Below are 115,343 nucleotides of genomic sequence, written 5' to 3'. Positions count from 1 at the left end.
GGTAGACATTATCTCCATCGCACCAGGCGACTGAGACGCACGGCGTTGGGTAAAATTCACCAGGCGCTGTCGCAACTTTCCACCCCAACTCAATGCCGCTGCTGCGGCTTCTTCTTCACTGTTCTTAGGCGTAACGGAAAAGAGATCCTGCTGCATTAAATGCGCGTCATGCTGTAAATCAACGGCGATAACAATGTCTGCCCCCAGGGCGCGGGTCAGCGAAATCGGCACCGGATTGACCACAGCACCATCCACCAGCCAATACCCATTGTAGCCCACCGGCGGTAATAAACCTGGCATACTGCACGATGCGCGTACGGCCTGATGCAGATCGCCCTCGGTCAGCCAGAGTTCACGGCCGGTGCTGAGGTTAGTGGCCACCACACCAAAAGGTTTATTACAGTGTTCAATCGCATCATTGGGGATCAGTTGACGGACATGGCTGAACACCCGCTCGCCGCGTAACAGTCCGCCACGTTGCCAGGAGACATCCATCAGGCGAATGACATCCCAGTAGCGAAATGCACTGACCCATTTCTGCATCAGCGTCAGGCGGTTATTGACATAGGCAGACCCGACTAATGCCCCGACAGAGCAGCCTGCAACGACGTCGATCTCAATACCGGCACGCTCCAGCGCGTTGATCACGCCAATGTGTGCCCATCCTTTGGCGGCTCCAGACCCCAGAGCCAATCCAATTTTTACCTTTCTCATTTGTATCTGGTCCTGCCGTCAATACGTAGCGTCACAACGTGGGGTCAGCTAACATAGCGCGCCTGTGAAATCGACTCATCAATCCCTGGAGATAGTGTGTCAGAAACCTGCCCATGTTGTAGCGGAGAGCAGTATAGCGTATGTTGCGAGCCCTTTCTGCAGGGCAACCAGATTCCTGTTACAGCTGAACAACTTATGCGATCCCGCTATTGCGCTTATGTTCAGCAAAATGCGGAATATCTGGTTGCGACCTGGCATCCTGAGAAACGTCATCCGGAGTTGTCAGGGCTTTTATCTGAAAGTTTTCCCGATACCGTTTGGCTTAGCCTGAATGTAACCCGTTGTAATCATGGAAGCCATGAGAACGAAGCTTTCGTCACTTTTTTTGCGCGATATCGCGAGAAAACCAACATTCACTCTATTCATGAGTGTTCACGCTTTCTTCGCGAGGATCAACGCTGGTACTATGTTGACGGTACAAAACCGCCCGTGGGGCGTAACGATCCCTGCCCGTGCGGCAGTGGAAAAAAATTCAAAAAATGTTGTGGTTAAGCTGACAGCTGCCCCAGCGGTTTACTCCTAAAGCTTTGACAGGACTCGATTGAGATGCAAGCGCAAACCATGCAAAGAAAAGTTTTACGAACCATTTGTCCCGATGCAAAAGGTCTGATCGCCAAAATCACCAATATTTGTTACAAGCACGAACTCAATATCGTGCAGAACAATGAGTTTGTTGATCATCGCACCGGGCGTTTTTTCATGCGCACCGAACTGGAAGGAATTTTCAACGATAATACGCTGCTCGCCGATCTCGACAGCGCTTTGCCAAAGGGATCAGTGCGTGAACTGCACAGCGCCGGTCGTCGTCGCGTGGTGATTCTGGTCACCAAAGAAGCGCACTGTCTGGGCGACCTGTTGATGAAGAGCGCGTTTGGTGGCCTGGATATGGAAATCGCGGCAGTCGTCGGTAACCATGACACTTTACGTTCGCTGGTTGAGCGTTTCGACATTCCATTTGTGCTGGTGAGTCACGAGGGGCTGACACGGGAAGAGCATGATAATCGCATGGTGGAAGAGATTGACCGCTATCAGCCCGACTACGTGGTGCTGGCGAAATATATGCGCGTTCTGACACCGGCTTTTGTGCAGCGTTATCCGAACCAGATTATCAATATTCACCACTCATTCCTGCCCGCCTTTATCGGTGCCCGCCCTTATCATCAGGCTTATGAACGCGGCGTGAAGATCATCGGTGCCACCGCGCACTATGTGAATGACAATCTCGATGAAGGCCCCATCATCATGCAGGATGTGATCAACGTCGATCACAGCTACACCGCTGATGAGATGATGCGCGCCGGTCGCGACGTAGAAAAAAATGTCCTGAGCAACGCACTCTACAAGGTGCTGGGGCAACGCGTGTTCGTTTACGGCAACCGCACGATTATTCTTTAATCAACCCGTGAGCTGAATTGTCTGCAGATTCAGCGCTACGCGTAAAAAGTGGGCAAACAGTTATGGTTTTGCCAGTGGGCGCTTTACACCCCTATCGCATTTGGTATGATGCGCCCCGCTTTAAGAGAGAAAGATTCAGGCCATGGTGGGATTCCCGAGCGGCCAAAGGGAGCAGACTGTAAATCTGCCGTCACAGACTTCGAAGGTTCGAATCCTTCTCCCACCACCATCTGAATCTGAATCATCTTAAGCCACTTCAATATATCCCTGGTGGGATTCCCGAGCGGCCAAAGGGAGCAGACTGTAAATCTGCCGTCACAGACTTCGAAGGTTCGAATCCTTCTCCCACCACCATTTTGCATATCACATACATCCCAAAACATTACCTGAGCTTCCTGCTCTGCCAGAAAATCCTCTTTATCTAATTCGCACAATCATCCCCTGTTCTGTCATGACTTTATGCATAAAAATCGCTACCATCTCCGGCTATCACTTGCTGAACAATGGTCGATCTCATGAAATTTGTTTCATTTAACATCAATGGTTTGCGTGCCCGCCCGCATCAGCTTCAGGCGCTTGTCGAAGAGCATCAGCCCGATGTTATCGGTCTGCAGGAAACCAAGGTACATGACGACATGTTCCCGCTGGAAGAGGTGGCAAAACTGGGCTATCACGTCTTCTTTCATGGTCAGAAAGGCCATTATGGCGTGGCGTTGCTAACTAAAGCTGAGCCAGTGTCAGTGAGCCGGGGTTTTCCGGGTGATGATGAAGAATCCCAGCGCCGCCTTATCATCGCGGAAATCCCCAGCCCGATCGGCGACATTACCGTAATCAATGGCTATTTCCCGCAGGGCGAAAGTCGCGACCACCCCACCAAGTTTCCGGCGAAAGAGAAGTTCTATCGCGACCTGCAGCGTCTGCTGACTGAGGATCTGCCTGCCGATAAACCGGTTCTGATTATGGGCGACATGAATATCAGCAGTACCGATTCGGATATTGGTATTGGCGAGGATAGCCGCAAGCGCTGGCTGCGCACCGGAAAATGCTCTTTCCTGCCGGAAGAGCGCGAGTGGATGGATCGCCTGCTGAGCTGGGGACTGGTTGATACCTGGCGTGAGCAGAATCCGGACGTGGCGGACCGTTTCTCGTGGTTTGATTATCGTTCGAAAGGGTTTGATGATAATCGTGGTTTACGTATCGATCTGGTGCTGGCAAGCAAAAACCTGGCATCTCACTGCATCGAAACCGGCATTGATTATGCTATCAGGAGCATGGAAAAACCTTCTGACCATGCACCTGTCTGGTCAACCTTCCGCTTTTAAGTGACGGTCGCGTGGCAGAGCGCCACGCGACGCCTATTTCACTATCTTCCAGATAAGGTTGTTGGTGCCAATGGAGTGTTCATCACGGGTGCATTGCAGTAACACGCCCTCTGATTTCACCACCGCACCTTCTGTGTAGTTGCGGTTCTCGAAGATACAGCAGCGAAGACAGTCTGGCTGCCGTCTCTCAGACTGCGACCAGGCTTCTGGCGGAATATCCACCACCACATCGGTGTTGCCACCATTATTACCCTGCGGTGGCATCGACTGATAATGACTGTTGGCCTGCACTGCGCTGGTCGCCAGCGTCAGGGCGACGACCAGTAATACTGAATAACGCCTCATTCCGTCTCCTTCACTTTACGTCTGGTTTTGCGCACCGGACGTTTCTGGCCGGTGGACGGTAATCCCCGAAAGGCATGCACCGCAGGCTGCTGTCGCGCCTGCTGGATAATTCCGGTTAAGGTCTGCACCAGCGGCTGCATGAACTCATCATAGCGACAGGCCTTTTCGCTGATACGCGTCAATGTTGATTCCCACTGCGCGGTCATATCCGGGCGGGCTGCCAGTTCGGGTAAAGAGTGAATTAAGGCACGTCCAGCATCAGTCGAATTGATGTAACGTCCCTTCTTCACCAGGAAGCCACGACGAAACAGTAATTCGATAATGCCGGCGCGTGTGGCTTCCGTTCCTAAACCATCGGTCGCACGCAGCACTTTCTTTAATTCTTTATCCTGAACGAAACGGGCAATACCGGTCATGGCTGAAAGAATGGTGGCGTCAGTAAACGGCCGTGGCGGCTGGGTCTGCTTCGACAGCACCTCGCCCCGCTCGCACAGAAGCTCATCCCCTTTCGCCACCACCGGCAGCGGCATGCCGTCGTTCTCTTCATCCCGCTCTTTGCTGCCCAACAGCGCGCGCCAGCCCGCCTCTGCGAGGAAGCGTGCTTTAGCCACAAATTTTCCGCCCGCGATATCAAGATCGATGACACATTTGCGGAACACAGAATCCGGGCAGAACTGCATCAGATACTGGCGCGCCACCAGCTCATAAATATTCTGTTCGTTTTCACTAAGCTTAACGGCGCTGGCGCGGGCCGTGGGAATAATGGCGTGGTGGGCATCCACTTTTTTATCATCCCAGCAGCGGTTTCTGCGATCGACATCGAAATCGGCCGGTGGGGTCAGCAGTGACTGATGCGCCTGTATCGCCTTTAACACCGCATGACGACCGGCAAAATGCTCTTCAGGCAGATAGCGGCTGTCCGAACGGGGATAGGTAATCAGCTTGTGGGTTTCATAGAGCCGCTGGCAGGTATCCAGCACCGTCTGTGCACTGAGTCCGTAGCGTTTAGCGGCCTCAATCTGCAGACTCGAGAGGGAGAATGGCAGCGGAGCTACTTCATTTTCGCGCTTATCGCTGTAGGCACTGACAATCGCGGGCTGGCCGGTAATGCGCGCCACCACATGATCCGCCAGCGCGCGTTTAAGCAGACGGCCCTCTTCATCCTGCCAGGGCTCACAGGCTTCGCTGGGGATCCAGCTGGCGATAAACCGGGTGCCGTCAGGCGTTAATATATTCGCTTTCACTTCGAAGTAATCTTTCGGCACGAAGTTTTCGATCTCTTCATCGCGCCGTACCACCAGCCCCAGCACCGGCGTCTGCACCCGGCCAACCGACAGCACGCCGTCATATCCCGCGTTACGTCCCAGCAGCGTCCAGGCGCGAGTCATATTGATGCCATAGAGCCAGTCTGCACGAGCACGGGCCAGTGCAGAGACGCACAGCGGGATAAATTCGCGATTTTCACGCAGCCGGTTTATGGCCCGATCCACCGCCTGAGGGTTGAGATCGTTGATCAGACAGCGCTGCACTTTTTTGCGTTTCTCAGCGGGCAGATTCAGGTAATCAAGTACCTCATCCACCAGCAACTGCCCTTCCCGATTACTGTTACAAGTCTTTTTATGAAACCATCTATCAAACTGATTTTATTGACTTTTATTAATTTCATAATTCTAGTAGATTCACAAAATTTTTATACAAACACCTTTAAATAGCAAGCTAGTCTTCAAAACACGCATTTGTAACTGACTTGAAACAACTTAGATAAGAAAGTTAATTTTCACTAAAAATTATTCAAAATGATTTATGATATTATGACATAATATGATTGTTCTTTGAACTGCCAAATATCTTGTATATTCATCAAATCATAAGGTTACATACAATGGCACCTGGCGACCTAGACTTAAATGATGAAAAATACGTAAAATACATAATTCTTCTTACCTATCCCTATGACTCCACACAAATTAACTAGCTATTGATAAGGATAAAAAATAGTGAATGAAATTGCAGAAATCTCCAAAAAAATATTCAGGTTATTTTCGACAGATCAAGACTCTCATGCGGAGCAGCAAAACGATGGTAGGTACTATAAAAAGCATGGAAGAATAACTTCTGTTAAAATCGAACAAATGCTTAAGGACCACGGATCAATAGCGGTTTACCAGCGGAATATTGATAATAGTATTAAATGGATTTGTTATGACTTTGACATTATTAAGTCTCAACTATCCGAATCTAAAAGACAAAATGCACAAGTTGAACTCGATTTAGCAGTAACTAAGTTTTGCAACTTTTTAATAAAAAAAGAAATATCATACTTCATTGAACACTCAGGAAATAGAGGGATTCATATATGGATCACCTTTAACAAATCTATATCATTAAAAAATGGTCATGAAATATCATCATTATTACTTGAACATGCACAGCTAAATTACAATTCAGAAATCATTGCGATAGATTTATTCCCACATTCTAACAAAGTTACAAATAGTGTAGGCTCGTGCGTAAAACTACCTTTATCTAAACATAAAAAATCCGGGTGCTATTCATTTTTCTTAAAAGGAGTCGATTCTATAGAGAATGCCTGCCCTCCCCAATCACTATCTCAAGAATTTTTACTGGCACAAAAAATAATAGTCGACACACATATACCCGTATCAGTTGAGCAAATTGAAAAAACTTTCAATGTGTTTCTATCGCTACACCATACTTCATACTTCGAAGCCAGAATAAAAGAAATTAGGGTTGATGATTTTAGTTTGGATGAATTGTTTAAACATTGGGAAAAACACCCACCTTTAAAAAACTTAAAAAATAAAATAGAAGAGCGTAACTTAAATAATCAAGAGCGGAAGTTATTAGTAGGCATACTCGGCAATGTAGTTGGAAAGGATTTGAAAAAAATAGGTGAAAAAATCCTACTCAAAATATTTGAAATGCAGCAGAACTATAACAAAGAAATAACAATAAAAGCAATAGATATGCTTTCTTCGTTTTACTTTCCGACTAAAGAACAGATTGAAGACATACTTAAAGAAAGATTTGATAAAACAGTTACAGATGTGAGCCTTTTGGATGCGATTTTAATAAAAGTTATCAGCTTCGATCAAGGCCATTTCGATTTCTGCATAACAGACGTAGAAGTAACAAGAAATGCAGAGATGAAATACCTTATACAAAATGATGAGGCTCAATCTCGAAAAGTTTTCAATGAGCTTTGTATAATCAGGCCTGACGAGTATTTATCAAACATCAGAAGCTTTATTGAAAATTACTCCAGAGACAAGGTTAATTTCTACAAGCATTTTAGGAAAGAAAGCGATAAAGAAAGAGAGTTGATAAGCCTTGAGTGTCTCGAACGGATGACAACAAGTCTGGTTCTAAAGCAAATTCAGCATTTTTTCAATCTACCAAATAGCAATTCGAGTCATGGGTATAAGGTTCAAAATGGTTTTAAAAATGGTTTCATATTTGAACCATGGCTCTACCTTTGGATTCAATTCTTATATAACATTTCAACATTCATCAATAATCCGGACTACTCAGATTGTTATATAATAAAAGCAGACATTGCGTCTTTTTATAACAAAGTAGATCATGACAAACTTAAGAGAATGCTGTTAGATAGCTCTCCACTAAGCATTATCAAGGAAAAACTAGCATTATTAGATAGTCAATCCTTAGAGAAATATAAAAAATTGATAACAATTTGCCTTGATATTTCCAAGGCTACCGTTACTGATGACAAAGGATTACCACAAGGCCCAGCGTTTGCAAGATTCTTTGCAGAGTTATATTTATATGAAATCGATAGTAAATTTGAGGGATTATTAAGCAATGATTCAATATTACTTTATCAACGTTATGTTGATGATATTTTTATTGTATGCAAAAGTGAAAATGAAGCTAAAGAGATGCTATCATTTCTTGAGTCTGAGCTTAGTGTATTAGGTCTTGAAATAAAACATAGTAAAACCCTTATAAAAAAAGTCGCAGACTTTTCTCCCGATTATGATAAATATCGATCTCAGTCAAAGTATTCAGTAGATAGAATTTCCACCAATTTCTCAACCGCGACCAACGAAGAAAAAAGTCATGCTATAAACGAATTTATCAGTCTCATACAGTCGGATACTAAACAGGATGATTACTCATTCATTTTTTCTCACCTTAGAGGGGTTGCTGAGGTTGAACCATTAAAAAACGATGAGATAGATGATATTCTTACTAGCGGGATAGGTAGAGGGAGTTTATATCGCAATCTTTTCAATCATATTCTGGAAGATGAAAAAAACTGGCATTATATAACAGCAGCTAAAAATTACAATTCGCTTCAATCAGAAGTGCTCACTTCAACGGTAATAAATTTTATTGAAGAAGGGAAAAATAGTCATGATAAATTTTTAGATTTGATGAATGATGTTTATCACAAATTAACGCTAACCAAGATGGTAAATGAGCACTTATTACAGATGAATCTATTAATAGGGCTCGACGTTGATTATCAAAAAATGTCAGCTAATTCAATAGTCGATGTAGTGAGTGCATTTCCACTTCGATTAAACATAAAAACCACAGCCCCCCTACTGGAACAAATAAACACTGAATTAAATAGCATGAATGATAAAAATAAAATCATAAATGTGCTATATGCTTTATCACGTACGGCGCACATTGAGGCACATGAATTAAAAAAGATTTCATCTCTATTTTTCTCTTACGTTGCCTTAAATATGGTAAGTAAAGAATTCACTCAAAAACAGGAATTCATCAACGAAAGTCTTAGCTACACAATAAAATACCACTACCTCATTTCTTTGTTTTCATTATCTAAGGTCAATACATCTCGTGATTTGCTAGTCAGCATGTGGAAGTATTGTGCCTGTATGTATAACAATATCAAACACAATGTTAATGAAAAAATTGACTATGGATGGATACATAAAATTGCATCACTTGAATTAGATCAGAACAAGTTATACGTTTTATTATCGTCAATTGTAGATGGGGAAATATTCAGAGGAACATTAGACAAGAGATCAGTTTTTAAAACTTACCATACACTTTTGTTAATAAGACTTTCAGAAAAGATTTCAGAATGGAAAAGCGATGAAATAGATGCATTACTCGAGAAAATAAGTAAAACATCTAATTTCTACGAATGGATCATAAACAGAGAGCAAACTGACTTACTTCCGAATTCTAGAGAGTGGTTTGACAGTAATATAATATATAATAACACCATAATGCTTAAGCGTGGTAATAGCGTTCTGATTAGAAAGCCTTATGAGCTTTTCTATAATAAAAAAAATGTAGAAATCGCAGAAGATGGTTATGGTGAAATCATTGAAAGCTATAATACGAGTGAGCTCAATACAGTACTAGGTGTTATTTCTAAACTTAACTTTAAACAGTTCATAGAATTCTTGACAAATGAACTTGATCATAGAAATGAATACGGTCTTCCTAATATTTTCACTAACACACTTTTAGTTAGAGAAAACACTCTCAAACCTTTTACTAATGAAATTTACTCACCAAGATATTTCATATTCGAAGAAAACAACGAATTAGTCTCTATAAAAGAAAACTCCATTAAAGTTTTTATTGAGCTCATGTTTAAAAAATTTTCTGAGGCAACAGACACCTCATCAATTGAAATTTATGAAAAGTACATAGCTAAAATACCCGATGAAATTGATCTGGTTATTTTTCTAAAAAACCTCTCTAGACAACTCAAAGCATTTAATGAAATGGACGATGTATCTTCTATTATTTTAATTGACCTTTCAATTGCTTCTGCATTATATAGCAGCATTGCCGAAAAGAACTCTCCCCTTTCGAGCTTTGAAAAATTCACTGAGTTTTATCTTCCGAATGAAGAATTCTCGCATAGCACCTACGTTTATTCGGTAGATGACACTATGTCCATTGATGACTCAAATCCTAAGAGTATGATTAATACCATTCTAAATACAATTACAAAAACTAAGGATTCAGCTTTCCCGTTTCTGATGTTAGATATTGAAAATGGTCTCATTGATTATCAAAACTCTATTCAACACATCCTTTCTAAGGATGAAGGAGAGTTTTTAGTTAGCATCGAATCCTTTATCCGTTGTCAAGTAAAACTCATAACTTATACCCGAACTCTTGAACTAGGTAACAACGAAAGCTTTGATTATTCACATGTAAAATATATCAATTACACAGGTTATTGTATTGAAGAAATTTCTTTATCGCACTCTCACTATATCAATAAAGCTTCGCATATTTATCATAGTAAGATTGGAGATTTCATTTACTTAATTGCTTTACCTCCATCGTTTTCAAAAACCTTCAAGTATATCAATTATTTATCTAAAACATTAACACCTCAACGTCCTAGGACCTTCACACCATATGAGATAAACAAGGTCAACATCTCAAACATAGACAGATTTGAGCATGCTGTGCACGTTATTAAACATCATAAAGACATCCAACACCATGTTGCAAAAGATATATTAATTAAATGGCTATCGACTTTTCCTGAAAAGTATCGTGAAATTTTCGTACTGCTTATAGCATCGCACCAGTACATCACTTCAACTGAAATAGATTTATTCTGCGGCCGTATTCTAGAGCTAATAGAAAATAATGAAAATGCAATGTTGATAAAAAAAGTTGAGGATTATAATGGCACTATAAGATGTTTTCATAAAAGCGCCAAGTTGAGTCGAAAAGTATCTTCTTTAGATCCAGCCTTAATCGACATTGAACGTTCTCAAGAGCTATCCATCATAGTAGATGTAATTATTAGTGGCACACAAATATGTCACGCAATGAATTTCTATATTACGGGTTCAGGAAATAATAATTGTTACTTTGATGGTATAGATAAATATGGTATACCTCTGAATACCAAACTTGAAAAAGTTACTAAGCTAAAAATTCATTGTATCTTATATACACAACACTCTATCGTAAAAATAGAAGAATCCCTAAAAAAAATAATGCCATCTCTAAAAGAGGTAGAAGTATTAGGTGTTAGGAATATTGGTGACGATGCCTACTTTGGATCAACAACAGCTATTGGAAATAATGACAAAGAGAAGATTTATGAAATGCTATGTGATGAAGAAGAGTGCCTCTTAATATATAGCTACCTTAAACACCCTGCTATCAAAAATAAAGAATTCCGTACTCGTTATGTTCTAACTACTGAAAAAATTGCAAAAACTAATTTAGTTGCTAGATTCCAATCACTACCAAAAATGTGCTTCAGCTTTTTGTATTTTGGATTAAAAAGTAATAGTGACCTTCACCCCATGGATAGAATTTTAGAATCGAATGATATGAAATAAAATGGTAAGGGTGCTAATTTTCTTAGCACCCTATATCTAGTAAATAACGTAGCAGGTAATTATTTCATTAAAATTATAATTCCTCTTAAAAAAATAAACATTCACTTTTAGAAATCGTCCGATGACCTCCTTCCACTATCCGTGACACGCTAAATTAGATATCTGACTAAAGTAGAACAGTTAAGTCAGGTAATGCGTCTTAAATTAAGCCATCCCCGTTAGTTATTACTGGATAAACTTTTAAGTAAGAATAGTTAAACTTCACAAAAACAAATTTATGATTGAAAAATTACAGGTTTATCCATATTTTCACGGAAATATCGATATCGATATCGAAGTCGAGAGTTGTGTTTCCAATTCTTAGCCCATTTTATTGGCTTTGTTGAATAAATCGAACTTTTGGCTGTAATCAGGATCAGATCACCACATTCCTGATCCCGTAGCGATATCCCGTGGCAAAACAAAAGTTCAAAATCACTAACTGGAACGCCTACAACAAGGCGCTCGTCAATCGGGGCTCGCTGACATTCTGGTTGGATGAACAGGCCATACAGGCCTGGTACGATGAACCCCAAACGTCTTCACGTGGCCGTCCGCAACACTATTCTGAGCTCGCCATTTCCACCGTACTGATGCTCAAACGCATCTTTGGCCTCACACTTCGGGCCGCTCAGGGTTCGTTGATTCCATTTTTAACTTAATGAAGCTCTCGCTCCGTTGCCCGGATTATTCCTGCGTCAGCAGGCGAGCTAAGTCCGTCAGCATCCCTTTCAAAAATCCCACGCGCGGCGAGATTGCTCACCTGGTTATCGACTCCACCGGCTTAAAAGTCTTCGGTGAGGGCGAGTGGAAAGTGAAAAAGCATGGTCAGGAAAAACGCCGCGTCTGGCGCAAACTACACCTGGCCGTGGACGCCGATACCCACGAGGTTATCTGTGCTGACCTATCTCTTAACAACGTGACCGATGCGGAGGCATTCCCGGGGCTTATCCGCCAGACCCACCGGAAAATCCAGGTAGCTTCAGCCGACGGAGCTTATGACACAAAACGGTGTCACGACGAGCTGCGTCGTAAGAAAATCAAGGCGCTTATCCCACCACGGATCCGTGCAGGTTACTGGCCGATGGAGTATGCCGACAGAAATCAGGCGGTGGCGAGGCAGCGGCTTACGGGAAGCAATGCGTACTGGAAATGGAACAGGGCTTATAACCGACGTTCGGTGGCCGAAACGGCGATGTACCGTGTAAAACAGCTGTTTGGTGGGCATCTTACGCTGCGGGATTACAATGCGCAGGTTGGAGAAGCTATGGCCATGATCCGTGCCTTAAACAAAATGACGCGTGCAGGGATGCCAGAAAGTGTGCGAATTGCCTGAGGAGCTTACTGACAGGGGGAGTTTTTATCTAAATCCGATTTATTCAACAAAGCCCATTTTATTATACAAGTGGGTAAATCATCGCAAGAACCAGATAAATACGAACCTCGTGCTGACCTCAATTTCGGTGGATAATTGCGGTGCGCAATACAATGAAGATAATAGTAGTTTTTCTTTAGGTATGTATTGAAATATTTATGGTAATAGCAACGAAGATTTGTATACTAGCAAAAAGTTACTCTTTGATAAGTACGAATACATAATTTTTTATACTGCGGTATAAGTTTTTTCATCTCACTTCCTGGATAATTTAATTACCCAGAAGCGATCCTCATCATAGTGATCCATGCCCAATTTTTCATAAAAATCATATACTTTTACGCAATTTACTAATCAGACTCAGTTTTGCCTGTTCATCCAGATTATTAAACAGGCAAACGAGTTCTGCACTCAGCTCATCTTCACAAAAAAAGTAACTCAGCGGGACACCAAGCTCTCTAGCCAGCTTTTTCAGCATATCTATATCTGGGATATGCCGCCCCTTTTCGTAATGATTCATACGTCCGCTAGCCGAGCCTTCATCCATACCAGCTCTGATCCCCAAGTCCTTTTGGGACAAACCGGCTTTTTTTCTGGCCTGCCTGAGTCGTTCTGGGAAGGGGTTATTCTGCAAAGTATTTTCATCATCTGACGTCTCGGATGCTTAGATTGTCTAAGTTTCTCTCACTCCTGTATACTTAGCAATCCTAAGTTTTTGGCCTGTGAGTTTTTACCGATATGAACCAAGGGATCTCATTCAGCAGCAGTAAAAAATTTCGTCATATTTTGAACCAGCTCAGAAATCATAAAGTACTACGCAGTCAATTGATTAATATAGCAATTACTGAATTTCAACTCACGGAGAAACAGGCTGCAGGGCTGATTGACCGTGGTATCTATCAGCTAAGGCATCAAGGCCTTGTAAAGGCAGATGGGAAGGTAAAAAATATTAGTTACCAGTTTTCCTTTGGTGTGATAAATCATCCACCACTTCATGTCGTTAATGATGCAACGCTTTTGCTCTCTTCTGAAAAGAAAAAATTAGAAAAAGAATTGGCGCAGATCCGCTACGAGCTGGAGGCCTATCAAGAGTTTCTGGAAAAAATACCGAAAAAAAAGCTTAAAATAATGAGATTACAACAAGATACTGCTGAAAAACTAAATCAGCTAAATGGCAAGCTACAAGCAGTTAACCAGCTGTTATCTCTGTAAACAAAGGAGGATGCCAAATAGAGGACATCCTTCTTTGTCTAGGGTCTTGCTATGCGGCATAGCATATTTTTTTACTACACGAAGTAATATCAACCTCAGCATCAATTGCGATCAGTCTTCACTCTGCCTTTTTACTGACTTTTTTACTGCAGTTTTTTTATAGGAGGCCTTACCTAATCCTCTAAGCCCATCAAAACGGATATTGTCCACTTGATGAATAAACTCGTGCAAACCATCAACCATTGGTTGCATAAACTGACCATACTTGATTTTTTTCTCAGAAATCGCTTCTAGTTGGGACTCCCAATGTGCAGTCATATCTGGCTTGGTCATGGCTTCCGGCAGGGACAGAATCAATCGTCGGCCAATATCCGTAGCATGAATTTCTTTGCCTTTTTTGGTCAGATAGTCGCGCTTAAATAACAACTCAATGATGCCTGCTCTGGTCGCTTCTGTTCCCAATCCATCGGTTTCTCTAAGTACCTTTTTAATCGCTCTGTCAGTCACGTATCTGGCAATGCCCGTCATAGCTGATAGTAAAGAAGCATCGGTAAAGTGGCGTGGCGGTGAAGTCTGTTTTTCATCGAGCTTGCCATCGACACAGAGTACCCCCTCCCCTTTGATAACATTTGGCAATCTTACAGCTGAAAACTCGGGATCTTCAGATGATGATTTCCTCTCCGGCAATAGTGCCTTCCAGCCTTTATCCACAACCTCTTTCTGCCTGCTGATAAACAATCCGCCACCGACTTCGGTATCGATCTGCTTTTCTTGATATTGAAAAGGTGGATAGAACTGCATCAGATACTGTCTGGCAACCAGTTCATAGATGTTCTGCTCATCAAGCGACAGACGACTCGTATCAACCCCACGACTGGTCGGGATAATCGCATGGTGCGCACTGACCTTATCATCATTCCACGCCTTAGATTTAACTGACAGATCGGCAATTTCAACAGCTGTCGCCAGTCCTGGGACGGTTTTAGCGATCGCTTGAGTGACTCTATGTATATCGCCAAAGTGTCCGCTGGGTAGATAGCGACAATCTGAACGAGGATAGGTAATCAGCTTATGTTTCTCATATAGCTGCTGGCACACATCCAGCGTCTTCTGGGCATTGAGATTAAAACGTCTGGAAGCATCGATTTGCAGTGCGGACAAGTTATAGGGTAATGGCGGGGCTTGTTTTGCACGTTCTTCGGTTACAGCAACCACGGTTCCTTGCTGGCCTGTTACCTTCTTTAACACGGTTTCAGCCAGCTTTTTCAGTATCAGTCGCCCATCTTCATCCATATAGGGTTCACAGGCGGCACTCGGTTTCCATTTTGCTGTATAAATTTGGTCTTTATCGGTTTTAAGATCGATAAACACGTCATAAAAGGGTTTAGAGACAAAATTCTCGATTTCTAAATCACGATTAACGACCAAACCTAATACCGGCGTCTGTACCCGTCCTACAGACAGCACACCGTTATAACCCGATGACTGCCCTCTTAAGGTACATAAACGGGTCATATTGATACCATAGAGCCAGTCAGCGCGTGCACGCGCTAATGCTGAAGTAGCCAGAGGGATAAAGTCGATATTGCGGCGTAGATCATTTAACGCACGTTGAATAGCATCAGCGTTCATATCGTTAATTAAACAGCGCTTAGCTGCTTCACGTTTCTCTTTTGGGACACCGCAATAATTGATAATCTCATCAACCAGAATTTGCCCGACCCTATCGGGGTCGCCCATATTGACCAGCACATCTGCTTCGTTAATCAATTTTTTTATAACGTTGAATTGCTTCTGCGTGGCAGGCTTTACCGAGTGTTTCCACTCTATTGGCACTATAGGTAAATGCTCTCTGCGCCACTTTTTAAAGTCAGGGTTATAGGCATCAGGCTCAGCCTGTTCGAGTAAATGGCCAATACACCAAGTCACCACATCACCGTTTGCGGTTCTAATAAACCCGTCCCCTTTTTGATGTGGTTTAGGCAGAACATCAGCAACTGCCCTGCCCACACTTGGTTTTTCAGCTATGTACAAAATCACTGACTTCTCCTGCTGCTTATATCAACAACCTTGAGTGCTGATACTTCCCTTTCCAGATCCTCGATCTTATCTAATGCTTCGAACAAAGAGAATTCTAACTGAGCATTTTTAGCAATAATCTTATCGCAGAAGGCTTTGATATCGTCTCGTTGAGACCTGTAACGCTCTTTTAACTCGTGTTGTTTGTCCCTTTGTACGCGCATTTTATCCACCGAGGCTTTACCTGACTCGATAGTAGACACTGCGTTATCGAGCTTTCTTTCGTGAAGAGCTCTTTTAGCTTTCTGGACAAACTCATCGTAGTAGTAGATCCCCCCCGAACTCAGACCCGCTTCCTGATTGATACGGCTCAGACTTACTCGCCCATCGTGGGGAGTCCGCTCCGGGACGCCGTTCAACAAACGTTCAAGTGCCCGTTCAAGCCTGATTATGGTCTGTTTACCTCGGTCAGAGAGAGTCTCTTCATCAATCATCAATAGATATCCTTTTTATTAAAAGCAACATGCTCAAGATGATGCTCTGATAAAACCTGCTCAATTGCCCTGATTTCGTAAAATAATTTCGAGGTAACATTCGGCATATCCAGCCCAAGAGATTCAATATCATTATATTTTATAATTAACTTTTCTCTGATATTAACGAGTGTTTTTGCCTTGTCTTTTGTGACAATTTTATACTGGCAAGTCGTCATATCACAAATTCGGTCACAATCTGGGTTAGTGCAGTATCCTCCAGGGTGTTCAACTATCGAAAGCCGACCATCCTGAACTTGCTTACGAATTTCTTCTCGATTTAAGTAGATACGCGTGTCACCCTCAGCCCTAAGGTTTTTAATTCTTTTCCCTTCATGACCAGCTAATGTTTCAGCTTCATTATAAATATGGTAAAAAACATCTGTCATATAGTTCTGGTTTTCACCCGCAATTTCATACTGTAGATCTTTGTCAATCATCATATCAACATAAGAAGCGATATTGGCCTGATTGGCATACCAAGATGTCATGGCTATATTCATATGCTTAAATTGATACTTAATATCGAGCAGAGAAGCCAACTTATTACGCACCAGATAAACAGCAAATGTCCGACGAAATGCATGGGGATGAACCTTCAACATTTGTCCAATTTTAAGCTCACCTTTTCTTGAGGGGTTTAGTAAGTCGAACTCTTGAACATCATTTTTTGTAGCACGATATCCAATGGATTTAACGAAGGTGTTAAGAGAATGGGCTAATGATTGTTTTCCAACCTCAGGTCGATGTCCTCGCATATAGGGAAGCGTAACAAATAAGCTGTCTACCTTTTCAAGAAAAGCATTTCTTTCATCAGGATGTACTATTGAATCCGCTTTTGCTCTCCACTTTTCACGCGCAAAGCTAAATGCATCCCAAAGCAGTAAGATAGATTTTTTAACACTCGGTATCGTTACCCATGAGGTGTGTCGTGCTACCCCTCCTGCATTAGGTTTGGTATCAAGACCATGCAAAACAGGAACTGTCATACCTGCATATTTCTTCTCTTGATAGGAATAAATATCAAAAGACTTTATCTCACTATCCCGACAGCCAGTAAATGCCGCAATCACGGTATAACAGGCTCCACGGAGCCAGGATAACCATGAGCCGCTATAGTCAAATTGAATATCAATTTTTTTTGGTAGCTGTTTAATATTCTTAAGTGCATATCTTCTTGCGGAAATATTAGACTTATAGCGTTTTGATAATTCTAAATACTCAGACACATAATCATCATAGCATGAAGATATTTCATTTCTATAAGGATAATAAGCTTCAACAACGCTCAGTGCCTCACCATAATATTTAGACGCAATAGATTCTGGAATGCATACTGCTTGTGAGACTGATGCACCACTCACAGATAAATATAATGCTAGTTCTTCGTTATTCTTTATCTCTCTGGTTATTACTTCTGCATTATGCAAATGAGATAAAAAAATAAGATTATTCTTCCATGTTTTAAACTTTAAGCTTTTACTTTTGGCTTCAACTAATAACCGCCTAAAACCCTCATCATCATCAATAAAGTCATATGATACTCCATTACATCTAGTGATGCATTTTTCAAAAATAACAGCACCCTCAATGATATTTTTAATAGCACTTTTTTTGGACTTTAAGCTATCATTTGATATCACCTCGTGAACTAGGTATTTTACTGTCGACTTGAACGTACCAGATAATCTGGAGAAAGAAACGTTAAAGCCTAATGACCATAAATACCACTTATCAGAACCATAGTAGCTATATGGATTGCCTTCAGTGTCAAAAGAAACGATCAGATCATCATAAATATTATTACTATCAATAAATTTCAGAACTTCTTTCATCAGTAAATACCCAGCATTAATTCCAGGTCATTCGTATCCAGCCAAAGGGGATGCACTCCATCTAGGTACTTATCATAGGCCCTCTTATACACCGCAGCATGCTCCTTTTTCATTCTTTCTATGATGACCTGAATAGTATTATTTACCTTATTCAGTAAGTTTGATGGCCGGGAGTTAATAGCAGGCCTTGTCACTGTTTCCAGAATAACATCATTAAAAGAGAGTAAAAGCCAGATATCATCAACCTCAGCAATAATAGCGTGGTGCCTGCATCCATAACACTCAAGGAATTTATGACAAGCCACCACATCATGATTTTCAGCCAGACCATTTTTGACCAAAACCTCTTTTACTTTTATCGCTTTATCCTTAAATGCTCCACCGCATCTTAAGCCATTGGTCAACTTTTTAAATTTCTTGCTGGCTTCGCTCTCTTTAAGCGGGTCGTGGTACAGGAATGCACTCTCAGTGATGGCCTTATCTAACGGCTTTCCCAAGGCAGTCTGCTCTCTGATATATAGTGCGGAAGCCAGCGAGAATTCCGTGGTGACACGGTTACCATCTGCATAATGTTTTGCAACCGTTTCAACGGAATTATTGAGCCCCTGGGAAACAAAGAACACACTCTCTGTTGCTCTCATAATCAGTGAGGCTTTCGTCTTTCTAAAACGTTGGCTACTCAAGGCAGGTAGTCCAAGATCAACAATAGTTTTATTTAAGACACTCATGTTACTATCAGTCATATATGATTTATTATTAATTGATGGATTAGGAAATAAAAAACTATTTTCATCTTTATTTATTTTTTTGCTAACACTAATCCAACTTTCAAAAAAAGATCTCGCATCCTTAGTAAAGCCGACATCAATTTCATTCGTTCGCCCTGACTGCCTTCCTTTTTTTGTGTTTAATTTATACGTTTTTCTATTAAGATCTTTAAATAGACCTTCGCTGAAGTCAGACAATCTTAACTTTAATAACGATGACGCATTTGCACCTGTATAGAAACATGTCATAAAATAGGCTACCCTAACCAAGTCAGATAACCATACAGTATCACTATTTTTATATGAGACTGTTCTCTCTGTTGATGTCTTATTTTTATATTTATGATTACCTGCTAGATCTTTTAGTTCATAAAGAGGAAAAGCTTTAGGCTTAGTACCATTTTCGAGATGCGCAGCATAACATATATATATAGTTTGCAATGCAGAAAAAAGCTCTTTAACTTCGTCATCAGTATAAGGAGAAACACTCTGCGTATCTGCCGGAAAAGAAATAAACATGCTTTCACATTTTTTATATAGTTCATAGTCCATAGATTTCAATAAAGCTTTTATGGAATTTTGACGACCGGATAATGTTTTCCCTTTACTTCCTTGATTATGTGAGCTAACAAGATTTTTTATATACATTGATATTGTGTCAATGCAGAAAGCATTCTTGATTTTTTGTTCATCTGTCATTTTTAAGAAACGTACAGTTTCATTAAAAACATTTACTTTAGTCCGATCTGTTGCATCTAAACTGTGTATTGCATTACAAATACGTACTACAAGTGATTGTCGATTAGCATAAACAAAATTAGGTTTATCAATTGTAATATTTATATTGTTGTCAGTAATAGAAATAGTAGGGCAATTTTCGTAGAGTAAACGCTCAAAATTTGCAGAGCGATCTTGATCTTTTATAAATCTATCTCGTAAGCTAATATGAATTACTGTATCAGTATCAATGTTCGATGTCGTTACTGTTTTGCGTTTATTCTCTTTTAAAAACGCCATAATTATTTATCACTCTTGAGAATAATATTTAATGCTTTCTCATGCACTTCATTAGCCGTCATTGTTTCTTCCTCACAGAATTTTAGATAACCCAGTAAGGTCGCTCTACTTTTATGTCCCATCACTGATTGCAAGTAATCAAGCGTTTTTCCCTCCTTTAGCCCAGCATTTAATAATTCTTTCAGCCTTTCTACTGCATAGGTTGAACGTAAATTATGAAACTTATGACTAAAATTGGGTAACTCTTTTCTAACCGCATTTCTTATTTCACACCATCTGGCATCCAGTGTTTTAGCGGCATAGGGCTTACCGTTTTGATTTAGCAATAATGGTGGGTTATCTTTATGTTCAGGATAAAGTTCTTGATATCTATTTCTACGCTTAATATATTTAGATGAATTAATATAATCATACAGGGTCTGCATTAATTCAGCGGGGATCTCAGCAGTACGTATTGTCCCATTTTTGGTTTCAACACCTTGCCGGGGATCAAGCAGTAATCCCTCAGTATTAATAAGATATTTTTTCTTGAGCTGTTCAGCATCTGGCTTATAAATCTCTTTTGCTCTGAGCGTTATAATTTCAGACCTTCTCAGGCCAGAGTATCGACTCAGTTCAATGGCAAGTTTACATTCCTCAGACAGGGGAACCTCATTCCCCTTACCCGCACTATTTGAAATACCCATACCAGTAATTTTGTATACTGACTCTACGGCCTGCCATTCTTGACTGCTTAATGGAATAAGTTTTCGTGATAATCCAAAATGGCGGGTATCACTGGGCAGTTTCAATCTTAAATCCGTTGTATCCACATGAATAAAATTATTTTTCATATATTCATGGGATGAATTTCTATGTAACCGTACCACTTCATATTTAAAGGGAGGATAGGCAAAAAAGTGATCTCGAGCCAGATAGAATTTATAAAAATTAATCACTGATCCCATATAGCTGTTAGCGGTACTGCGCGCCAACTCACCCCGTTTGAACATCTCTCGCAAATGCTTGCGAAAGGCATAGGTGGGACGTAGCCTGATAGAGATTGGCATCTCATCCCAAGACATGCCAATCTCATTAAGAAAGGTAAAGTAATGCAGTAAAGCCTGAGCCTGGGTATTAACCTCTTTTTTACGCAAATTAGCTTTTAAATGAATCAGCCAATTATTGGCGACTTTGATACTGCCGCCATCTTCCATAAATAATAATGGGAGCTTGCCTAAATGCTGGCCTGTACCTTCAAAGCGTATCGATAATTCGCCGGTGCCAGTATCAATTTCCCTTCTGATTTCCTGATCAAGTACTAAGTCAGGAAGTTCCCAAAGCACGATCCCCATAAGATTACCTGCCGGATGATTTCACGAATTCACAGATTATCTACGTAACAATCCAATTCAATGAAAACATTGTAACAGTACCCGATCCGGGTCTCCTGCATGCACCACTTCGCTCGCCTGCGCCAGTAAACCCTCAACCACTTTCAACTGCTTCGCAACTGACGGCCGGGGTTTAAGCTGCCACTTTTCCGGAATGATCGGCAGATCGGCCAGCGACCAGCGCGCATAACGCCTGTCATAACTGTCGGGTTGCGCCTGCTCCAGAAGATGGCCTACGCACCAGGTGACGATCTGATCGTTGCCGCAGGCAATGAATCCATCACCACGTCGATGCGGTTTCGGCAGCACATCTGCGATAGCACGCCCAAGGCTCGGTTTTTCCGCAATAAACAAACGCATTGAATCAGGACATCCTTAACATCAGGTGAAAACAGTGATAACCGGTTGTTCGCTGTCGGTTTGAATCTCGCGGGCTATGTTAGCCTGGCTGGCCTTCTGGCGTAAGCGTGACGCGCTGTGTTAGCGATCGTTCGCACAGGAACCGTGCAAAAGGCAGGGCTGAAAAGCACCCTGCCGGAAACGGACAGGCAGATCAGAAGTAACGGACGAAAGGCGCTGTGTCAGGCGGGAGCACTGTGGTGCTGGATTTCAGTTGCGGGGTACCCAGATAGAGGAAGCCGACGATGGCATCCTGCTCGCGGCAGCCAAAGCCCTGGCGAACCTGCTCGTCTTCGGTCCACGCACCGCTGCGCCAGATGCCGTTGTAGCCTTGCGCCACGGCCGCCATCTGCATTGCCATCACGGCACAGCTGGCCGAGGCGATCTGTTCCCAGCGCGGCACTTTATGGTGCTCTTCACAGTGAGCCACCACAGTGATGATCATCGGCGCGCGAAACGGGGCCTGACTCGCTTTGTTGATTGCCTTTTCATCCAGCTGATTATCACGGGCTGCCTGCTCCAGCAGCTGACTCATTCGCTCGCGGCCTTCGTTTTCAACAATGATAAACCGCCACGGTTGCAGCGTGCCGTGATCCGGGGCGCGCATGCCCGCCCGCAGGATATTTTCCAGCGCGTCACCCGCAGGCGCAGGCTCTGTCAGACGTGAGGCCGAACGGCGATTGACCAGTAATTCCAGTGCGTCCATGTTTCTCTCCCAATCTCACTAATGTTGCAGTTATCCTGGCACAGGCAGATTTTTTGTAACAGTGCGCAGTGATTTCCTGCTGACTTTTAACACGCCGCTCTTTAGGATGAGCTCGTCGGGGAAGTCTGGTCCGCGCGGCGGCCACTTCCTGCTACATATTTATGGAGAGTCTGATGCGCACATTGTGGCGAATAATTGCAGGTCTGTTCCGCTGGAGCTGGCGGGTACTGAATTTTATCAGGGAATTTATTCTGAATATTTTCCTGATTTTATTGATTGTGGTGGGTGTAGGGATCTGGTTGCAGGTCAGCGGATCGGGCGGCAGTTCAGCGCCGATTCAGCAAGGCGCATTGAAAGTCGATCTCAGCGGCGTACTGGTGGATAAACCCTCAGTCAGCAACCGTCTGAGTAAAATCGGCCGCCAGTTGCTGGGAGCCAGTAGTGACCGTTTACAGGAAAACTCACTGTTTGATGTGGTTGACGCCATTCGCCAGGCAAAAGGGGATAGCAACATCAAAGGTATGGTGCTCGACTTACGTGAATTTGCCGGTGGCGATCAGCCTTCCCTGCAATACGTAGGCAAAGCGCTGCGTGAATTCCGTGACAGCGGCAAGCCGATTTATGCGCTGGGCGACAGCTACAGCCAGGCTCAGTATTACCTTGCCAGCTACGCTACCAAAATCTATCTGTCGCCGCAGGGCACTGTCGATCTCCATGGTTTCGCCACCAACGGGCTCTATTACAAAACCCTGCTGGAAAAGCTGAAAGTGACCTCGCACGTTTTCCGTGTGGGTACCTATAAATCAGCAGTTGAGCCGTTCCTGCGTGATGACATGTCCCCCGCGGCACGGGATGCTGACAGCCGCTGGGTCGGTCAGCTGTGGCAGAACTACCTGAACACCGTGGCAGCTAATCGACAGATTACGCCGGAACAACTCTTCCCTGGCGCGGCGGCCATCATTGCCGGATTAAACGCGGTGAAAGGCGATACCGCGCAATATGCGCTGGATAACAAGCTGGTCGATGCGCTGGGTTCCCGAGCGGCGGCTGATGAAGAGCTGGTGAAAACCTTTGGTCTGGATAAGCAGAGCAACGATTATCGCAGCGTCAGCATTTATGACTACAGCGTGAAACAGGCCTCCTCGCAGCAGGATGGCAATATCGCCGTGATCATGGCCAGCGGTGCCATCATGGATGGCGAAGAAACGCCGGGCAACGTTGGTGGCGACACCACCGCGGCTCAGATCCGCGATGCGCGTCTCGACCCGAAAATCAAAGCGATCATTCTGCGGGTGAACAGCCCGGGTGGCAGCGTGACGGCTTCGGAAGCGATTCGTGAAGAGCTTGCGGCGGCTCAGACAGCTGGCAAGCCGATTGTGGTATCTATGGGCGGTATGGCGGCATCCGGTGGTTACTGGATTTCTACGCCAGCCAGCTACATTGTGGCGAACCCGAGCACGCTGACCGGCTCGATTGGTATTTTTGGCGTGATCAATACGCTGGAGAACAGTCTGGACAGCATTGGCGTGCACACAGATGGTGTCGCGACCTCCCCGCTGGCGGATATCTCTACCACTAAAGCGTTGCCAACCGAAGTTCAGCAGATGATGCAGCTGACCATTGAAAATGGCTACCACAACTTTGTGGGTCTGGTAGCGAAGTCGCGTCACAAAACGCCTGAGCAGATTGATGCCATTGCACAGGGGCACGTCTGGACCGGCAGCGATGCCAAAGCCAACGGTCTGGTTGATGCGCTGGGTGACTTTGATGATGCCGTGAAGAAAGCAGGTGAACTGGCGAAAGTCAGTAAACCCATGCTGAGCTGGTATCAGGATGACCCGAGCTTCCTGGATATGATGCTGAGCCAGATGAACGCCTCTGTGCAGGCCGTACTGCCGGATACGCTGAAAGCCTGGCTGCCCGCACCGATGCTGGATGTAATGAGTGCCATGAAAGCCCAGCCGGGTCTGTTCGACAAACAGAACGATCCTCAAAACCGTTACGCCTTCTGCCTGAATTGTGGCGAAGTGCGATAAACCACTCAGCCCGGCCTCTGGTCGGGCTGCTTTTCCCCGCTATTCCCCTTATACTGCGCGTTTTATGGCAAGTCTGAGTTCTCTAATGCAAAAGAAAAACATCTACGTAGCCTACACTGGCGGGACGATCGGTATGCAGCGCTCGGCGCAGGGCTATATTCCGGTCTCCGGACATCTGCAAGAGCAGCTGGCCAACATGCCCGAGTTCCACCGCCCCGAGATGCCTGATTTCACCATTCATGAATATCAGCCGCTGATCGACTCTTCCGACATGACCCCGGAAGACTGGCAGTCTATTGCCGAAGATATCCGTAAAAACTACGATCGCTACGATGGTTTTGTGATTCTGCATGGCACTGACACCATGGCGTTTACCGCCTCCGCGCTCTCCTTCATGCTGGAAAATCTGGCCAAACCGGTGATCGTGACCGGGTCGCAGATTCCACTGGCAGAGCTGCGCTCAGATGGTCAGCAAAACCTGTTAAATTCACTCTATGTGGCGGCCAATTATCCGATCAGCGAAGTGGCACTGTTTTTCAATAACACCCTCTATCGCGGTAACCGTACCACCAAGGCCCATGCCGACGGTTTCAACGCCTTTGCTTCGCCAAACCTTTCCGCGCTGCTGGAAGCGGGTATTCATATTCGCCGTCTCAATACGCCTCCTGCCCCGTCTGGCCAGGGCGAACTGAAGGTCCACACCATTACGCCTCAGCCTATTGGCGTGGTAACCATCTATCCGGGAATCTCAGCAGACGTGGTGCGTAACTTCCTGCGCCAGCCAGTGAAAGCCCTGATCCTGCGTTCCTATGGTGTAGGTAACGCTCCACAGAACAAGGAATTCCTGGCTGAACTCCAGCAGGCCAGTCAGCGCGGCATCGTGGTGGTGAATCTTACCCAGTGTATTTCTGGCAAGGTGAATATGGGCGGATATGCCACCGGCAATGCGCTGGAAGAGGCTGGCGTGATCAGTGGATTTGACCTGACAGTGGAAGCCGCGTTGACCAAGCTACACTTTTTACTCAGCCAGGATCTCTCTGCCGATCAAATCCGCGCAAAGATGCAGCAGAACCTGCGTGGCGAACTGACCGAAGACTGAAACGGAGCAACATGTAATGAAGCGGGCACTCATCATTATTGATATCCAGAACGATTTTTGCCCCGGCGGCCCGATGGCAGTCCATGAGGGCGACCACACGGTTGAGGTGGCAAATCGTTACGCGCGACTGTTTCGTGAAAACGGGGAATGCGTACTGGCTCTGCAGGACTGGCACCCTGCCGATCACGGCAGCTTTGCCTCAGTTTCCGGCGAACCGGTCTACACGCTGGGCGAATTAAATGGTCTGGCGCAGATCTGGTGGCCCGATCACGGCATTCAGGGTTCGACGGGCGCGGACTTCCACCCCGGCCTGGATCGTTCCCTGTTTGATGCGACCTTCCATAAAGGCGAAGATCAGGATGTCGACAGCTATAGCGCCTTTTTTGACAATGGTCATCGCCGTAAAACCGAGCTTGACAGCTGGCTGCGTGAGCGCGGCATTACCCATCTGGTGATGCTGGGACTGGCGACGGACTACTGCGTGAAATATAGCGTTTTGGATGCGCTGGAGCTGGGGTATCACGTTGAGGTGGTGAAAGAGGGTTGCCGCGGCGTGAATCTGAATCCTGAGGACAGTGAGATCGCCTTTGCACAAATGACCGCTCAGGGCGCGATTCTGATTTAAATATTGAGCTGGCATTACGCCAGCTTATTTAATGCAATCAGTGCAGATGGATGCGGGTGACATCCGGATCGATGCCGAATTCGTCTTTCAGCTCTTTTTTCGACTTCATTACCATCTCGCCACCTTTGGCAATGGTCATATGCTGTGGCGCGTCATTGTGCCTCGCCTGCCACATCATCACCAGCTGCAGACAGTTGTCGCGCTGCTCCTGAGTCAGTGCCACGCCATCCGGCCATTTTCCAATTTCGACTGCCGTCGCCAGTCGCTGATAGACTTCAGGCGTCATCGACGCAAGCATTGCTTCAAGTTGTTCCTTCATCGCCGTTACCCTTTGGTCTGTTCGCCCTGCTCGTCGGTAAAATTCAGCGAGGCGGAGTTAACACAGTAGCGTTCGCCGGTGGGTTGCGGGCCATCGGGGAAAACATGCCCCAGATGCGCATCGCAACTGCCACAGCGGATCTCAACACGTTGCATGCCGTGTGAATCATCTTCGATGTAGCGAATCGCATCGTCACTGACCGGCTGATAAAAGCTGGGCCAGCCACAGCCAGAATCATATTTGGTTTCTGAGAGAAAAAGTGGCGCCTCACAAACCAGGCAGTGGTAGATCCCTTCCTGCTTGTTGTGCAGCAGTGCGCCGCTGTAAGGCGGTTCCGTTCCACGCTGCTGTGTCACATAACGCTGCATTTCTGTCAGCTCGGCGATTTTTGCGTCGGGTGCGGTGTCTTTAGCCATTTTTAGGATTCCGGGGAAGTGCCATTCTGTAAAATTCGACTATTATTCTAACAAATGATCAACATTACCGGGTCTTATTTTGTGCTCACCCTTTCATGCCGTCAATCGCAAAGCGTATTTGTGACTTTGATCACCTTTTATCCCGGGCATCCCTATATATTCGGCGATTGATTCGACGAAACGCGGTACCCTTGGCGGCGCGCAAGCGGTTGCGCATCGAATTATTCCTTGCAGGCGAATTGACCTGTCGCAACAATTGACACGATTCCGCTTGACGCCTGGTAAGGTTTTTGTAATTTTACAGGCAACCTTTTATTCACTAACCAATAGCTGGTGGAATATATGACTATCAAAGTAGGTATCAATGGTTTCGGCCGTATCGGTCGCATCGTTTTCCGTGCTGCTCAAAAGCGTTCTGACATCGAAATCGTTGCTATCAACGACCTGCTGGACGCGGATTACATGGCGTACATGCTGAAGTATGACTCTACTCACGGTCGTTTTGACGGCACCGTAGAAGTTCAGGATGGCGCACTGGTGGTTAACGGTAAAAAAATCCGCGTGACTGCTGAACGTGATCCGGCGAACCTGAAGTGGGATGAAGTGGGCGTTGACGTCGTTGCTGAAGCAACCGGTATCTTCCTGACGGACGAAACCGCACGTAAACACATCACCGCTGGTGCTAAGAAAGTCGTTCTGACCGGTCCATCTAAAGATGACACCCCAATGTTTGTTCGTGGTGCAAACTTCGACAAATATGATGGTCAGGATATCGTTTCTAACGCTTCCTGTACTACCAACTGCCTGGCACCGCTGGCTAAAGTCATCAACGACAAGTTCGGCATCGTTGAAGGTCTGATGACCACAGTTCACGCTACCACTGCAACCCAGAAAACCGTTGATGGCCCGTCTCACAAAGACTGGCGTGGCGGCCGCGGCGCATCGCAGAACATCATTCCTTCATCAACTGGCGCAGCGAAAGCCGTTGGTAAAGTTCTGCCAGAGCTGAACGGCAAACTGACCGGTATGGCATTCCGCGTCCCTACCCCTAACGTTTCCGTTGTTGACCTGACCGTGCGTCTGGAAAAAGCGGCTTCTTACAAAGAAATCTGTGCTGCAATCAAAGCGGCTGCAGAAGGTGAGATGAAAGACGTTCTGGGCTACGTTGAAGATGACGTGGTTTCTACCGACTTCAATGGCGAAATCCTGACTTCAGTGTTTGACGCTAAAGCCGGTATCGCGCTGAACGACAACTTTGTGAAACTGGTTTCCTGGTACGATAACGAAACTGGCTACTCAAACAAAGTTCTCGACCTGATTGCGCTGGTTTCTGCTAAATAAGGCAGCCAGACATCATTGAGAATAAGGGCGACTTCGGTCGCCCTTTTTTTATACGCACAGGAAGGAATTGAACATGCAAGATAAGCTGTTTTCTCTGCCGGTGGTGAATCAGATTTCCCCTTACCTCTCTCAGCGTCAGGTGGGTGAGCTCCCGGCCATTGTCATCAGTCATCCTAAGGTGCGGGCAGCAGTCACCCTGCAGGGCGCGCACCTGATTGCCTGGCAGCCGAGCGGAGAAAAGCCCGTGCTCTGGCTAAGCAATAAGAGTCTCTTCTCTCCGGGCAAAGCGATTCGCGGCGGTGTACCCATCTGCTGGCCATGGTTTGGCCCGGCGGGTGATCCGGCGCATGGTTTTGCCCGTGTTCAGCCGTGGAAGCTGACTGCGCATGATGAGAATGAAGAGGGCGTGATGCTGACGCTGGTGCTGGAGAGCAACGCACAGACGCTGAAACTCTGGCCGCATGAGTTTACTCTGATTGCCCGTTTCCGCCTGGGCCAGCATTGCGAGATCGAGCTGGAAGCCTATGGCGACTATGAAGCCACGGCAGCGCTGCATAGCTACTTCACCGTCAACAATATCAACGGTGTTGAGGTTTCCGGTCTGGGCAACAGCTATATCGACAAAGTGAATAATGGCGAGGTTGCCAGCAGCGACGGCAAGCAACGTTATCCTGGACGCATCGACCGTATCTTTACCGCTGCAGAAGACTGCTCAGTTATCAATGATACGACGGGTGAACGGCAAATTGAGGTTTATCACCATCATCATAGTGACGTTGTCACGTGGAATCCTGGGGTTGAACTTTCCTGTAGCATGTCAGATATGGCGAATGAAGGTTACAGGACAATGGTGTGTGTAGAGACGGCGCGTATCAGCAAACCGTTACGCAGCGCCGGCGAAAAACCAGCACGACTGGCCACGACGTTCCGCCTGAAGAAGAAAGCCGCAGCCAGCGACAAGGTCAACGGCTAAACGATATCCAGCGGTAACTTATGCTGTGGTGCTGGCCAGGCACGCTCGATGAGCTGCAAATCCTCATTGGTCAGTTCTACCTCCAGCGCCGCAGCATTTTCCTGAACGTGAACCACAGAACTGGCTTTGGGAATGGCAATCACACCTGGCTGACGAATCACCCAGGCCAGCAGCAGTTGCGCTACGCTGATGCCCTTTTGCAGTGCAATCTGAGTCAGCAACGAATCGGTAAAGAGTGAGTCACGTAACCGTCCCGCCTGTGCCAGTGGGCAATAGGCCATAACCGGCATCTCACGCTGCTGACAGGCCGGAAGCAGATCAAATTCAATGCCGCGTGATGCCAGATGATAGAGCACCTGATTGGTCGCGCACTGATTCCCTTCCGGTTCATCCCACAGTTCTGCCATATCGTCTGTGTCAAAATTCGAGACGCCCCAGTGACGGATCTTGCCCTGCTGCTGCAGGCGTTCCATGGCGCGCAGGGTCTCTTCCAGCGGGACATTGCCGCGCCAGTGCAACAGGTAGAGGTCAAGATAATCGGTCTGCAGGCGGCGCAGGCTGCGCTCACAGGCTTCGATGGCATCCACTTCGCCTGCATTCCATGGATAGACTTTTGACACCAGCAGAGCCTTGTCGCGACGCCCCAGCAGTGCCTGCCCAACTACCTCTTCGGCTCCGCCATCCGCATACATTTCGGCGGTATCGATTAACGTCAAGCCACACTCAAGGCCCGCCTGCAATGCGGCGATTTCGCCGGTACGCTGTGCGAGGTTTTCGCCCATATACCAGGTACCCTGACCAATCACGGGCAGGTTTTGATGTCCGGCAAAATTAATCGTGTTACGCATTGTGCTCTCCCGCCCCATTTCAGGGCCCCGAAAAAGAACAGAGGGCATCAGATGCCCTCTTTAGGTGCAAATGAAGCGTTATCAGAAGGTGTAACTCACCCCCGTCCAGATTAACGCCTGTCCGCTTTTATCGATCATCGGGCTATCTTTGATTTCGCTATCGAAGCTGATGTAACGCCCCGTCAGGCTTGCATTCCACTCTGGCGAAATCTGATAGCTGGCATTCAGTTCGACATAAGGTGACCAGCTGTCATCTGGCTTATAACGACTGATGCCGGTACGGGCGCTCTCATGCGCTGAAACACCATAGTAATAACGGTTTTGATTGGCGCTGTTCCAGACCGCACCAATGCCCGGTGTCAGGCTGAAGTCACCCATCTGGAAACGATAAAGGTAAGTCAGGTCCCACATCATTCCGTTGCTATTGTTCAGCACATCACCCAAAAGTGAAGTGCGGACAATACCCCAGTCAGCAGTATGACGATAAGTTGCACCACCCATCAGCGTCATGCGGCGTTTATCCAGCCCTTTCATGTCGCCCAGATCGTTGTCACCCGGTTTGTACTCCTGCGGTGAACCCAGCAGCGTCAATGACAGCTGATTCTGGGGATCTTTCCACAGGTAGTAACCACCCTGCAGGCTGTGGAACCAGAAGTCTTCACCCTCATAATTGATCACCGGGAACGGGATATAGCGGTCCTGACCACCGCGGTACGGTGACTCAGCGTAGATTACCGACGCGCCCAGAGAAAGCGGTGCGGCAATAGCCTGTGAGGTAAGTAAATAACAAGGCAGAAGTGCAACAAGCGTCTTAAATTTGAATTGGTTCACAATTTATTCATTCCATAAATATAACAATCAAACAGGAAGTCTAACGTTTTTTTACGGCTGGATTAACTTATATCGAATTACTTTAAGTCATGCAGCGATGAAAGTGGCATCAAAGGTTAAAAACGCGTTAAGTTAAACTATCACCAGCGCCACCCATCTCATTACAAACCCATTATGCTGTTGATCTCACCCTCATTTACCTAAACCCGTGGAGGACATTTCCTGGAAGCCATCTACAGTTAGAAGTAACAGCAGAGTTTTTGACAGAGCAGAGTAACCACAAAAGTTGTGTATCCCGATAAAAAAGATCAGGTTGGCATAAGGGTTGCTGTACTCAACAGAGAATATCTTCCGGGAGCTGCTACAAGTCTCTAATTACGCTCCTTACCTGTGCTAAAAACGAAAGGACGGGCATCGCTATGAATATATTCGATCACTATCGTCAGCGTTATGAAGCTGCCAAGGACGAAGAGTTCACACTGCAGGAATTTCTTGCCATCTGTAAGCAGGATCGCAGTGCATACGCCAACGCTGCAGAGCGACTGTTAATGGCTATCGGAGAGCCAGTAATGGTCGACACTGCTCAGGAGCCACGCCTTTCCAGAATATTTTCCAACCGTGTGATGGGACGCTATCCGGCGTTCGAGGAGTTTTACGGCATGGAGGAAGCGATTGAACAGATCGTCTCCTACCTGAAACATGCCGCCCAGGGACTGGAAGAGAAGAAACAGATCCTCTATTTGCTGGGCCCGGTAGGTGGCGGTAAATCATCACTGGCGGAACGGCTTAAGTCGCTGATGCAGCGGGTGCCTATTTATGTGCTCAGTGCCGACGGTGAACGCAGCCCGGTGAATGACCATCCTCTTTGCCTTTTTAATCCGCAGGAAGATGCGCACATTCTTGAAAAAGAGTATGGCGTACCGCGCCGTTACCTCGGCACGATCATGTCGCCGTGGGCCGCTAAACGTCTGCACGATTTTGGTGGCGATATTTCACGTTTTAAAGTCGTTAAAGTCTGGCCGTCGATTCTGGAACAGCTGGCGATCGCCAAAACTGAACCGGGTGATGAGAACAACCAGGATATCTCTGCGCTGGTGGGTAAAGTCGATATCCGTAAGCTTGAAAACCACGCGCAAAACGATCCCGATGCCTACGGCTACTCTGGCGCACTCTGCCGCGCGAACCAGGGCATTATGGAATTCGTTGAGATGTTTAAAGCGCCAATCAAGGTGCTGCACCCGTTACTGACAGCAACGCAGGAAGGGAACTATAACGGCACCGAAGGAATCTCGGCACTGCCGTTTAACGGCATAATTCTGGCGCACTCCAACGAATCAGAGTGGGTGACGTTCCGTAATAACAAGAATAATGAGGCGTTCCTTGACCGTGTTTACATCGTCAAGGTGCCCTACTGCCTGCGGGTCTCTGAAGAGATCAAAATCTACGACAAGTTACTTAATCACAGTGAGCTGGCCACCTCGCCCTGCGCACCTGGCACGCTGGAAACACTGGCACGCTTCTCTATCCTGTCTCGCCTGAAAGATCCTGAGAACTCCAGCATCTACTCTAAAATGCGGGTGTACGATGGTGAGAGCCTGAAAGATACCGACCCAAAAGCGAAGTCCTGGCAGGAGTATCACGACTATGCCGGTGTGGATGAGGGGATGAACGGTCTCTCGACCCGCTTTGCGTTTAAAATCCTGTCGCGGGTGTTTAACTTCGACCATGCCGAAGTGGCGGCTAACCCGGTGCACCTGTTCTACGTGCTGGAGCAGCAGATTGAGCGCGAGCAGTTCCCGCAGGATCAGGCAGAGAAATACCTTGAGCACCTCAAAGGCTATCTGATTCCGAAATATGCCGAGTTTATCGGCAAAGAGATTCAGACCGCCTATCTGGAATCCTATTCCGAGTATGGTCAAAACATCTTTGACCGCTATGTGACCTATGCAGATTTCTGGATTCAGGATCAGGAGTATCGCGATCCCGACACCGGACAGCTGTTCGATCGTGAATCGCTCAACGCGGAACTGGAGAAAATCGAGAAGCCTGCTGGCATCAGCAATCCAAAAGATTTCCGTAACGAAATCGTTAACTTCGTGCTGCGCGCCCGGGCACACAACAACGGTCGTAATCCTAACTGGACCAGTTACGAGAAATTACGCACTGTCATTGAGAAGAAAATGTTCTCGAATACGGAAGAGTTGCTGCCGGTCATCTCGTTTAACACCAAGACCTCTACCGATGAGCAGAAAAAGCATGATGATTTTGTCGATCGCATGATGGAAAAAGGCTATACCCGCAAACAGGTCCGCCTGCTATGTGAATGGTATCTGCGTGTGCGTAAATCGTCCTGATAAGTGTCTGTAAGCTTGCCGGTAAGTGATACCGGTGTGACAGGGTCGGGTTCGCCCGGCCTGCTTACAATGTAGTTTGGGGGAATACCATGGCCTATTTCATCGATCGCCGGCTTAACGGTAAAAACAAAAGCGCGGTCAACCGCCAGCGCTTTTTACGCCGTTATAAGTCGCAAATTAAGCAGTCGATCTCCGAGGCCATCAACAAACGCTCGGTGACCGACGTAAGCAGCGGTGAGTCAGTCTCTATCCCGATTGACGATATCAATGAGCCAATTTTCCATCAGGGACGCGGCGGGAATCGCCATCGGGTCCATCCGGGCAACGACCATTTTGTGCAGAATGACCGGGTTGAGCGGCCTCAGGGTGGCGGTGGCGGCGGCAGTGGTCAGGGCAATGCCAGTCAGGATGGTGAAGGACAGGATGAGTTTGTCTTTCAGATCTCGAAAGATGAGTATCTTGACCTGCTGTTTGAAGATCTCGCCCTGCCTAACCTGCGCCGCAACCAGCATCGTCAGCTCAATGAATACAAGACTCACCGTGCCGGTTTCACCTCCAATGGCGTACCGGCCAATATCAGCGTCGTGCGTTCACTGCAAAACTCGCTGGCGCGTCGTACGGCAATGACGGCGGGTAAACGTCGCATGCTGCACGAACTGGAAGAGACGCTGCAGGAGATTGAGAAAACTGAACCGGTTCAGTTGCTTGAGGAGGAGCGTCTGCGCAAAGAGATCGCCGAGCTGCGGGCGCGCATCGAGCGCGTTCCGTTTATCGATACCTTCGACCTGCGCTACAAAAACTTTGAGAAACGCCCGGAACCTTCCAGCCAGGCGGTGATGTTCTGTCTGATGGATGTCTCCGGTTCGATGGATCAGGCTACCAAGGATATGGCGAAACGCTTCTATATCCTGCTCTATCTGTTCCTGAGCCGCACCTACAAGAATGTCGATGTAGTTTATATCCGCCATCACACCCAGGCCAAAGAGGTGGATGAACAGGAGTTCTTCTACTCTCAGGAGACCGGCGGCACGATTGTTTCCAGTGCGCTGAAACTAATGGATGAGGTGGTGAAAGAGCGGTATGACCCGGCGCAGTGGAATATTTATGCGGCGCAGGCCTCGGATGGCGATAACTGGGCTGACGATTCTCCGCTCTGTCATGAGATTCTGGCGAAGCATATCCTGCCGGTAGTGCGTTATTACAGTTATATCGAGATTACCCGCCGTGCGCATCAGACGCTGTGGCGTGAGTATGAGCATCTGCAGGCGACATTCGATAACTTTGCCATTGAACATATCCGTGAGCCGGAAGATATCTATCCGGTGTTCCGATCGCTGTTTCATAAACAGGCAACGGAAGCCTGACACACCAGTCAGCGCGTCTGTTCTCATCGATTTTATTCGCGGTACCGTCTGAGCCGGCTAATCACCGGCTTTTTTTATCTCCCGAATAACATGCTAAAACGGCCTGTTTTCTTCCACTTATCTGCCAACCCCCTCATTCTTCACATTAATCTGATTCCTTACCCTGTTAAGCAATTCGTATAATGAACATTTTCACAATGACAACTCCTTGATAAAACATTATCTTTCAGAGATAGCATGGATATTTGTCAGCAGTCGCTGCATCGCACTGTCATATCTCAGGAGACCGGGTTTGAACCACACTATTGTCTACAGTCTTTTTATCATCGGTTCCGTGCTGGTCGCATCGAGTATTCTGCTCAGCTCTTTCTCGTCCCGGCTGGGCATCCCTATTCTGGTTATCTTCCTCGCACTGGGCATGCTGACCGGTGTTGATGGTATCGGCGGCATCGCTTTTGATAACTATCCGGCGGCCTATTTAATCTCTAACCTGGCGCTGGCGATCATCCTGCTGGATGGCGGCATGCGGACCAAAGCCAGCTCGTTTAAAGTCGCGCTGGGACCCGCGCTGTCGCTGGCGACCGTTGGCGTAATGATCACCGCTGGCTTAACCGGTGTGGTGGCTGCCTGGCTGTTTAACCTCGATATGATGCAGGGCTTCCTGATTGGCGCGATTATCGGCTCCACGGATGCCGCCGCAGTCTTTTCCCTGCTCGGTGACAAAGGCCTGAATGAGCGCGTCAGCTCCACGCTGGAGATTGAATCAGGCAGTAACGACCCGATGGCCGTGTTTCTGACCATCACCCTGATTGAGATGATCGAACAGGGCCGCAGCGGCCTTGACTGGATGTTCCTGGTGCATCTGGTGCAGCAGTTCGGTCTGGGTATCGTATTAGGCCTGGGCGGCGGCTGGGCGCTGCAGCAGCTGATTAATCGCATCAGTCTGGCTCCTGGCCTTTATCCGCTGCTGGCGTTGAGTGGCGGCATTCTGGTGTTCGCTCTGACCACGGTCTTAGAGGGCAGTGGCATCCTGGCGGTCTATCTGTGCGGCTTCCTGCTGGGCAACAGCCCGATTCGTAACCGTCATGGCATTCTGCAGACCTTTGATGGTATGGCGTGGCTCAGTCAGATCGGCATGTTCATTGTGCTGGGGCTGCTGGTCACGCCCTCTGATTTATGGCATATCGCGGTGCCGGCGATGCTCCTCTCACTGTGGCTGATTCTGGTGGCACGTCCCCTGTCGGTGTTTATTGGCCTGCTGCCGTTCCGCAACTTCACGACCCGCGAGCGTTTTTTTATCAGTTGGGTCGGCTTACGGGGTGCGGTACCGATTATCCTGGCGGTCTTCCCGATGATGGCTGGATTAGAGAACGCCTCGCTCTATTTTAATATCGCCTTCTTCGTGGTGCTGGTCTCCCTGATGTTGCAGGGCACCTCGCTGGGGTTTGCCGCGAAAAAAGCCAAAGTGGTGGTGCCACCAACCGCCTCGCCTATCAGCCGTATCGGTCTGGATATTCACCCGGAAAACCCCTGGGAACAGTTTGTCTATCAGCTCAGCGCCGACAAGTGGTGCGTCGGTGCCGCATTACGAGATCTGCAGATGCCCCGTGAAACCCGCATCGCTGCCCTGTTCCGTGACAATGTGCTGATGCACCCCAACGGCGGGACGCGGCTTAAAGAGAACGACGTAATTTGCGTGATTGGCCGCGAGCGCGATCTTCCTGCGCTGGGCAAAATGTTCAGCCAGTCACCGCCGGTCTCGCTCGACCAGCGCTTCTTTGGCGACTTTATTCTGGATGCAGAAGCTCGCCTGCGCGACGTTGCGCAGATTTACGGGCTGGAGCTGGATGAGAGCACCAATGATCAGCAGTCGCTGGGACAACTGGTGCTCGCGATGCTGGGCGGCTCGCCGGTGGTCGGCGATCAGGTGGAGTGGAATCAACTGACGTGGACTGTTGCGGAGAAAGAGGATAACCGTATCGTGAAGATTGGCGTCCGTCCGGCGGAAGAGAAGGAATAATCCTAATGATTCAGCCACGTTATTTTCTCTCAATACGCTAAGCTTACTTGTCTATGCCAGTAAAAACGGGAGAAATGAATGGGACACGTGGTTAAAATTGGTCGTTATGAGATTGTTGATGCCGATCTTGACGGTGAAAATACGGACACTGTCAGTATCCCCTGTCACACCAATCCCGGCTTAATCACCCAACTTGATGGCTGGGATCGCGATACCAGCGTGCCGGCCTGGATTGACGGGGAACCGGTAAATCTGCAGATCGGTCACTACGATAAACAGCAGGACCGCTGGATTTTAAAGAAACCTGCCTGAGCCTCTATCATTGCCGCCAGTCGTAAGACTCGGCGGTAATTCCTAAAAAGCGTCTTAAACAGTTTAGTTATAATTAGCCCCTCTCTTATTTTATCCAAAATAAACATCAACTTAGCTATTTAAAACTTTAATCACTTTTTATGTTTTCAGATTTTTTCCGTATTAACTCTGTCAAATAACTCCTGCATACTCTTTCTCAATGCTGCAACATTTCGTGAGTACCATCACGCTTTAATTGTTAACTTTTTTGCAGCTGCACTGGCTTTACTGACTGCAACAGACTGAAAATTATTTTTTAATTTTTCAGAGCCCACTCCTGAGCGCGAACCTGATTCTGGTCAGGCCATCTTTTACTTGAGAAAGAGAGCAGGTTTTATGGCAAGTACATTGATAATGAATAGCCCGAGCCGCTCATGGAGCGGCACGCGTAAAAATATCATCGTGAAATTCGCCCTGAGCTTTTCCGATCTGATTGCACTTAACCTTGCACTGTTTTTATCTGCCGCGACGATACAAGGTATTTGGGGCGAGCTGGATACCTTTATTCCACCGCATCAGATTGAATACCGTTTTGTGGCACAGTTTATTATGTCAGTAATGTGTACCGGCTGGTTCTGGGTACGTCTGCGTCATTACACATATCGCAAACCGTTCTGGTTTGAGCTGAAAGAGATCGTTAAAACATTATTTGTTTTCTCGCTGCTCGACCTCGCCCTGATCGCCTTCTCTAAATGGGACTTCTCACGCATGGTGTGGGTCTTCAGCTGGACATATGCCTTGCTGTTGCTGCCACTGATGCGTGCTCTGGTTAAACGCGCCATTAACAAGGCAGGCCAGTGGCAGAAAGAGACCATTATTATCGGTTCCGGCAAAAACGCCACCGAAGCCTATGCGGCACTGCAGAGTGAAGAGATTCTGGGCTACAACGTCCAGGCGTTTATTTCGGTCGATGATGTCCCGGCTCAGCAGAGCGTGAATGGTGTGCCCGTAATCACCTGGAAAGACATTAACTGGCAGACCATTGACCGTGACAACGTGCAGTTTATTGTCGCTATGGAATATGAACAGCAGCCAATGCGCGATCGCTGGCTGAAATTCCTGTCGAAGATGAACTGCCGTTCAGTTTCAGTGATCCCGACGCTGCGCGGTGTGCCGCTTTACGGCACGGACATGTCCTTCATCTTCAGTCATGAAGTGATGATCCTGCGCGTCAGTAATAACCTGGCAAAACACTCTTCCCGTTTCATGAAGCGTGCCTTTGATATCGTGGTGGCGTCAATGCTGCTGCTGTTCCTTGGTCCGATATTCGCCCTGCTCTGCTACATGGTGAAACGCGACGGCGGCAATGCGATTTATGGTCACGAACGTGTGGGCCAGAATGGCAAAAAATTCAAATGCCTGAAATTCCGTTCCATGGTGACCAATTCCAAAGAGGTGCTGGAGAAATTACTGGCGACCAGCGAAGCAGCCCGGATGGAGTGGGACAAAGATTTCAAACTGAAGAATGACCCGCGCGTGACCCGCATTGGTAGTTTCCTGCGTAAGACCAGCCTGGATGAGTTACCGCAGCTGTGGAACGTAATCCGTGGCGAGATGAGTCTGGTGGGACCGCGTCCGGTTATCGAAGCTGAGCTGGAGCGCTACGCTGGTGATGTAGACTACTACCTGATGGCGAAACCCGGCATGACCGGTCTCTGGCAGGTCAGCGGACGTAATGATATCGACTATGACACCCGCGTCTACTTTGACTCCTGGTATGTCAAAAACTGGGCGCTCTGGACCGATATCGCGATCCTGTTTAAAACCGCAGGTGTGGTGCTACGCCGTGACGGCGCTTACTAAGCCCTGATGCGATGCCTGTTTACAGCAGGCATCGCACTTTCCGCACGACTTCCTCTATCTTTTTTGCCTCTGAATCATTACCCTCTGCGATCGTTTTTTAACAGAACGCTCACCCTCTGGTTGTTATGCAAAAATTTACTCTGCTGTTATTAAGCCTGGTGCTGCTGGCACCCTTAGGCATCGACCTCTATTTGCCCACGCTGCCACAAATTGCAGAAGGGCTGGATACGCCGGTTAATCTGGTGCAGACCACCATTCCTCTGTTTCTGCTGGTGATGGGGCTGGGACAGCTGGTGACAGGCCCGCTGGTAGACAATTATGGGCGTAAGCCGATTGCCCTGCTGGGTCTCGCGCTCTACATCACGGGCAGCGCCATCGCTGCCACCGCCACCTCATTCCCGCTGTTCGTCCTGGCTCGTCTGGTGCAGGGCTGTGGCGTCTGCTGTAGTGCCGTTGTCGCTTTTAGCGGCGTGCGCGACCGTCTGAGTGGCGATGATGCCGCCCGCGCCTATGGCTTCCTGAATGGCGCACTGAATATTGTTCCGGCTCTGGCCCCGCTGCTGGGTGGGCTGCTGGCCAGCGCCTTTGACTGGCGTGCACCCTTCTGGTTCCTCTGCGGCTATGGCCTGCTGATTACGCTGCTGGTGATTATCTGGCTGCCGGAAACGCGCCCGGCAGATACGCTGCGGGTGAAAGGATTACCGATTAAGCAGTACGCCGAAATTCTGCGTCAGCCGCGTTTTCTGGCGTTCGCCTTTGCCAATGCGGGTGCGCTGGGCATGGTGTTGACCTATGTGTCGCTGGCGCCGCAGGTATTAATGACCGAAGGCGGTCTGACGCCGATCCAGTTCTCGTTTGCTTTCGGGGCCAACGGTTTCTGGATCATGTTTGTCAGCATGTTCGTCAATAAAGCCATTCGTAAAGCGGGCCGCCCTTTCTGCCTGGCGATGGGATTCTTCACTATGCTGCTGGGTGCGGTGTTGCTGGTGGCGGGGATGCAGATTTTCCCGGCGGAGATGCAGACGCACTGGGCGCTCTACATGTTCCCGGTGGCGGTATCGGTGGCCGGACTGGCCTTTACGGTGGGACCGGCCACCAGCTATGCGCTGGAGCCATATCAGCAACAGGCGGGCGTGGCGTCCGCCCTGCAGGGATTCATTCAGATGGCGGGCGGTGCGGCAGGCAGCCTGGTGATCGTCGCACTGCCGGTGGCAGAGAAGCTGTCGCTGAGTCTGATGATGCTGCTGGGTGCAACGCTGGCCTTTATCGCCTGGCGCTGCAGCAGAAAGATGCGCGGCAGCCTGACCGCGCTTAAATAACGGTGACCGTAACGCGGGGTGCCAGTGCGCACATCAGCTCGTACCCTACCGTTCCCGCCGCTTTTGCCACCTGATCGATTTTCACCTGCTCGCCCCACAGCTCTACGGCGGAGCCAATCCCGGCCTGAGGACAGGGCGTTAAATCCACGGTGATCATGTCCATGGAAACCGCGCCCACCACCTGCGTCATCACGCCATCAACGCAGATCGGCGTGCCGGTTGGGGCATGACGCGGATAGCCATCGGCGTAACCACAGGCCACCACGCCAATCCGCTGCGCCGTGCTGGCGTGATACCGGTAGCCGTAACCCACACCATCGCCAGCCTGTAATTGCTGAACCGCGATAATCTCACTGCTTAAGGTCATCACCGGCTTCAGGCCACTACCTGCGATGTCCTGCCAGTCACCGCTGGGCGATGCGCCATACAGAATGATGCCGGGACGCACCCAGTCAAAATGCGCTTCAGGATGCCATAAGGTACAGGCCGAATTAGAGAGCGATCGCGGGCAGTTCAGTCCCTCAGCCGCCTGCTCTACGCGCTGCAGCGGGGCAATCAGACCCTGGGGGTTTTCGGCATCGGCAAAATGGGCCATCAGCGTCATCTCACCGACAGTGCTCAGCGCCCGCAGCTTCTGCCATGCGCCGTTGACCTGCTCCGGACGAAAGCCCAGACGGTTCATTCCGCTGTTCATTTTGAGATAGATATCCACTGGCGCAGAAAGCGTGGCGCTGGCCAGCGCTTTGATTTGCCAGTTGCTGTGCACGCTGGTGGTGAGGCGATAGCGGTCGATTAACTGCAAATCCTCTGGCTGGAAGAACCCCTCCAGCAGCAGAATCGGCTTTTTCCAGCCCTGCTCACGCAGCAGAATCGCCTCTTCCATATTCAGCAGTGCAAAGCCGTCGGTGGCGGATAACGCCTCGCGAACGCGATCAATACCATGGCCGTAAGCATTGGCCTTCACCACTGACCAGACGCGCGATGCGGGCGCTGCCTGGCGAACGACCGTCAGGTTATGACGTAACGCCTGCTGATTGATGGTCGCAATAATCGGACGTGACATCCTCTCTCTCCCTGAATACTTAACGAGTTGCGTTGGCGTTACGCAGTGGCGATGAGGTCGCCGCGAAACCGGGTAAGTAGCGGAACACCGCCAGGTCATCCGCCGCAATGGCAGGCTTTTTACCGGAGATGAGATCGGCCAGTAACTGACCCGAACCACAGGCCATCGTCCAGCCCAGCGTACCGTGACCGGTGTTGAGCCAGAGGTTGGAGATTGGCGTGGCGCCCACAATCGGCGTACCGTCTGGCGTCATCGGACGCAGACCGGTCCAGAAACTCGCCTGCGCGACATGACCGCCTTCAGGATAGAGATCACTGACAACCATCTCCAGGGTTTCCCGCCGCGCTTCGGTGAGTTTGGTGTTAAAACCAACAATCTCCGCCATTCCGCCGACACGGATACGGTCGTCAAACCGGGTCACTGCCACTTTGTAGGTCTCATCCAGGATCGTGGAAACCGGCGCAGCGTCAGGATTTTTAATCGGAATCGTGAGTGAGTAGCCTTTAAGCGGATAGACTGGAATATCGATAACGTTTTTTAACAGCGCGGTGGAGTAGGAACCAAAAGCCACCACATAGCTGTCCGCCTTGATGATCTCCTCGCCGCACTTCACGCCATAAATGCGATTGCCATCGCGCAGCAGATGATCGACCGGGGTATTGAAACGGAACACCACGCCTGCCTCTTCGGCCATTTTTGCCAGCCGCTGCGTAAAGAGCTGGCAGTCGCCGGTTTCATCGTTAGGCAGGCGTAATCCGCCGGTGAGTTTATGCTGAGTCGCCGCCAGAGCCGGTTCAACACGTGACAGTTCATGCGCCTCTAACAGCTCATAAGGTACGCCCGCATCGCGCAGCACGGCAATATCTTTGCTGGCGCTGTCGAACTGCTGCTGAGTGCGGAACAGCTGCAGCGTTCCGCCCTGACGGCCCTCATAGGCGATGCCGGTCTCAGAGCGCAGCGCTTTCAAGCAGTCACGGCTGTATTCGGCAATCCGCACCATGCGGCTTTTGTTCTGCTGATAGTGGTTGATATCGCAGTTGCGCAGCATGTGCCACATCCATTCCAGCTGGAAACCGCTGCCATCGAGGCGAATAGCCAGCGGCGCGTGACGCTGAAACATCCACTTGACCGCTTTCAACGGCACACCCGGAGCTGCCCAGGGTGCGGCATAGCCCGGAGAGATCTGACCGGCATTACCTGCACTGGTCTCCATCGCTGCGGCGGGCTGACGATCGATGACGGTGACCTGATGTCCGGCACGCGCCAGATACCAGGCACTTGCCACTCCAACCACACCACTTCCAAGAATTACAACGTGCATAGCTCCCCCACCCGGCATGTAAAAGCATAATTCACTGTTCAGCAGATGATAGTCAGCGGATTTACACAGCGGACATCACCCCATAAATTCAGCATCCATTTCACATCTTTTTCACTTTTCAGGTAACTAAAATCTTGTCGCACAGCCAATTTCAGCGCTTTATGCGCCTCAATCCCTAAACACAGGAATAAATGACAACGGAGGCAGTTAAATCTGTGCATGGCAGGAGAATCATTCAACCCCATACATTCCGCTTATAAACAGGATGATATTCCGCGTTTTAAAATAACATTCGAATTAAAGGCTTTTAAATTCTCTGACGCACTCGTCTTAATGATTTTGTGCCAAAGAATTCGTTTGAGTTCGCATTTCGGATAAGCGACAGTGGGCTATCATTGTTGTGTTCGCTCAGTTTTTTTCGGGTTCCCTTTTTTCAGGATGAAGCCTTAAATAACCAGAACGGGTTGTCTTTCGGGTCAGCCGGTTTGCATAAAAGAGGTGCGCTATGACGACAATCTTTGACGAAGCCATCAGAGACAGCAAACGACTCAATGACGGACCAGACTGGACATTCGAACTGCTCGATGTCTACTTAGCAGAGATCGATCGGGTCGCGAAACTCTACCGGCTTGATACCTACCCGCACCAAATCGAAGTCATTACCTCTGAACAGATGATGGACGCCTATTCCAGCGTTGGCATGCCCATCAACTATTCACACTGGTCATTCGGCAAAAAGTTTATCGAGACCGAGCAACGCTATAAGCATGGTCAGCAGGGCCTGGCCTATGAAATTGTCATCAACTCTAACCCCTGCATCGCCTACCTTATGGAAGAGAACACCATGACTATGCAGGCGCTGGTGATGGCGCATGCCTGCTATGGCCACAACTCGTTCTTCAAAAATAACTATCTTTTCCGCAGCTGGACGGATGCCGGATCGATTGTCGATTACCTGCTTTTTGCCAAAAACTATATCAGTGACTGTGAAGAGCGTTACGGCGTTGAAGAGGTCGAACGGCTGCTCGACTCCTGTCATGCCTTAATGAATTATGGCGTCGACCGCTATAAACGTCCGCAGAAGATCTCCCTGCAGGAGGAGAAGGCGCGGCAGAAGAGCCGCGAAGAGTATCTGCAAAGTCAGGTGAACACCCTGTGGCGAACGCTCCCACGACGTGAGACAGAGGCGGTAGCCTTTGAGGCTGCGCGTTATCCTTCTGAGCCGCAGGAAAACCTGCTCTATTTTATGGAAAAAAACGCCCCGCTGCTGGAGCCATGGCAGCGTGAGATCCTGCGCATCGTGCGCAAAGTGAGTCAGTATTTCTATCCGCAGAAGCAGACCCAGGTGATGAATGAAGGCTGGGCGACCTTCTGGCACTACACCATCCTGAATCACCTGTATGACGAAGGCAAAGTGTCGGAACGCTTTATGATGGAGTTCCTGCACAGCCATACTAACGTGGTGTTTCAGCCGCCCTACAACAGCCAGTGGTACAACGGCATCAACCCTTACGCTTTAGGGTTTGCGATGATGCAGGATATCAAGCGTATCTGTCAGTCGCCGACTGAAGAGGATCGCTACTGGTTCCCGGATATCGCCGGTTCCGACTGGCTGGAAACACTGCATTTTGCGATGCGTGAGTTCAAGGACGAGAGTTTTATCAGCCAGTTCCTCTCGCCGAAAGTGATGCGTGACTTCCGGCTGTTTACCGTGCTGGATGACGATCGCAACAATTATCTGGAAATCGCCGCTATCCATGATGAGGCAGGCTACCGGGCGATTCGCCAGCAGCTTTCTGCGCAGTACAACCTGAGTAATCTTGAACCGAACATTCAGGTCTATAACGTGGATGTGCGCGGTGACCGTTCCCTGACCCTGCGCTATGTGCCGCAGAGTCGCACGCCGCTGGATAAAAGCCGACGCGAGGTGCTGAAGCATGTGCATCGTCTGTGGGGATTTGATGTGATTCTGGAACAGCAGAACGAGGATGGCAGTGTGGAACTGCTGGATCGCAATCCACCACGCGGTTCTTCACTCTGACGGCCCATCTGATGATGACATCTAGAAGCAAAAAACCGGACGCGATGTCCGGTTTTTTTTAGCGCTTGCTGCCCAGGTCTTCGGGCAGGTTTTTCTGCATGCTGTGCCAGATTTCACCGCTGCGGCGGCCATAGTTGCGTACCACGTCCACGATCTCATCCTGTCCAGGTTCTTTGTCGCACAGCGCCAGGAGTTTGAGATAGAAATCACGCGCGACCTGGCGGGCTTCGGGATTAGAGAAGTAGTGACGGCCAACGCGGGTGTAAAGACCTTTCAGGCCATTCAGGATCAGACCGTAAATCGGATTACCCGATGCAAACGCCAGACCACGGAATACCCGGTAGTCGAGTTCGGTGTAGGCATCCGCCTGATCGGCTGCGGCACTCACCGTCTCCAGCACTTCACGCGCTTTGTCCGGATGATGGCGCAGCGCTCGGCTGATAAAGATCGATGAAATATTACTGCGGACTGACAGCAGGTTATCAATCAGCACCGGAACGCTGTCGTGATCGAGACGGGCCAGCGTTTCCAGAATATTGAGACCGGACGTCTCCCAGAAATCATTCACCCGCGTCGGTTTACCGTGCTGAATCGTCAGCCAGCCATCACGCGCCAGTCGCTGCAGCACTTCACGCAAGGTGGTGCGCGTCACCCCAATCAATTCAGAAAGCTCACGCTCAGCAGGAAGAATCGATCCAGGTGGAAAGCGACTGTTCCAGATGCTTTCAATAATATACTCTTCAGCAAATCCCGCTGGACTCTGAGCCTTTATAACCATAGCAATGTGTTCTCGTTGCTTTTCTAATCATGATGAGGACTCATCATACCAGACGCCCTATAGCGGATATAGCCTGCATAACTATTAAAACCGGGCGCGGGCGCATATTTCAGAATGGCTGACAGTTCATTCTGCTGCGTTAAGACGACGATCATTTGATACGATTTCCCGTGCTGAAACGATGCGAGTGCCAGCGCGGCAAAATGTCATCCTGAAATCACGGAATGTCTGCACCGGATAGCCTGCGTCTGCCGTTTCGTTTGCTGCCGAACGCACCCAGCCTTGTTGACCTCATCAATGTCCGCTCTGTTTGCTGAACGGACATCACCTTTTTATCCTCATTTAACCTGCTCTGGATCAGAATCAGGTCATGTTTGCACACGATTTTTCCCCGCACCTGGCTGGTTTGCAAATGCTTTTGGTTTACACTGCGTGGCATTAACGTTTACAGGGAATGCAATATGTTGCGATATCTGAATCAATGTTCACGGGGCCGTGGAGCCTGGTTATTACTGGCACTGACGGCTCTGGCTCTGGAATTGACGGCACTCTTTTTTCAGCACGTGATGGGGCTTAAGCCCTGTGTGATGTGTATCTATGAGCGTAACGCGCTGTTCGGTGTGCTGGGCGCAGGCCTGGTGGGTGCCATTGCACCAAAATCACCGTTGCGTCTGGCGGCGCTGGCGTTGTGGATCTACAGTGCCTGGGAAGGTCTGCGTCTTTCTTACGAACATACGATGATTCAGCTGCACCCTAACCCCTTCACCACCTGTGATTTTGCTGCCCGCTTCCCTAGCGGATTACCGCTGGATAAGTGGCTGCCGTCTGTGTTCCTGGCCAGCGGTGACTGCGCAGAACGCAGCTGGACGTTCCTGACACTCAGCATGCCGCAGTGGATGATCGTGGTGTTCGCCGGTTATCTGCTGGTCGCAGCGCTGGTGCTGATTGCCCAGCCGCTGAAACCGAAACGCCGCGATCTCTTTGGTCGCTGAAACTAAAAAAGGCTGCCAGTGGCAGCCTTTTTACGCTTCAGGTTGATGCCGCGGCGCTTAGCCGTTGCGATCGGGACGATCAATGATGTGATCTTCCCAGTCCCGCACTTCACTCTCCCGCACCGCAATATAACGCACCGAAATACGCTGCGCGTGCATGGCTGTTTTCGAACCGGCCCGCAGCGGATGCCAGGCGGGTAAATCTTTGCCTTCACCCAGCAGCCGGTAAGCGCAGGTGCGCGGCAGCCAGTTAAAGGTAGTCAGATTCTCACGCGTTAACTTGATGCAATCCTCTTCCAACTCGAAGCGGCGCTCATAATTACGGCACTGGCAGGTTTTAATATTGAGCTGATCGCAGGCGACATTGGTGAAGTAAATCTCATCGGTGTCGGCATCCTGCAACTTGTTCAGGCAGCACTGTCCACAACCATCACACAAGGATTCCCATTCCTCATCGCTCATTTGTGCCAGGCGTTTTTGTTGCCAGAAAGGGGTGTCAGTCATGATGATATATCCGGATTGTGCCTAAACCGCACCTTATAAAGCCTATGCTGCAGTGATGCAAGTTTTTAGAGTACTCGCGTACTGATGCCGTGACCCGCCAGGGAGACTTCCAGCTGGTCACCCGAACGCATTGGGCCCACCCCTTCTGGTGTTCCGGTCAGAATTACATCTCCGGCACGCAGGGTAAAGTAGCGGCTCATATGGGCAATCAACGGCAGGATCTTATGAATCATGTCTTCGGTGTTGCCGTGCTGACGCACTTCACCATTCACCACCAGCTTCAGCTCGACGTTCTGCGGGTCGCCGCTGAAATCCGAAACCGGGATAAAACCGGAGACGGGACAGGCGTTATCAAAGCCTTTGGATTTTTCCCACGGCTGGCCCGCTTTTTTCAGTCCGGACTGCAGGTCACGCAAGGTCAGGTCCAGCGCCACGCCATAGCCTGCAATCGCCTTAGCCACGTGTTCTTCGGTCGCCTGCTTCAGCGTCGCGCCAATCAACACCGCCAGTTCCACTTCGTGATGCACTTCGCCAAAGGCGTCAGGAATCGACAGCGGCTGGCGCAAATCACACAGCGACGTCTCCGGCTTGATGAAGATGACCGGCTCGGTCGGCGTTGCACTGCCCATCTCTTTAATGTGTTTTGCGTAATTGCTGCCGACGCAAACCACTTTGCTGACCGGAAAATCTAACAGAGCGCCTTGCCAGTTACGATGCTGATACATGATCATCCCCTGTTCAGGTTAGGTGTGATGCCAGCGCTGCTGGCGGGTTGATGTTTGCTTAGGCGTTGTAGGCCTTGATCGAAATGCCAGCCTCATGGCGTGATAATAAGATCCTTTTAACGTTCCAGCGTATGGAATTTGTCAAAAAGCGTAAATAGAGGCCTCGGAGCGCTGAATAATCGTACAAATCACGAGAAAAAAATGCGCAGGAAATTTAGTCATGCGTGAAACAGATAAGCTACACGGTTATTTTACGCGGCTTCAAAGCAATATAATCCTGCCAGGATCGCACCGACAGGATTTATATTTACAGAAGAATCCGAGTTAAACTTTTTTATCGGCCTCTAAATGAATTTTTAGCAGACTTTCAATTGGCGGGGGAAGCTGTAAATAATAGCCCTGCTCACTCAATCCCTGCTTCACTTTATTGATATCCGCGTTAGCCAGCCTGTCGCGCCCCGCCAGCTTTAGCACCATCGCCAGCTGCGGCTTGCCAAAACCTTTCAGCAATTCTTGCGGAACGCGTGAGAAATCGTCCTTTTTTTCAACATAGAGATAAGTCTGGTCACGTAACGGGCTTCTGTAGATCACACAAAACATATTTTTTACTCGAATTAACCGGCGTTGAGGCTTGTCTGAATATAGCTGTAACTATAACATGCTTGCAGAACTTCGAATATTCACCGTTAGCGCTTCATCGATGATTTTATCATCGCCCTGCTAACGGTAGTGAAAACAGGACTGAGTCGGGACAGATGTCGCAAACGCCAATCGAATTCAAAGGTAGCAGTTTCACCCTGTCTGTCGTCCATTTGCATCACCATGACCCTGCGGTGATTCGTAAGGCACTTCAGGACAAGATTGACCAGGCTCCGGATTTCCTGAAAAACGCCCCGGTTGTACTTAACGTTGCCACATTGAGTGCCGATGTTAACTGGAAACAGCTGCAGCAGGCGATTCTCGCCACCGGTTTACGCATCGTTGGCGTGAGCGGCTGCAAAAATGAAGCACTGAAAAGCATGATTTCCCGTGCAGGCCTGCCGGTTCTGGCAGAAGGTAAAGAGGCCAGGCCGCGCGCTGAAGCGCCGCAGCCGGCTCCCCTACCTGAACCGCTGCCGGTTGTAACCGAGACGGTGGCAACCAAAACCCGCATCGTGAATACACCGGTGCGCTCAGGCCAGCAAATTTATGCGCGTGACGCTGATTTGATTATCACCAGCAGCGTCAGCGCCGGCGCCGAGCTGGTTGCCGATGGCAACATTCATATTTACGGCATGATGCGTGGTCGCGCGCTGGCAGGTGCCAGCGGTGACCAGAACTGCCAGATTTTTTGTACCCACCTGGCCGCCGAGCTGGTCTCGATTGCAGGAGAGTACTGGATCATGGATCAGATCCCGCAAGAATTTTTTGGCAAAGCTGCGCGCCTGTGCCTGCAGGATGGCGCGCTGACTATCCAGACACTTAATTAGGCCCCTTTTCTTTTGTTAAGGAAATCAACATTTATGGCACGCATTATTGTAGTTACATCCGGTAAAGGGGGCGTTGGTAAGACCACGTCAAGCGCGGCCATCGCCACCGGTTTAGCGCAGAAAGGCAAAAAGACAGTTGTCATCGACTTTGATATCGGTCTGCGTAACCTGGATTTGATCATGGGCTGTGAACGCCGCGTGGTCTACGATTTCGTCAACGTCATCCAGGGCGATGCCACACTCAATCAGGCGCTGATTCGCGACAAACGCACTGAAATGCTCTATATCCTGCCTGCGTCGCAGACCCGTGATAAAGATGCGCTGACCCGTGAAGGTGTTGAAAAAGTCCTGAACGATTTAGCAGCAATGGAGTTCGATTTCATCGTATGCGACTCACCAGCAGGAATTGAAACTGGCGCACTGATGGCGCTCTACTTTGCCGATGAAGCCATTATCACCACCAACCCGGAAGTCTCTTCTGTCCGTGACTCCGACCGCATCCTTGGCATCATCTCCTCCAAATCCCGTCGCGCTGAAAACAGTCAGGACCCGGTTAAGGAGCATCTGCTGCTGACCCGTTATAACCCTGGCCGGGTGAGCCGTGGTGATATGCTGAGTATGGAAGATGTGCTGGAAATCCTGCGCATTCCTCTGGTCGGCGTGATCCCTGAAGATCAATCGGTGTTACGTGCCTCTAACCAGGGCGAACCGGTGATTCTTGACGGCGAATCTGATGCTGGCAAAGCCTATGCCGATACCGTTGAACGGTTGCTCGGTGAAGTACGCCCCTTCCGCTTTATCGAAGAAGAGAAGAAGGGTTTCCTGAAACGCCTGTTCGGGGGATAAACCATGGCATTACTTGATTTCTTTTTATCCCGGAAGAAGAACACTGCCAACATAGCCAAGGAAAGGCTGCAGATTATCGTGGCAGAACGGAGAAGGGGCGACAGTGAGCCCCACTATCTTCCGCAACTTAAGCGCGACATTCTGGAAGTGATTTGCAGATATGTGAAGATCGATCCAGAAATGGTGACGGTTCAGCTTGATCAGAAAGGTGATGACATCTCGATTCTGGAGCTGAACGTCACGCTGCCGGAAACGGATGAAGTGACTAAATGACGCTGACCGTTTTCTGAATTTCCCCTGCGCTCTGGCAGGGGAAATTTAACCGGCTAACAACCCGCCAGAATGTCCTCAATGCCGGGTTTCAGCAGTTCGCCTCGCCATCCGGTGAGTAACTCCGGCTGACGTCCCTGTGGCTTAAGGCCCCAGTGCTGACTTAATACCTGATTAATCTGACGTCGTGACGCCAGTAACTCCTGACTGAATCCACTCTGCTCGCTGACCTGCTGCACCAGCGCTTTCATCGCCTTAAACACCTGCTTGTAGTGCGGATGATCGATCAGATTGCCCAGCGGAGCCGGCAGTTCACTTTCGTCCAGCGCCTCGGCTTGGGCCACGAGTGCCACCAGCGTTTTACCGTGGAAACGGATTTCATGGCCTGACAGCCCCAAATGATCCAGCTCACCCAGTGAACCGGGCATAAAGCGCGCGACTTTCCACAGGTGCTCTTCACGTACCACAAAGTTCACCGCCATATCCTTTTCACGTGCCAGCTTCAGACGCCAGGACGCCAGTCGCTGCAGTGCAGCCAGCTGACGCGGGCGAAGTTGCCAGGCATTAGTGATATCGCGCCATGCTTCCTCCGGCGACAGGCTATCCAGACGACGCTGACACAGATTATTGCACTCACTCAGTGCCGCCGCCATGTTGCCGGCCTCTTCCGTATTAATCATCAGCTGACGGGCAATTGGCAGCAGATAGTGAACGTCCGCCGCCGCATACTCACACTGACGCTGGGTCAGAGGGCGTGCCAGCCAGTCGGTACGTGATTCACTTTTATCGAGTTCGACCTGGGTGAAATGCGCCACCATTGAAGCAAAGCCCCATGAGAGCGGCTGGCCAGAAAATGCCGCCAGAATCTGGGTGTCGATCATAGGCGTCGGCAGCACGCCGAAACGGTGCAGGAAGACTTCCAGATCTTCACCACCGGCATGCAGGAATTTAGTCACGCCGGTGTCGGTGAGTAAAGCAATAAAGGGTGACCAGTCACGGATATTGAGCGGGTCAATCAGCACCAACTGATGATCGTCGAACAGCTGGATCAGGCCAAGCTGTGGGTAGTAAGTGCGGGTGCGGACAAATTCGGTATCCAGTGCCACCGCCGCGTGCTGGCGCGCTTTCTGACACACGTCTGCCAGTTGATCATCCTGGTCGATAAGAGAATAGTTCACGTCTGATTTCCACCGCAGCCAACAACGCGCGGCGCTCCATGTTAAAAACAATAAAAACGCCGGACATGCCGGCGTTCAACCTCAATTCCTGCCCGAATTCAGCTCGCGCCGGGTTTAGCCTCATCGCGCAGCTCACGCCGCAGGATCTTACCAACGTTGGTTTTGGGTAACTCATCACGAAACTCAATGATTTTCGGCACCTTGTAACCGGTCAGCTGACGGCGGCAGTGGTCGAGCACGTCTTCTTTAGTCAGCGATGCATCTTTTTTCACGATGCAGACTTTGACTGCCTCGCCAGAAAGATCGCTGGGCACACCAATTGCCGCGGCTTCGCGCACTTTCGGGTGCTGCATCAGCACATCTTCGATTTCATTCGGATAGACATTAAAACCGGAGACCAGAATCATATCTTTTTTACGGTCAACGATGCGAATAAAGCCTTCCTGATCAACGGTAACAATATCACCGCTGTGGAGCCAGCCATTTTTCAGCACTTCCGCTGTCGCTTCCGGGTGATGCCAGTACCCCAGCATCACCTGCGGGCCACTGATACAGAGCTCACCGGGTTCGCCCGGCGGCACTTCGTTGCCCGCGTCATCCAGAATTCGCACATCGGTCGAGGGGACCGGCAGGCCGATACTGCCAGTGTGACAGCTGATGTCATACGGATTGACCGACACCAGCGGCGAACATTCCGTCAGGCCATAGCCTTCCAGCAGATAGTGCCCGGTCAGTTTTTCCCAGCGCTCGGCCACCACTTTCTGCACCGCCATCCCGCCACCGGCAGAGAGACGCAGTGTAGAGAAATCGAGCTTATTGAACTGCGCATCGTTAAGCAGCGCATTGAACAGCGTGTTAACGCCAGTAATCGCGGTAAACGGGAATTTACCCAGCTCTTTAACGAAACCGGGAATATCGCGTGGGTTTGTGATCAACAGATTCTGACCGCCCAACTCCAGGAAAAGCAGGCCGTTCACCGTTAAGGCGAAGATGTGGTAAAGCGGCAGCGCGGTGACAACACACTCTTTACCGTCGCGAAGCACTTTGCCGTAGGTCGCGCGGGTCTGCTCCAGATTCGCCTGCATGTTGCGATGGGTCAGCATCGCCCCTTTGGCCACGCCGGTTGTGCCGCCCGTATACTGCAGGAAGGCGAGATCGTCATTCGAGAGGGTCGGGCGTTGATAGTTGAGCGTGGCGCCCACTTCAAGGACATGGCGAAATGAAATGGCACCCGGCAGATGATATTTAGGCACCAGCTTTTTCACATACTTGACGACAAAGTTAACCAGTGTCGCTTTTATCGGCGCCAGCTGATCCCCCATGCGGGTCAGGATGACGTGACGCACCGCTGTGTCCGCCACCACTTTTTCCAGGGTATGGGCAAAATTCGAGACGATAACAATGGCGCTGGCACCGCTGTCATTGAGCTGATGCTTCAGCTCACGTGGCGTATAGAGCGGATTAACATTGACCACCACCATACCCGCGCGCAGCACACCAAACAGCGCCACGGGATACTGCAGTAAGTTCGGCATCATCAGGGCCACGCGGTCACCCGCTTTCAGGCCAAGCTGCTGCTGGAGATAGGCGGCGAAAGCACGGCTCTTCTCTTCCAGCTGGCGATAGCTCATCTTCTGACCCATGTTCACAAACGCGGGTTGATCGGCGTAGCGTTTTGCAGCCTGCTCAAACAGATCCACCAGCGAGGTGTAACGATCTGCACTTATTTCGGCAGGCACATCTGCCGGGTAGCGTTTCAGCCAAACCTTATTCAAGGATCCACCCCGATAATTATGTTGTATTTCCATCGCTGCCTCAGCCAATCTGGTTTGTTAACAATATTTTAACTGATTGTACCAGTTTGCCTGTTTCGGCATGTTGAGGTTGCGAAGTGCATCACTAAATTTCGTGCTAAGAAAACAGGCCAATAAAAAGCCCGGCAGCGAGCACCGCGACCGGGCTGGATATAATAATGTGTAAACTACTCAGTCAGAATGGTCTGGACCTCTGTCGGGCCACTGTTGACCATTCCCCAGTAGGGATTAGGGCCCCAGTATCCACCGCGATGGCGGGTTGGACCATACCAGATCCAGGGATCCATTGGCTGTGGCGGTGCCGTCACCTGCTGAGCGAGCCGCCAGCGCTGATAGCCACGCACATCAATAACCGCAAATTTGTAATCTGCCTCACCAATTTTGCCCTGCTCCGTGCCCTTCAGCGTGCCCAGCACGGTGACATACTGATTTTTCACATCCACCGGATCAACAAAACCGTGGATGTCGGCATAAATCCGGCCAACCGAGGCCGCACCGAGACGCGGTCTGGCACTGTCATCCAGCGGCTGTGCCGCAATCTCAAGCCGGGTTTTGCCGTTCAGGTTAGTGACATTCACTACCTTGCCGCCAAAGCGCGATTCCTGCCCGACAAAGATTGAGGGATCGCTCATGACCCGCAACAAATCCTGCTGTGGCTGAGGTGAGCTGCCCTGCAACGTGTCAGGAATGGAGACACAACCGGTTAACGCCAGCACACAGGTCAGCAGCAGCCCTGAAAGCCCTTTACCACACATTGACGACATAGACGTTCTCCCGTTAGGTAAAGACTTAGACTGGACGCATAACAATAAGTTGCGTGCATTTTACCGGCCAGGTAATTTTTTCCATGCGACTTCATTACGCAGATAGGTGGGCTCCGCCGTCTCCGGCAGCAGCGTATTCCCCTGCGCCAGTGCATGGCTTGCCAGCGGCAGCATATCCTGTGCGGCAGGCAGGGTAACCTCACTGTCGGTCAGAGTCAGGGTGTGCCCCTGCTGCAGGGCAGGATAAGCCTGCCAGCCGGTGCCAGCCGTCATCCACTCGCCAGAAAGCGCCTGCATCCGCGCCAGTGCCGCCTCGGGCGACAGCACGCTTTCGCTGGCTTCACCCTGCCAGGCTCCCTGCTCATCACGCTGATATTCGGCCCAGTAGACCTCGCCCATGCGCGCATCGATAGCGGTTAATACCCGGGTTGCCCCGTGCAGACGCCATGCGCCTTCGGCCAGTGTTGCCAGTGTTGAAACCGCGATCATCGGCAGTGAGGCACCCAGTGCCAGGCCCTGCGCAATACCAATCCCAATCCGCACGCCGGTAAAACTGCCTGGGCCGCGACCAAAAGCGAGCGCATCCAGATCGGTCAGTTCCAGCTGCTGCGCCTGCAGGAGTTCCTCAACCAGCGGTAGAATTCGTTGGGTGTGATCGCGCGGGGCAATCTCGAATCGGGCATCAATCTGTTGCTGATTCAGCAAGGCGGCTGAACAGGCTTCTGTCGCCGTATCCAGCGCTAAAATTCGGGCTGACATGACCACCTCAGAAGAAAGAAAACGGCGCGCATCTTAGCATAAAATTACGCGTCTGGTTCGGGTTGCTGGCGGATAAAGGCGATGGCGCGGGCAATGTCACGGGTGCGCGGCGTCGGCGGCAGACTATTGAGAAACAGCGCGCCATAGGGACGAGAGACCAGCCGCTGATCGCAAATCACCAGCACGCCACGATCGTCCGTATCACGGATTAAACGTCCCACACCCTGCTTCAGCGTAATGACCGCATCCGGCAGCTGCACATCCGTGAAGGGATCGCCGCCACGAATCCGGCAATCTTCCATTCTGGCTTTTAACAGCGGATCTTCCGGTGAGGTGAACGGCAGTTTGTCGATGATCACCAGCGACAGGGCATCACCCCGCACGTCCACGCCTTCCCAGAAACTGCTGGTCGCCACCAGCAGGGCGTTGCCCTTGTCGATAAACTGTTTCAGTAACTGACCTTTGCTGGTTTCACCCTGTACCAGCACCGGCAGTGTCATTGAGGCACGAAACTCTGCCGCCAGCTCACGCATCATCAGGTGCGACGTACAGAGAAAGAAACAGCGGCCTTTATTGGCATCAATCAGCGGCTTCATCATCGCGGCCAGCTGACGTGCCCCACCCGAACGGTTAGGTTCAGGCAGATTGCGTGGAACGCAGAGCAGTGCCTGTTTCGCAAAATCGAACGGGCTGTTCAGAATCAGACTTTTTGCCGCATTCACACCCAGCCGTTCGGCGAAGTGGGTCATCTTCTCATCCACCGCCAGAGTGGCCGATGTGAAGATCCAGGCCGCCTTGCGGTTATCCATCACCTCACGGAAGCGTTCGGCGACTGAGAGCGGCGTCAGCGCCAGAATAAAGTGACGCGAGGTGCATTCATACCAGTAGCTGTAGCCCGGCTCATTAATCGCCCGCAGCCGTTTTAATCGGGTACGGTATAGCGCGGCGCGCTCAAAGGCGGCATCCAGCAGGGCTGAACGACCCAGTGAGAGTTTGATGACGTCGTAACAGAGCTCCAGCGCATCATCCAGCAGAGTGAACATACGGAGAATCTGGTTATCGCTCAGCAGTTCGCGCAGATTACCGCGATAGCCGGGATCGCCTAATGAAAGCCGGAAGTCCTGTGCGCATTGCGCCAGGCGGTCAGCGGATTTCTGCAGCTGCTGGGCATCGCGCACTTCAGTGCGGTAGGCAGTGATAATATCTTTGGCAAGATCGAGTAACTGGCGGCTGGAGAGCTGCTGACCAAAATACTGACTGGCGATATCGGGCAACTGATGGGCTTCATCGAAGATCATCACATCCGCTTCGGGAATGAGTTCGCCAAAACCGCCCTCTTTAACCACCAGATCGGCCAGAAACAAGTGATGGTTGACGACAACTACATCGGCGTCCATGGCACGTTTACGCGCTTTAACCACGAAACACTCTTTATAGCGTGGGCAGTCGGTCCCCAGGCAGTTATCGTTAGTGCTGGTGACCAGCGGCCAGACCGGACTGTCTTCGGTGACGTCCGCGCAGCTGCTGATGTCACCATCTTCGGTCTGTGATGACCAGCTGCGCAGCGTCACCAGATCGGTCAGCGCCTGCACGGTGAGATCGCCGCCCGCCATTGATTGCTGCTCCATGCGTTCCAGACACAGATAGTTGGATCGCCCTTTCAGCAAAGCGGTTTTACCTTTAAACTTCAGCGCCTTGACCATAGTGGGCAGATCGCGGCCATAGAGCTGATCCTGCAGCGCTTTAGATCCGGTGGAGACAATCACTTTTTTACCGGCCCGTAAGGCAGGTGCCAGGTAAGCATACGTTTTACCCGTGCCAGTTCCGGCCTCAACCACCAGTTCGCCCTGCTGTTTAACCGCTTCAGACACCGCCTGCGCCATCTCACGTTGTGCCTCACGCGGCTTAAAGCCTGCGATCGCCAGCGCCAGCGCGCCATCCACTGCAAAATCGTCTGCCACATACCCTCACTAAGAACGGCAAAAACACTGTAATTATGTCAGTATTGGTTCAACAAAGCAAAATGGATAATTATCAACACGTTATGTATTTCTGACTGATTAAGTTACGTGAATCAATGACCCGGAAGGGTGTCTGGCAGATGTGAAAAAGGCGGCTCATGCCGCCTGAAGAGAAGTGCCTGCAGTGCCTGTAAACCTTGAGGCAAACCTGCCCTGCAGAGAAGGCAGTAAAAGGGGTGACTACTCTACAATCATGCGACCGTTGAGATGCTGCAACGGACGATTGTTGGTGGTTTTCAGCGCCTGTCTGAACGCGTCGAGCTGAGCCTGAGACAGCGTAACCGGCTGTTTCATCACCAGCCAGCGAATCCCTTCGCTGCAGGGGGGCGTTGTCAGAGAGCCGCTGAAGCGATAATAGTGCAGGTCTTCCGGGAAAAGATCGCGTAAATTCACCTGGCGATTAATACTGACCTGCTGGTTTTCCTTTTTCGGCATCGCAGCAATCAACGGTGCCAATGCCGGATTCTCTTTACCAACGTTAAACATCACAGCGACCACGGCCAGATCGCCATCTTCCTTGCTGTGAACAAAGTGTGCTTCAAGAGGAAAAGTTTCTCCATTGATCTGGTTTTCACTCGGCGTGTGGAAGTGATACTGACGTAAAGTAAATTTTTCCCTGTCCAGAACAAAGTCATCTTCTTCATCAACGGTGACCTGAATCGTATGACCGTTGTTAATCACTTTCTCAGCTGAAGTATGGTAAGCCAGATCCAGCGCCTGCAAATGGCCTTCGATAGGATCCTGAATGTTAATCGGCGACTGAGATTTACCTTCGTGACAGATGTGGAAGTCTCTGGTCAGCTCACTCCAGTGCTCCGGGCCGGCTTTGCCTTCATAAGTCCAGTGCGGCTCCGCCGCACCTGCTGCGCTGATGAAAGAGATGGCCATAGCCAGACTTAACACTTTTAAACGTTTCATTTCATCCCTGCTTAATAAGCTAATGTGTGGCAGGGATAATATTCCGCAGACATTAAATTCAGCAAGGTGACAAAATGCGTTAAATCAAAATCAGAATGAATTTAGAATTTAGAATTTATAATTTATAATTTTTATCGATGTTAATTTAATTAACATCGTTGATGATAATACTTTATTTATGCGGTTTAACGGTGCCGTTTATCTGAATACATTGTTTTATCTGCGGGGTTTTAATGTATTGCAATTTCAGAGCGGAATCTTTCGGCAGGCATAAGCCTGAAACAGCATCAAACGAGGGGGATCCGGGCGCATTACGTAAGAAACCGCAAAACTGCACGACAGGCAGTTTTGCGGTGTAAGCCAGCATCAGAAGAGACAGGCGTTGTCATACAGCCTTTTAAAACGGCTAAACATCCTTTTCTAACGGATCGTCTTCCTCATCTTCTTCTTCATCTTCCGGATAGATCCCGGCATCATCTGGCAGCGGTTCAACGTAATCAGGACGTTCAGACATAATTACCTCCAGTGATAAATAGCAGTGCTGCTATCTCAACTGAGCATAGTTAACCCGCATCACCTGCCGCACATTTTACGCCTGAAGTGTGAGCCAAACGTAAAATTGCTGTAAGGGACTGAAAACGGCCTCACCGCACAACGCTAATGGTGTATATAAAGCGCGCCCGCCAGCATGATGATGAACAGCACCGCAAAAGTGATGACTCCCTGCCTGGTGCCTTTGGATAAACCCACAAACGCCGCGATAACAATAAACAGCAGCGTCAGTGCGCCTGCCATAACCCAAAACAGATACTGCGTATTCGCCATGCTCTAATCCTCATCCTGTGGCGCGAAATTACGCTGTTTTATAACATTTTTAAGCTGATAGCGCCCCTGATTCCGTGACTCTTCCCGCCCGTTTTCATCATTGATATGCGGATGTCCCACTCCCGAAGCTGCTGGCATAACAGTGTGATGCAGTTATCAAATGCAGAGTAAGGCCGCGAGGAAATAAAGGCCCGGTTTATAATGATTAAACCAGCTTACCGTTGGGATGTGGCACCCGTAAGCTGATGTGCTGAGACTGGCTTAACATTGCCGTTCAGGCGGTGTGAAGCAGATGGCCTTAACCCGACTGCCTGACTCAGGCGGAGGAACGTTATGAACTATGTCCGCATCGGCTCTCTGGCTGGCGTGCTGCTGCTTTGCGGCTGCCAGACACCCACTCCTGAACAGGCGCGTTTACAGCAACCTGTTTTTCAGGGCCAAAGCACCCGCACCGTTCCTCAGCTCAGCGACTGTATCTATCGCGGCTGGTCCACCACCAGCGTTATTGCACGGGATAACACCACCCACACCCAGCCGAACGGCAGCGAGATCAGCGTCTTTACCTGGGAAGATTCGATTTTTGCGGATGTTTCGCCCCGCCGAAAAGGCGCCGATGTGAAATATTTCACCACCTTCAGGATGGCCCCTGAGGTGATGGCGGACAGACAGGCGGTCGTTGAGCGCTGCCTGTAATGCGTAAAGGGTGACAGCGATGTCAGGAGTGTGCCAGGCTAATGCACATTTAATCAGGGAGAAACCGATGAGTATTACCCGCATTGATCCGGAACATCGTATGTCCGAAGCCGTAATTCACAACGACACCATCTATTACACCAGTGTGCCTGAAAATCTGGATGCTGACGCAGAAGCACAGACCGCCAATGCGCTCGCGGTGATTGATGCCATTCTGACCCGGCTTGGCAGCGATAAAAGCAAAATTCTGGATGCGACGCTGTTTCTGGTTGATAAGGCCGATTTTCCTGCCATGAACCGCGCGTGGGACGCCTGGGTCTCGCCGGGTAATGCGCCGGTGCGTTGTACGGTTCAGGCCGGTCTGCTGAATCCAAAATACAAAATCGAAATTAAAATCATCGCCGCACGTTAATCATGTCGGGCGTTATTCTTCTTCGTTTTCGTCATCTTCGTCTTCGAACATCGCCCTGACACGTTCGCCCTTGTGATTCTGCCGGATTTCCTGCGCCACCTGGGCGATCGCTTCACCGCTTGATAAACCACCCGCCATCAACGCCTGAATACGTTCGACGGCCTGCTGTTGCTGCTCATGTGAGAGAGCCGGTAATCCAATAAACATGTTTCACTCCTGCGTTGGGTCAGACAGTATCCCACGTGGAACAAACAGGTGCCAGTCATGAAAAAATATGTCAGTCTGACTGCCACTTTGCTTTCTGATTTGTCTGCCCGATGATTGTTGAAACCCTCACGCTTGAATATACCCCGGATGCGCTGACTCAGCGTTTTGCTACCCTTGCCCATCTGCCCTGGGCGATGCTGCTCTCCTCCGCGCAGGCCAGCCACAGCGACAACCGCTTTGATATTCTGACCGCCGATCCTCGCGCCACCCTGGTCACCCACGATGCGATAACGACCATCAGCAACCCGGCCGGCACGACCCGATCCACCGCCGATCCGCTGTTATTGGTTCAGCAGCAGTGTGATGCGCTGGGCGTCAAGCCAGAGGCCAGCGATGCCCTGCCGTTTCAGGGGGGTGCGCTGGGCCTGTTTGGTTATGATCTGGGCCGCCGGTTTGAGTCGCTGCCCCAAAAAGCCGCCGCCGATCTCACGACGCCAGACATGGCGGTGGGGATTTATGACTGGGCGCTGATTGCCGACCATCATCAGCGAACTCTGACGCTGGTGGCGTTGAATAACATTGAAGCACGCGCTGCCTGGCTGACTGAGTGGCCAACGCGCGAAATCGCCCCCTTTTCACTGACCAGTGGCTGGCGCTCTAATCTGAGTTATGCCGAATACGCAGCGCGCTTTGCCGCGGTTCAGGCTTATATTCAGGCCGGTGACTGTTACCAGGTTAACCTGGCACAACGTTTTCAGGCCGGTTATCAGGGTGATGAGTGGCAAGCATTTTCTCTGCTTAATGCAGCTAACCGTGCGCCATTCAGCGCGTTTCTAAGGCTGCCTGATAGTGCGATCCTCAGCCTGTCGCCAGAGCGCTTTCTGTCTCTGAATAACAAACAGATTGAAACCCGTCCCATCAAAGGAACCCGGCCACGCTGCGAAGATCCTATTGCCGACGCACTCCAGGCTGAGTCGCTGCGCCACGCAGAAAAAGACCGCGCCGAAAACCTGATGATTGTCGATTTAATGCGCAACGATATTGGCCGCGTGGCGCTGCCTGGCTCGGTCACCGTGCCGGCGCTGTTTGTGGTTGAACCCTTCCCCGCCGTGCATCATCTGGTGAGCACAGTGCGGGCGCAGTTGCCTGACACCCTGCAGGCCACCGACCTGCTGCGCGCCTGTTTTCCTGGCGGCTCAATTACCGGTGCGCCCAAGATTCGCGCGATGGAGATTATTGATGAACTGGAGCCGCAACGCCGCAACGCCTGGTGCGGAAGCATTGGCTATATCAGTTTGTGTGGCCGGATGGATACGAGTATCACTATCCGCACGCTGATTGCCGAAGGTCAGCAGCTCTACTGTGCCGCCGGTGGCGGGCTGGTGGCAGACAGCGATCCGCAAGCGGAGTATCAGGAGACGCTCGACAAAGTCAGCCGGATATTACCGGCCCTGGAACAGGCAGGAGGTTCAGTTGGCACTGACGCTTGACGTTTTTCGCAGCCGTTTTCTGTTACAGCAGCCTGCACGCAGCACGCAGCGCCTCTCCGGACGCCATGCTGCGGTGCTGGTGCCGATTGTGGCACGACCTGAACCGGGTCTGTTGCTGACGCAGCGTTCGCACGCCCTGCGCAAACACGCCGGACAGGTCGCCTTTCCCGGCGGAATGCAGGATGACACCGACGCCTCGCTGATCGCTACCGCACTGCGTGAAGCGCAGGAAGAGGTCGGCATCGATCCACATCAGGTCGAGATATTAGGGGCGCTGCCCGCCGTGACCAGCAGCACTGGTTTTCAGGTGACACCCGTGCTGGGCATTATTCCGGCCGACCTGCGGTTAACCATTAATCCTGATGAAGTCAGCAGCGCCTTTGAAATGCCGCTGGCTGAGGCTTTGCAACTCAGCCGCTACAGCGCGCTGGAGGTGCAGCGGGCTGGCATCCGTCATCCGGTCTGGTTGTCGCGCTATCAGGATTATCTGGTATGGGGCATGACTGCCGGCATTATCCGTTCATTGAGTACTCAGATCGCATTCTGAGACTTTTTGCCCTTCTTTCCTTTGCAAGCCCGTCAGTGAACTGTCGGGCTACGCTATAATTTTTTCTATTGGTTTTGATAAGTTTATTTCATGCGAAAAGCCGCTCTTTCCTGGTGCATGGCTATTACTATGGGCGCCATAAACTGCCCCGGCAGACTGATAATAATTGTGAGGAGTGTCACCTGTGATTAGTGTTTTCGACATGTTCAAAGTGGGTATTGGCCCCTCAAGTTCGCATACTGTCGGCCCGATGAAAGCGGGTAAGCAGTTTGTGGATTTGCTTTGCGAACAGGGAAAGCTGCAGGAGGTCACCCGGATCGCCGTAGATGTGTATGGTTCTCTGTCTCTGACCGGTAAAGGACATCACACAGATATCGCCATCATTATGGGTCTGGCGGGTGAATCACCGGACACGGTGGATATTGATGCGATCCCTGCGTTTATTAAAGATGTTGAACAGCGTGAGCGGCTGCTGCTGGCAAAAGGCGCACATGAAGTCGATTTCCCACGCGAAGGCGGCATGGTGTTCCGCAGTGAGAATCTCTCGCTGCATGAAAATGGCCTGCGCCTGCTGGCGTTCACGGGCGATCTGCTGATCCTGTCGAAGACTTATTACTCCGTAGGCGGCGGCTTCATCGTGGATGAAGAGCATTTTGGACAATCGGCACTGGATGAAGTCTCAGTGCCCTGGCCGTTCCACTCCGCCAAAGATCTGCTGTCACACTGCCGTGAAACCGGCTTGTCGCTCTCTGGCCTGGTGATGAAAAACGAACTGGCGCTGCACAACCGCGACGAAATCCATGCCTATTTCACGAACATCTGGCAGACGATGCAGGCCTGTATCGATCGCGGTCTGAATACCGAAGGTGTATTGCCTGGGCCGCTGCGTGTGCCACGCCGTGCCGCTTCCTTGCGTCGCCTGCTGACCTCCTCTGATAAGCATTCCAGCGATCCGATGATTGTTATCGACTGGATCAACATGTATGCGCTGGCCGTTAACGAAGAAAACGCCGCGGGAGGCCGCGTCGTGACCGCGCCTACTAACGGTGCCTGCGGTATCGTGCCTGCGGTGCTGGCTTACTACGATCACTTTATCGAGCCAGTGACACCCGACATTTTCCTGCGCTATTTCCTCGCCTCTGGCGCTATAGGCGTGCTGTACAAAATGAATGCCTCTATTTCAGGCGCGGAAGTGGGCTGCCAGGGCGAAGTGGGCGTGGCCTGTTCTATGGCGGCGGCCGGTCTGGCTGAACTGCTGGGCGGCAGTCCGGAGCAGGTCTGCGTGGCGGCTGAAATCGGCATGGAGCATAACCTGGGGCTGACCTGTGACCCGGTCGCTGGTCAGGTTCAGGTGCCCTGCATTGAGCGTAATGCGATCGCCTCGGTTAAAGCGATTAATGCGGCGCGAATGGCACTTCGTCGCACCAGCGAACCCCGCGTCTCGCTGGATAAGGTCATTGAGACCATGTATGAAACCGGCAAAGATATGAACGCGAAATACCGTGAAACCTCGCGTGGTGGTCTGGCCATTAAAGTTCAGTGTGATTAAACGAAACGTTTAACTGTCTAAATAACGTGCAAACGTAATAAAATCCGTATCCTGCGCTATCCCGGCGCAGGTTTAAACGGTAGAGTGTTTTCCGCGCAGCCGTCCGGCTTTTGCAGCTTTCCATACCCGCTTTCTGTCTTCCGGCCTCAATGTTGATCTGGCCGTGCCGATACTTACCCCGTCGTGTTTTGCTTTTTTACTGGCTTTTTGGGAAGGTGGATACTGATGTTTATGGCCCAGCAATTTGTTGGACAATTCAGACGCAAGCGTTTACTCATTGCACTTTCAATCGCCCTTGTGGTGATGATATTAACGCTGGCCTTTCGCTATATTGAAGAGAAGTCACGTATCGAACAGCAGGCGATGGATTTCGCCAACAAAGCCATTATGCGGTTTGACCGGATGTTCTCACCGCTCGAGGTTTCAGCGAATAACACGCTGGGTCTGGTTGGTGTTCCCTGTCAGGATGTTCGCTTTCCACTCATCGAAAAAATTTCTTCCCTGCAGACGGTCCGGGCGATCCTGCTGGTGGATAACGACGTGCTCTACTGCTCCAGTATCTATGGGCCGCGTAATATCCCCTTTAGCCAGACCTGGCCCGATTTAGCCTTTAACAGTCAGCGTATGACGCTGATAACCGATGATTATCTGCTTAAAGGTTCACCGGTTTTACTGCTGTGGACGCCAAAGAGCCAGGATAACCGCGCCGGAATTTTGCAGGTGGTTAACATCGAAATGATGAGCAATTATCTGCTGGAGCCGCAGTTGCCCTGGGTTGAACGCGCCGTCTTTAACGTCAACGGAGAGAGCCTGGAGTATGGTAATCCGATGATCGAGTCAACGGTGGCGGCTGACGATGAAGTGAGTTATGAGCAGGGCTCGCTGCGCTATCCGTTTACGCTGACCCTCTATGGCCCTTCACCGACCCGTCTGGCACTGGCGACGCTTCCCTCACAGCTGCCGCTGGCGCTGCTGCTGAGCCTGCTGATGGGCTACATCGTCTGGCTGGCGACCGCAAATCGTATGAGTCTGAGCTGGCAGATTAGTTATGGCATCACCGCCAAAGAGTTTATGGTTTATTGCCAGCCGCTAATCAACACCAGAAGCGGTGAGTGCGACGGCATTGAACTGCTGCTGCGCTGGCATAATGCCCGTCAGGGCTGGATAGCGCCGGATGTCTTTATTCCGCTGGCAGAGCGCCAGAATCTGATCAAGCCACTCACGCGCTTTGTGCTGAATGAGGTGGTACGAGAATTGCCTCAGCTCCCCCTGGATCCCGACTTCCATATCGCTATCAACGTTGCTGCCAGCCATTTTCGCGACCGCGCCATTCTTGAGGATCTGCAAAATCTGTGGTGGCCAGCCAACCCTGTGCCAAAACTGGTGGTAGAACTCACCGAGCGGGATGCCCTTCCAGTGGTGGATCAGTCGGTGATTACGCAACTGCACGATATCGGCGTCCGGCTGGCCATTGATGACTTCGGCACCGGTCACAGCTCACTCTCCTACCTGAAAGATTTGCAGCCCGATGTACTGAAGATCGACAAGATTTTCACTGCGGCCATCGGTACTGACGCGATAAACGCCACGGTGACAGATATGGTCATTTCGCTGGCCCAGCGTCTGAATATCAGTCTGGTGGCTGAGGGGGTAGAAACGGCTGAGCAGGCGGATTATTTGCGCGAACGTGGCGTGGATCATCTGCAGGGCTACTATTTCGCCCGTCCGATGCCGCTGCAGGATTTTCCGGCGTGGCTGATGTTGCATCAGGCTGATGTCCACAGATAACAAAACAGCCGCGGCGTTGAAGCAGCGGCTGTCGGGAAGATTCAGCGTGGCCGGTGATACCGGCATCGCCTTAGCAACAACGCGAACAATTAACCTTCTTCATTCTCGTCATGCGGTTTATCTTTGGTGACACGCACCAGATCAATACGGTAGTCAGTGGCTTCAATGATCTGGAAGTGCAGCGGAGTGATATCAATCACATCGCCCGGCACCGGTAACTGCCCTTTCTGCTCAATCAACAGGCCTGCCAGCGAGGCGTGGTCTTCTGTCGGATCGACCAGCTCATGGAAGTCGAGCAACTGCTGCAGTGAGTGAAGATCGGTTCCGCCTTTCACTAACCAGCCATCCCCATCCGCAATGATGTCGGGCGTTTCATCTTCATCCGGGAATTCACCCGCAATCGCTTCCAGCACGTCCAGCGGGGTAATCAGACCCTGAACCACGCCAAACTCGTTGGTCACGATCACGAAGCTGCCTCTGGCACGACGCAGCACACCAAGCAGGTTGATCGGATCCAGCGTCTCCGGTACCACGATGGTCGGCGTGTTAGCCGCAAAGGTCGCGACGTCTGTGCCATGCTCCAGCGCCACCAGCAGCTCTTTGGCGCGCACTACGCCGACAATTTCATCCAGCTCACCTCTGCAGACCGGGAACAGGCTGTGCGGCGTATCCAGTAACTGACCGCGAATCTCATCCACCGGACGATTCGCATCGACCCAGGAGATATCACCACGCGGCGTCATGATGCTGCGAATTGAGCGGGAAGCCAGCGTCAGGACGCCATTTATCATGTAACGCTCTTCATCTTTAAATGCTTCCTGCGGCATTGCTTCCGCCAGCGCAGCCTCTTCGCTGCTGCTGGTATTGCTATTACTGGCCTGATGTGCGCGGTTGCGGCCACCCATCAGGCGGAGAATCGCCTCTGCGGTGCGTTCACGCATCGGCCGATTGGACTGATGGCGAATAAAGTTACGACGCGCAATCTGATTAAACATCTCAATCAGAATCGAGAAGCCAATCGCCGCATAGAGGTATCCCTTAGGAATATGGAAGCCAAAGCCTTCTGCCACCAGGGACAGGCCAATCATCAACAGGAAGCTCAGACAGAGCACCACCACGGTCGGATGCGCGTTAACGAAGTTGGTTAACGGCTTAGACGCCAGCAGCATCACACCCATCGCAATCACCACGGCGGTCATCATCACCGGCAGGTGGTTGACCATACCCACAGCGGTGATAACGGCATCCAGCGAGAAAACCGCGTCCAGCACCACAATCTGTGTCACAACTGCCCAGAAACTGGCATATCCCCGATTACCTGACCCGTCGAGCTGCCGGTTCTCCAGCCTCTCGTGTAGCTCCATCGTCGCTTTAAACAACAGGAACAGACCACCCGCCAGCAGAATTAAATCACGACCTGCAAAGCTGAAACCGCCTACGCTGAAAAGAGGCGTCGTCAGTGTGACCATCCAGGAGATCAGCGAAAGCAGGCCCAGACGCATTACCAGCGCCAGCGACAAACCGATTAAGCGTGCTTTATCACGCTGCTTAGGCGGCAGTTTGTCGGCCAGAATGGCAATAAACACCAGGTTATCGATGCCCAATACAATTTCCAGCACGATAAGGGTCATCAAACCCACCCAGATTGAGGGGTCGAATAAAAATTCCATTATTTATGACTCCAGAACAGGGAACAGATTGAGCCGGTGCGTATCAGCGCAGTCAAGCGTGACATCCGGGTAGTCGGGAAAGCGGTGAAAATGCCGCGAGGCGAAAGGTGACGCGCCAGCAGGCGCAAAGAACAGGTTAAGCGACGTCGGTGACGATCCATAAAGGTGGGCTGAAGCCCGTTACTCCTGAGTAATAAACAGAACGTTAATGTATCAGGTCGGCGAATTGCGTCAAAAAATTTTCTTATTTTTACAATCTTTAGAGTGGATGATCAGGCGCATAAAAAAGGTGACTCGCCTCTTCACAGGGTGAATAGCTGACAGACATCACATAATTTATTTTTTCGATCACTAAAATAAATCGCGACTTTATCACCTTAACGTCATTACCCCATGTTTTGTCGACGCTATACCGACTAACAGAACCACCCGGTTAAAACCATAACCAAAGCATGACTTAAAACAGTTCATTGACTCAGATGAGCATCTCTAGCGAACGGAGGTAGCACGTGACCATTGCGATTGTAATTGGTACACATGGCTGGGCAGCGGAACAACTGCTTAAAACAGCAGAAATGCTGTTGGGCGAGCAGGACAATGTCGGCTGGATAGACTTTGTCCCCGGTGAAAATGCAGAAACGCTGATTGAAAAATATAACGCACGACTGGCAGAACTGGATACCAGCAAGGGGGTCCTGTTTTTAGTCGATACCTGGGGCGGCAGCCCGTTTAATGCGGCCAGCCGTATCGTGGTCGACAAGCCCCAATATGAGGTCATCGCTGGAGTTAATATTCCGATGCTGGTCGAAACCCTGATGGCGCGCGATGACGATCCCGGATTTGACGAACTGGTCGCCGTTGCGGTGGAAACCGGCCGTGAAGGGGTTAAAGCCCTGAAAGCCAAAGAAGCCGAACCGGCACCGGCTGCGGTAAAACCGGCCGCTGCGGCGCAACCGGCTAAACCGATGGCGCCTGGCGATCATATGAAAATCGGGCTTACGCGCATTGATGACCGCCTGATTCATGGCCAGGTCGCAACGCGCTGGACCAAAGAGACCAACGTGCAACGCATTATCGTGGTCAGTGATGAAGTCGCCAACGATCACGTGCGCAAGACCCTGCTGACCCAGGTCGCCCCGCCAGGGGTGACGGCCCATGTAGTGGATGTCGATAAGATGGTGCGGGTGTGGAATAACCCGAAGTATGGTCAGGATCGCGTGATGCTGCTGTTTACCAATCCTACCGATGTTCTGCGCGTCGTAGAACAGGGGGTAGATATTAAAACGGTGAACATCGGCGGGATGGCATTCCGCCAGGGGAAAACCCAGGTCAACAATGCGGTCTCGGTTGATGAAAAAGATATTGCGGCCTTCCGTAAACTCAATGAACGCAATATTGAACTGGAAGTGCGTAAAGTGTCCAGTGACCAGAAACTGAAAATGATGGATTTGATTGCAAAAGTTAACGCATAACAGAAGCACGTCTGCGCCTGCGTTTCCGGGCTCATCGTTATCCTGCTGAGGACAAGAAGTATGATGGAAATAACCTCGCTACAAATTATTTTGATTTTTATTGTTGCCTGTATTGCCGGTATGGGGTCGATTCTGGATGAGTTCCAGTTTCACCGTCCGCTGGTGGCCTGTACCCTGATTGGTATCGTGCTGGGAGATATGAAAACCGGCATTATCATCGGCGGTACGCTGGAGATGATTGCGCTGGGCTGGATGAACATCGGTGCCGCTGTGGCCCCTGATGCTGCCCTTGCCTCCATCATCTCGACCATCCTGGTTATCGCTGGCGGTCAGAGCGTGGGCGCCGGTATCGCGCTGGCGATTCCGCTGGCTGCCGCCGGACAGGTGCTGACTATTATTGTGCGTACGCTGACCGTGGCCTTCCAGCACGCAGCCGATAAAGCTGCCGAGAAAGGTAATCTCACGGCTATTTCCTGGATCCATGTCTCTGCCCTGCTGTTACAGGCGATGCGTATCGCCATCCCGGCACTGATTGTGGCGATTTCGGTCGGCACCAGTGCGGTTCACGCTCTGCTCAGTTCTATACCTGAAGTGGTCACCAACGGTCTGAATATCGCCGGTGGCATGATTGTGGTGGTCGGTTACGCAATGGTCATCAACATGATGCGCGCCGGCTACCTGATGCCGTTCTTCTACCTGGGCTTCGTGACTGCAGCCTTCACCAACTTCAACCTGGTGGCGCTGGGCGTGATTGGCGTAGTGATGGCGGTGCTATACATTCAGCTCAGCCCGAAATACAACCGTGTGGCGGGAGCACCAAATGGTGCAGCAACCGCAAACGATCTTGATAACGAACTCGATTAAGGAACAGGTGAGCACATGGTTGATATTACGAAAGTCGAAAAGAAACTGACACCCGGGGATGTCCGCGCCGTCTTTATGCGATCTAACCTGTTCCAGGGTTCATGGAACTTTGAACGTATGCAGGCGCTGGGCTTCTGCTTCTCAATGGTACCGGTGATCCGCCGTCTCTATCCGGAGAACAACGATGAGCGCAAGCAGGCGATAAAGCGTCATCTGGAGTTCTTTAATACCCATCCTTATGTGGCCGCGCCGGTACTGGGTGTCACCATGGCGATGGAAGAGCAGCGTGCCAACGGTGCCCCAATCGACGACGCAGCGATTAACGGCCTGAAAGTCGGCCTGATGGGACCGCTGGCCGGTGTCGGCGACCCGATCTTCTGGGGCACGGTGCGTCCGGTGTTTGCCGCGCTGGGTGCCGGTATCGCAATGAGTGGCAGTCTGCTGGGGCCGTTGCTGTTCTTTGTCCTGTTTAACCTGGCGCGCCTGCTGACCCGCTACTACGGCGTGGCGTATGGCTATCGTAAAGGGATCGACATTGTCAGCGACATGGGCGGCGGTTTTCTGCAGAAGCTCACGGAGGGCGCCTCGATTCTGGGCCTGTTTGTCATGGGGGCGCTGGTCAACAAATGGACGCACGTTAACATCCCGCTGGTCGTCTCGCGCATAACCGACTCCACCGGTAAAACCACCGTCACCACGGTACAGTCGATCCTTGATCAGCTGATGCCGGGCGTGGTGCCGCTGCTGCTGACCTTTGGCTGTATGTGGCTGTTACGTCGTAAAGTGAACGCGCTGTGGATTATCGTTGGCTTCTTTGCCATCGGTATCTTTGGTTACTGGATCGGCCTGCTCGGTCTGTAATTTCACCCGGCCGGGAGCCTGCGTTCCCGGCCTTTAAGCGCGGTGAGCTGAGCCACGAGCGGCTGAGCTCACCCTGTTTGAGGTAGTGTAATGTCTTTAACTGACGCATTGATTGCGTGTTTTATCGCCGCCCTGATGGGGTTTGCCATTTACCATGAGGCGATTCTGCCGCGTCGTCATGGACCAACCCGCTTACGGGTGGCGCTGCGCAGGCAGCATAAAGCCGACAGCCTGATTTTCATCGGCCTGCTGCTTATCCTGCTGTGGAACAACGTCACTCATCATGGCCCGCAGCTCACCACCTCACTGCTGATGGTGCTGAGTTTTCTGGCGTTCTGGCTCTTCTGGCTGCGAAAACCTACGCTACTGATGAAGAATGAGGGTTTATTTTACGCCGGTGTCTGGATCGATTACCGGCGGATTCAGGGGATGAATCTCTCTGAGGATGGCATTCTGGTGATCCAGCTCGAACAGCGTCGGCTGCTAATCGCAGTGCAGCAACTCGACGATCTGGAGCGCATCTATAACACCCTGGTAGAGGCGCGTTAGTCGCGCTGCCACACTGTCAGGCTAAAGTCGGCATCGCAGCTAAACTGCTCGCTCTGCTGCAGGGTTTGCCAGACCGCCTCCCGCGCCCGCCAGGCAAATGGCGTCATCTGCAGCAGGGTTGTCGCCGCTAAGCCGGTCAAGGCCATCGGATAATGCAGCGCCTGCTGGTTAACCTGAGTGAATCCTGGATACGCTTTTTGCTCCGGCACATGTAACTGTACTTCGCGGTAAATCAGCGCTTTGAACTGCTGCAAATGATGCGGGCCGGGCGTAACGGTCAGCACCAGGCCACCCGGCTTCAGCACGCGGGCCAGTTCCGCTTCATTGCAGGGTGCGTAGATGCGTACCACCGCATCCAGGGCCTGATCGGCAAAAGGTAAACGCTGGCTGGAGGCGACACAGAAGCGCACCGCAGGGTAACGCTTTGCCGCCAACCGGATGGCCATTCGGGCGACATCCAGTCCATAAATCTGTGAACCAGTGCCTGCCGCTTCTGCCAGTGCGGCAGTGTAGTAGCCTTCGCCGCAGCCAATATCCAGGATCTTGCATTCCTGCTGGTCCAGCGCCGGGGCGAGAAGGCTCACGACCTTATCACGCAGCGGCTGATAGTAGCCGGCCTCAAGAAATTCCCGTCGTGCCTGCATCATCTCTGCACTGTCACCCGGCTCCCGTGACCGTTTATGCTGAACGGGCAGCAGATTAACGTAACCTTCTTTCGCCTGATCAAACTGATGGCGATTTTCGCAGCACCAGCTGCGGTCGGTGAAGATCAGAGGAGAGTGACAAAGAGGGCAAATCAGGGACATAAGGTGCTCCGGCATCAGATAACGCGGCGCAGTGTAACCTTAACGTTTACGCATCGGAAGCATAAAGAAAGCCCCGGCTGAAGAGCCAGGGCTTTAAGATTCCGTGTCAGGGTGCAATGCACCGAGGCGGAGTCGAATCAGATAGCAGTAACGTTAACTGCTGCCGGGCCTTTCTGGCCGTCCTGAATTTCGAACTCGACGCTCTGGCCTTCAGCCAGGGTTTTGAAACCATTGCCCTGAATTGCAGAGAAGTGTACGAACACATCTTTGCTGCCGTCAGCAGGGGTGATAAAACCAAAACCTTTAGACTCGTTGAACCACTTAACCTGACCTTTAATCTTTGCCATTTTGCAAATTCCTTTAGATGTTTATTTAGCCCGAAGGCTGTCATACAGAAAAACCAGAGACATTACTGCATGAGGCACTAATTAAGGTTCGGCAAGGAAGCGGAATTCAACGTCAACGTCTTTACTCGTACTTCTTTACTGAAGATGCCATGCATAAACAGAACTGTACCTCGTTTAACTCAGGAATTGTTATCACATATCCTAAAAATAATGGCAAGCCATTTTTAAGGCCTCAGTAAGCCTGCACACATAATTGCCAGAAGGCTCACATTGACTGTCAGGCAGGGTTTACAAAATCCCGCGAGAATAACGCGTCAGCGCGGCCAGCGCCCTTTCATACCTCTACAGCCAGGGCTAACCCGATGGATACCATAAGAAATTAATATTTCACAAATATGGCAATAACAGAATGAATAAGCGAAGCGGAAACGGAGACAATTCTCAGAAATCGGCTGCCAATCCTGTACAGCACCTTTTATTTCGTACAAATAACATTTTTTTTGCACCAAAAGCAGGAGAGGCACATCAGACTTGCTCTGAATAAAAGCAACGAAGCCGATTTCACTTATTAGGAATTCAGCTTTTGATTTGAAAAAATTGATATCAGATAAAAAAACCGTCGGGATTTGTTTATCCCGAAGGCTTTAAGATAAATCCTGGGCGAGATTATTCAGCCTGCGACTCTCGCCTATTCGCCAGGGCGCGAAGCCACCATTCTGCTCGTTTGCTCGCCGCAACGCATCCGACAGTTCTTTCGGTGGCGCATCCAGCGATTCATCGGCCAGTTCAAACACGCCCCAATGAATCGGCAGCGTCAGCGGCTTGCCTGCTGCCTGCCACAATGCCACCGCCTGATCGGGATCCATATGCTGGCTCGCCATGAACCATTTGGGTGCATAAGCGCCGATCGGTAAAGCTGCCAGGCTGAACGGTCCAAGACGGGAAGGAATCTCCAGCAGGCTATCGCTGTAGCCGCTATCACCCGAGAACCAGAACCGCACAGAAGCAGAACGCACGACCCAGCCGCACCATAACGAACGGTTTCGGTCGCGTGGCGTTCGCATACTCCAGTGACGTGCCGGTACCGCATCAAAACAGAGGTCGCCGAGCGTTATCTGCTGCCACCAGTCGAGCTGATGAACCTGTTTAACTCCTCGTGCCCTGCACCACTTCGCCAGACCCAGCGGAACAATAAAGGTGGCCTGCGGAAACCGCCGGACAATGGCTTTAACCGTTGGCCGATCCAGATGATCGTAGTGGTTATGGGAAATAAGCACGACATCCAGACGCGGCAGGTCAGCGATGCTGAGCGGCGCGGGAGTTTTTCGCTGCGGCCCGGCAAACGACAGCGGCGAAGCGCGTGACGAGAGCGCCGGATCGATCAGGATATATTGTCCGTTCAACCGCAACATCACGGCGGCATGTCCCAGCCACCAGATGCGATCGTCACGGCCGCGGGTATCTGCCGGCTGCCACCATTGATCGGTGAATGCCCGATAGCCCTGCTGCGGTGGCTGCGGCAGCCCCTGAGCTTTGCGCGCCTTGCGCCAGCGCTGAAGATCGCCGGGCTTACGTGCCTCCGGTTCAGGATTACAAAATCCCTCTGGCGTGTGGTGCGCCTTACTGCTGTCATACCACGGATTTTTCCAGGCCATCCCGCCTCTCTGCTGTGATTAACGTTCCGGGATTAACCGGATAAAGTCGCGTTTCTCGCGATCGTCTTCACTTTTTTTAACCTCTGCGCCGGGTTGCATCTCAATCAGACGGCGCAGCAGCTGATTCTGTTTCTTCTGCTCTTCCAGCAAAGACGCCAGTAAACGGATTTGTTCACCGGCACGCACACTGGCCCGGTTAACGAAGAACCAGGCGATAAACGCCACAATCAAAATAATGACCAGCAGGCCATAGCTGACCAGAGGTCCCGAATTTGCGGCTAACTCATTCATAACTGCCTCGTAAAACTAAGGGAAAATTAATAACCGTTCATTCTACCTGTCGCCATCGCAAAAGATAATGGGGTTAACATCAATGCAGATTTTGCCGTTTCAGTTATCTCTGATCGATCCCGCCCGAAAAGCGAGGCATGCTGATATCATCATAACCGGCAGCCCAGGTGGAGCGCTGAGTTATCTTTCACAAGGAGATACGATGAAACTGTTTATTCGCACAATAGGCTTGCTAGCCGTGATCTGGCTGGCCATGCTGTTTACCGGCTATGGCGTATTAACCGGCAGTACAAAGAATGCAGCCGGGCTCGGGCTGCAGTGCAGCTATCTGACCGCGCGCGGCGTGATCAACGCGCAGTATCTGCACACTGACAGTGGCGTCGTGGGCGTGACGGATTGTCCATTGCTGAAGAAAAACGGAGAAGTGATCGATAACTAGTAGAATGGCGGGCCGGATGGCCCGCTGTTGTCAGAACGGATAGTCGTGATAGCCCATCTCTGATGAAAGCGTGCGCGCCGCACGATGCAGCATGGCCACGTAATCCTGGCGGGCATCTTCTGAAAAACGAATGGTGGGAAAAGAGATACTGAGCCCCGCAATCACCACGCCAAAACGGTCGAATACCGGCACGGCGAGGCAGCGTAAACCCTCTTCCTGCTCTTCGTTATCTTCACCATAGCCCTGTGTTCTGACCTGATCCAGCGTTGTAATCAACGCCTCGGCGCTTAATAGCGTATTAGCCGTGCTACGTTTGAACTCCACATCCCGCAAAATCTCTTCAACTTCGCTTCGGTCGCGCCAGGCAAGCAGGACTTTACCAATTGCGGTGGTATGCAGCGGATTACGACGGCCAATGCGTGAATACATACGCAGGTTATAGAGTGAGTCGATTTTGTGGATGTAGACAATGCTGTCCTCTTCCAGCGCCCCCAGGTGAATCGTCTCTTTTGTCAGACGCGACAGCTCACGCATCTGCACATCCGCACTGCGGATTAAATCGACGTTCTGCAGCGCTTTAGCACCCAACTCAAACAGTTTCAGCGTCAGTGAATACTTCTCGCTCTCACCTTCCTGCGTGACATAACCCAGCGACTTCATGGTCTGCAGAAAACGGTAGACGGTGCTTTTTGACATCATCACGCGCTGCGCGAGCTCAGTGATACCATGATCGCGCTCTTCACCCAGCGCCTGCAGAATGCCGAACACTTTGAGTACCGACGAGACGGAATCGGGCTGTTTATCATTTTCAGCAGAGGACATCGCGCACCTTGTTAAACCTGTTTCAAAAAAAATGGAACGGACCGTAAGTATAGAGTGAGGCACATGATGGCAGCAATGCTTTAACCATTAAGTCATATTTTAAGACAGTTTTTTCTCTATCCGATCGCTGCATTTCAGCGCTAATTTCATTAGCATGATGATATTCACCTTCCTTAGTAGTTAATTTATGACACTCTCCCCTCCTCAGGATGGATTACCGACGCGTCAGCGCTTTATGGCTATCATCACCATTGCGCTGGGCCTGACCATGGCGGTGCTGGATGGCGCGATTGCCAACGTCGCGTTGCCTACCATCTCGCGTGAATTGAATGCCAGCCCGGCGCAGTCAATCTGGATTGTGAACGCCTATCAGATTGCGATTATCGTCTCGCTGCTGTCGCTCTCCTTTCTGGGCGATATGCTGGGCTATCGCCGCGTCTATCAGGCGGGTCTGGCGCTGTTTATTGCGACCTCGCTGTTCTGCGCTTTTTCAACCACGCTCTCCATGCTGACCCTGGCCCGCGTGCTGCAGGGCCTGGGCGGTGCGGCGCTGATGAGTGTGAATACCGCGCTGATACGCATTATCTATCCCCAGCGTTATCTGGGACGCGGCATGGCGATTAACTCGCTGGTGGTGGCAGTTTCGACCGCAGCAGGCCCGACAGTAGCGGCCGCGATCCTTTCGGTAGCAAGCTGGAAATGGCTGTTTCTGATTAACGTCCCGCTGGGGGCCATTGCACTCTGGCTGGCGCTGCGCACACTACCTGACAATCCGCAGAAAACCACCGCACAGAAATTCGATGTGCCCAGCGCAATCATGAATGCCCTGTTCTTTGGTCTGATCATCTCCGCATTGAGCGGTTTTGCTCAGGGCCAGAGTCATCTGCTGGTGCTATCGGAGGTGGTTGTTCTGCTGGTGGTGGGCGGATTCTTTATTCGCCGTCAGTTAAACATGGCGGTGCCGCTGTTGCCGGTTGATCTACTGCGAATCCCGATTTTCAGCCTATCGATGGGAACGTCTGTTTGTTCCTTCTGTGCGCAGATGCTGGCGATGGTCTCGCTGCCCTTCTTTCTGCAAAACGTCCTGCTGCGCAATGAGGTGGCAACCGGTTTACTGCTGACGCCCTGGCCGCTGGCGACAATGGTGTTTGCGCCAGTTTCCGGTCGCTTGATTGAGCGGGTACATGCCGGGCTGCTGGGAGGAATTGGACTGGCGATGTTCGCCCTGGGGCTGTTCCTGCTCGCCTGGCTGCCAGCAAACCCTGGCGATGGCGATATTATCTGGCGCATGATGTTATGCGGTGCTGGTTTTGGGCTGTTCCAGTCACCCAACAACCACACGATTGTCACCTCTGCTCCGCGTAACCGCAGCGGCGCCGCCAGTGGCATGCTGGGTACCGCGCGCCTGCTGGGTCAGAGTATGGGTGCCGCGCTGGTTGCGCTGATGTTTAATCTGTTTGATGAGCGTGGCACGCACGTTTCGCTGCTGCTGGCGGGTGGCTTTGCCGCCGTGGCTGCACTGGTCAGCGTGTCGCGCATGACGCAGACCCGCGCCTGATGCTATAAACAGAAAAGGCGACCCGAGGGTCGCCTTGTGTTGATCTGCCTGGCACTACTTCAGATACTGACCGCTGCGCAGTGCTTCAATACGCTTATCTAACGGCGGATGCGACATAAACAATTCGCTGAATGATTTGCCTTTGCCGTTGATGCAGAACGCCATCATGCTGCTCGGCTCCTGCGGTTCATAGCTGGTTTTCAGACGCTGTAACGCCGCAATCATCTTCTCACGACCGACCAGCTTCGCTGAACCGGCATCGGCATGGAACTCACGGTGACGGGAGAACCACATCGTGATGATGCTGGCAAGAATACCAAACACCAGTTCCAGCACCATCGACACTGCAAAGTAGACCAGAGGGTTGCCGTTGCTGCTTTCCTCTCCATCACGGTTGCCGGACATAAAGCCCGCTGCGATCTGCGCCAGAATACGGGAAACAAAAATCACAAAGGTGTTCACCACACCCTGAATCAGCGTCATGGTAATCATGTCACCGTTAGCGATGTGCGACACTTCGTGAGCCAGCACCGCTTCCGCTTCATCACGGCTCATGTTCTGCAGCAGACCGGTTGAGACAGCAACCAGCGAGGCGTTACGTCGTGCGCCGGTCGCAAAGGCATTGATGTCAGGTGCGTGATAGATCGCAACCTGTGGCATCGCAATGCCCGCCTGTCGGGCCTGCCGGCCAATGGTATCCACCAGCCAGCGCTCAGTTTCGTTGCGTGGCTGTTCAATCACTTCACCGCCAACCGATCGCAGCGCCATCCACTTCGACATCAGCAGTGAAACAAACGCACCGCCGAAGCCAAACAGGCCTGCCATGATCATCAGGCCCTGAACACTGCTTGACTGGATCCCTGTCAGGCTGAGAATCAGCCCGAATACCAACATCACAGCCAGGTTGGTCATCAGGAAAAGAGCAATACGCATCATTTTTGTTAATCTTCCTCAGTAGTTCACGCGCCTATACGCGGATCCATATCCTATGAGCATTGGGCGGCTTTTCAAGCGACCTTAACGTTTAAGTGCCTAAAAAGACATAACTTTACATTCTGACCCGCCCGATAAGTAACCCAGCCTGCAGGCGGCTTGTCGCACGCTACTCATGCGTTACTGGAAACTTTTGCGGGCGCAAAAAAAAGCACCGCTCAGCGGTGCTTTTTCTGGCAACAGCGGATTATTTAGCCGCGGGTGCGTCTGGCTGGGATTTCTCCAGCTGCGCAAGATCGTTAGCGATCTTCACCGTCTCATCGAGATACGGATCCGGCTCTTTATAATCTTTCGGCAGCTCATCCAGGTTTTTCAGCGGTTTTTTACCTTCAGCCTGATAGCGTGCGTTGATTCGCTCCAGTCGTGACGCATCATCTTCGTGATTCTCTTTCTCTCGCTGAGCAAGGTTAAGTGACACGATGTTGCGCTTATCTTTCAGGGCATTGTAACGTGCAATGTCCTTCATGATGTACTGGAACTCGCGATCCTGTGCGATGCGATCAGCATGCTGCTTCGTCAGCTGCGCAACCAGTGGTTTAACATCACCGGTTTTGGCATAGGTCGCCGCTTTGATGCTGTCCCACGGCAGTGCGTTATCCTCAAATTTCTCTCCGGTTTCAGCTGCTTCTACGCCGGTTGGCATCAGCAGATCCGGCGTGACGCCTTTACGCTGTGTACTGCCGCCATTAATGCGATAGAACTTCTGAATGGTGTAAGAAACGGAGCCTAACGCTGGCCACTCCGGACGCAGCATCTGGTCGTAGATGCGGTTCAGAGAGCGATACTGCTGAACGGTGCCTTTGCCAAAGGTCGGTTCACCAACGATCACCGCACGACCATAATCCTGCATCGCGGCAGCAAAGATCTCCGAGGCTGAAGCGCTGAAGCGATCGACCAGCACCACCAGCGGACCTTTGTAGTAAACAACGCCGTCGTTGTCGCTGTCTTCACGAACCCGACCATTGTTGTCACGAACCTGTACCACCGGACCACTCGGAATAAACAGGCCGGAAAGCGATACCGCTTCGGTCAGTGCACCGCCGCCGTTGGTACGCAGATCGATTACTACGCTGTCGACGTTCTGCTTCTGCAGTTTCTGCAGCTGTACTTTTACGTCATCGGTCAGACCGACATAGAAGCCAGGAATATCGAGCACGCCGACTTTCTGCTTGCCGACATTTTTAATGGTCAGTTTAACCGCGCGATCTTCCAGACGGATTTTCTCACGCGTCAGCGTTACGGTACGGGTTTTCGTGCCTTTGCCTGCTGGCAGAACTTCCAGACGCACCTTACTGCCCTTCGGTCCTTTGATTTTTGCCACGACATCATCCAGACGCCAGCCGATTACATCTTCCATCGGCTTACCTGGCTGACCCACACCCACGATGCGATCGCCAACGGTAATCGCTTTGCTTTTCGCTGCCGGGCCGCCTGCGACCATCGAGTTGATGACGGTGTAGTCGTCATCCATCTGCAGTACTGCACCAATGCCTTCCAGTGACAGGCTCATTTCGGTGTTGAACTGCTCGGTGTTACGCGGTGAAAGATAACTGGTATGCGGATCGATTTCACGGGCGAAAGCGTTCATCACCAGCTGGAAAACGTCTTCACCGTTGCTCTGGGCCAGACGACGGATCGCGAAGTTGTAACGCTTAGTCAGAACGTCACGGATCTCATTATCGTCTTTACCCGCCAGCTTCAGACTGAGCTGGTCATATTTGACCTTGGCATCCCAGAGTGCATTCAGTTCTGCCTGCGTTTTCGGCCAGGGTGCTTTCGCGCGATCAATGTCGATAGTGTCATTGCCGCTGAAGTTCATCGGACGCGCCAGCACCGTCAGCGCATATTGATAGCGCTCAAAACGGCGTTTCTGCGCCAGATTATAAATATCGTAAAAGAGGTCCAGCTTGCCACTGCGTAGCTCATCGCCGACGGTGGTTTTTTTGCTGTCAAACTGCGCCACATCTGATGCCAGCAGCACATTATGGCTATAGTCGAGCATGTTCAGATAGCGATCAAAAATTTTCGCTGAAAAATTCTGATCCAGATCGAACTGGCGATAGTGGGAACGCGTAAAGCGCGACGTGACACGCTCACTGACCGTAGGATCCTGCGGGTCTTCGTGAAGCTGGGGAATCTGGTCGGCGCGCGTGATGTTCTCCGCGCCGAAGGTTGGGCCTGCTAAGAGCAGGCCCGCAATAAGTCCAACTTTAAAAAGGGTGTTCATGCCGGGGTTAGCCTCCGTTTCAGAACTGCAAGTGTTCTGCGCGCACAATCATTGCCATGCCGGAAGCGAGCTGGACCCGAACGCCGTCTTTTGATACTTCAAGAACGGTAGCGTCCATCGCACTTTTGCCTGCTTTAACTTTTATACTCTGGCCGGGTTGCAAAGTTGAGGTATCAGTGATGGGTCGGGCTTCCTGCTCCGGACGTGGGGCTGGCTTGCGATGCTGTGAAGCGGTCGCCCGCGGTGCTGCAGTAGTCTGCGGACGCGGTTTACGCGCAGCGTCACCTTCTGCAGGCTTACGTGCCGCGGGCTTGCGTGGACGACGCGGGGCTGGGCCCTCTTCGCCTTCGCCTGCTTCACGGCGTGCAGCGCGCTGCTGGTCACGCTGCGCCTGGACGCGGGCTTTCGCTTCTTCCAGCTGTTTGCGTGCATGCTCAACGTGTTGCTCATCCAGCACGCCACAGGCATTGCCGTCGAGATCGACACGGATAGCACCGGCTTTAATGCCGTAGAGATAACGCCAGCTTGACGTATAAAGACGCAGCGCAGAACGCAGCTGTGTTTTGCTCAGACCCATTTCGCCCTGAACACGCTCTACCAGATCCTGAAAGATACCGATTTTGAGCGGACGCGCTTCACCTTCAGCGCTAAAGCAGTGCGGAAAGCGCTCCGCCAGAAAAGTGATGACTTCTTTACTGCTATTCAACTTAGGTTGATTTTCCATGAAATTTCCTGATTACAACGGGTTTGCCGACCAGCGCAGGCATGAACAGGCGACATTATAATGACAACATCGCTAAATGCCATGTGATCCAGTCGATTAGCTGCGCGTCAGCTGCAGATATTTTTCTAAGTCGCTGTTCGCAAGCACTTCACAAAGCCCATCAGTCAGTGTGACCAGCCCCGATTCGTCGTCGCTGTCAAAGCGATTGTACTCCACGCTGTCGATGTCCAGCACCCCAACCACAGTGCCATTCACTTTCAGAGGAATCACAATCTCAGCATTGCTGGCAGCATCGCAGGCGATGTGGCCCGGAAAGGCATGCACATCATCTACACGTTGCACTTTTTCTTCAGCCAGCGCCGTGCCACACACACCTTTACCGACCGGAATGCGCACACAGGCGATTTTGCCCTGGAACGGGCCCAGCACCAGCGTATCGGCTTCCGTCAGCAGGTAGAAACCTGCCCAGTTCACGCCATCGAGACGTTCGTACAGCAGCGCGCTAAAGTTTCCCATCGCGGCGAGGAACGCCGTTTCTCCCGCCAGTAAGGCGCGCATATCGCGATTCAAATCGGCGTAAAAGGCAGTTTTGTTCATTATTCAACCGTTACCAATGACATCTGTACGGGTGATACAGACCGTTCGTTAAAAATAAGTTTTAAATATCCAGAGCCACAAGGTGAATCATAGCGTTAGTTGCTATACCCTTAGCATTCTGTGGATCGAAGCGTGATGCCCGAAACAGGCACAATGACAATGTCTTAATGACCGATATCTGTTCCTTCTGAAGAGCGAAGATTGCATCACCCTATGAAAATTCACGCTATCAGCCAGACATTGCCTCACGCACGTTATCAGCGTTGCCCGCAATGCGATACCCTTTTTTCCTTACCGGATGTGAAATCGCATCAGTCGGCACATTGCCCCCGCTGCAACGCTGAAATTCTCAGTGGTCGCGACTGGTCTATGACCCGTCTTATGGCGATGGCCGCCACCATGATCGTGTTAATGCCCTTTGCGTTCTCCCTGCCGCTGGTGGATATCCGGCTGCTTGGCATGCGCATTAATGCCAGCGTGCTGGAAGGCGTGATTCAGATGACCCAGCAGGGTGATGTGCTGACGGCCTCAATGGTGGCGTTCTGCACCATTGGCGCGCCGGTAACCCTGGTGGCCGGCATCTGTTATCTCGGCATCGGCAATCGGCTCGGTATGAACCTGCGACCCGTATTGCTGATGCTGGAAAAGCTTAAAGAGTGGGTGATGCTCGATATCTATCTGATCGGCATTGCCGTGGCGTCGATTAAAGTGCAGGACTATGCTTCGCTGGAGATTGGCTATGGCCTGGCGGCTTACATAGCCCTGACGGTGCTCAGCGTGCTGACGATGATCCATCTGAATATGGAGCAGTTGTGGGAGCATTTTTATCCGCAAAGCCCCGGCAATATGGCCCGCGACGAGATGCAGGTTTGTCTGAACTGTCACAACACCAGCATCCCTGACGAAAGGGGCCGCTGTCCGCGTTGCCATACGCCGCTCGACTTCCGACGCCGCCACAGCCTGCAAAAATCCTGGGCCGCACTGATCGCCTCGATTGTGCTGTTGATCCCTGCCAATCTGATGCCCATTTCCGTGGTTTACCTCAACGGCTCACGGCGCGAAGACACCATTTTCTCCGGCATCCTGGGGCTGGGTGAAGGCAATATTCCGGTGGCGGCAATTGTCTTTATTGCCAGTATTCTGGTGCCCTTTATCAAGGTGCTGGTCATGCTGACCCTGCTGCTCAGCATTCATTTTCGCTGTGAACAGGGGCTGAGAACCCGCATCCGGTTGCTGCGGTTTGTCACCTGGGTTGGCCGCTGGTCAATGCTCGATCTGTTTGTTATTTCGTTAACCATGTCGCTGGTCAATCGTGACCAGCTGCTGGCTTTTACCATGGGACCGGCGGCGCTGTTTTTCGGCGCGGCCGTCATCCTGACCATTATGTCTGTTGAGTGGCTGGACAGCCGCCTGCTCTGGGATGCACATGCAACAGGAAACGCCGACTACACCGACTAACGCAACGCTGCGCAATAAGCGCAAAATTTCGCCCTTCTGGCTGCTGCCGATTATTGCGATGCTGATCGCGTGCTGGCTGCTCTGGACCAATTATCAGGAGCGTGGCACCACCATCACCATCAATTTCCAGACGGCGGATGGTATCGTGCCGGGTCGCACCCCGATCCGTTATCAGGGCGTGGAAGTGGGCACCGTGCAGGGCATTAATCTCAGCGATGATTATCGCAAAATTCAGATTAAAGCCAGCATCAAGAGCGATATGCGCGACGCGCTGCGTGAGGATACGCAGTTCTGGCTGGTGACGCCTAAAGCTTCGCTGGCGGGTGTGTCGGGTCTGGATGCACTGGTCGGCGGTAACTATATCGGGATGATGCCGGGTAAAGGTAAACCCAGCGAGGCGTTTACCGCGCTGGATACCCAGCCTAAATACCGGGTGAACACCGGCGAATTGATGATTCATCTGCATGCGCCCGATCTTGGCTCGCTCAATACCGGCTCACTGGTCTATTACCGCAAAATTCCGGTTGGCCGGGTCTATGACTACAGCATTGATAATAAAGCCGATGGCGTGGCGATTGATGTGCTGATTGACCGTCGCTTTATTAACCTCGTAAAAACTAACAGTCGCTTCTGGAATGTGTCGGGCGTGAATGCTGACGTCAGCCTGAGTGGGGCTAAAGTGCAGCTGGAAAGTCTGGCAGCGCTGGTTAATGGCGCGATTGCGTTTGACTCACCCCAGGGGTCGGAAACGGCCAAAGCTGAGCAAAATTACCGGCTCTATCCCGATCTGGCGCACAGTCAGCGCGGCGTGCAGATCACGCTGGATCTGCCCAACGGCAAAAATCTCAAAGCAGGCAGCACCCCGCTGATGTATCAGGGCCTGGAGGTCGGTACGCTGACCAAACTGAATCTGCTGGATGGCGGCAAGGTTACCGGCGAACTCACCATTGATCCGTCCGTTGTTGGTCTGATGCGAAGTGGTACCCGCATTGAGATGCACAGCCCGAAAATCAGCCTGACCGATACCAGCCTTAGCGCACTGCTGACCGGCAACACGCTGGAACTGGTGCCGGGCGAAGGCGAGCCGCAACAGCACTACACCGTGCTGGCGTCCAATGAGACCCTGCTGCAGAAACCGAACGTGCTAACAGTCAAACTCAGCGCACCGGAAAGCTACGGTATCGATCAGGGCCAGCCGCTGATGCTGCATGGCATGCAGATTGGTCAGGTGATGTCGCGTTCACTGGATGAAAATGGCGTCAATTTCGTGGTGGCCGTGAATCCTGAAAATCGCGACCTGGTCCATGGTGACAGCAAATTTATCGTTAACAGTCGGCTCGATGTGAAGTTTGGCCTTGATGGAATGCAGGTATTAGGTGCCAGCGCACGTGAGTGGGTGGATGGCGGTATCCGGCTGGAGCCGGGCAAAAAAGGTGAGCCTAAAAGTGCCTATCCGCTGTTTGCCGATGCTGAAAAAGCGGAAGAAGGCATTACCGGCGATGGCCCGTCTACCACGCTGATGCTGACCGCCACCAGCCTGCCTGATGTGCAGGCGGGATCTATCGTGCTTTACCGCAAATATCAGGTGGGAGAGATTGTCAAAGTCACGCCGCGTGCTGACGCCTTTGATATTGCCGTTCATATCCAGCCGGAATACCGTAAGCTGCTGACCAGCGAAAGCGTCTTCTGGGCCGAGGGTGGCGCACGCGTCAGCCTCAATGGCAGCGGCCTGACGGTGCAGGCTTCGCCGCTCAACCGCGCGCTAAAAGGCGCAATCAGTTTCGACAATATGAGTGGTGCGCAGTCGGTCAAAGGGGCAAAACGCGTGCTCTATCCTTCTGAGACCGCGGCCCGCGCCGTGGGCAGTCAGATTACGCTGCATACCTATGACGCCAGCAAACTTTCTGCCGGTATGCCGATTCGTTATCTGGGTATTAATGTCGGCCAGGTTGAGTCTCTGTCGTTGAGCAAAGATAACAATCAGGTAGTGGCGAAAGCGGTGCTCTATCCGGAGTATGTGAATGATTTCGCCCGTCTCGGCAGTCGTTTTTCGGTGGTTTCACCGGAGATTTCCGCCACCGGTGTGAATCATCTGGAAACGCTGTTGCAGCCGTACGTGAACGTAGATCCGGGCAAAGGCGGTACCGTGCGTACCTTCGAACTGCAGGAGAGCACCATTACCGATTCGCGCTATCTGAATGGTCTGAACATTTATGTTGATGCCACAGAGGCGGGTTCACTGTCGCTGGGTACGCCGGTGCTGTTCCGTGGTGTGGAAGTGGGTACAGTAACCGGCACCTCGCTGGGTACGATGGCGGATCGCGTGCAGATCGCCTTGCGCATCAGTAAGAAATATCAGCATCTGGTGCGTAATAACTCGGTGTTCTGGCAGGCGTCAGGCTACAACCTCGACTTCGGTCTGGTGGGCGGCGTGGTGAAAACCGGAACCTTCCAGCAGTTTATTCGTGGCGGCATTCAGTTTGCGACGCCACCGACGGTCCCGCTGGCACCGCAGGCGAATCCGGATAAACATTTCCTGCTGCAGGATGAAGCGCCGAAAGAGTGGCGTAACTGGGGAACGGCGATTCCGTCTCCGCGTTAATTGAATCTGAACGGGCAGCCTGGCTGCCCGTTTTCTTTGCTCATGATACACTGCCGCCTTTGCCTTAACTGGAATGTGCCCGTGTCAGATGCTTCTTCGTTTTTCCCCGCCGATTTTCTCTTGTTAATGCGTCAGAGCCTGCCCGATGAGACGAGCTTCGCGCAATTCATCGCCTTCAGTCAGCAACCCCTGCGCCGCAGTATTCGCATCAATACCCTGAAGATCAGTGTGGCCGACTTCCTGAGTCAGACCGCCGGGTATGACTGGCAACTGACGCCGGTGCCGTGGTGCGAAGAGGGATTCTGGATCCGCCGGGAAGATGAGAGCCTGCCGCTGGGTAGCGTCGCTGAGCACCTCAGTGGCCTGTTCTACATTCAGGAAGCCAGTTCCATGCTGCCCGTCACCGCACTGTTTGACGCTCAGCCAGAGGTCAGCGCGGTGATGGATATGGCGGCCGCACCGGGTTCTAAAACCACTCAGATTGCGGCGCGGATGGGCAATCAGGGCGTTATCCTGGCCAATGAGTTCTCCTCCAGCCGGGTCAAAGTGCTGCACGCCAATATCAGCCGCTGCGGCGTCAGCAACAGTGCATTAACGCACTTTGACGCGCGGGTCTTCGGGCCAGCGCTGCCGGAACAGTTCGACGCCATTCTGCTCGATGCTCCCTGCTCCGGTGAAGGCGTGATTCGCAAAGATGCTGATGCACTGAAAAACTGGTCGCTGGCAAGCACGGAAGCGATCGCCGCCACTCAGCGCGATCTGCTCGACAGTGCGTTTCACGCACTTAAACCCGGCGGCACGCTGGTTTACTCAACCTGTACCCTGAATCAGATTGAAAACCAGCAGGTGATCGACGGGTTGCTGCAGCGCTATCCGGACGCGGTTAAGGTCTTGCCCCTTAATGGGTTATTTGAGGGTGCGGAGCAGGCCGTAACGTCCAACGGGTACCTGCATGTCTTTCCGCAGATGTTTGACAGCGAGGGCTTTTTTGTCGCCCGTCTGCGTAAAACTGCGTCGGTCGAGCCCCTTCCGGCGCCAGGTTATAAAGTCGGTAAGCTGCCCTTCTCTCACCTCAGCCGCAAGCTGGAAAGTGAGATTGCCCAGGCTGCCGCGGCCGTCTCTATCAAATGGGATGACGCACTGGAGCTGTGGCAGCGTGATAAAGAGATCTGGCTGTTCCCAAAAGCCGTCACCCCGCTGCTGGGCAAAGTGCGCTTCTCACGCATTGGCCTGAAGCTGGCTGAGACCTTTGCCAAAGGTTATCGCTGGCAGCACGAAGCGGTCATCGCGCTGGCGCAACCTGATGCAACGCAGACTTTCGAGCTGACGGCGGCAGAGGCGGAAGAGTGGTATCGCGGCCGGGACATCTATCCGGAAACAGCACCCGCTCACAATGAGATGATTGTCACTTATCAGCAACAGCCGCTGGGGCTGGCGAAAAAAGTCGGCACCCGCATCAAGAACAGCTATCCACGCGAACTGGTACGCGACGGACGCCTGTTCCGATAACTCACTTGAGTTGTAGCATCGTCAGATGATTGCCAAACACTGCGCCAGTATCGATGTAATGCAGATTGGCAATCGTCAGCGGCTGTTTCAGCGGCGTGTGACCGAAGTAAAAGGCGTCCGCGCCACGGATGCCCGCCTGGTCGCCTGACTCAAGGCCCTCCAGCCGCTCACGGCTCCAGACCACCTGTTGCCAGTCGAGTGGCTTATTCAGCGCGTATTCCCGGGCCGGATAATCCGCATGGGCGATCACAATAATGCGCTCACCGAGTTGCAGGTGAAGTATCAGCGGCAGCGCACGACAGCGCCGCAACGCGTGACGTGCCGCGATTAACGCTGCACCCCGCAGCCCAAAGAACCAGTCGCCGCCATTCATCCGCCAGAGCGCCATTTCCTGCCCCTGCAACGCCGACAGCGCCATCTCCTCATGGTTTCCCCGCACGCAGCGAAACCAGGGCTCGTCCAGCAGCGCCAGACAACCCAGACTGTCGGGCCCGCGATCAATGATGTCGCCCACCGAAATCAGTAAATCCTGCTGCGGGTCGAACTGATGCTGCTGCAACTGCGCCTCCAGTTCGCGGCGGCAACCATGAATGTCGCCAGCCACCCAGATCCGTCGCCACTCTGCGCCATTCAGGACGTGGTAATACATTGATGCACCCGGCTTCTCTGCTGAAAATGTCATCAGAGTATAGTCAGGGCTAAACTGAACCGGCATGACGAACGGGAAAGCAGAGAGCAAGGGATGTGGGCAGAGGGAGCAAGGCTATAAGGCGAAGAGTGATTTACGGTGGTCGAAAGATGTGTCCCTTCCGGCGCTTATCTCCGGCACTCAGTTAAGGTGGTAGCTCTGTCAGGGACGAATTCATGATAACGACATCAGGCACAACAGGCTATCGGGCCCGAATCATATTTATTGTCATTTGAGATCAACTGCGCAATTTTGCCGGGTATTTTTGCAACTTCTCTGCCGGACGCACCGGACGGCGCACCAGCTCACCGCCACAGTTGGGGCAAACATGCGCAAGATGCTCATCACAGTCAGCGCAGAAGGTACATTCAAACGAGCAGATACGTGCCGCCAGAGAGGATGGCGGCAAATCAACGTCGCAGCGTTCACAGTTAGGGCGAAGTTCCAGCATGGTGTGACTCCTTAAGAAGCGTGTCAGTCAGCATCGCGGTTACTGGCCCGAATGTCGAGCCGGTAACCGGACAGGAGTGCGCCAGATCCGGACATCATGCTCAGCTATGGCTCTTTATGTTGCGGGTCCCCGGGTAAATCATCCGGCATTTCCTCGTCGTCAGGCGCGTCATCGTCACTCTCACGTTCCTCTTCCGGCTCCTGACCGCCCATTGACGCATGAATCACCTCCTCCTCCAGCGTTGGGATCAGCGCGGCGCCCAGTGGCGACGTCGCCAGACTGTCAGGCATGACCACGTGCGGCAGCGGCACTTCGGTTGTCGGAAGCGGACCTGCCGCACGAACAAAGCTCAGTCCGCCAATCACCAGTGCGCAGAGCATAAAGAAGAGATAGAGCATATTGCTGCCGAGTGGCTCCATCAACGCACCCACCACCAGCGGCCCGATGCTGGCACCGATACCAAACGCCATCAGCAGACAGGCCGTTAACGAGACACGACGCTCGGCGGCAACCTGATCGTTGGCCAGCGCCACCTGCAACGGATAGAGCGCAAACTGCATCATGCTGGCAACAAAAGCGATGCCAATCATCCAGTGGAAGGTCAGATGCGGCAGCAACACCAGCGGCACGCAGGCCACGGCAAACAGCATGGCAATGATGAATAACAGCCGCTGGCGATCGTAGCGGTCAGAAAGCCAGCTCAGCGGAAACTGCGACACCAGCCCGGCAAAAATCGTCAGACTCATAAAATAGCCGGTCTGGCTGGTTGTGAAGCCTTTGCTGCTGCCATAAACCGGCGCCAGGCCGTAGAACGCGCCAATCGCCATGCCGGTTACCAGCGTGGTGCCGAGCAGTTTAGGAATGGTGCGGATAAAGTAACCCAGTTCCATCGGCGCAGGTGTCATCGGCCTGACGTGGGTACGGGTAGTCAGCGCAATCGGCACCAGACAAAGCGCGAAACAGAGCGCGACAATCAGCAGTGTGCTGACGCCAAAGCCGGATTGCAGGCTCAGTATTACCTGTCCGCCACTGAGTCCAAGGTAGGTGGCAACCATATATAAGCCGAAAATCATGCCGCGCTGGGATGATTCAGCCTGATCGTTCAGCCAGCTTTCCAGCACCATATACTGACACATCATGCAAAGTCCGATGATCAGACGCAGAAAGACCCATAGCGGAATAAAGTCAGTGAGCCCGTGCCCCGCCACGGAGGCGGTGATGATCCCGGCACAGGCAACGTAGGCGCGTATATGGCCAACGCGGGCAATCAGGTTGTGCCCCACTTTGCCGCCGATCACCAGTCCGATGTAGTTGGCCGCAATGATTGAGCCGATCAGTGCGCCATTGACATGCTCGCTGGCCAGACGTAATGAGACATAGGTGGTGAGCAAACCAGAACCGAGCAGCATCAGCAGCGTGGTCGTGTACAGCGGCAGAAACGTACTGAATATTTTTCCCATATGACTCCCTGTCTGTGCTTTTCTGGCATCAGGCCCGTAAAGCCCTAAAGATAGTCGATATCGGCTGGCCACGGAGCATTTCACCCAGCCGATGGCAAAAAAAAACCCGCCAGCAATTGCTCACTGACGGGCCCTGATTCAGACGCTCGGGAAGCTGATGTTGCTGCCCGGTGCTTCCCGGTTGAGATGGATGAAGTTCAGGTGTCGCTCATACTGATCCAGTATGTCGATAATCACCTGCTCTTTGCTGTAATCCATCAGGTCATTACCCTGGCTGCCCTCCATCAGGAAGGTTTCCAGCCGGTAGTAGGTCGACTTACCGCTGCGGGCGCGATAGGTAAAGCCTGGAATTGAATACTGCTGCGGCCAGACCTGATAGATGAAGTCCTGCTCTTCGCCCAGATGGACGCGCAGATCCAGATAGCCAATCGGGTTAGCCTCATCTGCCTCAACATTTTCCAGCGTGACGCGACCATCACGCAGCTCCAGCTCTTTCGCGACTTCCTGCATTGCCGGATATATGGTCTTTTCCATCATCTGCTGGGTATAGCGCGAGCCAGGGTAGTTCATCAGGCGCGACAGACGCTTCTTCCAGGTCAGACGATCGGTCGCATGAGCCAGATATGGCGCGGTGTCGCGCGTGGCGCTGGCCCGGCGGTGATCCTCAATCTTCAGGGACTTAAACAGACCCGCCATCACAAAGAAGATAACAAAGCTGAACGGCAGCCCCATGATCACCGTGGTGTTCTGCAGAGCAGTGATACCGTTGGTCATCAGCATGCTCAGGGTCAGTACCCCAATCGCCACGGACCAGAAGATGCGCAGCCAGTTCGGCGCATCGCTGTTGATGTCTTTCAGGCGTGAGGTGAAGTTGCCCAGCACCAGCGAGCCGGAATCCGCCGAGGTGACGTAGAACAGCATCCCGGTGATGGTGGCGACTGATGCGCTGAGTTTAAACGCCGGGTACTGCGCCAGCAGGCTGTAGAAGCCGCGCTCCGCATGGTTCATCACTTCCTGCGCAAACTCTGTATTGCCGTGAATGATCTGATACAGCGCGGCATTACCGAACACGGACAGCCACAGCAGCGTAAAGGTGAACGGAATAATCAGCGTGCCCAGTACGAACTCACGGATGGTACGACCACGTGAAATACGTGCCAGGAACAGGCCGACAAACGGTGACCAGGCCACCCACCACGCCCAGAAGAAAAGCGTCCAGCTGTTCATCCATTGGGTCGGACGATCAAAGGCAAAGGTATTAAGCGTCATGCCCATAAAGCGGTTGATGTAATCGCCGACGTTCAGCACCAGCGCATTCAGCAGGAACTCGGTGTTGCCGAAGAACAGCACAAACAGAATCAGCCCCAGCGCCATGATCACGTTGAGCTCAGAGAGAAAACGAATTCCTTTATCGACGCCCGACGTGACAGAGATGGTGGCGATGACGACAGAGAGGACGATCAGCGCAGCCTGTGCGGTAAAGCCTTCCGGAATATCAAACAACACTTTCAGGCCGTAGTTCAGCTGCACAACCCCTATCCCTAATGTGGTGGCGATACCAAAGATAGTGCCGACCACGGCCGCGATATCGACTGTGTGACCAATCGGGCCATAGATGCGTTTACCGAAGATGGGATAGAGCGCGGAACGGATGGTCAGCGGCAGGTTATAGCGGTAGCTGAAGTAGCCCAGCGCGATGCCCATCAGTGCATACATCGACCAGCCGGTCAGGCCGTAGTGGAACAGCGTCCAGACCATCGCCTGGCGGGCGGCTTCCAGCGTCTGCCCTGCACCTTCCGGCGGCTGCATATACTGCGTCACCGGTTCGGCGACCGAGAAGAACATCAGGTCGATCCCGATCCCGGCAGCAAACAGCATGGCGGACCAGCTGAGCACGCTGAACTCAGGTTTAGAGTGCTCAGGCCCGAGCTTGATCGAGCCAAAACGTGAGCAGGCCATGTACAGCACAAACACGATATAGAGCGTGGCAGCCAGCATGTAGTACCAGCCGAAGGTGGCGGAAACCCAGTTTACCGCCTTGAGGATCCAGCTCGCGGCCAGTTCACTGTAGAGAATCGTCACAAGTGAAAAAGTCAGGATCAATCCCGCAGACGTATAAAATACTACGTGATTGAGGCCGTCTTTTTCACCGGCAGGTGGATTATTCATCGATTACCTCTGGTTAATGTCCTGAAAATACGCAATGGATAAGTCTTGCCGTCCACGGTTTTCCGGCCGTGCGGCCCTGTTTCGTTCTGTCACTTCCTGTTAATCGTTTTGGCAAACCAGCCTATTTTAGCACTCATTGCCGTTTCGCTTTGGCTACATTTAAAGAACAGCATCCTAACAAAGTTTCTTTTTATATTGAACGTGCAATCAAAAAAAGTTTAAATAGGGGCTCGATTTGAGGGTGGAGCTGGAGCTATGCCAAAGGTAGGGATGCAGCCGATACGTCGTCGGCAACTGATTGATGCGACCCTGAGCACGATTAATGAAGTGGGGATTAATGATGCCACCATCGCCCAGATCGCCCGTCGGGCGGGGGTGTCTACCGGCATCATCAGTCACTATTTCAAAGATAAAAACGGCTTGCTGGAAGCCACGATGCGTGATGTGACGCGTCAACTGCGTGAGGCGGTACTGTCGCGGTTACAACCGCTGGCCGGTGCCCCGGCAGATCAGCGGTTGTGTGCCATCGTTGACGGGAATTTCGATGAAACTCAGGTGCACACGGCAGTGATGAAAGCCTGGCTCGACTTCTGGTCGAGCAGCATGCATCAGCCCCAGCTTAATCGCCTGGAGCGGGTCAGCAGTCGGCGGCTCTACTCAATGCTGGTAGTCGAATTCCGGCGTGAACTGCCGCTGGAAAAGGCACGACTGGCTGCACACGGTCTGGCTGCCCTGATCGATGGTCTGTGGCTGCGTGCCGCACTGAGCGGTAAGCCCTTTAATCCGGCTATCGCCCTCACACTGACCACCCAATTCATCCGTCAGCAACTGGCTGGCGAGCACGAATAACGGAAGGAGAAAACATGTCCCGATTCACCGAGCAGAAACTCTACATCGATGGCGCTTATGTTGCCGCAGCGTCTGGCGAAACGTTCCAGACGATTAACCCGGTCAACGGCGAAGTGCTGGCAGAGGTTCATGCCGCAGGCCAGGAAGATGTCAATCGCGCCGTTGCTGCCGCCAGAAAAGGCCAGAAAGTCTGGGCCGCGATGACCGCCATGGCGCGTTCGCGTATCCTGCGTCGCGCCGTTGATATTCTTCGTGAGCGTAATGATGAGCTGGCCGAGCTGGAAATGCTCGACACCGGCAAGCCTTACAGCGAAACCTCAGCGGTCGATATCGTCACCGGTGCAGATGTGCTTGAGTATTACGCAGGGCTGGTTCCGGCGCTGGAAGGTCAGCAGATCCCCCTGCGTGAAACTTCATTTGTTTATACCCGTCGCGAACCGCTGGGTGTGGTCGCCGGTATCGGCGCCTGGAACTATCCGATTCAGATCGCCCTGTGGAAATCCGCGCCTGCGCTGGCCGCAGGTAACGCGATGATTTTCAAACCCAGTGAAATGACTCCGCTTACCGCCCTGAAACTGGCAGAAATTTACACCGAAGCGGGCCTGCCGGATGGCGTGTTCAGCGTGCTGCCGGGCATTGGTTCGGTCACCGGTCAGTTGCTCACTGAGCATCCTGGCATCGACAAAGTCTCCTTCACCGGCGGCGTCGTCAGCGGCAAAAAAGTGATGGCCAATGCCGCAGGTTCAACGCTGAAAGAAGTCACCATGGAACTGGGCGGTAAATCACCGCTGATCATCTTTGATGATGCCGATCTCGATCTGGCTGCTGACATCGCCATGATGGCGAACTTCTACAGTTCCGGTCAGGTCTGCACCAATGGCACCCGCGTCTTTATTCCTGCAAAACTGCAGGCGGCTTTCGAGTCGAAAATCAGCGAACGCGTTGCCCGCATCAAGGCCGGCGATTTGCGCGACCCGGCCACCAACTTTGGCCCGCTGGTCAGCTTCAGTCATCGCGACAACGTGATGCGCTACATTGAGTCCGGCATTGCTGAAGGTGCACGTGTCCTGTGCGGTGGCAAACGTCTGACCGGTGGCGAATTCGACCAGGGCGCCTGGGTTGCACCGACCGTGTTCACCGACTGCCGTGATGAGATGAAGATTGTGCGTGAAGAGATCTTCGGACCGGTCATGTCGATCCTGAGCTATGAAACCGAAGAAGAAGTGATCCGTCGCGCCAACGACACCGAATTTGGTCTGGCCGCCGGGCTGGTGACGCAGGACTTAAATAAGGCGCACCGCGTGATTCATCAGATCGAAGCAGGTATCTGCTGGATTAATACCTGGGGCGAATCAGCCGCAGAGATGCCAGTGGGTGGCTACAAGCACTCCGGCATCGGCCGTGAAAATGGCCTGATGACACTGCAGAGCTACACCCAGGTGAAGTCCGTGCAGGTTGAGCTGACGCGTTTTCAGTCAGTCTTCTAATCACTTAACCTGAGGAACGATGAATGGAATTTGATTATATTGTTATTGGAGCCGGATCCGCAGGAAACGTTCTGGCTACCCGTCTGACCGAAGACAGCAACGTGAGCGTCCTGTTACTGGAAGCGGGCGGCCCCGATTACCGTTTTGATTTTCGCACCCAGATGCCTGCGGCCCTCGCCTTCCCGTTGCAGGGAAAACGCTATAACTGGGCGTATGAGACTGAACCAGAGCCTTATATGAACAACCGCCGCATGGAGTGTGGTCGCGGCAAAGGTCTGGGCGGTTCATCCCTGATTAATGGCATGTGTTACATCCGCGGTAATGCGATGGATCTCGATAACTGGGCCAGCGAACCTGGCCTGGAGAACTGGAGCTATCTGGACTGCCTGCCCTACTACCGTAAAGCTGAAACCCGCGATATCGGTCCGAACGATTTCCACGGCGGCGAGGGTCCAGTGTGCGTGGCGACGCCTAAAGCAGGCAACAATGTCTTGTTTGAAGCGATGATTGAGGCGGGTGTGCAGGCGGGTTATCCGCGCACGGACGACCTGAACGGCTATCAGCAGGAAGGCTTCGGTCCAATGGATCGTACCGTGACGCCGAAAGGTCGTCGTTCCAGCACCGCCCGTGGCTATCTTGATTTGGCCAAAGGCCGCGCTAATCTGAAGATCATCACGCATGCCACCACCGATCGCATTGTGTTCGATGGCAAGCGCGCGGTTGGCGTGGAATATCTCCAGGGCGACAGCAACACCATCAATAAAGTGACTGCGCGCCGTGAAGTATTGTTGTGTGCCGGCGCTATCGCCTCGCCGCAGATTCTGCAGCGTTCTGGCGTAGGCTCGCCTGAGCTGCTTAAGCAGTTCGATATCCCGCTGGTTCACGATCTGCCGGGCGTGGGTGAGAACCTGCAGGACCACCTGGAGATGTACCTTCAGTATGAGTGCAAGGAGCCGGTTTCTATCTATCCGGCCCTGAAGTGGTGGAATCAGCCGAAAATCGGGGCGGAGTGGATGTTTAACGGCACCGGCATCGGCGCCAGCAACCAGTTTGAAGCAGGCGGCTTTATCCGCAGCCGCGAAGAGTTCAGCTGGCCGAATATCCAGTATCACTTCCTGCCGGTAGCGATTAACTACAACGGTTCAAACGCTGTCGATGCCCATGGCTTCCAGTGTCATGTCGGCTCCATGCGCTCTCCGAGTCGTGGACATGTGCGCCTGAAGTCACGCGATCCGCGTCGCCATCCGGCTATTCTGTTCAACTACATGTCACATGAGCAGGACTGGCATGAGTTCCGCGATGCTATCCGCATCACGCGCCAGATCATCAACCAGCCGGCGCTGGATAAGTATCGTGGCCGTGAAATCAGCCCGGGCCTGGATTGCCAGACAGATGAGCAGCTGGACGAGTTCGTGCGTAACCACGGTGAAACCGCCTATCACCCATGCGGAACCTGTAAGATGGGTAACGATCCGATGGCCGTGGTAGATGGTGAAGGCCGTGTGCATGGTCTGGAAGGACTACGTGTAGTGGATGCATCGATAATGCCGCTGATCATCACCGGCAACCTTAACGCCACCACCATCATGATTGGCGAGAAGATTGCCGATAAGATTCGTGGACGCGAGCCGCTGCCGCGCAGCACGGCGTCTTACTATGTCGCGGGTGATGCGCCAGTGCGCACGGTACCGCAGCGTGCTGAGTAATTCGTGACATTGTCACGTAACGAAAGCCGGGCAAGCTGTTGCCTGGCTTTTTTGTACATTTTAGCCCATGCTCTTTCCCCAACCTCCCTTTCTCTACATCCTTTTATATAACTGGCCATTTTCAAACTATCAAACCTTAACCATTACCAAACGAAGCAGGATCTGCTGTTGATTTCATAATGTGCAGAATGGTATAAAACCGGCGTGTAGTTAACCGGAGGCACTATCCGTCCACTGATGAGAAGCAACAATGTGGATGCGTTGAAAATTTTATGAGCAGAATGTTCATGTCACACCTTTCCCCCGCTTTCCTTTCTGGCTGGAACGTCGCCGATCAACACTGGCGTAACGCCCTGTAGTCCGCTCACCCCTTCGACACTGTTCTGAGTCTGCCCTCTGTACTGTGGCAGGTCGTCATTTTCGTTGCTGGAGAGCACCCATGCGCGCCTGGGTTTTATTGTCACTCGCTATTATTACTGAAATTATTGGTACCCTTTTTATGAAGTGGTCCAGCCTTAACGGCAGCCATTCAGGTTACCTGCTGATGCTGGCAATGATTGCCTGCTCCTATATTCTGCTGAGTTTTGCCATCAAGCGTATTGCTCTTGGCGTGGCCTATGCCCTGTGGGAAGGAATCGGCATCCTGCTGATTACATTATTCAGCGTGCAGCTGTTTGGTGAAACGCTGTCCGCGATGAAAATCTGCGGGCTGATGACGCTGATCGTCGGGATTGTATTGATCAAGACCGGCACTCAATCATCAGCGGAGGTTAATCATGGTCATCGCTGATTTCGTCCACGCCGCCTGGCTGGCGCTGGCTATCGTGCTGGAGATTGCCGCGAATATATCCCTTAAATATTCTGATGGATTTAAGAAACCGCTACATGGTCTGCTTTCACTCTGCTTTGTGCTGCTCGCGTTCAGCGCACTCGCTCAGGCGGTTAAAGGTATCGATCTGTCGATTGCCTATGCGGTCTGGGGCGCCTTTGGGATTATCGTCACTGTCGCGGCCGGTTGGGTGCTGTTTGGTCAGCGTCTGAACCGGAAAGGCTGGACCGGTCTGACCCTGCTGCTGGCCGGTATGATCCTGCTGAAGCTGGCCTGACAGGCACACTCAATCAGTAATAACGTTTAAGGGTTTGCAGCTGCATGCCCTTAACTTCCCGTGCTGTACCGCCCCTTTCTTGTTGATTTTTTCCTCTTACCTGTGCTCGGAATCTTCTTACTTTTGTAAAGGCCCGTTTACATATCTCTTGCCTTAAGGCTTAGTGAGCGCCGAAAGTCGGATAAAAATGAGGAACAGATATGTCTGCTACACGAGGTTGGTCTACGGAGCTGGAGGGATTGCGTGGCATCGCATCTCTCTGGGTACTGGTTGGCCATATCAGCTTACTGGTTCATTGCCACATCACGCTTATTTCATCGCCTGGCATCGGAGTTGATCTGTTTATTCTGTTATCGGGTTATCTGATGGCGAAAAACTACGTCGAGCGCCAGCAGAAAGAGCCGTGGCAGAGCGCGGAGACCATTAAGAAGTTCTGGATCCGTCGCTTCTTCCGTATCGCCCCGCTCTATTATCTGCTGTTAATCATCGCGCTGATTTATGGCCCGTGGTTTGGCGAGATGCGAGATACTATTGCTCATTTCTATTCCGGCACCGCCACTGAATCATCACGTTACACCGACCAGTCGCTGGCAAACATCCTGACTCACTTCAGCTTCCTGTTTGGCTTGCTGCCTGAATATGGGTTTAATACCGTGCTGCCTGACTGGAGCATCGGGCTGGAGATGCAGTTCTATCTGCTGTTCCCGTTCATTATGCTGGTGACGCTGCGTTTCGGTTATGCGGCCTCGCTGATTGGCATCATGGCGCTCTGCTGCGCCGGTCGGTATGTGCTGGCAGATTATTATGAGGCCTTTGAGATGCCTTCCATGATTCTGATTAAGCTGAACATGTTCCTGGCAGGCATGCTGATGGCCGAAGCGGTTCGCCGTAAATCGCTGCTCTACGTCGCTTTTGCGCTGCTTGGACCGGTGGCGAGCGTGGCGATGGGCCTGGGGGCGATTAAGCTGCAGGTCATTATGGAAGCGCTGATGATCGTCGGTATGACGGCGATTTTGTGGCAATACCCGGAGGGCAGCCTGATGGCAACGCTGATTGCTTTGCCGCGTAAACTGCTGAACAACCGTCTCAGCACCTGGCTGGGCGACGTCTCGTTCTCGGTTTACCTGCTGCACCTGCTGATTGTGATCCCGATGATCGCACTGCTGCTCACGCACACCGACATTGAGTTCAGAAGCGACATGACTCGCTTCCTGATTGTCTGCGTCTCGGCCATCCCGGTGACCTATGCACTCGCCTCTTTACTCTATAAGTATGTTGAGAAGCCCGGCATCCAGATTGGAAAACGTGTTCTGAAGCCAAAGCTGGCTAATCAGACCAGTTAAGTTTGCCAGGAATCCTGATTAAAAAGCCCCTGACTGGGGCTTTTTTTTGCCTCAGTCACCGGTTAGCAGCACTACACAGGCACTCATGCAGTGGTGATGTCAGCACACCTGCTGAGGTGAACTACACTTTCCCGGTTAGCAATCTGACTCAAAGGAGAGAACATGAGCATTCAGCATCTGCTGCTATCCACCGATGGTGGCGCGGTGATCATTGAAGCAGAACAACTCGAAAGTGAGCTGGTTATTCCGCCCCACCTGCAGACCCTGACCGGCAAGGAAGCTGACAGCGATACTGGCCATCGGGTGGCGGTAACAAAGCACTACTGCAAGGGACGCTACTACGCAGTTGCCCTTGATCGTCACGCGGCCAGCAATGAGATCGATGACGTGATCGACCTGCTGCATCCTGCCCCGCTTGATTCGCCTTAGTCGGCCAGCTCCGCACTACCGCTGAATGTCCGGCAGATGAGCACTGTACTGCTGGCAGGCGGCATCTCAATTTTTAAAAAGAGGATAAACATCATGCAAAAGAAGAAGTGGTTTGTTTCATACGTAATTAAGCCAAAAGGTGAAAATCACGTTACGACTCATGCCTTTATCGAAGGCGACGATGTCGAGGAGGCACTGGAAGCCTATATGTTTGAGACTAAAAAAAGTCTGTCGCTGGATACTGAAGAGCTGACGCTGCTGTCGGTGAGTCTGGTTTAAATTCTGATTAACCTCGCATTTGCGGGGTTTTTTATGCCCTGTGTAAGGGTCATTTTTATTTATATTATTTATGATTTCCCTGGTGAGGCACTTAGTTATTTAGTGGGATAAGGCCAGGCGTGATCCACACCCGCCGATGACATCAGCCCGGTTACAGCCAGATATGCCACTATCAGGACAAACAGCACAATTGCCGCAATTTCAATGGATTTAAGTAAATGTTGCTTCGCCATAAATAACCCTCCTTCCGTTGTGTGTAATCAATATCACCTCATAAACTATAATGTTACCGGTAAAGTGCAAGCCAGAATTACATCATGAAACATAAAGCAGAACTTATTAATGTTTGCCGGGATGTGCTGACAGGCATTCAACCAGCGTAGATTTAATATTGCAGGCATAAAAAAGCCCGCAGCGCGCGGGCATCTGGGGTCATCAGTGGTTTTTAATCAGCAGACTGACCGGTAAAGTCGATCACCATTCTGCCGCGGATCTTGCCCTGAACCATCTCTTCGAAGATGTCATTGACCTCACCAATCTTCCTTTTGGTCACCTTCGGCACCACCTTCCCTTCTGCCGCAAACTGGAAGGCTTCTGCCAGATCGTTACGCGTTCCAACCAGCGATCCCACCACCTGGATACCATCAAGCACCAGACGCGGAATATTCAGACTCATCGCTTCCGGTGGCAGGCCGACAGCCACGACGCGACCTCCCGCTCTGACCGCATCCACCGCCGAGTTAAAGGCCGCTTTGGCAACCGCTGTCACCACAGCAGCATGCGCACCGCCGGTTTTCTCCTGAATGAAGCGTACCGCATCTTCGCTGGCAGAGTTGACGACCAGATCGGCACCCATCTCTTTCGCCAGTGCCAGTTGCCCATCGCTCACATCAACGGCGATCACTTTGGCGTTAAAGACGTTTTTGGCGTACTGCAGCGCGAGATTGCCCAGACCGCCAAGGCCATAAATCGCGAGCCACTGACCGGGTTTCACCTCTGACACTTTTACCGCTTTGTAGGTGGTGACACCGGCGCAGGTGACACTACTGGCGGCGTAAGGATCGAGCCCGTCCGGGACTTTAACCGAGTAATCTGCAACGACGATACACTCTTCAGCCATGCCGCCATCAGCGGTAAAACCGGCATTGATGACCTCTCTGCAGAGCGTTTCATTACCGGAGTTACAGTATTGGCAGTGACCGCAGCCTTTGAAAAACCAGGCGACGCTGGCACGATCGCCAGGCTTGAGTGAGGTCACATCTGGTGCAACTTCCTCAACGATACCGATCCCTTCATGACCCAACGTCACACCTGTTTTATCGCCGAAATCACCGTTCTTCACATGCAAATCGGTATGGCATACGCCACAGCACTCCATCCTGAGCCGTGCTTCGCCCGTTTTGAGCGGACGCAGCGTTTTCTCAACCACTTCAACCTTATGTTCACTATTAGCAATTGCCGCTTTCATAAACGTTACTCCTTTTGATTGAAGGTTAAGAATAAGCCAAACAGAGATGATGACAAGATGGCAGGTAAGCTTTAGGTGCGGGTCAGGAAGAGTTAATGCAGCCTTTACGAATAAGCTCAGTATTGAGGTAAGTTTCGTAAGGCATTTGTGCATGTCGACGTTCTGTAAATCAGGAGTGATTTATTGGATGCCAGTGAAGTGCATGTATCATGAATAACCTTGTCAGGCAGTAATTACCGGCTGGCGGTGGTCCCAAATGCTGAATTGCACTATCTGTCGCTTGCGGTGGCCCCGGATGCTGTGAAGCGTTATTTTCTGATGCGGTGGGTCTGGCATGCTGGCTACAAGCCCTTATCATTCTAAGAAGATGCATGATGACGATGCCAGTCAGAAGATGGGCCACGATGGTGTCCCCTCTCTGCCATCACACAGCCAGAAATGAAGGTACTCACCAATGCTACCATCACACAAGGAATAACTTTTTTTAAGAACATAATAAACCCTGGATAAAATTCACCGGGGCAGGTTACAACCCGGTTTTTTTACGTTTAATAGACGTGGAGAACCGTAGAGGGAGGTTATTTAGATATATTGATTAAGTCCAACTTTGGGGAAAATCGTCTGGTTAGGTTTGTTCTGCTGGCAGTCTGCTGGGGAATCACGAGCATAAAATGGACCTAAAATAAGACTCAAAAATTAGTTGGGGAGATGATTTATTTTATAAAATAAGACAGACGTGAGTCTGATTAACTAATCTCTTTGACAGATCTTAACCAGAGAAACCAGATGCTATAATCGCTAAATGACAGCTAAACCCATTAATAAGCACATCACTTCCCTCACACTTTTAACGCTATCGATAAAACAGCAACACTAAAGATTTCTGTATAAAACTAATACCATCGATTGTATTTTATATACACGAAAGAAACGACAACCACCCAGGTTATGCTAAGAAACGCAGCATATTCAGGAATGAACCGAATAAAGATATACAACCCTGCCACAATTACAACAGCAGGAATTAAATAGATAAATGATTGTATAAGCCATAAAAAAACACGTTTCATTTATTCAATATCTCATATAAAGCATCAGCGATTTTTTCTTCGTTATTATCCACAACAATTACCTGTCAGAGTGAGATGGCCATTTTATTTGTAATATCTTATAAGCATACAGAACGTTAGAAGGAACATCCATTCAGACCGGGCTGAATACGTTTAGGCACAGGGTGGCCCGTTCGTGCGCCGTGACGATCTGGCTGTACGCACCTGGTATCAGGCAAGCGAAGATGTGAATGAGTACCGCGAGGAAACCGTGCGTATCAAGGGTGTTTACGCAACTGCAGTTGGCGACGACATGCCAATCTTAACTCGCCTTATTTGGTGGAAGATTGTTCAGAAACATGCCGTTGATTTGGGCTTTGAATTTAAGGACGCGCCTGCGTCCTCTCGGAGTTCTGTCAATAACTGTACTGAGACGACAGGCTCTAAAGCCACTATCGACTTCACAAAGCCTCTTACTCGTGCCGGGCGAAGAAGGATTATTAAGCGATTAAAAGAAAAGCCAGCTCAGGAGCAACCTGAACCGGACAAATATCACTCTGAACGGAGTCATTGCGCAGAACGTGAGGCGCTGAAAAAGAGTTACTTTGAGATCTCCAGGTTAACACTGTCCCACGGTGAAGCTGTCCGCATGATGAAAGATCACAAGATGATAGTTGGTGAGCTTTCTTACTGGAGCGGTACAAACGGGTATCTCTTCCATAGACGTCGCAAAAATGCCACCCCATTAAAACGCTTCAATGCACTAGCGAGAAAAAGAGGCATACAGTTGCCTGATTAATAAAACGGCAGCCGGACTAATCGGAGCCGCACGATTGTTAACGATTTTAGTTCATCATAATTCTGCTCATGCAAACAGTATTTCTTTTGAATAGAAGGAGTTAATCAATTGATGAACATAAATAATCACAGTGAAACGGTTGCACGCATTCAGTTCATTGCTGACGTATCGCTGATCGCACATTGCAAAGAAGATGAATTAAAAATGGCACTGTCGATGATCAGCGACATGGCAGGGACAATCGACACAGCTATTTTCGAAGCCGCTATTTACTGCCAGGCAGAATGATTAGTTGCCCCTTCCCTACCGTTCACTAGCCACCTTTCAGGTGGCTTTTTGCTTCTGCATCAAAGTGCATATGCTTGCATGAATCCGCATGATCCAAATTGGATTGCTATGTGTTTGTAAGGCCAGAGCCGGCGCGCTCAGAGGTGGTACATGCAGATGCATGAAAAGTGATACATAAAGCGGGCAGGCGTGGCGGGGATAGCATTGCGCGCGGAGAAGTAAAACATGTATAACTATAGGTGAATTGACATCCTGCAGATGCGAAAAAACCTGAATAGACCACTTAAGTTCTAAAGTTTTCTCTTACCTACTACCTAAAGAGGATTATTATGATTTCGCCCGTTTTTATAGCATGCATTGGAATCATTGAAAGCAACTTAATCAACCCCCTTGGAACTGCTTTTTTTATTTCAGAAAAAAAACTTGTTACAGCTAGGCATGTAATATCAGGAAGATCAGGAAAAATTGTTGTTATTCCATCTGGTCTTTTGAATTATGATGATTATCAAGACACAACTGTAAGGAAATTCCAATCTTTTTTCGCAACTATAATAGAAGAAGATCCAGTTAAAGATTTATGTATATTAGAAACTGAACAAGTTATTAAGGGACCGCAACTTAATATAACAGGGTTTGATGGAGCTAGTGTTGGTGATGACATTGATGTAATTGGTTATCCGCATTGTGGCGATGGACGGATTGTGCTCACCTTACAAAAAGCCACGGTAGGTGCAAAAGTTTTATTAGATTCAAGCGGCATTAAAACCAAATTTGCTATTATCAATACTCAAACCAGGCCTGGTCAATCAGGCTCTCCGGTTGTATCGAAAAAAGATAATTCTGTTGTCGGCATCTTGATTGGCGCTTATGCAAATCTTTCTGGAGGTTACGTGACTTTTGGAAATAACATAAATCCAAGCGAGCTACACCAAACCACACAATGTATTTCTGCCGAGTATATAAAGGACATGCTATGATTCAGTTGCCTAATGATCCTGCAGATGAGTGGTTGTCGGTATTAAAACCATATCAGCGTTTAACTATAAATGAATTTTTAAAAAGTGGTGACGAGGCTTATGCTATTGATAAATGGTTTAGCTCTAATGGAGTGTCTGATACATCAAAGTTTGGAGCCGGTCAGCCTCATGGTTCTTCAAGAGGACAGTTTTCAAAATTATTTTGGAATGAGTTTAAAAGCTTAATTTGTGGTGATGAAAAGTATCAAGATGAAATAAAAGGTTTTAATGGTATTTTAGAGGAAAATAAATCAAGGATTGTAGGCGCCATTTCAACAATACTAGCTGGAGTATTTGGGGTGACGGCTATATTTATAGCGCCCGTTATTGTATTGGCGATCATCAGCATTACAAAAGTGGGCGTTAATGCATGGTGTAAAATGCCTCCATTGACCAGCTAAAAAATAAAGGTCAGGGTAAACCCTGACCTCCGTTCAATCTAACCGGTATTCATTGAATTTTATCACCTCCATTCCAATCCAAAAATTTAACTCCTTTATTCTTTCTTGTAGTGGCTGCAATTCGTTACGCACAAATACCTGCGCCGCTTTCACCGCGTCACCAAACCCGCCGGAGTTGTCCGGGATAATTCCCATCATCTGCGGCGGCACGCGGTGTGCGCTTAACAGGTCGTCGCGGCTGGCCTTCTTGATGTTAAAGAAATCGTCTTTCGTTGCCACTTCACTGAGCGGCAGGATCTTGATGCCGTCCGGCTTACCGTTCGGCGCGTACATAAACAGATTGCGGAAGTTACCCAGCCCTTTCGTGTCGCGCATCGCCTGGCGCATCCGGTCAACGTCGCTGCTGCTCTGCGCCGCGTCGGTCATATACAGGATGTAACCGGCGTGCGCGCTGTTCTGGTAATACTTGCGGCGGAACAGCGTTGCCGCCTCATTCAGCCAGGCGGAGTTAAGCGCGCTGAGATATTCAGGCAGCCCGTACAGCTCCTGATTGATATCCGGCTCCAGCAGGTGAAACATGCTGCCGGCCGAAAATTCGTGCGGCTCTTTCCAGTCATTCACAAACCAGTAAACGCCATCCTTCACGCCCCTGCGGGTGAATTTGGCCGGGCTAGTTTCAAGGCGCAGCGGTTTACCCAGGCTGTTAAGGCGCACCCCGGCAAAGGCGTTACCGAAGACCAGATAATCCAGCACGAACTTGCTGAACGCCCGCTGACTTATCATCGGGGGCGGAATAAGCGTTGAGGCCAGAATGTTTCGCTTCACGTAAATCGGCGAGCGATATCAGCTTTGAACTGCAGCTGAGCGAGCGCGTACGCGTAATAGTGAATCAGACCGACGACGGGCTACGCGTGACCCACGTCGGCGAGAACCCACTGTCAGAGAATGTCGCGCGGCCGCTACAGCTTTACGTTTAGAGTGAGCTGGTCAGAGAGTGGCAGGCATGTGCGAGTTGCGGCTGGTAAATGACTGGCTGGAGGCGCTTATTAACAGCCTGTCAGCCCCGGTGCGTAAGGAAATGGCGCGAATAATTACGATGAAGCTTCACGCGAGTAAGCAGCAGAATATCAAACGCCAGCACGCACCAGACAGCAAGCCATTTAAGCCCCGCAAAACGCAGCAGGTGCGCAGCAAAAAGGGCAGGATAAAGCGTGAGATGTTCGCAAAGCTGCGCACCGCTAAATACATGAAGACGCAGGCCAGTCTGGATGGGCCCATTATCAAGTTTGCGGGTAATGCGCAGCGGATGGCCCGCGTGCATCATTTCGGGCTGCGCGGCCGGTGAGCGCGTAAAGGTAAAGAGGTGCAGTATGAATCAAGACCATTGATGGGTATCTCAAAACGGGATATTTCAATTATTGAGGAGTTGGTGATAAATTCTTTGACATAAAACTTAAATGACTGGACGATCGCTTAATGAAATATCATGAATGGAGGCTATTATGCTATTTGAAAATTTCTTTTCTTTAGATTCACTCATTGCGCTTACTTTCTCAGCGGCCCTGACCATAAAATATTTGAAAATAAATTTTAAGACGGAAATAAGGAATCAAAGTCACAATATTAATGGTAATAATAATACGATAAACATATATGAAATGGATAAGATAAATAAAAAGAACTTTAAGACCCTCTCGATAATGATAGCGGCATTTCTTTTGGTAATCTTTCCAGTCTATCCATCTTTATTTATCGGGATCATGAAGTCCTTTTCATGGCTACCATTGGTAATATGTTTTTTGGGTGTATCTTTTCAAATATATATGCGAGGCATGAGGCGCTTATATGATTTAGTATATCTCATTCCATCGTTAATTGTTGGTGTACTTATGTATCATGCAGTATATCTTGCATATCATGAGGGTTACATTCACACCGGCATTTACTCTAGAGTTTTCAATTATCTTTCAGAACCTTACGTCAACATTGCTTATCTGGAAGGTCTCAACATGCTTTTAGTTGAGCTTGCTGCCTACTTAGGATTTATCTTTCTTTTCCTGAGTGCTATATATATTTCATTTTCTTTTATAGTTGAAAGGGATTTCGATTCAGCTAATAAGTATATTTTCCATTGGACAATTACTGCTTTTATTTGCAACTTTCTGGCTTCTGGGATGATGTTTGAGTATGTGCATGGAGGCTTTAGCTACATAGAATACGCTTATAAGTTACTTTTATATTTCTTTATGAATATTGTATGAATGTTTGCTGATTCCCAGGCAAACAATCACAACTCTACTTTGTAAAAAATTGGGGCATTTTAGCCCCATGAACGAACAACTTACAGAAATCCAGTGTCTGCTGCGTAACCTGATCCGTGTCGGCCGTCAATCTTGATGGCGGGCTCTGCCGCGTCGATACAGGAAAAAACACAACTTACTGGCTGCACTGGCTGCGCCCGCGCGGTTAAAACCGCGCCTGGATTAGCAGACTGCAACTGCATGTACCCCTTTACCTGATGTCAGACCATGAGCACTCCCTCAAAACGGCAAGCATCACATGTCTGATGATCATTACGGTGTCCGCATCGTCGAAGGCAACGATGATAGGGGCACAATTTCTACCACAGTCGTAAAATGGTCTGCACCGTACAGGATATTGATGCTGAAACCGCAATATAAGCGAATTTATCGCGTCAGGGTTCAGGCAAGTTGCATGGTTATTCACTAAAGGATAGAAAGGCGGGTTCGTTAAACTTAATCCGCTGGCATTGATGGCGAAGAAAAATGGCGACAAAGTGGCGGCACAGAGTCCAGCAGAGTAGAACAGAAGGCAACAGGGTGGCGTTTAACTCATTGATTTTAATCTAAGATGCTGTTTTTAAATGCCAACCAAAAAAAGACCGAATACGATTCCTATATTCGGTCCAGGGAAATGGCTCTCAAGGAGCCGTGCGCTAAAAGTTGGCATTTATGAAGGCGGTGTCGCCTTGCCATTTAAGACTAGAACAGCGTGGTGAAAATTCCAGCAAACGCAGGACTCAGGGCCATAAACAGGATCAGTTTGTGATCGCAGCGGCAAAAAATCGGGGTTTGGGCGCAGCGCGATGCTGCACCCAGAAGGTTTATTTACCGCACAGCGCCTGGGTGCGCTCAACAATCGGTTGCAGGCTCATCATCTGGCCCGGATGCGCTTTGTCTTCGGCCCGGATCACGCTGATTGGCTGCGCTTTCACCTGTTTGTTTTTGAACAGCGTGTCGGCGATATCGTTCAGCGGATAGGTCATTAGCGTGCTTGGGTTGATGACAAACATCGCACCATCTTTCTCGCACGTCAGCATCACCTCTTCACGGTTGAACGGCCACTTCTCTTTACCGATCTCAAAGCGGCTGACGGTAATGATTTGTGCCGCCAGCGCCTGGCCGCATACGGATAACAACAGGATTGCGGGGATCACTTTCTTCAGCAACATAACTACCCTTTTCTCTCTTGAACCACATTCAGGCTGGCGACAGCGTGGCAAATACGCTCACCAGCCCAACCACTCCACACGCCAGCAACAGTTCAAGCTGCGTCATGCGAATAAATTTTTGCTGTGTCCCGCTGCCCGCCAGGCGGAATCGCGGCACCAGCCAGTATCGATTGAACAGCGCCACCAGCACCATCAGAGCAACCAGCAGCACTTTAGACAACAGCAATACAATGTAGCGTGAATCGTGCCACATGAGTGGCCAGCCTGCGATCATCACGCTGTTTATCACGCCGCTCAGCAGTGTTAACGCGACCGCCAGGTGACCATAGCGCGAAAAACGCATCATGGTGCGGATGGCGTCGCTGCGGCGATCGATCTGGCGCGCCTCGCGCATCAGCAGTAGCAAGGGAAACAATCCCCCCACCCAGAACGCAGAAGCTATCAGATGTATGGCGTGATTAAACTGTTGAAGCAGACCGGGCCAGCCATCGCGCATCGCGGCATGACCAATCAGGGCCATACAAGCCAGTTGCAGCACGCCAGCCAGCAACAACACCTGTTGACGAAGCTTTCCGGTCAGTAATAGCGCGATAACGGCCAGCACGCTGTAAATCATTTCCCACTGCCACACTGCACCGAAGTGCGTGCCCAGCACCGCCAGCCATATGTCGATATCGGCCAGGTTAGTGCTGTCGCCGCTCATTAATACATTCTGGCAGGCCAGCATCGCCAGCGCACTCAGCAGCGCCAGCCAGGCGCTCCCCTTCACCAGCGGGTTTAATCGTAGCGCCAGCATTGGACGATAGCGTTTAGGTGCCAGCAGTGCGCTGTAGCAGGCGCTACCGGTCAGCAGCATCACGGCGGCGAAATGCAGTGCGCGTAGCACTATCCAGAGCGTGGTCACCGGGGTTACTTCACGCTAAAGCGATAGCTTCCTGCGGTTTTATGGCCATCTACCGACAGCACGTGCCAGTTAACCTGATAACTGCCCGCTTTCAGCGGCTGAGACAGGCCAACAATCAGTCGGTTTTTTTGATCTGACTCGACGCGGGCGTTGGCGGTCGCGACAGGTGTCTGAGCGCTATCCAGCAGCGTGATGCCGCTGAATGCCGCTTCAATATCTTCACTGAAGTTCAGCGTCAGCGCATCGGGGGATGTGGTGACCTGCGCTTTGGCCGCCGGGAGGGAAAACTGAAGATGCGCATGCGCCGCAGCCAGCGAGCTGAATGCCATCAGTCCGGCTGCTGCTAATGCAATAACCATGCGGTAAATGCGTTTTTTCTGCATAAAATCATCCTTTTAACCGCCGCCAGGGCGATAAACGTAGCAAAAGGATACGCTGCTGGTTTTACACTGTCGAGGCCAGCGATGCGATCCTTTATCCTTGATTCAGACCGCCGAAAACATTACTTTTGCCCGCTATCGTCAGGAGAATAGTATGAGCCATAACCTTGCCCTGGTGTCCCAGGAAGAGAAAGACAAGATCAATGTCGATTTGGCGGCAGCGGGCGTAGCGTTTAAAGAGCGCTATAACATGCCAGTGGTTGCCGAAATGGTGGCGCAGGAGCAGCCCGAAGCGCTGCGTGACTGGTTTCGCCAGCGTCTGATGCAATACCGCCAGGCGTCGCTTAGCCTGTCGCGCCTTCCTTATGAACCGAAGATGAAGCAATGATGTTTCGCGTTATTGATACCGAAACCTGCGGCCTGCAGGGCGGCGTGGTTGAAGTTGCGTCCGTCGATGTTGTCAACGGACAGATTGTGAATCCGATGAGCGATCTCACTCTGCCCGACCGCCCTATCAGCCGTCAGGCGATGGCGGTACATCGCATCACCGAAGCGATGGTCGCCGGTAAACCGACGATCGAAGAGGCGATACCGCGCTATTACGGCAGCGCCTTTTATGTGGCGCATAACGCCAGTTTTGATCGCCGGATGCTGCCGGAGATGTACGGTGAATGGATCTGCACCATGCAGCTGGCGCGTCAGCTCTGGCCGGGCATTAAATATGGCAACCAGGCACTGCGTCATTCATTGAAGCTGGATGTGACGCCGCCCGCTGACCTGCATGCGCACCGCGCACTCTATGACTGCTATGTCACGGCGGCACTGCTGATCCGTATTATGGAGACCTCTGGCTGGAGTGCCTCCGAGATGATTGTACGTTCACAACCGGCGGCCCAGCGCGACGACATTCTGCCGTTTGGCAAATATCGCGGCCAGGCAATTGCGGTGATAGCAAGGAAAGATCCGGGCTACCTGAAGTGGGTACTGAATAATGTCAGCGATCTGCGCCCGCCATTGCGGCAGGCGCTGAATAAATACCTGTCAGAGTTTCAGTAATCCTGAGCGGGCGGTAAGGTGCCCTGCGCCAGGCCGAGCAGGAAGGTGTATTCCATCGCGATCCCTTCATAGGCTTTGTAGCGGCCCGACTTGCCGCCGTGCCCGGCATCCATATCGGTGCAGAGCAGCAGCAGGTTATTATCGGTTTTCATCGATCTCAGCTTCGCTACCCACTTTGCCGGTTCCCAGTACTGCACCTGTGAATCGTGCAGGCCGGTAGTGACCAGCAGATGCGGATAATCCTTTGCCTCGATATTGTCATAAGGGCTGTACTGGCGGATGTAGCGGTAGTATTCCGGATCGCTGGGATTGCCCCATTCATCATACTCGCCAGTAGTCAGCGGAATCGACTCATCCAGCATCGTAGTGACGACATCCACAAACGGCACCTGAGCCACCACACCGTGGAATCGCTGCGGAGCCAGGTTAATCACCCCACCCATCAGCAGGCCGCCCGCGCTGCCTCCCATCGCATAGAGCCGTTCCGGGTGGCCGATGCCGCGTGCCACCAGCGCATCAGTGACATCAATAAAGTCGGTGAAACTGTTCATTTTATTCAACAGGCGACCGCCGTCATACCATTGCTGCCCCAGCTCACCGCCACCGCGCACCTGTATCAGCGCATAGACAAAGCCGCGATCCAGCAGGCTCAGGCGGCTGACGCTGAAATCGGCATCCATGCTGCTGCCGTAGGCACCGTAGCCATAGACCAGCATCGGGTTCTGACCGGGCTGATAATGTTTGCGGTGATAGACCAGCGAGACCGGCACTTCGGTGCCATCACTGACCTTGATCCAGTGATGCTCGCTTTTGTAATCTTCCGCGTTAAACCCTTTTACCGCGCTCTGCTTCAGGATGCGGCGTTCGCCGGTATCCATATCCAGTTCAAAAAGCGTGGTCGGCGTAGTCATCGATGAATAACCGTAACGCAGTTTGCTGGTGCGCGGCGTTGGATTGTAGGCCAGCCAGGTCACATAAGTGGGATCGTCAAAAGCGATGCCGCTGGTCTCGCCGCTGGCCCAGTTTATCTGCCGCAGGCTGGTTAAGCCGCGCTGACGCTCTTCGACGACCAGCCAGTCGCGAAACAGCTGGAAGTCTTCCATGACCACCTGTTCCCGGGCCGGGATCAGCGTTTCCCAGCGTGACTCATCCAGATAGCGACTGCGGTAGAGACCGAAGTTTTTGCCATCCCGGTTAGATCGAATGAAAAACTGATGATCGTAATGGTCGATGCTGTATTCATGATCGCGGCGGCGCGGCAGAAAGACATGCGGCTGTGCGTCAGGGAAGTTAGCATCAATCAGCTGGATTTCGCTGGTGTTGGTGCTGTAGAGCGCAATCATGATGAACTGTTTGGAGGTGCTCTTGTGCACGCTGAGATGATAGGTGTCATCCTGCTCTTCATAGACCAGCTGGTCATCAGACTGAGGCGAGCCGAGTTCATGTCGCCAGACCTGATAAGAGAGCAGTGTCTGCGGGTGCTTGCGCACATAGTAAACGGTGCACGAATCGTTGCCCCAGGCAAAGCTGGATGAGGCGTTACTCAATACTTCGGGATACCAGCTACCGCTTTCAAGGTTGCGGAAACGGATGCCATATTGCCGCCGCGACAGAAAATCTTCAGCCAGCGCCATGAGACGGTTATCGGGGCTGATGTGCAGCGCGCCCATGGTGTAGAAATCGCTGTGTGAAGCGCGCTGGTTGGCATCCAGCAACAGGCTCCACTCGCCTGACTCCTCACTAGCTGCGGGCTGACGGTAATAGGCCGGATATTCGTTACCGGTCTGGTAACGACTCTGATAGCGGTAGCCATTTTTCACATAGGGCACTGAGTGATCTTCGGGCGGCAGCCGATCAATGATCTCTTTTAATACCCGGTCCTGAAGCGGCTGTTGTGAAGACATGATTTTTTTGCCGTAATTATTTTCGGCACGCAGGTAATCAAGAACCTCGCTGTTTTCGCGTTTGTCATCGCGCAGCCAGTAATAATTGTCAACGCGGGTCTCGCCATGCAGCGTCATCTCATGGGGTATTTTTTTTGCGATGGGTGCTTTCATCCATTCGTCTCCATCAACATAATGATCTGTAAGCGTAACACTTCAGCGGCCGGAAGCCAGAGATGACGAGAGAAGCTGCCGCTGGCTCAGCACGTCCTGTAAGCCGCCAGCGGAGTCGTAATGGAATTAACTGGCGGGCAGACGGGCTTTTTCAGCCTCAAGATCCTGCTGAATGCCGTCGCGCACATCCTGAGGGATTTTCAGCGCGTCACCCAGCGCGGAGAGATAGCTGCGCTCCATAAAGTGATCCACGTCGATGGCGGCACAGCTCAGGAAATAAAGCTCCAGCGCTTCCTCTTCATTTTTCACATCGGCGGCCAGCCACTGGGGATCCAGCGGGCGGTTCATCGCTTTCTGAATCAGCCGTTCTGCATCCTGACCATAACCGGATTGATGAATATTCTGCTCGATGGCTGCCCGCTCCTGATCGTCGATGTGCCCATCGCTTTTGGCGGCAAACACCAGCGCGGTCACCAGACGTTCGGCGCGCAGATCAACAGGCGTCTGCGCCACACCGAAGTCAGGTTCATTCTGGTGCGCCTCGCTGACCCGCTGTTTGTATTTGTTCCACAGCACCGCGCCAGCCGCCGCGCCACCCCCCACAATCAGGGCTTTGCCGCCATATTTAGTCAGCAGTTTGCGCGACGACTTGCTGGAGATCAGCATCGCGGCCAGACCGCCCAGTGCGCCGGGTGCCAGCATGTCGCTTAAGCCACCGCCCGATTTTCCGTCACCGCCCTTCTTTGTCAGCACCGACTGAATCTGTTGCAACCAGTTATTCATCATTCACTCCTTTCAGGATGTCAGCCGCTATCCTGCCCAAAAGGATGTCAGGAAACGTCAGAGCGGGAAAAGTACGGCAAAAAGCGGTATCAACTGCGCGAAAGATGAGAAAGCAAACGTTTTCGTTTATACTTGCGCGCGAATTTTGACTGCTTAGGGGAATGTATGACGACTCTCGGAACAGCGCTGCGTCCGGCGGCAACGCGTGTGATGTTATTGGGTTCAGGTGAACTGGGTAAAGAAGTGGCGCTGGAGTGTCAGCGTCTGGGTGTGGAGGTGATCGCGGTTGATCGTTACGCCGATGCGCCGGCAATGCATGTCGCCCATCGCAGCCATGTCATTAACATGCTGGATGGCGCGGCGCTGGCAGCATTGATAGCCGTTGAGAAGCCTGACTTTGTGGTACCGGAAATCGAAGCCATCGCCACCGATACGCTGGTTGAGCTGGAGCAGCAAGGCCAGCGTGTAGTTCCGACCGCCCGCGCTGCACGACTCACCATGAATCGCGAAGGCATTCGCCGCCTGGCGGCTGAAGAGCTGTCACTGCCGACCTCACGCTATCGCTTTGCGGACAGCAAGGTACGCTTCGATGAAGCCGCCACAGAGATCGGTTTCCCCTGCATTGTGAAGCCGGTAATGAGCTCATCGGGCAAAGGCCAGAGCTTTATCCGCGACGCCAGCCAGCTCGATAAAGCCTGGGACTATGCGCAACAGGGTGGCCGTGCCGGTGCCGGTCGCGTCATCGTTGAAGGCGTCGTCAACTTCGATTTCGAGATCACCCTGCTCACCATCAGCGCCGTCGATGGCATTCACTTCTGTGCGCCGATTGGTCACCGTCAGGAGGATGGCGATTACCGCGAGTCCTGGCAGCCGCAGCAGATGAGTGAACTGGCGCTGCAACGGGCGCAGGATGTTGCCGCGCAGGTCGTTAAGGCGCTGGGCGGCTATGGCCTGTTTGGCGTTGAGCTGTTTGTCTGCGGTGATGAGGTGGTGTTCAGCGAAGTTTCACCGCGTCCACACGATACCGGCATGGTCACGCTGATTTCGCAGGATCTGTCAGAGTTTGCGCTGCACGTGCGGGCGTTCCTGGGGCTACCGATTGGTGGGATTCGTCAGTATGGTCCGTCCGCTTCCGCTGTTATCCTGCCGCAACTGACCAGTCAGAACGTGCAGTTTGTGAATGTCGAAGCGGCACTGGGTGCCGGTCTGCAACTGCGACTGTTCGGCAAGCCGGAGATCAGTGGGCAACGTCGTCTTGGTGTGGCGCTCGCCAGCGGTGACAGCACCGATCAGGCGATTGCGCGTGCCATTGCCAGCGCCGCCGCGGTCACGGTTCAGGGGTAAAGATGTGCGGTGAGCAGGTGCTCACCGCCATCACTTACTTCGCGCCTTCTACAGCTTCGCGCGCCAGGCGGGTAATGCGATCCCAGTCGCCCGCTTCCAGCGCGTCGTTAGGCACCAGCCAGGATCCGCCAATGCAGAGCACGCTTTTCAGTGCCAGATAGTCACGGTAGTTGGCCGGCGAGATGCCGCCGGTCGGACAGAAACGCACCTGCGGGAAAGGTCCGCCAATCGCCTGCAGCGCTTTAACGCCACCATTCGCTTCGGCCGGGAAGAACTTAAACTCGCGCAGACCATAGTCCATACCGGTCATTAACTCAGAAACGGTGCTGATACCCGGAATCAACGGAACCGGCCCGTCAACCGCCGCTTTCAGCAGCGATTCGGTGACGCCAGGGCTGATAACGAACTGCGCACCGGCATCGGTCACTTCCTGTAACTGCTGCGGGTTAATCACTGTTCCCGCACCAACGATCGCATCCGGCACTTCTTTGATCATCGCACGTAAGGCATCCATCGCCACCGGTGTGCGCAGCGTCACTTCCAGCACTCTCACACCGCCCGCCACCAGCGCTTTCGCCATTGGCACTGCGTGTTCGAGTTTGTTTACCACGATGACCGGCACCACAGGTCCGGTGGTCAGAATCTGTTCAGCACTCGTTTTCCAGTTTTTCATCAGTTCCCCTTGCTTGATAACACCGGGATTACGACCCGGTCATGGAGCATCGGCTCCTGCCCTGTAAATTGCGTCACTACCATACATGATCAGCTTCCTGAGCGTCTATCATCCTGCGACCATTTTGAAACGGCAGTTCAATTTTATCTGCATCCGCTGGCCCGGTTTAACGGCGAAAAAAAAGCCCGCGTTGCGGGCTTTATCATCACTTCAGTTATTCAAATTCGTTCCACGACCGGCCATCGCGGGTGATCATGGCCACCGACGCCACCGGGCCCCAGGTGCCTGCCTGATAGGGTTTGGAAGAATCGCCATCCGCAGCCCATGCTTCGATAATAGAATCGACATAAGTCCAGGCGGCTTCCACTTCATCGCGACGCACAAACAGCGCCTGGATACCACGCATGCTTTCCAGCAGCAGACGCTCATAAGCATCCGCGAGGTGCGACTGGTTAAACGTCTCGGAGTAACTCAGATCCAGCTTGGTGGTCTGCAGTTTGTGCTTGTGATCGAGGCCTGGCACTTTGTTCAGGATTTCGATATCCACACCTTCGTCCGGCTGCAGACGAATCGTCAGCTTGTTCTGCGGCAGCTCTGAGTAAGAATCTTTAAACAGGTTCATCTCAGGATTTTTGAAGTAGACCACGACTTCAGAGCACTTGGTCGGTAAACGCTTACCGGTACGCAGGTAAAACGGTACGCCTGCCCAGCGCCAGTTATCGATATCGACACGGATCGCCACGAAGGTCTCGGTGGCGCTCGATTTATTGGCTCCCTCTTCTTCCAGGTAGCCCGGCACTTTTTTACCCTGCACAAAGCCAGCGGTGTACTGACCGCGTACGGTTTTCTCACGCACATTGGTCTGATCGATGCGGCGCAGCGAGCGCAGAACTTTCACTTTTTCGTCACGGATGCTGTCGGCGCTGAGATCGGACGGCGGCGACATGGCAATCATGGTCAGAATCTGCAATAAATGGTTCTGGATCATGTCGCGCATCTGGCCGGCTTTATCGAAGTAACCCCAACGGCCTTCGATACCCACCTCTTCGGCCACAGTAATCTGCACATGGTCGATGGTGCGGTTATCCCAGTTATTCACAAAGATG

General features: G+C 51.3%; 102 protein-coding genes, 2 tRNA genes and 6 pseudogenes (2 of these 110 cut by a window edge). 57 read left to right on the top strand and 53 right to left on the bottom strand.

Annotation, left to right across the window (positions count from 1 at the left end; all coding sequences use genetic code 11):
• Positions 1 to 714: the 5' portion of a patatin-like phospholipase RssA gene (rssA, locus tag HZZ01_RS04050; RefSeq protein WP_179895603.1), read on the bottom strand. 192 nt of this gene lie to the left of the window's left edge; 714 of the gene's 906 nt are visible here — the first part of the coding sequence; it begins with the start codon at positions 712 to 714; its stop codon lies beyond the left edge, outside the window.
• 96 nt (positions 715 to 810) lie between these two features.
• On the opposite strand from rssA, the gene HZZ01_RS04045 reads away from it, so the two are divergent.
• The 5 genes from HZZ01_RS04045 (at position 811) to xthA (ending at position 3,491) form a co-directional block, all read left to right on the top strand.
• Positions 811 to 1,266 (top strand): YchJ family protein, encoded by a 456-nt coding sequence (locus HZZ01_RS04045; RefSeq protein WP_179895602.1) that lies wholly within the window; start codon positions 811 to 813, stop codon positions 1,264 to 1,266.
• A 54-nt stretch (positions 1,267 to 1,320) separates the two neighbouring features.
• On the top strand, positions 1,321 to 2,169 hold the full coding sequence (gene purU / locus HZZ01_RS04040; RefSeq protein WP_179895601.1) for a formyltetrahydrofolate deformylase: 849 nt from the start codon (positions 1,321 to 1,323) through the stop codon (positions 2,167 to 2,169).
• A 144-nt stretch (positions 2,170 to 2,313) separates the two neighbouring features.
• Positions 2,314 to 2,398, top strand: a tRNA-Tyr gene (locus tag HZZ01_RS04035).
• Between the two features lie 40 nt (positions 2,399 to 2,438).
• A tRNA-Tyr gene (locus HZZ01_RS04030) sits at positions 2,439 to 2,523 on the top strand.
• 161 nt (positions 2,524 to 2,684) lie between these two features.
• Positions 2,685 to 3,491: an exodeoxyribonuclease III gene (gene xthA, locus HZZ01_RS04025; RefSeq protein WP_179895600.1), complete on the top strand. Its 807-nt coding sequence runs from the start codon at positions 2,685 to 2,687 to the stop codon at positions 3,489 to 3,491.
• A gap of 33 nt (positions 3,492 to 3,524) precedes the next feature.
• On the opposite strand, the gene HZZ01_RS04020 is transcribed toward xthA, so the two are convergent.
• Together HZZ01_RS04020 and HZZ01_RS04015 are read right to left on the bottom strand one after the other, a co-directional pair.
• Positions 3,525 to 3,836, bottom strand: a complete 312-nt coding sequence (locus HZZ01_RS04020; protein ID WP_179895599.1) for a DUF1496 domain-containing protein — start codon at positions 3,834 to 3,836, stop codon at positions 3,525 to 3,527.
• Positions 3,833 to 5,437 (bottom strand): annotated as a pseudogene (locus HZZ01_RS04015) (DNA topoisomerase III); the annotation flags it as partial. The gene HZZ01_RS04020 and the pseudogene HZZ01_RS04015, both read right to left, overlap by 4 nt.
• A gap of 396 nt (positions 5,438 to 5,833) precedes the next feature.
• On the opposite strand from HZZ01_RS04015, the gene HZZ01_RS04010 reads away from it, so the two are divergent.
• Positions 5,834 to 11,188, top strand: coding sequence for an RNA-directed DNA polymerase (locus HZZ01_RS04010; protein WP_179895598.1), 5,355 nt, complete (start codon positions 5,834 to 5,836; stop codon positions 11,186 to 11,188).
• A 452-nt stretch (positions 11,189 to 11,640) separates the two neighbouring features.
• A pseudogene (locus tag HZZ01_RS04005) lies at positions 11,641 to 12,563 on the top strand (IS5 family transposase).
• Positions 12,564 to 12,930: 367 nt separating this feature from the next.
• On the opposite strand, the gene HZZ01_RS04000 reads toward HZZ01_RS04005, so the two are convergent.
• Positions 12,931 to 13,236, bottom strand: coding sequence for a helix-turn-helix domain-containing protein (locus HZZ01_RS04000; protein WP_054882334.1), 306 nt, complete (start codon positions 13,234 to 13,236; stop codon positions 12,931 to 12,933).
• Between the two features lie 104 nt (positions 13,237 to 13,340).
• On the opposite strand from HZZ01_RS04000, the gene HZZ01_RS03995 reads away from it, so the two are divergent.
• On the top strand, positions 13,341 to 13,814 hold the full coding sequence (locus tag HZZ01_RS03995) for a hypothetical protein (RefSeq protein WP_179895597.1): 474 nt from the start codon (positions 13,341 to 13,343) through the stop codon (positions 13,812 to 13,814).
• A 111-nt stretch (positions 13,815 to 13,925) separates the two neighbouring features.
• Here HZZ01_RS03995 and HZZ01_RS03990 read toward each other — a convergent pair whose 3' ends face one another.
• From HZZ01_RS03990 to HZZ01_RS03960, 7 genes and pseudogenes are all read right to left on the bottom strand, one after another.
• A complete protein-coding gene (locus HZZ01_RS03990) occupies positions 13,926 to 15,854 on the bottom strand; it encodes a DNA topoisomerase III (RefSeq protein WP_179895596.1) in 1,929 nt (642 codons plus the stop codon).
• Positions 15,851 to 16,327, bottom strand: coding sequence for a hypothetical protein (locus tag HZZ01_RS03985; RefSeq protein ID WP_179895595.1), 477 nt, complete (start codon positions 16,325 to 16,327; stop codon positions 15,851 to 15,853). The genes HZZ01_RS03990 and HZZ01_RS03985 overlap by 4 nt, the downstream gene beginning before the upstream one ends.
• Positions 16,327 to 18,201 carry a site-specific integrase gene (locus tag HZZ01_RS03980; protein WP_179895594.1) on the bottom strand — a complete coding sequence of 625 codons (1,875 nt, stop codon included), beginning with the start codon at positions 18,199 to 18,201 and terminating at the stop codon, positions 16,327 to 16,329. The genes HZZ01_RS03985 and HZZ01_RS03980 overlap by 1 nt, the downstream gene beginning before the upstream one ends.
• Entirely contained in the window at positions 18,201 to 19,985 is a 1,785-nt protein-coding gene (locus HZZ01_RS03975) for a site-specific integrase (RefSeq protein WP_179895593.1), read from the bottom strand. Before HZZ01_RS03975 ends, HZZ01_RS03980 begins: the two co-directional genes overlap by 1 nt.
• Before the next feature lie 2 nt (positions 19,986 to 19,987).
• A complete protein-coding gene (locus HZZ01_RS03970) occupies positions 19,988 to 21,319 on the bottom strand; it encodes a site-specific integrase (RefSeq protein WP_179895592.1) in 1,332 nt (443 codons plus the stop codon).
• Positions 21,320 to 21,400: 81 nt separating this feature from the next.
• Positions 21,401 to 21,718: pseudogene (locus HZZ01_RS03965) on the bottom strand (toprim domain-containing protein); the annotation flags it as partial.
• Between the two features lie 193 nt (positions 21,719 to 21,911).
• Complete coding sequence (locus HZZ01_RS03960) at positions 21,912 to 22,463, bottom strand: NAD(P)H nitroreductase (RefSeq protein WP_179895591.1); 552 nt, start codon at positions 22,461 to 22,463, stop codon at positions 21,912 to 21,914.
• Between the two features lie 173 nt (positions 22,464 to 22,636).
• Between HZZ01_RS03960 and sppA the strand changes: the two genes are divergently transcribed.
• The 3 genes from sppA to pncA all read left to right on the top strand — a co-directional run bounded on the left by sppA (position 22,637) and on the right by pncA (position 26,223).
• The gene (gene sppA / locus HZZ01_RS03955) at positions 22,637 to 24,499 is read left to right on the top strand and encodes a signal peptide peptidase SppA (RefSeq protein WP_179895590.1); all 1,863 of its coding nucleotides are present in this window, start codon (positions 22,637 to 22,639) and stop codon (positions 24,497 to 24,499) included.
• A gap of 85 nt (positions 24,500 to 24,584) precedes the next feature.
• Complete coding sequence (gene ansA / locus HZZ01_RS03950; protein ID WP_179895589.1) at positions 24,585 to 25,598, top strand: asparaginase; 1,014 nt, start codon at positions 24,585 to 24,587, stop codon at positions 25,596 to 25,598.
• Positions 25,599 to 25,614: 16 nt separating this feature from the next.
• The gene (pncA, locus tag HZZ01_RS03945) at positions 25,615 to 26,223 is read left to right on the top strand and encodes a bifunctional nicotinamidase/pyrazinamidase (RefSeq protein ID WP_136196306.1); all 609 of its coding nucleotides are present in this window, start codon (positions 25,615 to 25,617) and stop codon (positions 26,221 to 26,223) included.
• A 37-nt stretch (positions 26,224 to 26,260) separates the two neighbouring features.
• On the opposite strand, the gene HZZ01_RS03940 is transcribed toward pncA, so the two are convergent.
• On the bottom strand, positions 26,261 to 26,542 hold the full coding sequence (locus HZZ01_RS03940) for a YeaC family protein (RefSeq protein ID WP_090960457.1): 282 nt from the start codon (positions 26,540 to 26,542) through the stop codon (positions 26,261 to 26,263).
• A 5-nt stretch (positions 26,543 to 26,547) separates the two neighbouring features.
• A complete protein-coding gene (gene msrB, locus HZZ01_RS03935; protein WP_179895588.1) occupies positions 26,548 to 26,958 on the bottom strand; it encodes a peptide-methionine (R)-S-oxide reductase MsrB in 411 nt (136 codons plus the stop codon).
• A gap of 342 nt (positions 26,959 to 27,300) precedes the next feature.
• Between msrB and gapA the strand changes: the two genes are divergently transcribed.
• Positions 27,301 to 28,299 carry a glyceraldehyde-3-phosphate dehydrogenase gene (gene gapA, locus HZZ01_RS03930; protein ID WP_003852747.1) on the top strand — a complete coding sequence of 333 codons (999 nt, stop codon included), beginning with the start codon at positions 27,301 to 27,303 and terminating at the stop codon, positions 28,297 to 28,299.
• 73 nt (positions 28,300 to 28,372) lie between these two features.
• Positions 28,373 to 29,272: a D-hexose-6-phosphate mutarotase gene (locus tag HZZ01_RS03925; protein WP_179895587.1), complete on the top strand. Its 900-nt coding sequence runs from the start codon at positions 28,373 to 28,375 to the stop codon at positions 29,270 to 29,272.
• On the opposite strand, the gene HZZ01_RS03920 is transcribed toward HZZ01_RS03925, so the two are convergent.
• A complete protein-coding gene (locus tag HZZ01_RS03920; RefSeq protein WP_179895586.1) occupies positions 29,269 to 30,120 on the bottom strand; it encodes an aldo/keto reductase in 852 nt (283 codons plus the stop codon). The two genes, HZZ01_RS03925 and HZZ01_RS03920, sit on opposite strands and share 4 nt — an antisense overlap.
• A gap of 81 nt (positions 30,121 to 30,201) precedes the next feature.
• Positions 30,202 to 30,951 (bottom strand): MipA/OmpV family protein, encoded by a 750-nt coding sequence (locus tag HZZ01_RS03915; protein ID WP_179895585.1) that lies wholly within the window; start codon positions 30,949 to 30,951, stop codon positions 30,202 to 30,204.
• A 419-nt stretch (positions 30,952 to 31,370) separates the two neighbouring features.
• Between HZZ01_RS03915 and yeaG the strand changes: the two genes are divergently transcribed.
• From yeaG to HZZ01_RS03885, 6 genes are all read left to right on the top strand, one after another.
• Positions 31,371 to 33,305, top strand: a complete 1,935-nt coding sequence (yeaG, locus tag HZZ01_RS03910; RefSeq protein ID WP_003852739.1) for a protein kinase YeaG — start codon at positions 31,371 to 31,373, stop codon at positions 33,303 to 33,305.
• A gap of 89 nt (positions 33,306 to 33,394) precedes the next feature.
• On the top strand, positions 33,395 to 34,669 hold the full coding sequence (locus tag HZZ01_RS03905; RefSeq protein WP_179895584.1) for a YeaH/YhbH family protein: 1,275 nt from the start codon (positions 33,395 to 33,397) through the stop codon (positions 34,667 to 34,669).
• A gap of 292 nt (positions 34,670 to 34,961) precedes the next feature.
• Positions 34,962 to 36,689, top strand: a complete 1,728-nt coding sequence (locus HZZ01_RS03900; RefSeq protein WP_179895583.1) for a potassium/proton antiporter — start codon at positions 34,962 to 34,964, stop codon at positions 36,687 to 36,689.
• 78 nt (positions 36,690 to 36,767) lie between these two features.
• Positions 36,768 to 37,001, top strand: coding sequence for a DUF1480 family protein (locus tag HZZ01_RS03895; RefSeq protein WP_179895582.1), 234 nt, complete (start codon positions 36,768 to 36,770; stop codon positions 36,999 to 37,001).
• A 375-nt stretch (positions 37,002 to 37,376) separates the two neighbouring features.
• On the top strand, positions 37,377 to 38,843 hold the full coding sequence (gene wbaP / locus HZZ01_RS03890; RefSeq protein ID WP_179895581.1) for an undecaprenyl-phosphate galactose phosphotransferase WbaP: 1,467 nt from the start codon (positions 37,377 to 37,379) through the stop codon (positions 38,841 to 38,843).
• A 125-nt stretch (positions 38,844 to 38,968) separates the two neighbouring features.
• Positions 38,969 to 40,162: a multidrug effflux MFS transporter gene (locus HZZ01_RS03885; protein WP_179895580.1), complete on the top strand. Its 1,194-nt coding sequence runs from the start codon at positions 38,969 to 38,971 to the stop codon at positions 40,160 to 40,162.
• On the opposite strand, the gene dadX is transcribed toward HZZ01_RS03885, so the two are convergent.
• A complete protein-coding gene (gene dadX / locus HZZ01_RS03880; RefSeq protein WP_179895579.1) occupies positions 40,155 to 41,225 on the bottom strand; it encodes a catabolic alanine racemase DadX in 1,071 nt (356 codons plus the stop codon). The genes HZZ01_RS03885 and dadX overlap by 8 nt on opposite strands.
• A 19-nt stretch (positions 41,226 to 41,244) precedes the next feature.
• A complete protein-coding gene (locus tag HZZ01_RS03875) occupies positions 41,245 to 42,546 on the bottom strand; it encodes a D-amino acid dehydrogenase (protein WP_179895578.1) in 1,302 nt (433 codons plus the stop codon).
• Between the two features lie 505 nt (positions 42,547 to 43,051).
• Here HZZ01_RS03875 and HZZ01_RS03870 point away from each other — a divergent pair.
• A complete protein-coding gene (locus tag HZZ01_RS03870) occupies positions 43,052 to 44,587 on the top strand; it encodes a SpoVR family protein (RefSeq protein WP_033732860.1) in 1,536 nt (511 codons plus the stop codon).
• A gap of 58 nt (positions 44,588 to 44,645) precedes the next feature.
• On the opposite strand, the gene fadR is transcribed toward HZZ01_RS03870, so the two are convergent.
• Entirely contained in the window at positions 44,646 to 45,365 is a 720-nt protein-coding gene (fadR, locus tag HZZ01_RS03865) for a fatty acid metabolism transcriptional regulator FadR (protein WP_179895577.1), read from the bottom strand.
• Between the two features lie 461 nt (positions 45,366 to 45,826).
• Between fadR and dsbB the strand changes: the two genes are divergently transcribed.
• Positions 45,827 to 46,357 (top strand): disulfide bond formation protein DsbB, encoded by a 531-nt coding sequence (dsbB, locus tag HZZ01_RS03860; RefSeq protein ID WP_010260580.1) that lies wholly within the window; start codon positions 45,827 to 45,829, stop codon positions 46,355 to 46,357.
• Between the two features lie 57 nt (positions 46,358 to 46,414).
• On the opposite strand, the gene HZZ01_RS03855 is transcribed toward dsbB, so the two are convergent.
• The 3 genes from HZZ01_RS03855 to HZZ01_RS03845 form a co-directional block, all read right to left on the bottom strand.
• Positions 46,415 to 46,861: a YcgN family cysteine cluster protein gene (locus HZZ01_RS03855; protein WP_090960412.1), complete on the bottom strand. Its 447-nt coding sequence runs from the start codon at positions 46,859 to 46,861 to the stop codon at positions 46,415 to 46,417.
• Positions 46,862 to 46,926: 65 nt separating this feature from the next.
• On the bottom strand, positions 46,927 to 47,586 hold the full coding sequence (locus HZZ01_RS03850) for a fumarylacetoacetate hydrolase family protein (protein ID WP_179895576.1): 660 nt from the start codon (positions 47,584 to 47,586) through the stop codon (positions 46,927 to 46,929).
• Between the two features lie 324 nt (positions 47,587 to 47,910).
• Positions 47,911 to 48,186, bottom strand: a complete 276-nt coding sequence (locus HZZ01_RS03845; RefSeq protein ID WP_179895575.1) for a YcgL domain-containing protein — start codon at positions 48,184 to 48,186, stop codon at positions 47,911 to 47,913.
• A 155-nt stretch (positions 48,187 to 48,341) separates the two neighbouring features.
• Between HZZ01_RS03845 and minC the strand changes: the two genes are divergently transcribed.
• Genes minC through minE form a run of 3 tightly spaced genes read left to right on the top strand, consistent with a single transcriptional unit; the run spans position 48,342 to position 50,174 of the window.
• Positions 48,342 to 49,055: a septum site-determining protein MinC gene (gene minC / locus HZZ01_RS03840; protein WP_179895574.1), complete on the top strand. Its 714-nt coding sequence runs from the start codon at positions 48,342 to 48,344 to the stop codon at positions 49,053 to 49,055.
• 33 nt (positions 49,056 to 49,088) lie between these two features.
• Complete coding sequence (gene minD, locus HZZ01_RS03835; protein ID WP_179895573.1) at positions 49,089 to 49,901, top strand: septum site-determining protein MinD; 813 nt, start codon at positions 49,089 to 49,091, stop codon at positions 49,899 to 49,901.
• 3 nt (positions 49,902 to 49,904) lie between these two features.
• Positions 49,905 to 50,174, top strand: coding sequence for a cell division topological specificity factor MinE (gene minE, locus HZZ01_RS03830; protein WP_008925314.1), 270 nt, complete (start codon positions 49,905 to 49,907; stop codon positions 50,172 to 50,174).
• Positions 50,175 to 50,227: 53 nt separating this feature from the next.
• On the opposite strand, the gene rnd is transcribed toward minE, so the two are convergent.
• The 7 genes from rnd to HZZ01_RS03795 all read right to left on the bottom strand — a co-directional run bounded on the left by rnd (position 50,228) and on the right by HZZ01_RS03795 (position 58,450).
• Positions 50,228 to 51,349 (bottom strand): ribonuclease D, encoded by a 1,122-nt coding sequence (gene rnd, locus HZZ01_RS03825; protein WP_179895572.1) that lies wholly within the window; start codon positions 51,347 to 51,349, stop codon positions 50,228 to 50,230.
• Between the two features lie 98 nt (positions 51,350 to 51,447).
• Positions 51,448 to 53,124, bottom strand: coding sequence for a long-chain-fatty-acid--CoA ligase FadD (fadD, locus tag HZZ01_RS03820; RefSeq protein ID WP_179895571.1), 1,677 nt, complete (start codon positions 53,122 to 53,124; stop codon positions 51,448 to 51,450).
• A 206-nt stretch (positions 53,125 to 53,330) separates the two neighbouring features.
• Positions 53,331 to 53,927 (bottom strand): Slp family lipoprotein, encoded by a 597-nt coding sequence (locus HZZ01_RS03815; protein WP_179895570.1) that lies wholly within the window; start codon positions 53,925 to 53,927, stop codon positions 53,331 to 53,333.
• Positions 53,928 to 53,987: 60 nt separating this feature from the next.
• Positions 53,988 to 54,686, bottom strand: coding sequence for a tRNA (adenosine(37)-N6)-threonylcarbamoyltransferase complex dimerization subunit type 1 TsaB (tsaB, locus tag HZZ01_RS03810; RefSeq protein ID WP_179895569.1), 699 nt, complete (start codon positions 54,684 to 54,686; stop codon positions 53,988 to 53,990).
• Between the two features lie 44 nt (positions 54,687 to 54,730).
• Complete coding sequence (locus HZZ01_RS03805) at positions 54,731 to 56,647, bottom strand: ATP-dependent DNA helicase (protein WP_179895568.1); 1,917 nt, start codon at positions 56,645 to 56,647, stop codon at positions 54,731 to 54,733.
• 240 nt (positions 56,648 to 56,887) lie between these two features.
• On the bottom strand, positions 56,888 to 57,625 hold the full coding sequence (locus tag HZZ01_RS03800) for a carbonic anhydrase (RefSeq protein WP_179895567.1): 738 nt from the start codon (positions 57,623 to 57,625) through the stop codon (positions 56,888 to 56,890).
• Between the two features lie 657 nt (positions 57,626 to 58,282).
• Positions 58,283 to 58,450 carry a hypothetical protein gene (locus HZZ01_RS03795; protein ID WP_179895566.1) on the bottom strand — a complete coding sequence of 56 codons (168 nt, stop codon included), beginning with the start codon at positions 58,448 to 58,450 and terminating at the stop codon, positions 58,283 to 58,285.
• Positions 58,451 to 58,783: 333 nt separating this feature from the next.
• Between HZZ01_RS03795 and HZZ01_RS03790 the strand changes: the two genes are divergently transcribed.
• Together HZZ01_RS03790 and HZZ01_RS03785 are read left to right on the top strand one after the other, a co-directional pair.
• On the top strand, positions 58,784 to 59,143 hold the full coding sequence (locus HZZ01_RS03790; RefSeq protein ID WP_179895565.1) for a hypothetical protein: 360 nt from the start codon (positions 58,784 to 58,786) through the stop codon (positions 59,141 to 59,143).
• 67 nt (positions 59,144 to 59,210) lie between these two features.
• Complete coding sequence (locus HZZ01_RS03785; protein WP_003852699.1) at positions 59,211 to 59,555, top strand: RidA family protein; 345 nt, start codon at positions 59,211 to 59,213, stop codon at positions 59,553 to 59,555.
• A gap of 12 nt (positions 59,556 to 59,567) precedes the next feature.
• On the opposite strand, the gene HZZ01_RS03780 is transcribed toward HZZ01_RS03785, so the two are convergent.
• Positions 59,568 to 59,762, bottom strand: coding sequence for a YoaH family protein (locus HZZ01_RS03780; RefSeq protein ID WP_179895564.1), 195 nt, complete (start codon positions 59,760 to 59,762; stop codon positions 59,568 to 59,570).
• Positions 59,763 to 59,872: 110 nt separating this feature from the next.
• Here HZZ01_RS03780 and pabB point away from each other — a divergent pair, with 110 nt between their 5' ends.
• The 4 genes from pabB (at position 59,873) to HZZ01_RS03760 (ending at position 65,136) form a co-directional block, all read left to right on the top strand.
• Entirely contained in the window at positions 59,873 to 61,252 is a 1,380-nt protein-coding gene (pabB, locus tag HZZ01_RS03775; RefSeq protein ID WP_179895563.1) for an aminodeoxychorismate synthase component 1, read from the top strand.
• Positions 61,236 to 61,799 (top strand): CoA pyrophosphatase, encoded by a 564-nt coding sequence (locus tag HZZ01_RS03770; protein WP_179895562.1) that lies wholly within the window; start codon positions 61,236 to 61,238, stop codon positions 61,797 to 61,799. Before pabB ends, HZZ01_RS03770 begins: the two co-directional genes overlap by 17 nt.
• Positions 61,800 to 61,983: 184 nt before the next feature.
• Entirely contained in the window at positions 61,984 to 63,348 is a 1,365-nt protein-coding gene (locus tag HZZ01_RS03765) for an L-serine ammonia-lyase (RefSeq protein ID WP_179895561.1), read from the top strand.
• A gap of 225 nt (positions 63,349 to 63,573) precedes the next feature.
• Positions 63,574 to 65,136 carry an EAL domain-containing protein gene (locus HZZ01_RS03760; RefSeq protein WP_179895560.1) on the top strand — a complete coding sequence of 521 codons (1,563 nt, stop codon included), beginning with the start codon at positions 63,574 to 63,576 and terminating at the stop codon, positions 65,134 to 65,136.
• Positions 65,137 to 65,225: 89 nt separating this feature from the next.
• Here HZZ01_RS03760 and HZZ01_RS03755 read toward each other — a convergent pair whose 3' ends face one another.
• Positions 65,226 to 66,806, bottom strand: coding sequence for a TerC family protein (locus HZZ01_RS03755; protein WP_179895559.1), 1,581 nt, complete (start codon positions 66,804 to 66,806; stop codon positions 65,226 to 65,228).
• A 509-nt stretch (positions 66,807 to 67,315) separates the two neighbouring features.
• On the opposite strand from HZZ01_RS03755, the gene manX reads away from it, so the two are divergent.
• The 4 genes from manX (at position 67,316) to HZZ01_RS03735 (ending at position 70,552) form a co-directional block, all read left to right on the top strand.
• Positions 67,316 to 68,278 carry a PTS mannose transporter subunit IIAB gene (gene manX, locus HZZ01_RS03750; protein WP_179895558.1) on the top strand — a complete coding sequence of 321 codons (963 nt, stop codon included), beginning with the start codon at positions 67,316 to 67,318 and terminating at the stop codon, positions 68,276 to 68,278.
• Between the two features lie 63 nt (positions 68,279 to 68,341).
• Positions 68,342 to 69,142: a PTS mannose/fructose/sorbose transporter subunit IIC gene (locus HZZ01_RS03745; protein ID WP_033743088.1), complete on the top strand. Its 801-nt coding sequence runs from the start codon at positions 68,342 to 68,344 to the stop codon at positions 69,140 to 69,142.
• 15 nt (positions 69,143 to 69,157) lie between these two features.
• Positions 69,158 to 70,003 (top strand): PTS mannose transporter subunit IID, encoded by an 846-nt coding sequence (locus tag HZZ01_RS03740; protein WP_090960351.1) that lies wholly within the window; start codon positions 69,158 to 69,160, stop codon positions 70,001 to 70,003.
• A 90-nt stretch (positions 70,004 to 70,093) separates the two neighbouring features.
• Entirely contained in the window at positions 70,094 to 70,552 is a 459-nt protein-coding gene (locus tag HZZ01_RS03735; protein ID WP_179895557.1) for a DUF986 family protein, read from the top strand.
• Here HZZ01_RS03735 and rlmA read toward each other — a convergent pair.
• The 4 genes from rlmA to HZZ01_RS03715 form a co-directional block, all read right to left on the bottom strand.
• Positions 70,549 to 71,358: a 23S rRNA (guanine(745)-N(1))-methyltransferase gene (rlmA, locus tag HZZ01_RS03730; RefSeq protein ID WP_179895556.1), complete on the bottom strand. Its 810-nt coding sequence runs from the start codon at positions 71,356 to 71,358 to the stop codon at positions 70,549 to 70,551. The genes HZZ01_RS03735 and rlmA overlap by 4 nt on opposite strands.
• Before the next feature lie 137 nt (positions 71,359 to 71,495).
• A complete protein-coding gene (gene cspE, locus HZZ01_RS03725) occupies positions 71,496 to 71,705 on the bottom strand; it encodes a transcription antiterminator/RNA stability regulator CspE (RefSeq protein ID WP_003852684.1) in 210 nt (69 codons plus the stop codon).
• Positions 71,706 to 72,349: 644 nt separating this feature from the next.
• Positions 72,350 to 73,360, bottom strand: coding sequence for an MBL fold metallo-hydrolase (locus tag HZZ01_RS03720; protein WP_179895555.1), 1,011 nt, complete (start codon positions 73,358 to 73,360; stop codon positions 72,350 to 72,352).
• A gap of 18 nt (positions 73,361 to 73,378) precedes the next feature.
• The gene (locus tag HZZ01_RS03715; RefSeq protein ID WP_179895554.1) at positions 73,379 to 73,651 is read right to left on the bottom strand and encodes a YebO family protein; all 273 of its coding nucleotides are present in this window, start codon (positions 73,649 to 73,651) and stop codon (positions 73,379 to 73,381) included.
• Positions 73,652 to 73,853: 202 nt separating this feature from the next.
• On the opposite strand from HZZ01_RS03715, the gene HZZ01_RS03710 reads away from it, so the two are divergent.
• On the top strand, positions 73,854 to 74,090 hold the full coding sequence (locus tag HZZ01_RS03710) for a YobH family protein (protein ID WP_179895553.1): 237 nt from the start codon (positions 73,854 to 73,856) through the stop codon (positions 74,088 to 74,090).
• 30 nt (positions 74,091 to 74,120) lie between these two features.
• On the opposite strand, the gene kdgR is transcribed toward HZZ01_RS03710, so the two are convergent.
• Positions 74,121 to 74,912, bottom strand: a complete 792-nt coding sequence (gene kdgR, locus HZZ01_RS03705; protein ID WP_179895552.1) for a DNA-binding transcriptional regulator KdgR — start codon at positions 74,910 to 74,912, stop codon at positions 74,121 to 74,123.
• 187 nt (positions 74,913 to 75,099) lie between these two features.
• On the opposite strand from kdgR, the gene HZZ01_RS03700 reads away from it, so the two are divergent.
• Complete coding sequence (locus HZZ01_RS03700) at positions 75,100 to 76,470, top strand: MFS transporter (RefSeq protein WP_179895551.1); 1,371 nt, start codon at positions 75,100 to 75,102, stop codon at positions 76,468 to 76,470.
• 54 nt (positions 76,471 to 76,524) lie between these two features.
• On the opposite strand, the gene htpX is transcribed toward HZZ01_RS03700, so the two are convergent.
• The 4 genes from htpX to HZZ01_RS03680 all read right to left on the bottom strand — a co-directional run bounded on the left by htpX (position 76,525) and on the right by HZZ01_RS03680 (position 81,011).
• Positions 76,525 to 77,406, bottom strand: coding sequence for a protease HtpX (gene htpX, locus HZZ01_RS03695; protein ID WP_179895550.1), 882 nt, complete (start codon positions 77,404 to 77,406; stop codon positions 76,525 to 76,527).
• A 244-nt stretch (positions 77,407 to 77,650) separates the two neighbouring features.
• A complete protein-coding gene (prc, locus tag HZZ01_RS03690) occupies positions 77,651 to 79,690 on the bottom strand; it encodes a carboxy terminal-processing peptidase (RefSeq protein WP_179895549.1) in 2,040 nt (679 codons plus the stop codon).
• Positions 79,691 to 79,709: 19 nt separating this feature from the next.
• The gene (gene proQ / locus HZZ01_RS03685; protein ID WP_179895548.1) at positions 79,710 to 80,414 is read right to left on the bottom strand and encodes an RNA chaperone ProQ; all 705 of its coding nucleotides are present in this window, start codon (positions 80,412 to 80,414) and stop codon (positions 79,710 to 79,712) included.
• Positions 80,415 to 80,510: 96 nt separating this feature from the next.
• Positions 80,511 to 81,011: a GAF domain-containing protein gene (locus HZZ01_RS03680; protein WP_033732889.1), complete on the bottom strand. Its 501-nt coding sequence runs from the start codon at positions 81,009 to 81,011 to the stop codon at positions 80,511 to 80,513.
• Positions 81,012 to 81,224: 213 nt separating this feature from the next.
• Here HZZ01_RS03680 and yebS point away from each other — a divergent pair, with 213 nt between their 5' ends.
• The 3 genes from yebS (at position 81,225) to rsmF (ending at position 86,580) form a co-directional block, all read left to right on the top strand.
• On the top strand, positions 81,225 to 82,469 hold the full coding sequence (gene yebS, locus HZZ01_RS03675) for a membrane integrity lipid transport subunit YebS (RefSeq protein ID WP_179895547.1): 1,245 nt from the start codon (positions 81,225 to 81,227) through the stop codon (positions 82,467 to 82,469).
• A complete protein-coding gene (locus HZZ01_RS03670; RefSeq protein ID WP_179895546.1) occupies positions 82,438 to 85,071 on the top strand; it encodes a PqiB family protein in 2,634 nt (877 codons plus the stop codon). The genes yebS and HZZ01_RS03670 overlap by 32 nt, the downstream gene beginning before the upstream one ends.
• Positions 85,072 to 85,152: 81 nt before the next feature.
• Positions 85,153 to 86,580: a 16S rRNA (cytosine(1407)-C(5))-methyltransferase RsmF gene (rsmF, locus tag HZZ01_RS03665; RefSeq protein ID WP_370463409.1), complete on the top strand. Its 1,428-nt coding sequence runs from the start codon at positions 85,153 to 85,155 to the stop codon at positions 86,578 to 86,580.
• 1 nt (position 86,581) lies between these two features.
• On the opposite strand, the gene HZZ01_RS03660 is transcribed toward rsmF, so the two are convergent.
• From HZZ01_RS03660 to HZZ01_RS03645, 4 genes are all read right to left on the bottom strand, one after another.
• Positions 86,582 to 87,229 (bottom strand): metallophosphoesterase, encoded by a 648-nt coding sequence (locus HZZ01_RS03660; protein WP_179895545.1) that lies wholly within the window; start codon positions 87,227 to 87,229, stop codon positions 86,582 to 86,584.
• 277 nt (positions 87,230 to 87,506) lie between these two features.
• A complete protein-coding gene (locus HZZ01_RS03655; protein WP_179895544.1) occupies positions 87,507 to 87,719 on the bottom strand; it encodes a DUF1272 domain-containing protein in 213 nt (70 codons plus the stop codon).
• Positions 87,720 to 87,823: 104 nt separating this feature from the next.
• On the bottom strand, positions 87,824 to 89,179 hold the full coding sequence (locus HZZ01_RS03650) for an MFS transporter (RefSeq protein ID WP_179895543.1): 1,356 nt from the start codon (positions 89,177 to 89,179) through the stop codon (positions 87,824 to 87,826).
• A gap of 138 nt (positions 89,180 to 89,317) precedes the next feature.
• Entirely contained in the window at positions 89,318 to 91,348 is a 2,031-nt protein-coding gene (locus HZZ01_RS03645; RefSeq protein ID WP_179895542.1) for a choline transporter, read from the bottom strand.
• 255 nt (positions 91,349 to 91,603) lie between these two features.
• Here HZZ01_RS03645 and betI point away from each other — a divergent pair, with 255 nt between their 5' ends.
• The 8 genes from betI (at position 91,604) to HZZ01_RS03605 (ending at position 98,547) form a co-directional block, all read left to right on the top strand.
• A complete protein-coding gene (gene betI / locus HZZ01_RS03640; RefSeq protein WP_136198674.1) occupies positions 91,604 to 92,197 on the top strand; it encodes a transcriptional regulator BetI in 594 nt (197 codons plus the stop codon).
• A gap of 14 nt (positions 92,198 to 92,211) precedes the next feature.
• Positions 92,212 to 93,684 (top strand): betaine-aldehyde dehydrogenase, encoded by a 1,473-nt coding sequence (gene betB, locus HZZ01_RS03635; protein ID WP_179895541.1) that lies wholly within the window; start codon positions 92,212 to 92,214, stop codon positions 93,682 to 93,684.
• Positions 93,685 to 93,707: 23 nt separating this feature from the next.
• The gene (gene betA, locus HZZ01_RS03630; RefSeq protein ID WP_179895540.1) at positions 93,708 to 95,390 is read left to right on the top strand and encodes a choline dehydrogenase; all 1,683 of its coding nucleotides are present in this window, start codon (positions 93,708 to 93,710) and stop codon (positions 95,388 to 95,390) included.
• A 439-nt stretch (positions 95,391 to 95,829) separates the two neighbouring features.
• Positions 95,830 to 96,180: a multidrug/spermidine efflux SMR transporter subunit MdtJ gene (mdtJ, locus tag HZZ01_RS03625; RefSeq protein WP_179895539.1), complete on the top strand. Its 351-nt coding sequence runs from the start codon at positions 95,830 to 95,832 to the stop codon at positions 96,178 to 96,180.
• Positions 96,167 to 96,496, top strand: coding sequence for a multidrug/spermidine efflux SMR transporter subunit MdtI (mdtI, locus tag HZZ01_RS03620; RefSeq protein ID WP_179895538.1), 330 nt, complete (start codon positions 96,167 to 96,169; stop codon positions 96,494 to 96,496). Before mdtJ ends, mdtI begins: the two co-directional genes overlap by 14 nt.
• A gap of 200 nt (positions 96,497 to 96,696) precedes the next feature.
• Complete coding sequence (locus HZZ01_RS03615; protein ID WP_179895537.1) at positions 96,697 to 97,839, top strand: acyltransferase; 1,143 nt, start codon at positions 96,697 to 96,699, stop codon at positions 97,837 to 97,839.
• 162 nt (positions 97,840 to 98,001) lie between these two features.
• Positions 98,002 to 98,268 carry a hypothetical protein gene (locus HZZ01_RS03610; RefSeq protein WP_179895536.1) on the top strand — a complete coding sequence of 89 codons (267 nt, stop codon included), beginning with the start codon at positions 98,002 to 98,004 and terminating at the stop codon, positions 98,266 to 98,268.
• Positions 98,269 to 98,361: 93 nt separating this feature from the next.
• Complete coding sequence (locus HZZ01_RS03605) at positions 98,362 to 98,547, top strand: hypothetical protein (protein ID WP_136198192.1); 186 nt, start codon at positions 98,362 to 98,364, stop codon at positions 98,545 to 98,547.
• A gap of 95 nt (positions 98,548 to 98,642) precedes the next feature.
• On the opposite strand, the gene HZZ01_RS03600 is transcribed toward HZZ01_RS03605, so the two are convergent.
• Positions 98,643 to 98,780 (bottom strand): hypothetical protein, encoded by a 138-nt coding sequence (locus HZZ01_RS03600; RefSeq protein ID WP_179895535.1) that lies wholly within the window; start codon positions 98,778 to 98,780, stop codon positions 98,643 to 98,645.
• Between the two features lie 212 nt (positions 98,781 to 98,992).
• Positions 98,993 to 100,015, bottom strand: coding sequence for an alcohol dehydrogenase AdhP (gene adhP / locus HZZ01_RS03595; RefSeq protein WP_179895534.1), 1,023 nt, complete (start codon positions 100,013 to 100,015; stop codon positions 98,993 to 98,995).
• A 1,245-nt stretch (positions 100,016 to 101,260) separates the two neighbouring features.
• On the opposite strand from adhP, the gene HZZ01_RS03590 reads away from it, so the two are divergent.
• From HZZ01_RS03590 to HZZ01_RS03575, 4 genes are all read left to right on the top strand, one after another.
• Complete coding sequence (locus tag HZZ01_RS03590; protein WP_179895533.1) at positions 101,261 to 101,863, top strand: hypothetical protein; 603 nt, start codon at positions 101,261 to 101,263, stop codon at positions 101,861 to 101,863.
• A gap of 111 nt (positions 101,864 to 101,974) precedes the next feature.
• Entirely contained in the window at positions 101,975 to 102,151 is a 177-nt protein-coding gene (locus HZZ01_RS03585) for a hypothetical protein (protein WP_179895532.1), read from the top strand.
• Positions 102,152 to 102,480: 329 nt separating this feature from the next.
• Entirely contained in the window at positions 102,481 to 103,128 is a 648-nt protein-coding gene (locus HZZ01_RS03580) for a serine protease (protein WP_179895531.1), read from the top strand.
• Complete coding sequence (locus HZZ01_RS03575) at positions 103,125 to 103,568, top strand: hypothetical protein (RefSeq protein WP_179895530.1); 444 nt, start codon at positions 103,125 to 103,127, stop codon at positions 103,566 to 103,568. The genes HZZ01_RS03580 and HZZ01_RS03575 overlap by 4 nt, the downstream gene beginning before the upstream one ends.
• Positions 103,569 to 103,601: 33 nt before the next feature.
• Here the strand turns inward: HZZ01_RS03575 and HZZ01_RS03570 are convergent.
• Positions 103,602 to 104,411 (bottom strand): annotated as a pseudogene (locus tag HZZ01_RS03570) (phage portal protein); the annotation flags it as partial.
• A gap of 160 nt (positions 104,412 to 104,571) precedes the next feature.
• Between HZZ01_RS03570 and HZZ01_RS03565 the strand changes: the two are divergent.
• From HZZ01_RS03565 to HZZ01_RS20925, 3 genes and pseudogenes are all read left to right on the top strand, one after another.
• Positions 104,572 to 105,018: pseudogene (locus HZZ01_RS03565) on the top strand (phage virion morphogenesis protein).
• A gap of 52 nt (positions 105,019 to 105,070) precedes the next feature.
• Entirely contained in the window at positions 105,071 to 105,829 is a 759-nt protein-coding gene (locus HZZ01_RS03560) for a hypothetical protein (RefSeq protein ID WP_179895529.1), read from the top strand.
• Positions 105,830 to 105,896: 67 nt separating this feature from the next.
• Positions 105,897 to 106,032: pseudogene (locus HZZ01_RS20925) on the top strand (phage baseplate assembly protein V); the annotation flags it as partial.
• 660 nt (positions 106,033 to 106,692) lie between these two features.
• On the opposite strand, the gene HZZ01_RS03555 reads toward HZZ01_RS20925, so the two are convergent.
• The 3 genes from HZZ01_RS03555 to yobA are packed head-to-tail and all read right to left on the bottom strand — an operon-like array spanning position 106,693 to position 108,327.
• A complete protein-coding gene (locus HZZ01_RS03555; RefSeq protein ID WP_179895528.1) occupies positions 106,693 to 107,040 on the bottom strand; it encodes a YebY family protein in 348 nt (115 codons plus the stop codon).
• Positions 107,041 to 107,068: 28 nt separating this feature from the next.
• Complete coding sequence (gene copD, locus HZZ01_RS03550) at positions 107,069 to 107,944, bottom strand: copper homeostasis membrane protein CopD (protein WP_179895527.1); 876 nt, start codon at positions 107,942 to 107,944, stop codon at positions 107,069 to 107,071.
• Positions 107,945 to 107,949: 5 nt separating this feature from the next.
• Entirely contained in the window at positions 107,950 to 108,327 is a 378-nt protein-coding gene (yobA, locus tag HZZ01_RS03545; RefSeq protein WP_179895526.1) for a CopC domain-containing protein YobA, read from the bottom strand.
• 151 nt (positions 108,328 to 108,478) lie between these two features.
• Here yobA and HZZ01_RS03540 point away from each other — a divergent pair, with 151 nt between their 5' ends.
• On the top strand, positions 108,479 to 108,712 hold the full coding sequence (locus HZZ01_RS03540) for a DNA polymerase III subunit theta (protein WP_179895525.1): 234 nt from the start codon (positions 108,479 to 108,481) through the stop codon (positions 108,710 to 108,712).
• Positions 108,709 to 109,380: an exodeoxyribonuclease X gene (exoX, locus tag HZZ01_RS03535; RefSeq protein WP_179895524.1), complete on the top strand. Its 672-nt coding sequence runs from the start codon at positions 108,709 to 108,711 to the stop codon at positions 109,378 to 109,380. Before HZZ01_RS03540 ends, exoX begins: the two co-directional genes overlap by 4 nt.
• Here exoX and HZZ01_RS03530 read toward each other — a convergent pair.
• Both HZZ01_RS03530 and HZZ01_RS03525 read right to left on the bottom strand, forming a co-directional pair.
• Positions 109,374 to 111,437, bottom strand: a complete 2,064-nt coding sequence (locus HZZ01_RS03530; RefSeq protein WP_179895523.1) for a prolyl oligopeptidase family serine peptidase — start codon at positions 111,435 to 111,437, stop codon at positions 109,374 to 109,376. The two genes, exoX and HZZ01_RS03530, sit on opposite strands and share 7 nt — an antisense overlap.
• Before the next feature lie 126 nt (positions 111,438 to 111,563).
• Positions 111,564 to 112,220, bottom strand: coding sequence for a tellurite resistance TerB family protein (locus HZZ01_RS03525; protein ID WP_179897045.1), 657 nt, complete (start codon positions 112,218 to 112,220; stop codon positions 111,564 to 111,566).
• 165 nt (positions 112,221 to 112,385) lie between these two features.
• Here HZZ01_RS03525 and purT point away from each other — a divergent pair, with 165 nt between their 5' ends.
• Positions 112,386 to 113,564, top strand: coding sequence for a formate-dependent phosphoribosylglycinamide formyltransferase (gene purT, locus HZZ01_RS03520; protein ID WP_179895522.1), 1,179 nt, complete (start codon positions 112,386 to 112,388; stop codon positions 113,562 to 113,564).
• Between the two features lie 34 nt (positions 113,565 to 113,598).
• On the opposite strand, the gene HZZ01_RS03515 is transcribed toward purT, so the two are convergent.
• Both HZZ01_RS03515 and zwf read right to left on the bottom strand, forming a co-directional pair.
• Positions 113,599 to 114,237 carry a bifunctional 4-hydroxy-2-oxoglutarate aldolase/2-dehydro-3-deoxy-phosphogluconate aldolase gene (locus tag HZZ01_RS03515; protein WP_008925358.1) on the bottom strand — a complete coding sequence of 213 codons (639 nt, stop codon included), beginning with the start codon at positions 114,235 to 114,237 and terminating at the stop codon, positions 113,599 to 113,601.
• Positions 114,238 to 114,451: 214 nt separating this feature from the next.
• On the bottom strand, positions 114,452 to 115,343 hold the 3' portion of the coding sequence (gene zwf, locus HZZ01_RS03510; RefSeq protein WP_179895521.1) for a glucose-6-phosphate dehydrogenase. The gene runs 584 nt beyond the window's last position; the window shows 892 of its 1,476 coding nt (coding positions 585-1,476); its start codon lies off the right edge, out of view; it ends in the stop codon at positions 114,452 to 114,454.

The sequence above is a fragment of the Pantoea sp. WMus005 genome (genome assembly GCF_013415305.1).
Lineage (GTDB): Bacteria > Pseudomonadota > Gammaproteobacteria > Enterobacterales > Enterobacteriaceae > Pantoea > Pantoea rara.
The sequence above is the reverse complement of the archived record's forward strand: the minus strand, read 5'-3'. Positions and strand labels throughout refer to the sequence as shown.

Bases quoted from the DNA above. Each gene is read 5' to 3' on its own strand.
- purU (WP_179895601.1), top strand. From the start codon at position 1,321: ATGCAAGCGCAAACCATGCAAAGAAAAGTTTTACGAACCATTTGTCCC.
- xthA (WP_179895600.1), top strand. From the start codon at position 2,685: ATGAAATTTGTTTCATTTAACATCAATGGTTTGCGTGCCCGCCCGCAT.
- HZZ01_RS04020 (WP_179895599.1), bottom strand. From the start codon at position 3,836: ATGAGGCGTTATTCAGTATTACTGGTCGTCGCCCTGACGCTGGCGACC.
- HZZ01_RS03995 (WP_179895597.1), top strand. From the start codon at position 13,341: ATGAACCAAGGGATCTCATTCAGCAGCAGTAAAAAATTTCGTCATATT.
- HZZ01_RS03985 (WP_179895595.1), bottom strand. From the start codon at position 16,327: ATGATTGATGAAGAGACTCTCTCTGACCGAGGTAAACAGACCATAATC.
- HZZ01_RS03980 (WP_179895594.1), bottom strand. From the start codon at position 18,201: ATGAAAGAAGTTCTGAAATTTATTGATAGTAATAATATTTATGATGAT.
- HZZ01_RS03975 (WP_179895593.1), bottom strand. From the start codon at position 19,985: ATGGCGTTTTTAAAAGAGAATAAACGCAAAACAGTAACGACATCGAAC.
- HZZ01_RS03970 (WP_179895592.1), bottom strand. From the start codon at position 21,319: ATGGGGATCGTGCTTTGGGAACTTCCTGACTTAGTACTTGATCAGGAA.
- HZZ01_RS03960 (WP_179895591.1), bottom strand. From the start codon at position 22,463: ATGGACGCACTGGAATTACTGGTCAATCGCCGTTCGGCCTCACGTCTG.
- sppA (WP_179895590.1), top strand. From the start codon at position 22,637: ATGCGCACATTGTGGCGAATAATTGCAGGTCTGTTCCGCTGGAGCTGG.
- ansA (WP_179895589.1), top strand. From the start codon at position 24,585: ATGCAAAAGAAAAACATCTACGTAGCCTACACTGGCGGGACGATCGGT.
- pncA (WP_136196306.1), top strand. From the start codon at position 25,615: ATGAAGCGGGCACTCATCATTATTGATATCCAGAACGATTTTTGCCCC.
- HZZ01_RS03940 (WP_090960457.1), bottom strand. From the start codon at position 26,542: ATGAAGGAACAACTTGAAGCAATGCTTGCGTCGATGACGCCTGAAGTC.
- msrB (WP_179895588.1), bottom strand. From the start codon at position 26,958: ATGGCTAAAGACACCGCACCCGACGCAAAAATCGCCGAGCTGACAGAA.
- gapA (WP_003852747.1), top strand. From the start codon at position 27,301: ATGACTATCAAAGTAGGTATCAATGGTTTCGGCCGTATCGGTCGCATC.
- HZZ01_RS03925 (WP_179895587.1), top strand. From the start codon at position 28,373: ATGCAAGATAAGCTGTTTTCTCTGCCGGTGGTGAATCAGATTTCCCCT.
- HZZ01_RS03920 (WP_179895586.1), bottom strand. From the start codon at position 30,120: ATGCGTAACACGATTAATTTTGCCGGACATCAAAACCTGCCCGTGATT.
- yeaG (WP_003852739.1), top strand. From the start codon at position 31,371: ATGAATATATTCGATCACTATCGTCAGCGTTATGAAGCTGCCAAGGAC.
- HZZ01_RS03905 (WP_179895584.1), top strand. From the start codon at position 33,395: ATGGCCTATTTCATCGATCGCCGGCTTAACGGTAAAAACAAAAGCGCG.
- HZZ01_RS03895 (WP_179895582.1), top strand. From the start codon at position 36,768: ATGGGACACGTGGTTAAAATTGGTCGTTATGAGATTGTTGATGCCGAT.
- wbaP (WP_179895581.1), top strand. From the start codon at position 37,377: ATGGCAAGTACATTGATAATGAATAGCCCGAGCCGCTCATGGAGCGGC.
- HZZ01_RS03885 (WP_179895580.1), top strand. From the start codon at position 38,969: ATGCAAAAATTTACTCTGCTGTTATTAAGCCTGGTGCTGCTGGCACCC.
- dadX (WP_179895579.1), bottom strand. From the start codon at position 41,225: ATGTCACGTCCGATTATTGCGACCATCAATCAGCAGGCGTTACGTCAT.
- HZZ01_RS03875 (WP_179895578.1), bottom strand. From the start codon at position 42,546: ATGCACGTTGTAATTCTTGGAAGTGGTGTGGTTGGAGTGGCAAGTGCC.
- HZZ01_RS03870 (WP_033732860.1), top strand. From the start codon at position 43,052: ATGACGACAATCTTTGACGAAGCCATCAGAGACAGCAAACGACTCAAT.
- fadR (WP_179895577.1), bottom strand. From the start codon at position 45,365: ATGGTTATAAAGGCTCAGAGTCCAGCGGGATTTGCTGAAGAGTATATT.
- dsbB (WP_010260580.1), top strand. From the start codon at position 45,827: ATGTTGCGATATCTGAATCAATGTTCACGGGGCCGTGGAGCCTGGTTA.
- HZZ01_RS03855 (WP_090960412.1), bottom strand. From the start codon at position 46,861: ATGACTGACACCCCTTTCTGGCAACAAAAACGCCTGGCACAAATGAGC.
- HZZ01_RS03850 (WP_179895576.1), bottom strand. From the start codon at position 47,586: ATGTATCAGCATCGTAACTGGCAAGGCGCTCTGTTAGATTTTCCGGTC.
- HZZ01_RS03845 (WP_179895575.1), bottom strand. From the start codon at position 48,186: ATGTTTTGTGTGATCTACAGAAGCCCGTTACGTGACCAGACTTATCTC.
- minC (WP_179895574.1), top strand. From the start codon at position 48,342: ATGTCGCAAACGCCAATCGAATTCAAAGGTAGCAGTTTCACCCTGTCT.
- minD (WP_179895573.1), top strand. From the start codon at position 49,089: ATGGCACGCATTATTGTAGTTACATCCGGTAAAGGGGGCGTTGGTAAG.
- minE (WP_008925314.1), top strand. From the start codon at position 49,905: ATGGCATTACTTGATTTCTTTTTATCCCGGAAGAAGAACACTGCCAAC.
- HZZ01_RS03815 (WP_179895570.1), bottom strand. From the start codon at position 53,927: ATGTCGTCAATGTGTGGTAAAGGGCTTTCAGGGCTGCTGCTGACCTGT.
- tsaB (WP_179895569.1), bottom strand. From the start codon at position 54,686: ATGTCAGCCCGAATTTTAGCGCTGGATACGGCGACAGAAGCCTGTTCA.
- HZZ01_RS03800 (WP_179895567.1), bottom strand. From the start codon at position 57,625: ATGAAACGTTTAAAAGTGTTAAGTCTGGCTATGGCCATCTCTTTCATC.
- HZZ01_RS03795 (WP_179895566.1), bottom strand. From the start codon at position 58,450: ATGGCGAATACGCAGTATCTGTTTTGGGTTATGGCAGGCGCACTGACG.
- HZZ01_RS03790 (WP_179895565.1), top strand. From the start codon at position 58,784: ATGAACTATGTCCGCATCGGCTCTCTGGCTGGCGTGCTGCTGCTTTGC.
- HZZ01_RS03785 (WP_003852699.1), top strand. From the start codon at position 59,211: ATGAGTATTACCCGCATTGATCCGGAACATCGTATGTCCGAAGCCGTA.
- HZZ01_RS03780 (WP_179895564.1), bottom strand. From the start codon at position 59,762: ATGTTTATTGGATTACCGGCTCTCTCACATGAGCAGCAACAGCAGGCC.
- pabB (WP_179895563.1), top strand. From the start codon at position 59,873: ATGATTGTTGAAACCCTCACGCTTGAATATACCCCGGATGCGCTGACT.
- HZZ01_RS03760 (WP_179895560.1), top strand. From the start codon at position 63,574: ATGTTTATGGCCCAGCAATTTGTTGGACAATTCAGACGCAAGCGTTTA.
- HZZ01_RS03755 (WP_179895559.1), bottom strand. From the start codon at position 66,806: ATGGAATTTTTATTCGACCCCTCAATCTGGGTGGGTTTGATGACCCTT.
- HZZ01_RS03745 (WP_033743088.1), top strand. From the start codon at position 68,342: ATGGAAATAACCTCGCTACAAATTATTTTGATTTTTATTGTTGCCTGT.
- HZZ01_RS03740 (WP_090960351.1), top strand. From the start codon at position 69,158: ATGGTTGATATTACGAAAGTCGAAAAGAAACTGACACCCGGGGATGTC.
- HZZ01_RS03735 (WP_179895557.1), top strand. From the start codon at position 70,094: ATGTCTTTAACTGACGCATTGATTGCGTGTTTTATCGCCGCCCTGATG.
- rlmA (WP_179895556.1), bottom strand. From the start codon at position 71,358: ATGTCCCTGATTTGCCCTCTTTGTCACTCTCCTCTGATCTTCACCGAC.
- cspE (WP_003852684.1), bottom strand. From the start codon at position 71,705: ATGGCAAAGATTAAAGGTCAGGTTAAGTGGTTCAACGAGTCTAAAGGT.
- HZZ01_RS03720 (WP_179895555.1), bottom strand. From the start codon at position 73,360: ATGGCCTGGAAAAATCCGTGGTATGACAGCAGTAAGGCGCACCACACG.
- HZZ01_RS03715 (WP_179895554.1), bottom strand. From the start codon at position 73,651: ATGAATGAGTTAGCCGCAAATTCGGGACCTCTGGTCAGCTATGGCCTG.
- HZZ01_RS03710 (WP_179895553.1), top strand. From the start codon at position 73,854: ATGAAACTGTTTATTCGCACAATAGGCTTGCTAGCCGTGATCTGGCTG.
- kdgR (WP_179895552.1), bottom strand. From the start codon at position 74,912: ATGTCCTCTGCTGAAAATGATAAACAGCCCGATTCCGTCTCGTCGGTA.
- HZZ01_RS03700 (WP_179895551.1), top strand. From the start codon at position 75,100: ATGACACTCTCCCCTCCTCAGGATGGATTACCGACGCGTCAGCGCTTT.
- htpX (WP_179895550.1), bottom strand. From the start codon at position 77,406: ATGATGCGTATTGCTCTTTTCCTGATGACCAACCTGGCTGTGATGTTG.
- prc (WP_179895549.1), bottom strand. From the start codon at position 79,690: ATGAACACCCTTTTTAAAGTTGGACTTATTGCGGGCCTGCTCTTAGCA.
- proQ (WP_179895548.1), bottom strand. From the start codon at position 80,414: ATGGAAAATCAACCTAAGTTGAATAGCAGTAAAGAAGTCATCACTTTT.
- HZZ01_RS03680 (WP_033732889.1), bottom strand. From the start codon at position 81,011: ATGAACAAAACTGCCTTTTACGCCGATTTGAATCGCGATATGCGCGCC.
- yebS (WP_179895547.1), top strand. From the start codon at position 81,225: ATGAAAATTCACGCTATCAGCCAGACATTGCCTCACGCACGTTATCAG.
- HZZ01_RS03670 (WP_179895546.1), top strand. From the start codon at position 82,438: ATGCAACAGGAAACGCCGACTACACCGACTAACGCAACGCTGCGCAAT.
- HZZ01_RS03660 (WP_179895545.1), bottom strand. From the start codon at position 87,229: ATGTATTACCACGTCCTGAATGGCGCAGAGTGGCGACGGATCTGGGTG.
- HZZ01_RS03655 (WP_179895544.1), bottom strand. From the start codon at position 87,719: ATGCTGGAACTTCGCCCTAACTGTGAACGCTGCGACGTTGATTTGCCG.
- HZZ01_RS03650 (WP_179895543.1), bottom strand. From the start codon at position 89,179: ATGGGAAAAATATTCAGTACGTTTCTGCCGCTGTACACGACCACGCTG.
- HZZ01_RS03645 (WP_179895542.1), bottom strand. From the start codon at position 91,348: ATGAATAATCCACCTGCCGGTGAAAAAGACGGCCTCAATCACGTAGTA.
- betI (WP_136198674.1), top strand. From the start codon at position 91,604: ATGCCAAAGGTAGGGATGCAGCCGATACGTCGTCGGCAACTGATTGAT.
- betB (WP_179895541.1), top strand. From the start codon at position 92,212: ATGTCCCGATTCACCGAGCAGAAACTCTACATCGATGGCGCTTATGTT.
- betA (WP_179895540.1), top strand. From the start codon at position 93,708: ATGGAATTTGATTATATTGTTATTGGAGCCGGATCCGCAGGAAACGTT.
- mdtJ (WP_179895539.1), top strand. From the start codon at position 95,830: ATGCGCGCCTGGGTTTTATTGTCACTCGCTATTATTACTGAAATTATT.
- mdtI (WP_179895538.1), top strand. From the start codon at position 96,167: ATGGTCATCGCTGATTTCGTCCACGCCGCCTGGCTGGCGCTGGCTATC.
- HZZ01_RS03615 (WP_179895537.1), top strand. From the start codon at position 96,697: ATGTCTGCTACACGAGGTTGGTCTACGGAGCTGGAGGGATTGCGTGGC.
- HZZ01_RS03610 (WP_179895536.1), top strand. From the start codon at position 98,002: ATGAGCATTCAGCATCTGCTGCTATCCACCGATGGTGGCGCGGTGATC.
- HZZ01_RS03605 (WP_136198192.1), top strand. From the start codon at position 98,362: ATGCAAAAGAAGAAGTGGTTTGTTTCATACGTAATTAAGCCAAAAGGT.
- HZZ01_RS03600 (WP_179895535.1), bottom strand. From the start codon at position 98,780: ATGGCGAAGCAACATTTACTTAAATCCATTGAAATTGCGGCAATTGTG.
- adhP (WP_179895534.1), bottom strand. From the start codon at position 100,015: ATGAAAGCGGCAATTGCTAATAGTGAACATAAGGTTGAAGTGGTTGAG.
- HZZ01_RS03585 (WP_179895532.1), top strand. From the start codon at position 101,975: ATGAACATAAATAATCACAGTGAAACGGTTGCACGCATTCAGTTCATT.
- HZZ01_RS03580 (WP_179895531.1), top strand. From the start codon at position 102,481: ATGATTTCGCCCGTTTTTATAGCATGCATTGGAATCATTGAAAGCAAC.
- HZZ01_RS03575 (WP_179895530.1), top strand. From the start codon at position 103,125: ATGATTCAGTTGCCTAATGATCCTGCAGATGAGTGGTTGTCGGTATTA.
- HZZ01_RS03560 (WP_179895529.1), top strand. From the start codon at position 105,071: ATGCTATTTGAAAATTTCTTTTCTTTAGATTCACTCATTGCGCTTACT.
- HZZ01_RS03555 (WP_179895528.1), bottom strand. From the start codon at position 107,040: ATGTTGCTGAAGAAAGTGATCCCCGCAATCCTGTTGTTATCCGTATGC.
- yobA (WP_179895526.1), bottom strand. From the start codon at position 108,327: ATGCAGAAAAAACGCATTTACCGCATGGTTATTGCATTAGCAGCAGCC.
- HZZ01_RS03540 (WP_179895525.1), top strand. From the start codon at position 108,479: ATGAGCCATAACCTTGCCCTGGTGTCCCAGGAAGAGAAAGACAAGATC.
- exoX (WP_179895524.1), top strand. From the start codon at position 108,709: ATGATGTTTCGCGTTATTGATACCGAAACCTGCGGCCTGCAGGGCGGC.
- HZZ01_RS03530 (WP_179895523.1), bottom strand. From the start codon at position 111,437: ATGAAAGCACCCATCGCAAAAAAAATACCCCATGAGATGACGCTGCAT.
- HZZ01_RS03525 (WP_179897045.1), bottom strand. From the start codon at position 112,220: ATGAATAACTGGTTGCAACAGATTCAGTCGGTGCTGACAAAGAAGGGC.
- purT (WP_179895522.1), top strand. From the start codon at position 112,386: ATGACGACTCTCGGAACAGCGCTGCGTCCGGCGGCAACGCGTGTGATG.
- HZZ01_RS03515 (WP_008925358.1), bottom strand. From the start codon at position 114,237: ATGAAAAACTGGAAAACGAGTGCTGAACAGATTCTGACCACCGGACCT.